This is a genomic window from Shewanella sp. S1-58-MNA-CIBAN-0166 (assembly GCF_040310085.1).
Lineage (GTDB): Bacteria > Pseudomonadota > Gammaproteobacteria > Enterobacterales > Shewanellaceae > Shewanella.
Genome location: NZ_JBEOPN010000012.1, coordinates 1 through 115,343 on the forward strand (window position 1 = coordinate 1; position 115,343 = coordinate 115,343).

98 protein-coding genes, 1 tRNA gene, 1 pseudogene and 1 riboswitch (1 of these 101 running past the window's edge) are annotated in these 115,343 nt (G+C 40.9%); of the genes and pseudogenes, 54 read left to right on the forward strand and 46 right to left on the reverse strand.

Annotation, left to right across the window (positions count from 1 at the left end):
• Window positions 1–717: 717 nt before the first annotated feature.
• The 4 genes from AAEY99_RS09185 to AAEY99_RS09200 all read right to left on the reverse strand — a co-directional run bounded on the left by AAEY99_RS09185 (window position 718) and on the right by AAEY99_RS09200 (window position 4,452).
• Window positions 718–2,175 carry a sensor histidine kinase gene (locus AAEY99_RS09185; RefSeq protein ID WP_351010206.1) on the reverse strand — a complete coding sequence of 486 codons (1,458 nt, stop codon included), beginning with the start codon at window positions 2,173–2,175 and terminating at the stop codon, window positions 718–720.
• Window positions 2,175–2,909, reverse strand: coding sequence for a response regulator transcription factor (locus tag AAEY99_RS09190; RefSeq protein ID WP_162022223.1), 735 nt, complete (start codon window positions 2,907–2,909; stop codon window positions 2,175–2,177). The genes AAEY99_RS09185 and AAEY99_RS09190 overlap by 1 nt, the downstream gene beginning before the upstream one ends.
• Before the next feature lie 110 nt (window positions 2,910–3,019).
• Entirely contained in the window at window positions 3,020–3,739 is a 720-nt protein-coding gene (locus AAEY99_RS09195; RefSeq protein WP_192115394.1) for a spondin domain-containing protein, read from the reverse strand.
• Between the two features lie 11 nt (window positions 3,740–3,750).
• On the reverse strand, window positions 3,751–4,452 hold the full coding sequence (locus AAEY99_RS09200; RefSeq protein WP_351010208.1) for a spondin domain-containing protein: 702 nt from the start codon (window positions 4,450–4,452) through the stop codon (window positions 3,751–3,753).
• Window positions 4,453–4,593: 141 nt separating this feature from the next.
• Here AAEY99_RS09200 and AAEY99_RS09205 point away from each other — a divergent pair, with 141 nt between their 5' ends.
• Window positions 4,594–5,151, forward strand: coding sequence for a GNAT family N-acetyltransferase (locus AAEY99_RS09205; RefSeq protein WP_351010210.1), 558 nt, complete (start codon window positions 4,594–4,596; stop codon window positions 5,149–5,151).
• 39 nt (window positions 5,152–5,190) lie between these two features.
• A complete protein-coding gene (locus AAEY99_RS09210) occupies window positions 5,191–6,531 on the forward strand; it encodes an NAD(P)/FAD-dependent oxidoreductase (RefSeq protein ID WP_351010212.1) in 1,341 nt (446 codons plus the stop codon).
• Window positions 6,532–6,565: 34 nt separating this feature from the next.
• Here AAEY99_RS09210 and nhaC read toward each other — a convergent pair whose 3' ends face one another.
• The 4 genes from nhaC to purH form a co-directional block, all read right to left on the reverse strand.
• Entirely contained in the window at window positions 6,566–8,065 is a 1,500-nt protein-coding gene (gene nhaC / locus AAEY99_RS09215) for a Na+/H+ antiporter NhaC (protein WP_351010214.1), read from the reverse strand.
• 359 nt (window positions 8,066–8,424) lie between these two features.
• Window positions 8,425–8,643, reverse strand: coding sequence for a hypothetical protein (locus AAEY99_RS09220; protein ID WP_192115397.1), 219 nt, complete (start codon window positions 8,641–8,643; stop codon window positions 8,425–8,427).
• 256 nt (window positions 8,644–8,899) lie between these two features.
• A complete protein-coding gene (purD, locus tag AAEY99_RS09225) occupies window positions 8,900–10,201 on the reverse strand; it encodes a phosphoribosylamine--glycine ligase (protein ID WP_162022229.1) in 1,302 nt (433 codons plus the stop codon).
• A gap of 219 nt (window positions 10,202–10,420) precedes the next feature.
• Window positions 10,421–12,010, reverse strand: coding sequence for a bifunctional phosphoribosylaminoimidazolecarboxamide formyltransferase/IMP cyclohydrolase (gene purH, locus AAEY99_RS09230; RefSeq protein WP_162022230.1), 1,590 nt, complete (start codon window positions 12,008–12,010; stop codon window positions 10,421–10,423).
• Window positions 12,011–12,317: 307 nt separating this feature from the next.
• On the opposite strand from purH, the gene zntR reads away from it, so the two are divergent.
• Window positions 12,318–12,779 carry a Zn(2+)-responsive transcriptional regulator gene (zntR, locus tag AAEY99_RS09235; protein WP_351010217.1) on the forward strand — a complete coding sequence of 154 codons (462 nt, stop codon included), beginning with the start codon at window positions 12,318–12,320 and terminating at the stop codon, window positions 12,777–12,779.
• Between the two features lie 2 nt (window positions 12,780–12,781).
• A complete protein-coding gene (locus AAEY99_RS09240; RefSeq protein ID WP_162022232.1) occupies window positions 12,782–14,308 on the forward strand; it encodes an SO_0444 family Cu/Zn efflux transporter in 1,527 nt (508 codons plus the stop codon).
• Between the two features lie 196 nt (window positions 14,309–14,504).
• On the opposite strand, the gene AAEY99_RS09245 is transcribed toward AAEY99_RS09240, so the two are convergent.
• Window positions 14,505–15,311 carry a S1/P1 nuclease gene (locus tag AAEY99_RS09245; RefSeq protein WP_162022233.1) on the reverse strand — a complete coding sequence of 269 codons (807 nt, stop codon included), beginning with the start codon at window positions 15,309–15,311 and terminating at the stop codon, window positions 14,505–14,507.
• 286 nt (window positions 15,312–15,597) lie between these two features.
• Here AAEY99_RS09245 and AAEY99_RS09250 point away from each other — a divergent pair, with 286 nt between their 5' ends.
• Window positions 15,598–18,771, forward strand: coding sequence for a TonB-dependent receptor (locus tag AAEY99_RS09250; protein WP_351010219.1), 3,174 nt, complete (start codon window positions 15,598–15,600; stop codon window positions 18,769–18,771).
• 142 nt (window positions 18,772–18,913) lie between these two features.
• On the opposite strand, the gene AAEY99_RS09255 is transcribed toward AAEY99_RS09250, so the two are convergent.
• The gene (locus AAEY99_RS09255) at window positions 18,914–19,036 is read right to left on the reverse strand and encodes a hypothetical protein (protein ID WP_011635985.1); all 123 of its coding nucleotides are present in this window, start codon (window positions 19,034–19,036) and stop codon (window positions 18,914–18,916) included.
• Between the two features lie 270 nt (window positions 19,037–19,306).
• On the reverse strand, window positions 19,307–20,245 hold the full coding sequence (locus AAEY99_RS09260) for a LysR family transcriptional regulator (protein ID WP_101086231.1): 939 nt from the start codon (window positions 20,243–20,245) through the stop codon (window positions 19,307–19,309).
• 96 nt (window positions 20,246–20,341) lie between these two features.
• On the opposite strand from AAEY99_RS09260, the gene AAEY99_RS09265 reads away from it, so the two are divergent.
• From AAEY99_RS09265 to AAEY99_RS09280, 4 genes are all read left to right on the forward strand, one after another.
• Window positions 20,342–21,436, forward strand: coding sequence for an HlyD family secretion protein (locus tag AAEY99_RS09265; RefSeq protein WP_351010221.1), 1,095 nt, complete (start codon window positions 20,342–20,344; stop codon window positions 21,434–21,436).
• Window positions 21,437–21,482: 46 nt separating this feature from the next.
• Window positions 21,483–23,069, forward strand: coding sequence for a DHA2 family efflux MFS transporter permease subunit (locus AAEY99_RS09270; RefSeq protein WP_192115782.1), 1,587 nt, complete (start codon window positions 21,483–21,485; stop codon window positions 23,067–23,069).
• 46 nt (window positions 23,070–23,115) lie between these two features.
• Window positions 23,116–23,580: a GNAT family N-acetyltransferase gene (locus tag AAEY99_RS09275; RefSeq protein WP_351010223.1), complete on the forward strand. Its 465-nt coding sequence runs from the start codon at window positions 23,116–23,118 to the stop codon at window positions 23,578–23,580.
• Between the two features lie 96 nt (window positions 23,581–23,676).
• On the forward strand, window positions 23,677–23,994 hold the full coding sequence (locus tag AAEY99_RS09280) for a putative quinol monooxygenase (protein WP_351010225.1): 318 nt from the start codon (window positions 23,677–23,679) through the stop codon (window positions 23,992–23,994).
• A 208-nt stretch (window positions 23,995–24,202) separates the two neighbouring features.
• Here AAEY99_RS09280 and AAEY99_RS09285 read toward each other — a convergent pair whose 3' ends face one another.
• Entirely contained in the window at window positions 24,203–25,246 is a 1,044-nt protein-coding gene (locus tag AAEY99_RS09285) for a porin (RefSeq protein WP_162022237.1), read from the reverse strand.
• Between the two features lie 801 nt (window positions 25,247–26,047).
• On the opposite strand from AAEY99_RS09285, the gene tcdA reads away from it, so the two are divergent.
• Window positions 26,048–26,851, forward strand: a complete 804-nt coding sequence (gene tcdA, locus AAEY99_RS09290) for a tRNA cyclic N6-threonylcarbamoyladenosine(37) synthase TcdA (RefSeq protein WP_351010227.1) — start codon at window positions 26,048–26,050, stop codon at window positions 26,849–26,851.
• Window positions 26,852–26,873: 22 nt separating this feature from the next.
• On the opposite strand, the gene AAEY99_RS09295 is transcribed toward tcdA, so the two are convergent.
• Window positions 26,874–28,454 (reverse strand): sensor histidine kinase, encoded by a 1,581-nt coding sequence (locus tag AAEY99_RS09295; RefSeq protein ID WP_101086226.1) that lies wholly within the window; start codon window positions 28,452–28,454, stop codon window positions 26,874–26,876.
• A gap of 228 nt (window positions 28,455–28,682) precedes the next feature.
• Here AAEY99_RS09295 and AAEY99_RS09300 point away from each other — a divergent pair, with 228 nt between their 5' ends.
• A complete protein-coding gene (locus tag AAEY99_RS09300) occupies window positions 28,683–29,294 on the forward strand; it encodes a superinfection exclusion B family protein (protein WP_101086225.1) in 612 nt (203 codons plus the stop codon).
• Window positions 29,295–29,462: 168 nt separating this feature from the next.
• On the opposite strand, the gene AAEY99_RS09305 is transcribed toward AAEY99_RS09300, so the two are convergent.
• Window positions 29,463–29,594: a DUF3149 domain-containing protein gene (locus AAEY99_RS09305; RefSeq protein ID WP_101086224.1), complete on the reverse strand. Its 132-nt coding sequence runs from the start codon at window positions 29,592–29,594 to the stop codon at window positions 29,463–29,465.
• Between the two features lie 661 nt (window positions 29,595–30,255).
• On the opposite strand from AAEY99_RS09305, the gene AAEY99_RS09310 reads away from it, so the two are divergent.
• Window positions 30,256–30,340, forward strand: a tRNA-Leu gene (locus AAEY99_RS09310).
• 153 nt (window positions 30,341–30,493) lie between these two features.
• Here the strand turns inward: AAEY99_RS09310 and AAEY99_RS09315 are convergent.
• From AAEY99_RS09315 to AAEY99_RS09350, 8 genes are all read right to left on the reverse strand, one after another.
• Complete coding sequence (locus AAEY99_RS09315; protein ID WP_351010229.1) at window positions 30,494–30,901, reverse strand: DUF2787 family protein; 408 nt, start codon at window positions 30,899–30,901, stop codon at window positions 30,494–30,496.
• A gap of 17 nt (window positions 30,902–30,918) precedes the next feature.
• Window positions 30,919–31,362: a JAB domain-containing protein gene (locus AAEY99_RS09320; RefSeq protein ID WP_351010231.1), complete on the reverse strand. Its 444-nt coding sequence runs from the start codon at window positions 31,360–31,362 to the stop codon at window positions 30,919–30,921.
• 56 nt (window positions 31,363–31,418) lie between these two features.
• Entirely contained in the window at window positions 31,419–31,907 is a 489-nt protein-coding gene (locus AAEY99_RS09325) for a DUF6641 family protein (RefSeq protein ID WP_351010233.1), read from the reverse strand.
• 24 nt (window positions 31,908–31,931) lie between these two features.
• On the reverse strand, window positions 31,932–33,965 hold the full coding sequence (locus AAEY99_RS09330) for an AAA family ATPase (protein WP_351010235.1): 2,034 nt from the start codon (window positions 33,963–33,965) through the stop codon (window positions 31,932–31,934).
• Window positions 33,962–34,897 (reverse strand): tyrosine-type recombinase/integrase, encoded by a 936-nt coding sequence (locus AAEY99_RS09335; protein WP_351010237.1) that lies wholly within the window; start codon window positions 34,895–34,897, stop codon window positions 33,962–33,964. The genes AAEY99_RS09330 and AAEY99_RS09335 overlap by 4 nt, the downstream gene beginning before the upstream one ends.
• A gap of 129 nt (window positions 34,898–35,026) precedes the next feature.
• Window positions 35,027–36,322 (reverse strand): hypothetical protein, encoded by a 1,296-nt coding sequence (locus AAEY99_RS09340; RefSeq protein WP_351010239.1) that lies wholly within the window; start codon window positions 36,320–36,322, stop codon window positions 35,027–35,029.
• 63 nt (window positions 36,323–36,385) lie between these two features.
• Window positions 36,386–36,700 (reverse strand): hypothetical protein, encoded by a 315-nt coding sequence (locus AAEY99_RS09345; RefSeq protein WP_351010241.1) that lies wholly within the window; start codon window positions 36,698–36,700, stop codon window positions 36,386–36,388.
• Entirely contained in the window at window positions 36,693–37,751 is a 1,059-nt protein-coding gene (locus AAEY99_RS09350; protein WP_351010243.1) for a hypothetical protein, read from the reverse strand. Before AAEY99_RS09350 ends, AAEY99_RS09345 begins: the two co-directional genes overlap by 8 nt.
• A 611-nt stretch (window positions 37,752–38,362) precedes the next feature.
• Between AAEY99_RS09350 and AAEY99_RS09355 the strand changes: the two genes are divergently transcribed.
• The 19 genes from AAEY99_RS09355 (at window position 38,363) to AAEY99_RS09445 (ending at window position 59,992) form a co-directional block, all read left to right on the forward strand.
• Window positions 38,363–39,022 (forward strand): hypothetical protein, encoded by a 660-nt coding sequence (locus AAEY99_RS09355; protein WP_351010245.1) that lies wholly within the window; start codon window positions 38,363–38,365, stop codon window positions 39,020–39,022.
• A 485-nt stretch (window positions 39,023–39,507) separates the two neighbouring features.
• A complete protein-coding gene (locus AAEY99_RS09360; protein WP_351010247.1) occupies window positions 39,508–39,915 on the forward strand; it encodes a LexA family protein in 408 nt (135 codons plus the stop codon).
• Window positions 39,916–41,172, forward strand: a complete 1,257-nt coding sequence (locus tag AAEY99_RS09365) for a Y-family DNA polymerase (protein ID WP_351010249.1) — start codon at window positions 39,916–39,918, stop codon at window positions 41,170–41,172.
• 446 nt (window positions 41,173–41,618) lie between these two features.
• Window positions 41,619–42,734 carry a hypothetical protein gene (locus tag AAEY99_RS09370; protein WP_351010251.1) on the forward strand — a complete coding sequence of 372 codons (1,116 nt, stop codon included), beginning with the start codon at window positions 41,619–41,621 and terminating at the stop codon, window positions 42,732–42,734.
• A 2-nt stretch (window positions 42,735–42,736) separates the two neighbouring features.
• A complete protein-coding gene (locus tag AAEY99_RS09375) occupies window positions 42,737–43,180 on the forward strand; it encodes a hypothetical protein (protein ID WP_351010252.1) in 444 nt (147 codons plus the stop codon).
• Window positions 43,181–43,716: 536 nt separating this feature from the next.
• Window positions 43,717–45,549 (forward strand): AAA family ATPase, encoded by a 1,833-nt coding sequence (locus AAEY99_RS09380; protein ID WP_351010254.1) that lies wholly within the window; start codon window positions 43,717–43,719, stop codon window positions 45,547–45,549.
• Window positions 45,515–46,444 (forward strand): sensor histidine kinase, encoded by a 930-nt coding sequence (locus AAEY99_RS09385; RefSeq protein ID WP_351010256.1) that lies wholly within the window; start codon window positions 45,515–45,517, stop codon window positions 46,442–46,444. The genes AAEY99_RS09380 and AAEY99_RS09385 overlap by 35 nt, the downstream gene beginning before the upstream one ends.
• Complete coding sequence (locus AAEY99_RS09390; protein ID WP_351010258.1) at window positions 46,437–47,873, forward strand: hypothetical protein; 1,437 nt, start codon at window positions 46,437–46,439, stop codon at window positions 47,871–47,873. The genes AAEY99_RS09385 and AAEY99_RS09390 overlap by 8 nt, the downstream gene beginning before the upstream one ends.
• A 203-nt stretch (window positions 47,874–48,076) precedes the next feature.
• Window positions 48,077–48,817, forward strand: a complete 741-nt coding sequence (locus AAEY99_RS09395) for an endonuclease (protein ID WP_351010260.1) — start codon at window positions 48,077–48,079, stop codon at window positions 48,815–48,817.
• A 321-nt stretch (window positions 48,818–49,138) separates the two neighbouring features.
• On the forward strand, window positions 49,139–49,321 hold the full coding sequence (gene yhhA / locus AAEY99_RS09400) for a YhhA family cyclophane-containing RiPP (protein WP_351010262.1): 183 nt from the start codon (window positions 49,139–49,141) through the stop codon (window positions 49,319–49,321).
• 9 nt (window positions 49,322–49,330) lie between these two features.
• Window positions 49,331–51,490, forward strand: a complete 2,160-nt coding sequence (gene yhhB / locus AAEY99_RS09405; protein ID WP_351010264.1) for a cyclophane-forming radical SAM/SPASM peptide maturase YhhB — start codon at window positions 49,331–49,333, stop codon at window positions 51,488–51,490.
• Window positions 51,459–52,475: a hypothetical protein gene (locus AAEY99_RS09410; protein WP_351010265.1), complete on the forward strand. Its 1,017-nt coding sequence runs from the start codon at window positions 51,459–51,461 to the stop codon at window positions 52,473–52,475. The genes yhhB and AAEY99_RS09410 overlap by 32 nt, the downstream gene beginning before the upstream one ends.
• Window positions 52,475–52,948 carry a hypothetical protein gene (locus AAEY99_RS09415; protein WP_351010267.1) on the forward strand — a complete coding sequence of 158 codons (474 nt, stop codon included), beginning with the start codon at window positions 52,475–52,477 and terminating at the stop codon, window positions 52,946–52,948. Before AAEY99_RS09410 ends, AAEY99_RS09415 begins: the two co-directional genes overlap by 1 nt.
• A gap of 124 nt (window positions 52,949–53,072) precedes the next feature.
• Window positions 53,073–53,690 (forward strand): hypothetical protein, encoded by a 618-nt coding sequence (locus tag AAEY99_RS09420; protein ID WP_351010268.1) that lies wholly within the window; start codon window positions 53,073–53,075, stop codon window positions 53,688–53,690.
• A 273-nt stretch (window positions 53,691–53,963) separates the two neighbouring features.
• Entirely contained in the window at window positions 53,964–55,523 is a 1,560-nt protein-coding gene (locus tag AAEY99_RS09425) for a hypothetical protein (protein WP_351010270.1), read from the forward strand.
• 119 nt (window positions 55,524–55,642) lie between these two features.
• Window positions 55,643–56,365, forward strand: coding sequence for a hypothetical protein (locus tag AAEY99_RS09430; RefSeq protein WP_351010271.1), 723 nt, complete (start codon window positions 55,643–55,645; stop codon window positions 56,363–56,365).
• A gap of 365 nt (window positions 56,366–56,730) precedes the next feature.
• Window positions 56,731–58,068, forward strand: coding sequence for an AAA family ATPase (locus AAEY99_RS09435; protein WP_351010273.1), 1,338 nt, complete (start codon window positions 56,731–56,733; stop codon window positions 58,066–58,068).
• Complete coding sequence (locus AAEY99_RS09440) at window positions 58,061–58,681, forward strand: retron system putative HNH endonuclease (RefSeq protein WP_351010274.1); 621 nt, start codon at window positions 58,061–58,063, stop codon at window positions 58,679–58,681. The genes AAEY99_RS09435 and AAEY99_RS09440 overlap by 8 nt, the downstream gene beginning before the upstream one ends.
• A 225-nt stretch (window positions 58,682–58,906) precedes the next feature.
• On the forward strand, window positions 58,907–59,992 hold the full coding sequence (locus tag AAEY99_RS09445; RefSeq protein WP_351010276.1) for a type II restriction enzyme NmeDI-related protein: 1,086 nt from the start codon (window positions 58,907–58,909) through the stop codon (window positions 59,990–59,992).
• A 134-nt stretch (window positions 59,993–60,126) separates the two neighbouring features.
• Here the strand turns inward: AAEY99_RS09445 and AAEY99_RS09450 are convergent, their stop codons facing one another.
• Window positions 60,127–61,248 carry a DNA cytosine methyltransferase gene (locus tag AAEY99_RS09450; protein WP_351010278.1) on the reverse strand — a complete coding sequence of 374 codons (1,122 nt, stop codon included), beginning with the start codon at window positions 61,246–61,248 and terminating at the stop codon, window positions 60,127–60,129.
• A 326-nt stretch (window positions 61,249–61,574) separates the two neighbouring features.
• Between AAEY99_RS09450 and AAEY99_RS09455 the strand changes: the two genes are divergently transcribed.
• Complete coding sequence (locus AAEY99_RS09455; protein WP_351010280.1) at window positions 61,575–61,811, forward strand: helix-turn-helix domain-containing protein; 237 nt, start codon at window positions 61,575–61,577, stop codon at window positions 61,809–61,811.
• 4 nt (window positions 61,812–61,815) lie between these two features.
• Here AAEY99_RS09455 and AAEY99_RS09460 read toward each other — a convergent pair whose 3' ends face one another.
• Together AAEY99_RS09460 and AAEY99_RS09465 are read right to left on the reverse strand one after the other, a co-directional pair.
• Window positions 61,816–62,031: a hypothetical protein gene (locus AAEY99_RS09460; RefSeq protein ID WP_351010282.1), complete on the reverse strand. Its 216-nt coding sequence runs from the start codon at window positions 62,029–62,031 to the stop codon at window positions 61,816–61,818.
• Window positions 62,032–62,047: 16 nt separating this feature from the next.
• The gene (locus tag AAEY99_RS09465; protein ID WP_351010284.1) at window positions 62,048–62,380 is read right to left on the reverse strand and encodes a hypothetical protein; all 333 of its coding nucleotides are present in this window, start codon (window positions 62,378–62,380) and stop codon (window positions 62,048–62,050) included.
• 255 nt (window positions 62,381–62,635) lie between these two features.
• On the opposite strand from AAEY99_RS09465, the gene AAEY99_RS09470 reads away from it, so the two are divergent.
• The 4 genes from AAEY99_RS09470 to AAEY99_RS09485 all read left to right on the forward strand — a co-directional run bounded on the left by AAEY99_RS09470 (window position 62,636) and on the right by AAEY99_RS09485 (window position 65,225).
• Window positions 62,636–63,169 carry a hypothetical protein gene (locus tag AAEY99_RS09470; protein ID WP_351010286.1) on the forward strand — a complete coding sequence of 178 codons (534 nt, stop codon included), beginning with the start codon at window positions 62,636–62,638 and terminating at the stop codon, window positions 63,167–63,169.
• Between the two features lie 152 nt (window positions 63,170–63,321).
• Entirely contained in the window at window positions 63,322–63,933 is a 612-nt protein-coding gene (locus AAEY99_RS09475; protein ID WP_351010287.1) for an AHH domain-containing protein, read from the forward strand.
• A 9-nt stretch (window positions 63,934–63,942) separates the two neighbouring features.
• Window positions 63,943–64,533 (forward strand): hypothetical protein, encoded by a 591-nt coding sequence (locus AAEY99_RS09480; protein WP_351010289.1) that lies wholly within the window; start codon window positions 63,943–63,945, stop codon window positions 64,531–64,533.
• Between the two features lie 296 nt (window positions 64,534–64,829).
• Complete coding sequence (locus AAEY99_RS09485; protein WP_351010291.1) at window positions 64,830–65,225, forward strand: hypothetical protein; 396 nt, start codon at window positions 64,830–64,832, stop codon at window positions 65,223–65,225.
• A 182-nt stretch (window positions 65,226–65,407) separates the two neighbouring features.
• Here the strand turns inward: AAEY99_RS09485 and AAEY99_RS09490 are convergent, their stop codons facing one another.
• Window positions 65,408–66,691, reverse strand: coding sequence for a tyrosine-type recombinase/integrase (locus AAEY99_RS09490; RefSeq protein ID WP_351010292.1), 1,284 nt, complete (start codon window positions 66,689–66,691; stop codon window positions 65,408–65,410).
• A gap of 319 nt (window positions 66,692–67,010) precedes the next feature.
• A pseudogene (locus tag AAEY99_RS09495) lies at window positions 67,011–67,061 on the reverse strand (hypothetical protein); the annotation flags it as partial.
• Between the two features lie 490 nt (window positions 67,062–67,551).
• On the opposite strand from AAEY99_RS09495, the gene AAEY99_RS09500 reads away from it, so the two are divergent.
• Window positions 67,552–68,250, forward strand: a complete 699-nt coding sequence (locus AAEY99_RS09500; RefSeq protein WP_101086223.1) for a hypothetical protein — start codon at window positions 67,552–67,554, stop codon at window positions 68,248–68,250.
• A gap of 101 nt (window positions 68,251–68,351) precedes the next feature.
• Here the strand turns inward: AAEY99_RS09500 and AAEY99_RS09505 are convergent, their stop codons facing one another.
• The 5 genes from AAEY99_RS09505 to AAEY99_RS09525 form a co-directional block, all read right to left on the reverse strand.
• Complete coding sequence (locus AAEY99_RS09505) at window positions 68,352–72,218, reverse strand: S8 family serine peptidase (RefSeq protein ID WP_351010294.1); 3,867 nt, start codon at window positions 72,216–72,218, stop codon at window positions 68,352–68,354.
• A gap of 292 nt (window positions 72,219–72,510) precedes the next feature.
• The gene (asnC, locus tag AAEY99_RS09510) at window positions 72,511–72,972 is read right to left on the reverse strand and encodes a transcriptional regulator AsnC (protein ID WP_011636002.1); all 462 of its coding nucleotides are present in this window, start codon (window positions 72,970–72,972) and stop codon (window positions 72,511–72,513) included.
• A gap of 100 nt (window positions 72,973–73,072) precedes the next feature.
• Entirely contained in the window at window positions 73,073–73,750 is a 678-nt protein-coding gene (rluA, locus tag AAEY99_RS09515) for a bifunctional tRNA pseudouridine(32) synthase/23S rRNA pseudouridine(746) synthase RluA (RefSeq protein WP_351010296.1), read from the reverse strand.
• Window positions 73,751–73,844: 94 nt separating this feature from the next.
• The gene (locus tag AAEY99_RS09520; RefSeq protein ID WP_101086220.1) at window positions 73,845–74,135 is read right to left on the reverse strand and encodes a hypothetical protein; all 291 of its coding nucleotides are present in this window, start codon (window positions 74,133–74,135) and stop codon (window positions 73,845–73,847) included.
• 34 nt (window positions 74,136–74,169) lie between these two features.
• On the reverse strand, window positions 74,170–74,589 hold the full coding sequence (locus AAEY99_RS09525; protein WP_101086219.1) for a hypothetical protein: 420 nt from the start codon (window positions 74,587–74,589) through the stop codon (window positions 74,170–74,172).
• Window positions 74,590–75,166: 577 nt separating this feature from the next.
• On the opposite strand from AAEY99_RS09525, the gene AAEY99_RS09530 reads away from it, so the two are divergent.
• Window positions 75,167–76,156, forward strand: a complete 990-nt coding sequence (locus AAEY99_RS09530) for a 2-hydroxyacid dehydrogenase (protein ID WP_350997920.1) — start codon at window positions 75,167–75,169, stop codon at window positions 76,154–76,156.
• 100 nt (window positions 76,157–76,256) lie between these two features.
• Window positions 76,257–76,994, forward strand: coding sequence for a dienelactone hydrolase family protein (locus AAEY99_RS09535; RefSeq protein ID WP_101086217.1), 738 nt, complete (start codon window positions 76,257–76,259; stop codon window positions 76,992–76,994).
• A gap of 358 nt (window positions 76,995–77,352) precedes the next feature.
• On the opposite strand, the gene AAEY99_RS09540 is transcribed toward AAEY99_RS09535, so the two are convergent.
• Window positions 77,353–77,916 carry a mechanosensitive ion channel domain-containing protein gene (locus AAEY99_RS09540; protein WP_101086216.1) on the reverse strand — a complete coding sequence of 188 codons (564 nt, stop codon included), beginning with the start codon at window positions 77,914–77,916 and terminating at the stop codon, window positions 77,353–77,355.
• A gap of 150 nt (window positions 77,917–78,066) precedes the next feature.
• On the opposite strand from AAEY99_RS09540, the gene AAEY99_RS09545 reads away from it, so the two are divergent.
• From AAEY99_RS09545 to AAEY99_RS09585, 9 genes are all read left to right on the forward strand, one after another.
• Window positions 78,067–78,810 (forward strand): spermidine synthase, encoded by a 744-nt coding sequence (locus AAEY99_RS09545; RefSeq protein ID WP_101086215.1) that lies wholly within the window; start codon window positions 78,067–78,069, stop codon window positions 78,808–78,810.
• A gap of 242 nt (window positions 78,811–79,052) precedes the next feature.
• Window positions 79,053–79,622 (forward strand): alkyl hydroperoxide reductase subunit C, encoded by a 570-nt coding sequence (gene ahpC / locus AAEY99_RS09550; protein WP_101086214.1) that lies wholly within the window; start codon window positions 79,053–79,055, stop codon window positions 79,620–79,622.
• Window positions 79,623–79,735: 113 nt separating this feature from the next.
• The gene (gene ahpF / locus AAEY99_RS09555; RefSeq protein WP_162022243.1) at window positions 79,736–81,301 is read left to right on the forward strand and encodes an alkyl hydroperoxide reductase subunit F; all 1,566 of its coding nucleotides are present in this window, start codon (window positions 79,736–79,738) and stop codon (window positions 81,299–81,301) included.
• 475 nt (window positions 81,302–81,776) lie between these two features.
• Window positions 81,777–83,378 (forward strand): methyl-accepting chemotaxis protein, encoded by a 1,602-nt coding sequence (locus tag AAEY99_RS09560; RefSeq protein WP_243756247.1) that lies wholly within the window; start codon window positions 81,777–81,779, stop codon window positions 83,376–83,378.
• A gap of 349 nt (window positions 83,379–83,727) precedes the next feature.
• Window positions 83,728–87,447 carry an ATP-binding protein gene (locus AAEY99_RS09565; protein WP_351010300.1) on the forward strand — a complete coding sequence of 1,240 codons (3,720 nt, stop codon included), beginning with the start codon at window positions 83,728–83,730 and terminating at the stop codon, window positions 87,445–87,447.
• On the forward strand, window positions 87,447–88,100 hold the full coding sequence (locus AAEY99_RS09570) for a condensin complex protein MksE (protein WP_162022246.1): 654 nt from the start codon (window positions 87,447–87,449) through the stop codon (window positions 88,098–88,100). Before AAEY99_RS09565 ends, AAEY99_RS09570 begins: the two co-directional genes overlap by 1 nt.
• Window positions 88,097–89,317, forward strand: coding sequence for a phosphoenolpyruvate carboxylase (locus AAEY99_RS09575; RefSeq protein ID WP_182743532.1), 1,221 nt, complete (start codon window positions 88,097–88,099; stop codon window positions 89,315–89,317). The genes AAEY99_RS09570 and AAEY99_RS09575 overlap by 4 nt, the downstream gene beginning before the upstream one ends.
• Window positions 89,305–90,297, forward strand: a complete 993-nt coding sequence (locus AAEY99_RS09580; protein WP_192115409.1) for a DUF7281 domain-containing protein — start codon at window positions 89,305–89,307, stop codon at window positions 90,295–90,297. The genes AAEY99_RS09575 and AAEY99_RS09580 overlap by 13 nt, the downstream gene beginning before the upstream one ends.
• Window positions 90,298–90,704: 407 nt before the next feature.
• Window positions 90,705–91,964 (forward strand): dicarboxylate/amino acid:cation symporter, encoded by a 1,260-nt coding sequence (locus AAEY99_RS09585; protein ID WP_101086208.1) that lies wholly within the window; start codon window positions 90,705–90,707, stop codon window positions 91,962–91,964.
• Window positions 91,965–92,168: 204 nt separating this feature from the next.
• Here the strand turns inward: AAEY99_RS09585 and AAEY99_RS09590 are convergent, their stop codons facing one another.
• A complete protein-coding gene (locus AAEY99_RS09590) occupies window positions 92,169–93,380 on the reverse strand; it encodes a hypothetical protein (protein ID WP_351010302.1) in 1,212 nt (403 codons plus the stop codon).
• 206 nt (window positions 93,381–93,586) lie between these two features.
• Window positions 93,587–94,579: a class 1 fructose-bisphosphatase gene (locus AAEY99_RS09595; protein ID WP_101086206.1), complete on the reverse strand. Its 993-nt coding sequence runs from the start codon at window positions 94,577–94,579 to the stop codon at window positions 93,587–93,589.
• A gap of 172 nt (window positions 94,580–94,751) precedes the next feature.
• Between AAEY99_RS09595 and AAEY99_RS09600 the strand changes: the two genes are divergently transcribed.
• The gene (locus tag AAEY99_RS09600) at window positions 94,752–97,049 is read left to right on the forward strand and encodes a S9 family peptidase (protein WP_351010303.1); all 2,298 of its coding nucleotides are present in this window, start codon (window positions 94,752–94,754) and stop codon (window positions 97,047–97,049) included.
• A gap of 89 nt (window positions 97,050–97,138) precedes the next feature.
• On the opposite strand, the gene arcA is transcribed toward AAEY99_RS09600, so the two are convergent.
• A complete protein-coding gene (gene arcA, locus AAEY99_RS09605) occupies window positions 97,139–97,855 on the reverse strand; it encodes a two-component system response regulator ArcA (RefSeq protein WP_011636021.1) in 717 nt (238 codons plus the stop codon).
• Window positions 97,856–98,530: 675 nt separating this feature from the next.
• On the opposite strand from arcA, the gene AAEY99_RS09610 reads away from it, so the two are divergent.
• The 3 genes from AAEY99_RS09610 (at window position 98,531) to AAEY99_RS09620 (ending at window position 102,061) form a co-directional block, all read left to right on the forward strand.
• Window positions 98,531–99,010: a DUF3293 domain-containing protein gene (locus tag AAEY99_RS09610; RefSeq protein ID WP_101086204.1), complete on the forward strand. Its 480-nt coding sequence runs from the start codon at window positions 98,531–98,533 to the stop codon at window positions 99,008–99,010.
• 239 nt (window positions 99,011–99,249) lie between these two features.
• Window positions 99,250–99,424: riboswitch (Lysine riboswitch) on the forward strand.
• Between the two features lie 134 nt (window positions 99,425–99,558).
• The gene (lysC, locus tag AAEY99_RS09615; RefSeq protein WP_351010305.1) at window positions 99,559–100,938 is read left to right on the forward strand and encodes a lysine-sensitive aspartokinase 3; all 1,380 of its coding nucleotides are present in this window, start codon (window positions 99,559–99,561) and stop codon (window positions 100,936–100,938) included.
• Window positions 100,939–100,942: 4 nt separating this feature from the next.
• Complete coding sequence (locus AAEY99_RS09620) at window positions 100,943–102,061, forward strand: succinylglutamate desuccinylase/aspartoacylase family protein (RefSeq protein ID WP_182743537.1); 1,119 nt, start codon at window positions 100,943–100,945, stop codon at window positions 102,059–102,061.
• 71 nt (window positions 102,062–102,132) lie between these two features.
• Here AAEY99_RS09620 and AAEY99_RS09625 read toward each other — a convergent pair whose 3' ends face one another.
• From AAEY99_RS09625 to AAEY99_RS09670, 10 genes are all read right to left on the reverse strand, one after another.
• Window positions 102,133–103,269 (reverse strand): site-2 protease family protein, encoded by a 1,137-nt coding sequence (locus AAEY99_RS09625; protein ID WP_101086201.1) that lies wholly within the window; start codon window positions 103,267–103,269, stop codon window positions 102,133–102,135.
• Between the two features lie 219 nt (window positions 103,270–103,488).
• Window positions 103,489–103,851, reverse strand: coding sequence for a DUF4144 domain-containing protein (locus AAEY99_RS09630; RefSeq protein WP_162022252.1), 363 nt, complete (start codon window positions 103,849–103,851; stop codon window positions 103,489–103,491).
• A gap of 43 nt (window positions 103,852–103,894) precedes the next feature.
• A complete protein-coding gene (locus AAEY99_RS09635; protein WP_351010307.1) occupies window positions 103,895–105,562 on the reverse strand; it encodes a flagellar assembly protein A in 1,668 nt (555 codons plus the stop codon).
• 177 nt (window positions 105,563–105,739) lie between these two features.
• Window positions 105,740–106,786 carry a methyltransferase gene (locus tag AAEY99_RS09640; protein WP_101086198.1) on the reverse strand — a complete coding sequence of 349 codons (1,047 nt, stop codon included), beginning with the start codon at window positions 106,784–106,786 and terminating at the stop codon, window positions 105,740–105,742.
• A 106-nt stretch (window positions 106,787–106,892) separates the two neighbouring features.
• Entirely contained in the window at window positions 106,893–108,167 is a 1,275-nt protein-coding gene (locus AAEY99_RS09645; protein ID WP_242445122.1) for an alkaline phosphatase, read from the reverse strand.
• 101 nt (window positions 108,168–108,268) lie between these two features.
• On the reverse strand, window positions 108,269–109,222 hold the full coding sequence (gshB, locus tag AAEY99_RS09650; RefSeq protein WP_101086196.1) for a glutathione synthase: 954 nt from the start codon (window positions 109,220–109,222) through the stop codon (window positions 108,269–108,271).
• Between the two features lie 38 nt (window positions 109,223–109,260).
• The gene (rsmE, locus tag AAEY99_RS09655; RefSeq protein WP_351010309.1) at window positions 109,261–110,001 is read right to left on the reverse strand and encodes a 16S rRNA (uracil(1498)-N(3))-methyltransferase; all 741 of its coding nucleotides are present in this window, start codon (window positions 109,999–110,001) and stop codon (window positions 109,261–109,263) included.
• A 49-nt stretch (window positions 110,002–110,050) separates the two neighbouring features.
• Complete coding sequence (locus tag AAEY99_RS09660; RefSeq protein ID WP_335690895.1) at window positions 110,051–110,752, reverse strand: endonuclease; 702 nt, start codon at window positions 110,750–110,752, stop codon at window positions 110,051–110,053.
• Between the two features lie 157 nt (window positions 110,753–110,909).
• Window positions 110,910–111,521 (reverse strand): SprT family zinc-dependent metalloprotease, encoded by a 612-nt coding sequence (locus AAEY99_RS09665; RefSeq protein ID WP_351010311.1) that lies wholly within the window; start codon window positions 111,519–111,521, stop codon window positions 110,910–110,912.
• Between the two features lie 82 nt (window positions 111,522–111,603).
• Window positions 111,604–112,785 carry a PA0049 C-terminal domain-containing protein gene (locus tag AAEY99_RS09670; RefSeq protein WP_351010312.1) on the reverse strand — a complete coding sequence of 394 codons (1,182 nt, stop codon included), beginning with the start codon at window positions 112,783–112,785 and terminating at the stop codon, window positions 111,604–111,606.
• 571 nt (window positions 112,786–113,356) lie between these two features.
• On the opposite strand from AAEY99_RS09670, the gene AAEY99_RS09675 reads away from it, so the two are divergent.
• Window positions 113,357–114,682, forward strand: coding sequence for a sigma-54 dependent transcriptional regulator (locus tag AAEY99_RS09675; protein WP_101086191.1), 1,326 nt, complete (start codon window positions 113,357–113,359; stop codon window positions 114,680–114,682).
• A gap of 220 nt (window positions 114,683–114,902) precedes the next feature.
• A protein-coding gene (locus tag AAEY99_RS09680; protein WP_101086190.1) for a FapB/FapC family functional amyloid domain-containing protein crosses the window boundary here: on the forward strand, window positions 114,903–115,343 show its 5' portion. It continues 177 nt past the right edge of the window; only the first 441 of its 618 coding nucleotides appear in the window; it begins with the start codon at window positions 114,903–114,905; its stop codon lies beyond the right edge, outside the window.

Consider the following 115,343-nt stretch of genomic DNA (forward strand, 5'->3'; position numbering starts at 1 on the left):
GTTGCGGGGCGGCTGGGAGTTCCAAGAGGGAACAGCCGTTGGTTTCCTCTTGGTCTGGTGTGGGCGAAGCGCCACGAAGTTAGTGGCCGCAGGCCATAACCTAAACAAGCTTTGGGGCATAAACGTGTTGGTATATTGACGTTAAAAGGGACCAATTCAACTCTGAACTTAAGGCCGTTGAAGAAAATAGCGTGAAGCTCACATGGCCTTTCTCGCACATCCATGTGCTACAAGGCATTCAGGCATCCTGCCTATCAGATGTGAGCTTAGCTTTCGCGGTACAGGATGTACCATCGGAAGCGTTAGCATTTTCACTCTTTATTAATAAGATGGGCCGAGGCAAGATTCAAAAGAGGCCAAAAGCTGGATCTATTTCCGTCGCAATTTTTTCGCTGCTGTTGTTTGGTTAAATAGCGAAAATGTTGCCGGAACGGCAGGGGTGATCCAAGAGGGGATTGCTGTTGATCCCCTTTTGGCGCGTGCAGGGTGGAACCTTGCGATGTTAATCTGGTGTGGGCGACGCGCCACGACGTTAGTGGCCGCAGGCCATGTTTTTAACTCACAGTAGCTCTAATTTTTGTTAGGACTTAGTTCTAATTCTTCTGTTTAGATATAATTGATTTTGTTTACTTTGAAGCTTAATGATAAACAAACCTGAGTCAGTACCAATTGAAGATACGATGAAATCGCTGATTATTTGCGATTCAAAAAATGAGATTAACTCTGCGTTACAAGCTCTATCTTAAATTCGCTGCCTACGCCTGGTTGGCTGTCTATTTCAATTCTGCATTTCAATAAGCCCAATAACTGCCTGACGATGGCGAGTCCGACGCCGAGTTGTGGCAGACTTTGATTCGCTTCAAACGACAATGTCGTCATCGACAATTGTTTAAGGGCATCAACTTCATGCTTGTGCATGCCTGCACCTGTGTCACGCACGGTTAACCATTGTTGGCCATTGTGTTGTGCGTTGATGATTTGTATCTTGCCACCTGCGGGAGTGTAGCGCAGGGCGTTATCGACCAAGTTGTTGAGTATGCGGCGCATTAGTGCAGGGTCGGTATAGATTTGGCTGGCATGGTTGATGTCAAAATCTAATTGAACCCCGAGCTTTTTTGCTCGAGGAGTAAAGGTTTGTTCAATATCACTAAGCAGTTCGCTTAGGTTGACTTGTTGTAGTTGCGCATCGATTTGGCCATTTTCGAGGGCGGCCAATTCTAATAACTGTGCCAGTAGCTGTTGTAAGGTTTGGCCTGAGTTTGCAGCATATTGGATTAGCGCCTCGTCCCGTTCGTGCTCGGGTAATATCAACCAAGTATCGATATAACCTAACAATGCGGTAAGTGGGGTTTTTAAGTCATGTGATAAATGCAGTAAAAAGTCGTGTTTGGCCTGTTGTTGGCGTTTCACTTGCTGTTGCTGCAATTGGATTTCTTGCAATAAATGATTGATATGATGGCTGAGCTGGCTTATTTCTAAGCTGCCACGATAGCGCTGGGGGAGCATCAGTTTGTCTGACATCGGGGTGTTTTTAAGTTCGGTTAAGTCTTGAGCGAGCTTTTGGATTGGGCGGGTAAAATAGCGCAATAAAATCACGAATAGCACTAAAGCAAAAATGATCCAAAAACCGATTGTAGCGCCCCAGATTTTAGGTTGGTTTTCGGCATTAATAAGTGCTTGCCAGCTGTCGTAATCTTCACCGCCAATGATCACATACAAATAACCACTGTGCAGTCCATCTTCGGTGATGAGTTTACTAGCGGAAAAAATCTTGTGGGTATCTTCGCTGCGCGGATCTGTGCCAAGCACTGGGAGGTTGTCGCCATTTAAAAACTGCTGAATGATTGTGGTATCGACTCGATGAGTTTTAATTTTTTCTTCTTTGGCGTCATAAGCAATCACTTTGCCATCTGGATCTAAGGTGTAAATTTCAAAGCTTGGCCCTAACAGCATAAAGTCGTGAAAGGCTTCTTTAAGCGCGGCGTCTGACGTGATCCCTTGCGATAACAAAGGGTTGATATGTGCCATGTGTTCAGCAAGTTGTAGGTGCAGTGATTGCTGAATTTGATTACGGCTGAATTCATGGTTAAGTTGCAACCATTGCCATAACGCCACAAACAGTAATAACACGATGATTGTGGATGCTAAAAACAACCGATTAAATAAGCGATTCATTAGTTGGTTTGCACCTCTGGTGGTGAAAATTTGTAGCCTACGCCCCACACTGTTTTGACAAGATCATGTTCAGGTGAGCACAAAGAAAGCTTGTTACGTAAACGGTTGATGTGACTGTTTACTGTGTGCTCATAGCCGTCGTAGTTATAGCCCCATACTGCTTCTAACAGTTGCATGCGGCTAAAGACTTGTTGCGGGTGTTTGGCTAAAAATAGCAGTAAATCAAATTCGCGGGCGGTGAGGGTTAACGCTTTATTAAACGCGGTAACTTCACGGGTGCTGGAGTTAATGGTTACGCTGTTAAATTCAATTTGTTGGGTTTGTTCATGTTGTGCTTTGCCGCGTCTTAATAGTGCTTTTACCCGTGCGCGCAGCTCTAATACGCTAAAGGGTTTGACGAGGTAATCATCTGCCCCTGCTTCAAGGCCCAGTACCACATCTGCTTCTGAATCTTTGGCGGTTAATAGCATCAACGGGACTTCCTTACCGTCTTGGCGTAGTTGCTCACACAACATAATGCCATCACCATCGGGGAGCATGCGGTCCATTAATATGAGGTCGAGCTTTTTATGCTCGATTATGTGCATGGCTTGCTTCAAGGTGGTGGCGTGGTCGACGCTGTAGTTGAGTGCTTTGAGGTTAAGTATGATTAACTTAGCCAAGTCTTGTTCGTCTTCTACTAACAAAATATGTTGCGGACAAACATGGCCATTATGTTTCGCGTTTCCATTCATGGTGACTTCCTCAAAGCAAATCCAGTAATTGCATTAATACTTAGACCCGCTTTGAGGAGAATAAATTTCAATCGGGTTGAAATTCATTCAGTCGATACGACCGATTAAGATTATTCAGTACGCATAATAGTGACAGCTAACACCGGGTTATCAAAACGATGCGATGCACCCAGTACTGAATCAGCTAAGCCATCGTACATTGAAATAACACCCGGATGAATATGCACAAAGTCGACATCATCACGGCTAGCGTTAAAACCTTCGCCGCCATCAGCAGGTCCTGGCATAGTACCTTTGGCTTCGCTGTTGGCTTCAGTGCCAGCATCATAAGCCATAAACTTCATCGCGGTTGTTGCATCCACTTCCATTCCGGCAATGGTGTAACTGTTAATACCGGTAAAAGCATCGTTAGTGTTAACCAACATGGTGGCCAAACTAATGCTAGCTACGTCGGCTTCATCTAAGGTCAAGGTCAATGTTTCTGACATACCAGGCATTAATAAGCCTGTGCCGTTAACGCTGCTATTGATCACGCTTAGTGCAGCTATGTCGGCAGTATCACCACCTTCAGCCATTTTCTCAAGTGCTTCGCTGGCCATTTCACCGGCGTTCCATAACATGGTATCACTAGCATGAGAGGCTAAGATAACGGGCGACATTGGTTGGTTAGCCGTCAAGTTAGTCACGGTTACCGTGAAGGTTTGCATCACTGGAGCTGGTGGGGTAACAACAACGGTATCGTCATCGTCATCACCACAGGCAGTAAGCAGTGTTGCAGCAGCCAGCATGGCGATTAAGCTGGGCTTAAGGGTAAAGTCAGTGCGTTTCATGGGCTACCTCCTTATTTTACTGTCACCACAACTTTGGCTACAGGGTTCAACCAGCGATGTACGCGACTGTCTAAGTCACTCATACCACCAGCAGGGTCCATGTCACCTAAAACACCAGGGTGAGTATGCACATTGCTGTTGTCAGAATTGTCCATCACGCCAGTGCCATTAGCTCCGCCGTTACCACCAGGGGCTGCCGGAATACCCGGTACGCCAGACATGCCGCCGCCATTAATGATTTCATCATTGGCTTCTGTGCCTGCATCATATGCATTGACGTACATAGTATACGTGCCTGCTTCTGTAGGGATTTCCCAAGCGTCTAAGCCCATAAAGGCATCATTAGTGGGTAACACCATCGCTACGATAGATAAATGGGTGTTGTCGCCAGTATCAAGCATTACTCCACTTACATTGGCACCCGCAGCAAGCAAACCCATTGCCGGATTTGCTGATGTTACGCCTGCATTACCGGTTACAGCTGTATCTAAGTCGGCAATGTCACCGCCTTCAGCCATTTTTTGTAACGCTGCAGAAGCTTCGGTACCGACTTGAAACAGGTGGCTGTCAGCGTCGTGGGCTGCGATCAAAATAGGGGTGAAGTGATTTCCGTGAGTTAAGTTTGTCACGCTAACTTCAATATCAGCAGCGAAAGTTGGAAGGCTGAATAATCCAGCAGCCATAAGACTTGCAGTCACTAGTGTACGTTTCATAACCGAGCTCCTTTGTTTAATTGCAACCAGTATGAACAATGGATCTCACCTACTTATCGCCAAATTATCACAAAAGATTAACATCGTTAACTTGACGATAATAACGTGTGATAAAGTGAGTTCAAACCAACAAAAATAATAATGATTATGATTAGACAACTGACTCCCGCTGACTTTGATGCAGTGATAACCCTAGGTGAAATAGTCCACGGCAGTGGTTATATGGACATTGAAGAACTCACAGCGATTTATCACAAAGGCATTAAAAATGGCATTAATGCCAACTTTGTCGCGCTTGAAAATGAACAACTTATTGGCTTTCGGTTAACGTATGCCGCGGGACAATGGCTGCAAGATCAATGGTGCACTGTCGATCAGTGGGGCGTTGATTTTAACGATGTGTGTTATTTCAAATCAAACACTATTGCTGAATCTGGCCGAGGGCAAGGGCTAGGGGGAAAATTATTAGCTGCCTCTAAAGCTGCGGTTATTGCCCAAGGGGCTAAGGCGGGGGTGAGTCATTTATGGCAGCAAAGCCCTAATAATGCTGCGGTGCGATATTTTACTAAGGCGGGTGGTAAGTTAATTAAACAGCATCCGCAGCGCTGGCATCAACGTTATATGGGTGATGATTATATTTGCGTATTATGCGGTGAAGATTGCCACTGTGTTGCCTGTGAAATGCTGTTGTTATTTTAATGTCTGCTCTCTAAATCAATAATAAAAAAGAAGACCAATATGTACGATCCGCTGATTAACTCGCATCCTAATAATCAAACGTTTGCCCCTAGCTATTGGGCAAGCACTCAAGCCTTACTCGCACCAGCTGCTGCATTGTCTGGCCGCCAACAAACCGATGTGGCTATTGTGGGTGGTGGCTACACAGGCTTATTAACAGCCTATTATTTGGCAACCAAATTCAATATAGATTGCCATGTGTTAGAGGCCAATCAAGTCGGTTTTGGTGCCAGTGCGCGCAATGCTGGGTTTGTGTTAAAAGGATCGGGGCGTTTAGGGTACGCCGCCATGACTGAGCGTTGGGACTTAGCAACGACCAAGGGCATATACGATGAATTTACCCAAGCCGTGGCTAGAGTCGATGGGTTAATTAAACAACATAATATCGCCTGTGAACCGCAAGAAGCTGGCTACTTAAAGGTGGCGCATAATCCTAAAGCCTTAGTCACGCTGCAAAATGCCGCTAATTATATTCAACAACACTTAGCCAGTAGCCAAGACTCGGGCGCCGAGTTTATTTCAAGCCAAGATTTTCGATCCCAGTATTTAGATCATCATCAAGCTTTTGGTGCGCTGCGTTTAAAAGACGGTTTTGGTCTTAATCCGCTTAAATTGTTATTAGGTTATAAGGACATGGTGCAAGCTCAAGGCGTGACTATTTCTGAGCAATCTTGCGTATTAGAGTGGATTGAAGAGGGCGGTAAACATCGTTTAATTACCGATAAAGGTGAGCTGATTGCCAATAAAGTCATTATGGCGGGCAATGCTTATACGCCTAAACGGTTTAACCCGCGCATAGACGATAAGTTTTTGCCGATATTAAGCAATGTGATTGTCACCGAGCCGCTTACCGCTCAAGAGCTTGCACAGGCAGGTTTGCATACTCATCAAGTGACCATGGACACCCGTATTTTAAAATACTATTACCGTTTATTACCCGACAACCGTTTATTGTTTGGTGGCCGCGGCGCGGTGTGGGGCAAAGATGCTGCAAACCCTGTTTACGGTGAGCGTTTAAAAATGGCGCTCAATAAGTGCTTTCCAAGCTTAACCAATAAAGCCGTGGCCTATAATTGGACCGGGTGGATTGCTGCTGCCATGGATGACATGCCCCATGTGTACAGTAAAGGTGGCGTGGGTTACAGCTTAGGATATTGCGGTGCTGGAGTGTCTTTTAGTAGCCAAGCTGCGTATCGCTTAGCACAAAGTATTGCCGGTGAAACCTTACCCAATTTGCCTTTGTATCAGCAACCCTTGCCTAAATTCCCCTTCACCCAAGCAAGACGGCTTGGGCAATGGGGTTATTATCATTATGGTTGGTTAAAAGACCGTTTTGGTTAATCGCCCATTTCTAGGTTAATAGACGACTTTTTAGTTAACCAACGACTTCGCCAGTGCTGATCCTAGTTTCGTCTAATGGCTCAATTTTGAAATTGAAATAAGCATAAGATGCACTGATAAACGGACAGACTAAGTTAAAGAAGGCGTAGGGCAAGTAAGCGATAGTGGCTACGCCAAGTGTACTGGCCATAAAGGCACCACAGGTATTCCAGGGTACTAACGGACTGGTTACGGTTGCTGAGTCTTCTAGCGCGCGGCTTAAATTAACAGCTGCTAATTTACGGCGGGTGTATTCCACCTTTAACATTCTGCCTGGCAGTACTATGGCAATGTATTGATCGGCAGTAATAATGTTCGCGCCAATACACACGCCCAGGGTGGTAATAATCAAGCTGGCCGTGCCGGTGACGACGGTAAGAATACTTTCTAAAATACGGTTTAATAATCCGGTGACTTCCATCACGCCGCCAAAGGCCATCGCACAAAGAATAAGCCAAACGGTCGTTACCATGCTACTCATGCCACCACGGCTTAATAAATTATCTAATACTTCATCGCCTGTGTTGGCGACATAGCCGTCAAACATGGCTATCCATAAACCTTTCACTAGCGCGACCATTGGCAATAATGTGTCGTCGTGTACAAAGGCAATCACGTTATCAAACTGAAATAATGCTGCGCACACCGCGCCAGCTAACGTACCTAATATGACCGTTGGAAACGCTGGCATTTTGCGGTTAGCTAAATACAACACCACTAATAACGGGATCAATAAATGTATTCCTGGGCTGTAGGTCTTATCCAATAAAGCCAAGGTATCTGCGAGTTGGTTTTCTATCGGCACCGCATCTGCTGTAAGGCCTAAAAAAGTAAACCCAATGAGGGCGATGATAATGCTGGGTACAGTGGTCCATGTCATGTGGCGGATATGGCTGAAAATATCAGTACCCGCAACCGCAGGGGCAAGGTTTGTTGTATCAGACATTGGTGACATTTTGTCGCCAAAATACGCGCCACTAATAATAGCGCCGGCAGTAATGTTAACGTCTAGCCCCATTGCTGACGAAATACCCACTAAGGCAATACCTAAGGTGCCTGCAACGGTCCACGAGCTACCAATACTCAGTGCAACCACCGCACACAACAAACAGCAGGCAGTATAAAAGTAGTCTGGGTTAAGGATTTGCATACCATAATAAATCATCGTCGGCACTGTACCGGCTAAAATCCACGTACCAATCAGTGAACCCACACTAAATAAAATTAATAATGCGCCCGTCGCAACCCCAATACTTTTGACGATACCGCGTTCCATTTGATTCCAGCTATAGCCATTTTTATAACCGATGATCATTGCAATACATGCCGCTAACACTAATGCGATTTGATTGGCGCCTGATGAGCTATCCGATGAAAACAGATAAACCGCTGCCGCGAGCATAAGAATAAGGGCAAAAACGGGGATTAGTGCATCAAGTAAGCTGGGTTGCTTGTGCTCCGATGAAGACGGTTTGAACGACGCCGATTGAGACATACTACTTCCTTTGTTGTTATTATTTTTGACCAATATCTCATTCGTGTGAGTTGGCTAAGTGTTATTATAATAAGTTAGTAACTTATTTGTAACAGAAGCACATCCTGACATAAAAATGCCTGTTAAGTCGAACATTGTTAGGCTTGAGTAATAATTTATAGATGGGCAGATTGCTGCAGCTTTTGAGTAGTATGCTTGGTTAATTACTTTGCGTGGTTATATATGTCAAATAGGTCGGTTAATGTGAATAAATAGCCGCTGAGGATATCTGGTGGGACCAGAAGTATCCTCATGAAAACGTGCAGATTTGATAGATTTAGATACACAGTTTATGGCTATTAATGGCAATATTAAGCAAGTTATTTATTCAAATGTTTTAAGATGGCATTTTCGGCATCAGTTTTAGTGGCTTCACCTTCAGTAATATCAATTTTTTCTAGGGCTTTATGGCCTGTCATATCTTCTGCAATATGTAACCAATCTGGATGCCAATAGAAAGAGTTGCCCGAGAAGGTATTCCAATTATGCACGCCTGATTTTTCACCTTGATAAATTAGGTCGCTGGTATTAACTCTCATTTAATCCTCCAATAATCATTACGAGTACGTTAGCTAAAGTGCAGGAGTTTGAATAACAGCAAAGGTAATCACACTCCCTTTCAGTTACTAGCTTGCGCCTTGAACAGAGTCGTTTTTGTGATCTAAATCATAAAAATTGCGGATTATGGATAATGTAAACAGTAATTAATCTTCAGCATTACAAGCAGATATAAAAAATCCCTGTGATGTTGTTGCCATCACAGGGATTTTTCAACGAACTAAACCCAATGTACTATTAGCTTTTAGCTTGTTCACGAGCAATAGCGCGATAAGCAATATCAGTACGGAAGTACACGTCATCCCAATGAATGGCATCTACTAATGCATAAGCTGATTGCTGTGCTTCAGTCACTGTGTTGCCTAATGCGGTGGCGCACAATACGCGGCCGCCGTTAGTGACAACATGGCCGTCTTTCATGCTAGTACCCGCATGGAACACTTTACCGTTAGTGTCGCCAAGGGTTAAGCCGTCAATAACGTCGCCTTTGTTGTACGCGTCAGGATAACCACCTGCAGCCATGACGACTCCGACAGCTGCACGAGGATCAAATTCTGCAGTGACTTTATCTAACTCACCACGAGTCGCAGCTAAGCAAAGCTCAACAATATCTGACTGCAAGCGCATCATAATTGGTTGGGTTTCAGGATCACCAAAACGGCAGTTGTATTCAAGCACTTTGGCGCTACCGTCTGGTGAAATCATCAGGCCTGCGTATAAAAATCCAGTATAAACATTACCTTCAGCTGCCATACCATCAACCGTTGGGCGAATAACATTGGCGATAGTCCAGTCGTGTACTGCTTGTGTTACCACAGGAGCTGGTGAGTATGCACCCATTCCGCCGGTGTTAGGACCTTGGTCAGCATTGTCACGAGCTTTATGGTCTTGGCTGGTGGCCATAGCAAGAATGTTTTTGCCGTCTACCATCACGATAAAGCTGGCTTCTTCGCCTTTTAAAAACTCTTCAATCACTACGCGTGAACCGGCATCACCAAACTTATTGCCCGCTAGCATGTCATCAATGGCTGCATCGGCTTCTGCCTGGTCTGCTGCGATGATTACACCTTTACCCGCTGCTAAGCCATCGGCTTTAATCACGACAGGGAAACCCGTTTTAGCGGTTAATATTGCCGCATAAGCTTTAGCCGGTGCAATCTCAGTGAAGTTTGAGTAGTCAGCAGTAGGAATGTTGTGGCGCGCTAAAAAGTCTTTAGTAAAAGCTTTTGAAGATTCAAGCTGTGCCGCGCCTTTGGTTGGGCCAAAAATGGCTAAACCAGCTGCATTAAAGGCATCAACTACGCCTAGCGATAATGGCACTTCTGGGCCGACGATGGTTATCGCTATGGCGTTATCTTTGGCAAAGGCGACAAGTGCGTCAATTTGTTCGACATCAATAGCAACGTTTTCTAACTTAGGTTCTAAAGACGTACCAGCATTACCGGGTGCAACAAACACTTTTGTTACTTGAGCAGACTGAGCCGCTTTCCAAGCTAGAGCATGTTCACGACCGCCACCACCAATTATAAGTACCTGCATCTTTAATCCTTTTGTAGCTGCGCTATGTTCTCTATTTCTGCTTCAAGCATGCTCACTTATACTTATAAGCTGCGCGTGCTTTCATTGAACTAGAAAAAATAGCTATGCTCTAATTCTTTTAAACAAAATTTAAAAAGTATCGCTTGTTATCTATTTTTGCAAAAGCATTTAGCAAAAGCATGATTGATAAGCGATACCCATATTTGATATTAGCGTTTATTAGTGGCGGAAGTGACGCATGCCAGTAAACACCATTGCCATACCGTGCTCGTCTGCTGCGGCGATGATTTCTTCATCGCGAATTGAACCGCCCGGTTGAATGATGCAGCTAATACCTGCAGCTGCAGCGGCGTCGATACCATCACGGAATGGGAAGAAAGCGTCAGATGCCATTACTGAATTTTCAACCACTAGGCCTTCATCGGCAGCTTTTATTCCCGCTATTTTAGCTGAATATACGCGGCTCATTTGGCCAGCACCGACACCGATAGTCATGCCGTCTTTGGCGTAAACAATGGCGTTAGATTTAACAAACTTAGCCACTTTCCAGCAGAACATTAAGTCTTTTAACTGTTCAGCCGTTGGTTGACGCTTAGACACGACTTTAACGTCTTCTAGGTTCACCATGCCTTGATCGCGATCTTGTATTAACAAGCCACCATTAACGCGTTTGTAATCAAGTGAAGTTGTTTTTGTATTCCACTCACCACATTCTAGTAAACGCACGTTTGCTTTAGCGGCAATGATGGCGCGTGCGGCTTGGCTCACTTTAGGGGCAATGATGACTTCAACAAACTGGCGGTCAACAATGGCTTGCGCCGTTTGTGCATCTAACTCTTGGTTAAAGGCAATGATGCCCCCAAACGCTGATGTTGGGTCGGTTTTAAATGCGCGGTCGTAAGCTTCTAATAAGTTAGCGCCTAATGCCACACCGCAAGGGTTGGCGTGCTTAACGATAACGCAGGCAGGGCCTTCAAATTCTTTAACGCATTCAAGTGCTGAATCTGTGTCGGCGATATTGTTGTAAGACAACGCCTTACCTTGTAGCTGAATCGCGCTGGCAACAGACGCTTCATCAATTTGCGTGTCGACATAAAACGCCGCTTTTTGGTGGCTGTTTTCACCGTAACGTAAGTCTTGTTTTTTGACAAACTGACTGTTGAAAGTACGTGGGAACGTTGAATCGTCATGACATTCGTCGTTACTGTGCGCAGGCACCATAGTACCGAAGTAGTTGGCGATCATGCCGTCATAAGCAGCGGTATGTTCAAAGGCTGCAATGGCTAAGTCAAAACGCGTTTCTAAGGTGGTGCTGCCGTTGTTGGCTTGCATTTCTGCAATCACGCGGCTGTAATCTTTTGAATTAACCACAATCGTAGTGTCTTTGTGGTTTTTAGCGGTTGAACGCACCATCGTTGGGCCGCCGATGTCGATGTTCTCAACAGCATCCGCTAAGGTGCAGCCTGGTTTGGCAACGGTTTCAGCAAATGGATACAAGTTAACCGCAACCAAATCGATTGGCTTAATGGCGTTTTGTTCCATGACGATTTCGTCAATGCCGCGGCGAGCAAGAATGCCACCGTGAATTTTTGGGTGCAGGGTTTTAACACGACCATCCATAATTTCTGGGTGACCCGTGTAGTCAGACACTTCCATTACCGGGATATTATTGTCTGCAAGTAACTTTGCAGTACCGCCCGTAGACAAGAGTTCAACACCTTGTGCATGCAGCGCTTGTGCAAACTCAAGGATTCCAGTTTTATCTGATACGCTTAATAGCGCGCGACGAATTGGTCTGACATTATTCATGTAGGTACAGGTCCGCTAGTTTGATTTTAAGGAGCTTTAGTAAAACAGAGTCAATTAAAGTCTGCTTTACCAAAGTCCCTCATAGTGTTTTTTAGATTGCTTAACACCGTCGAGGCTTACTGTGTTGTGATCAGGCGGGCGTATTTTATCGTAAACCGCTTCTATTGGGTGTTTTTTCTGTGTGATTTCACAATATTGAAATAAGAACAAAGGTACGCAAAAATAATCACCCAACAACCCTTGACCTTAGATTAAACTCCAAGGTTTATACTCAGGTAAAATTCAGATGACGATGGTGAATTAACATATGTATCGAATAGGCGAACTTTCAGCCTTGTATGACATCAAAGCTGACACATTACGATTTTACGAAAAACATGGTTTGCTGTCGCCATCAAGCCGATCTGATGCCGGATATCGGTTGTATAACCACAGCGACTCCGAACGACTTAAATTTATTTTACGTGCCAAAGCGGTGGGTTTCTCACTTAAGGATATCGACGATTTGCTATCTATTGAGGTTGATAAGTCTAATCGAGCCTGTGCCGATGTTAAAGGTTTAGTCGATACTAAGCTTGAGCAAGTAGAAACGAAATTAGCTGAGCTACAACATTTTGCGACATCGCTAAAAAGTTTATCAAATACCTGTTGTGGTGGCCCAGATAGCGCCGAGCATTGCTCGATACTCGAAGCGTTAGAGTCGTCAGACAAGCATATTATTGCTAAAAAAGAACATCATCATTTTGCTAATTTGGGTCATAAGGATTAAGTATGTTATTGACCAATTTCCTTCATTTATTTTTAGAGTCTGCCCCTTGGTTGTTATTGGGCTTAGTGCTGGCAGGTTTGTTAAAAGTATTTGTGCCGATGGCATGGATGCAAAAGCAACTCGGCGGTCATGGAATGAAAACGGTGGTGAAGGCGGCATTATTAGGTGCGCCTTTACCTTTGTGTTCGTGTGGCGTTATTCCGGCAGCAGTAGGTTTGCGTCGAGCTGGCGCCTCAAAAGCCGCGACAACCTCTTTTTTAGTGTCTACCCCAGAAACTGGCGTTGACTCAATTACCGTATCCTATGTTTTACTCGGGCCTTTTATGGCGATTGTGCGCCCGATTGCGGCGATTACCAGTGCGATAGTGGCGGGTTTATTAGTGGGCCGAGATGACGATGATGGTATTCCTGCGTCAGCATCTACTAAAGTAAAAACAGCCACTGATTCATCAGCGAGTGCCAAGCCGGTATCATGCTGCGCAGCTAAATCAACTGCTAGCTCAGACGCCAGCTCTGAAGCGACATCAACATGTAAAACAACTGCTGGTACAATGCAAAATGCTAGCGTAAAAATGACTGCGATTAAGTCGGAACCCGTTAAGCATGAGTCTGTATTAAGCCCGATGACGCCAGCGCGTACATTTTCAGCTAATACTACAGAAGCAAAGCAGAGTTGTTGTGGCAGTAAAACTGCAGATAAACCAATTGAATCTACATCCTCAGCGTGTTGCAGTACTACATTAAAAGACGATGTAAAAGACGATGTAAAAGATGAGACAAAAGCTAAAACGGTTGCATCAAGCTGTTGCAGTAGCAAACCTGAGGTGCAAGCTGAAGTGGCAGCAACAAGCAGTTGTTGCGCCTCGAAATCGCTAAGCCAGGTACCAAGTGAAAGTAGTGATGAAGCCAGTTGCTGCGCATCGACTCAAGATATGGCAACAGAGTTGAAACACAACAGTGTATTTAGCCGTGTGTTATCGGGTTTGCATTACGCCGCCACAGATTTAGTCAAAGACACCACCTTGTGGTTATTAGTCGGGTTATTTTTTGCCGCCATCGTGCAGACTTATGTGCCGGCTGACTTTTTGGTTAAGTGGGGTGATGGCATTCTGGCGATGTTAGTGATGGTCCTCGTGTCGATCCCAATGTATATCTGCGCCACCGCTTCAACCCCCATTGCTGCAGGATTGCTATTAGCTGGAGTATCACCAGGTGCTGTACTAGTCTTTATGATGGCAGGCCCTGCGACCAACATTGCAACTTTAGGTGTGGTAACTAAAGAGCTAGGTAAGCGTGCATTATATGGCTATCTAGGTGGTGTTATCGGTGTGGCGTTAGTATTTGGTGTATTGGTCAATTATCTAGTTGATACCTTTGGTTTTGAAGTGATGCCGCAGATTGGTGAAGAGCATGCCTTATTACCTCAAGGTGTAGTGGCGGTTTCTGGTATCGTGCTAGCGGTGTTAATGGCCAAAGTATTGTGGGACATGATCCCAAAAGGCAATAAAGAGAAAGGTTGTTGCTCGTAATAAGTTAAACCAAATGTTAACCATAGCGAGTTAACTAAAGCGTGTTAGCTAAAGCTTGTTAACCATCGCGAATTAAGCACATAAAAAGCCAGTGATAAATATCACTGGCTTTTTATTAGGCTAAAACATTATTAATTCACAATATAGTGTCAGTCGAAACGAGTACTGGTAAGCAATAACTCTAGTCAGAAAAGTGCTAGTTAAAAATAGCGTTGAGTTTTTCAGCCAATCTAATGCCAGCTTGCTGCAATCGCTGCTCGATAATGGGTTTATGGGTAAATACATAGTTAAAACGTAAATCGTCTTCACCTTGATAATTCTGTTCGAGCTGGTAAGCCCTTTGCCTTAATGCTTTCGACTCATCAGCCCATTGATAATAGCTTTGACCACTCCACATTTTGCGTTGTTGTTCGCTAATACGCGTTAAAAAATCACTGTACTCTGTAAAGCTTAACTGCTGCTGTTCAATTAGTTTGCTGTCCCACACAGTATGCAAATTTGTGTGCTCACCAAACCACTTGAGTTTAATTGTATTCCCACCTTTATCATGGCTGTGACCCACATGTAGTGGTTGATGAATGTCGCCGACAAAATGTACGTAAAATGCCAATGCTTGCCATTTCTCTTGTTGGCTGGCTTTAGGGTTTACTAATATTTTTTCAAATCGTTGCAAACTTTCGATGATATCGCCATCAGCATTGCGCTTAACCGTTTTCCACGACTCATCGTCTTCAATTGAAATGTAATGCCATGGCGCAGCGCGATCCCAAGTATTGTCGGAGCGGATTTCATCAGCCCAAGTTGACATTTGCGCTAAGCTTTCGCCACCTGTCAGTTGGTTTATTTTCTGTTGAGCTGTCGGGGATAAATTGGCTTGCGCGATTTGGCCTACAATTCTGTGGCCTAATTGACCAAATGCTTTGGCAGGTAGGCTGAACGTTAAGGTGAACAATACACTGCCCACTAGCAATAACATGTTATTCAGTAAAACAGACGATTTCATAAAACTTCCAATTCATTGTTGTTAAGGCAATAACAGCGTCTTTAATGTGCCAGCGTATGAAATTATTGTTACGTGACACAGACTTGAGTCGCGACTATATAGCAACAATATGACATTTATGTGTTACTCCAAAGTTGTTTTGCGGTTAATTTTTTCGTTTAAAAATGACATTAAAATGCAACATATCGTCCTTAGACTTCGCCCTGAAGTTTTTGCTCTATTGATTTACTAAGCCCGATAAACGGGTAACTAAACATTAAAATATAAAAATATTCAGGGGTTTGAAATGTTGCTTAATCATAAAATCAGTCGTCTCGCGCTCGCGACATGTTTTGCTATGGGAATTGCTTTACCTGCAATGGCGGCAGATACCGCATCTGATATTCGTGGTCAGATTATAGGTCCTGCTGGTAATGCTGTTACTGATGCAAAAATTACTATTATCCATCAGCCTACCGGTACCGTTACCGAAGTTCCTGTTTCTGCTAATGGGCAATTTACTGCCCGCGGTTTACGTGTCGGTGGTCCTTACATTATTAAAGTCGATTCTGATGTGTTTGCTGACACAGTTGAAGACAATGTCTACTTAGGATTAGGCGAAACATTCCGTTTTAACCGCACACTAGAAGCCACTTTTACGATGGAGCGTGTTGGTGTCGTTGGCAGTGCAAGCTTTCATCGCAGCGCCGGCGGTAACAGTGACTTTGGTGAGCAAGATATCGCTAACGCACCCGGTATTAGCCGTGATTTAAAAGATGTGTTGCGCCAAAACCCAATGGCTGTTGTGGGTACCGACGGTATTTCAATGAGCGTGGCGGGCATGAACCCACGTTTTAACACTTTTGTGGTAGACGGTATTTCTCAAAACGATGATTTTGGACTTAATTCAAATGGCTACCCAACTCAGCGTTCACCTATTTCTATCGATGCCGTGGAGAGTGTAGCGCTTAACGTATCGCCTTACTCTGCTCGTAGTGGTGGTTTTACCGGCGCACAAATTAATGCAGTAACTAAGTCGGGCACCAATGATTTATCCGGGACTGTTTTTTGGGAAACCACCAACGACAGCATGGCGGGTGATGGTAAAGACCAGGACTCTGGTGACACCTTAACCCAAGATTTTGAAGAGACCACATTCGGCGGCACGGTTGGTTTTCCTCTGATTAAAGACACTTTGTTTTTCTTTGGCTCATATGAAAACTTTGATGCACCAACGTCGGCAGAGTGGGGGCCAAAGGGCGCTGGTTTTGCCAATGAGTCAGATGTGACCTCAGAAGATCTAATTCGAATAGAACAAATTGCTCAGTCTATATATGGTCTTGATAGCATTGGCGGTTACACCACCTCACCACAAGAAAAAGATGAAAAAATCTTAGCTAAAGTGGATTGGAATATTAACGACCAACACCGTGCCAGTTTTACTTATCAATCGACCATAGGTAATGTAACCAACAACATGTCATCAGGTGATTCGTTATTAAAATTATCAAGCACTTGGTATGACAAAGAAGAAACTTTAGAAACCTACGCCGCCAACTTATACAGCGATTGGACTGACGATTTTAGTACTGAAATCAAAATCGCTTACAAAGATACCACTACTAAATCGAAAACCATTGATGATTTAGGCATAGGTATGGTGTCGGTACAAACCTTCGAAAAGTCAGGTGACAAAGTCATTTTTGGCACTGACAGTTCTCGCCAAGCAAATGAATTAAATAACCAAAATCTTGAGCTACGTTTTGTGGGTGATTATTACTTAGGCGACCACGATATTGGCTTTGGTGCTCAGTACAATAGCGTTGAAATATTCAACTTATTTGCTCAAGATGTGTTGGGCAATTGGGAGTTTGATTCTATTGATAACTTAGCGGCAGGCGCCGTCGATAGTTTCCGTTATCAAAATGCGGCTTCGGGTAATCCAAATGATGTGAGTGCCAGTTTTAACATGGACACCTTGGCATTATTTGTTGAAGACTCATGGGATATTACGGCCGATTTAGAGCTCACGTTCGGTATGCGTTATGAAACCATTAGCATGTCAGATACTCCAGCCATTAATGAAAACTTTGTTAATCGATATGGGTTTGCTAACAACGAAACCTTAGATGGCCAAGATATTTGGTTACCTCGTGTAGGGCTTAAATACCTATTAAGTGATGATGTGACCTTATACGGTGGTGTAGGCCGTTACAGTGGTGGCTCACCATCTGTTTGGATTTCAAATAGCTTTTCAAATGATGGCAACAGCTTATTAAGCTATAACGAAGGTTGGAACCCAGTATGGGGCACTCCAGATTTTGGCAATGTTCCAGCAGATGCTCAAGCGGGTTTAGTGGGTGGCGACGGTAATGTTAATGCCATCGACCCTAACTTTGAGTTACCTTCAGACTGGCGTGCAAGTATTGGTTTTGACAGTACGTGGGATTTAGGTGCCTTAGGTGATAATTGGTTTGTGGGTGGTGAATTTTTATACATTCAAAAAGAAAACGACTTAGCATGGGTTGATTTAGCCCGTCGCCAAGTGAAAACCGATGCCACTGGCCGTGTGGTTTATGAAACCTGGGACCCATTAGCAAATAATGGTGCTGGTGGTAATACCGAGCGTTATGACCTCATGTTAACCAATGCTGAAGATGATGGCTCCAGTAAGACGTTAAGTTTGTCGATTGCCAAAGAGTGGGATATGGGCCTTAGCATGCGTGCAGGTTATGCTTATAACTCAGTTGAAGAAGGCAACCAAGGCTCGTCGTCTACTGCAACGTCTAACTATCAATATACCCCAGTACAATATGATCGTAATGGCACCACTATGGGCACTGGCTATTATGAAACACCGCATCGCTTCACCTTTAGCTTGGGTTATGACGTAGAGTTTGTTGCAGGCTACAACTCTAGCTTTAACTTATTCTACGAAGCGCGTGAAGGTAACCCATTAACGTGGACACTAGGTTCATATCGTGATGGCAATTTAGGTGACCAAAGCAAGTTTGCTGGCGCATCATATTATCTACCTTACATTCCAACAGGTGCTGATGATGCTAATGTTGAGTATGCTGGTGGATTAACTTATGAGGAGTTTAAAGCGGCAATTGATGAAATAGGTTTAGGCCAATATGCCGGTGGTATAGCACCAAAAGGCACCGACAACCAACCATGGATACATCAGCTAGACTTCCGCTTTACGCAAGAATTACCAGGGTTTACTGACGAGCATAAAGGTATTTTATACTTCGATATCAAAAACGTACTTAACCTAGTTAATGAAGATTGGGGCGTGGTTGAATACCAAAGCTTTAACAGCGCTAAGTTGGTTGATCATGACTACAATGCGGCGACGGGAGTTTATACTTATTCTGTTCCATTTGGCCAAGATGGTATTGAGACTAACAATTACGATACTTATGACATCAACAAATCAGCTTGGCAGCTTAAAGTGGGCGTGAAGTACAAGTTCTAATACTTTGTTAAGTAGAGTGCTGGTGCTGTATCTAGAGTGCTAATCAATAGGTTCCAAACAAAAATACCGAGCAATTAGCTCGGTATTTTTATGTGCTCAATATGGTTACATCAAGCTATTTATCCGCTAAACGACGTATAAATTATTTGATTTTACTGGCAAAATTTTCAGGTGAATTTTTCGACTGCTTAACCGCACGTTTCTCTTTTAAAGATAATGCCGGCTTTTTCTTCGCTTCTTTTGAATTATTACGTTCTTTGCTCATTTGTATGACTCCTAGCACGCATAATGCGTAACTAATAAATGGTAATTTTTGTTGTTAGTATCGAAGGTGCTAATGAATCAGCCACTTAATACTTACTTAGCCTTTGAACAATTTACTGAACCAAACTTATCATTGATATTGCGAATTAATGATGTGCGAGAACTTACCTCTATGATCTAAATTAATCACCTTATTAAGTTGATACTAGCACCTAGTCAGTTAAAAATATCTATTTATTCTATAGATTATTTTGTGCTTAAAAACTCATCTTTAATTATGATTGCTTTGTTGGACAAAATCGGGGATCTCAAGTACACCTTCGCCCCAATGCTCAAACAAGGCGGCGTATAAAAACTCTACAAACACTCGGTATTTACGGGGTAAATATACGCGCTGTGGAAAACTCAGGGTGACCTTGGTTTGCATCATTGGAAAGTCTTCTAATATCGGTATCAGTTGCTTACTGTCGATGGCTTCTTGTGCAATAAAAACCGGTACCGCAGTAATGCCTAAACCTTCAATAGCAGCCTCTCGGGCAAAGGTGACATTATTGACTTTTAGCTGTGCAGGGGGATCGAGATCAAGCCATTGGCTGCCATCAAAAATACGCCAGCCACCATCAATGTGGGCCGACTGTAACTTAATTGCGGTGTGGAACATTAAATCTTGCGGTATTTGTGGTGTGCCATGACGCTTAAGGTAATTTGGACTTGCCATTAACAACCGGCTAGCGGTGACTAACGAGTAACTTTGCAGCTTAGGATCACGTTGTTCGGTAATTTGAAATAGAAAATCGACCCCTTCTTCAATCACATCAATTTTACGGTTAGTCAGTTCTGCATCGATGGTGATATTAGGGTAAGCCGCCAGAAACCGCGCAAGAATACGACCTAAAAATAATTGTCCTAGCTCGATAGGGCAAATCACTTTTAAATTGCCTTTGATGTCTTGCTGGCTCGCACTGAGAAGATCTTCGGCATTTTGTAAATCTTGTAGAATTTTACTAATGCGATGGTAATAACTTGAACCCGCTTCAGTGAGTTTCAATGACCTTGTGGTGCGAAACAGTAATTGCACACCGGCATCGGCTTCTAGATCTGCGATTTTACGACTCACAGTGGCTTTGGTTATTCCCAGTGCTCTGGCTGCACCGGTAAAACTACCTTGTTCTACGACTTGCGAGAATATTTGAACGCGATTGAGATCCATATTGTTACACCTGTGAAACAGTGGGTTGAATTTTTACTATCTAATAAACTTAAGGAAACAGTAGTAAACTAGAGCAGAATAAATTAGGAGTCAAATATGTCTATCAATAAGCGGTTAGTGTTAGTGCCAGGTATTATCGTTGTGTTAGTTGTTGCAGGCGTTTATTGGTGGTCACAAGTTCGATATATCGAGTCAACGGACAATGCGTATGTTGAGGCTGATATTTCCAATATCAGTGTAAAAGTTCCCGGCTATATTGTGCAATCTGCTGTGGTTGATAATCAACACGTCAACAAAGGTGAACTGCTGGCTCAATTGGAAGACAGCCAATTTGTTGCCAAGCTGGCTCAAAGCAAAGCTGTGTTAGCGAGTACCCAAGCAAACTTGCAAACTCTAGCGGCAAAGGTTGATTTACAACAGGCATTAATTAATCAAGCGAAGGCTACCGTTGTGGCTTCACAGTCAGAGCAGTTAATTGCGCAACAACAATTGAAGCGTTCACAGAAATTAAAAATCAGTAATTACAGTTCACAAAATGATGTTGACCAACTTCAGGCAGGTTTCGATTCAGCATCGGCTCATGTCGATGAGGCGCAAGCCGCATTAGTGGCTAAACAGCGTGAATTGTCGGTATTTAATGCGCAATTATTACAAGTACAAGCGGATGTCGATCAGGCAATGGCCAGTGTCGAGTTGGCTAATATTCAATTGGTGGATACACGTGTTACTGCACCTTTTGCAGGGATTATAGGTAAGCGTGGTGCAATGGTGGGCCAGTATGTTCAACCAGGGCAAGCATTGTTTAGCTTAGTGCCAGATGCACAAGTGTGGATTACGGCTAACTTTAAAGAAACTCAAATTGAGCACATGCAAGCCGGACAAGCCGTTAAGGTGAGTTTAGATGCTTATCCTGATGATGTGTTTAGCGGATTTATCGACAGTTTAGCACCTGCATCGGGTTCTAAATTTAGCTTGTTACCCGCAGAGAATGCGACCGGTAACTTTACCAAAATTGTTCAACGTATTCCGGTGCGTATTCGTCTTGAACGTGATCAACCCTCATCTGCTATTGGGCGTATTTTACCAGGATTAAGCGCTGTGGTTGAAGTCGATACAGAGTCTGTAACCCAATCTCACGAACTCGCTAAGGCAACAGCTGGTCAAGCAATGTCTGTGACTGCAGGGCATTAATATGAGCCAGTCAGCCATTGAGGCAGATGTATCACCAGTCGGCCCTATGAGTACTGTGAGTGATAAACCGACGGGGTATCAGCGCGGTAGCAAACGTTCTTGGATAGCTGTTGCGGGCGGCTTAATCGGTGCCTTTATGGCTATTTTGGATATTCAAATCACCAATGCGTCGATGAAAGAAATTCAAGGTAGTTTAGGCGCCACTTTAGAAGAAGGCAGTTGGATTGCTACCGCTTATTTAGTGGCTGAAATGATTGCCATTCCTTTATCTGGTTGGTTAAGTACTGGGTTATCGACTCGCCGTTATTTACTGTGGACTACCGCTGCCTTTATTGTGGCCTCTATATTGTGCTCAATGTCTTGGAACCTTGAGTCAATGATCGCTTTTCGTGCCTTGCAGGGATTTTTTGGCGGGGCATTAATTCCGTTAGCATTTCGATTAATTCTTGAGTTTTTACCCGACAATAAACGCGCCATGGGTATGGCTCTGTTTGGGGTAACCGCAACATTTGCCCCTTCCATTGGACCGACGCTAGGTGGTTGGCTAACCGAACAGTTTAGCTGGCATTATTTATTCTATATCAATGTTCCACCAGGCTTATTAGTGATGGCGATGTTGGCTTATGGTTTAGAGCGCAAACCAATCATTTGGGATAAGTTAAAAGACGCTGATTATTCAGGCATTGTCACCATGGCGTTGGGTATGGGCTGTTTAGAAGTTGTGCTAGAAGAGGGCAACCGTAAAGACTGGTTTGGCTCTGATCTTATTCGTAACCTCGCCATTGTTGCCGCGATCAATATCAGCTTGTTTATTTGGATCCAGTTACGTAAAGCTCAGCCATTAGTGAATATTCGTCTGCTTGCTCAGCGAGACTTTGCCTTATCTACGGTGGCGTATTTCTTACTGGGGATGGCCCTATTTGGGGCGATTTATATGATCCCGCTGTATTTATCACAAATTCATGATTATACCCCGTTAGAAATCGGTGAAGTGATTATGTGGATGGGCTTTCCGCAGTTGCTGGTACTGCCATTAGTGCCTAAATTAATGCAGAAGTTTGATCCGCGATATTTGGCTGCACTTGGGTTTGCTTTATTTGCGACCAGTTATTATATGAATAGCCATATGACCATGGATTACGCTGGCGATCAAATGATTGCTTCGCAAATAGTACGAGCGTTAGGACAGCCGTTTATTTTAGTGCCTATTGGTATTTTGGCGACAATGCATCTTCAAGCACATGAAAATGCCTCTGCATCGACAGTGCTCAATGTGATGCGTAATTTAGGTGGGGCTTTTGGTATCGCGCTGGTGGCAACGTTAACCGATAATTTGGCTCGAGTTCATTTGGCCCATATTAAAGAGACGTTGCCAGCAGTCAGTGCCCAAGCTTATAACTATATTCAGCATACCAGTTCGATACTGCAAATTGCGGGTTCTGATGCGGTGAGTGCTAACTCACAGGCCTATGCTTTACTTGCTAAAAACATGTCACAGCAGGCATATATTCAAGCCTATAATGATGTGTTTCTTATCATGGCATGTTTTCTATTGATTGCAGTTGTTGCGGTTTTATTGATCCGTAAACCCGTGGCGAAAAGTGATTCAGATCAGCCTAATGAAATGCATTAATCATGTTAGTATTATCTTAATTGATAGCAATAAATTAAGGTGAGAGATGACATTAACGTGGCTAGATGTTGGTTTTACTGAGCTGTCTTTAGAGCAGCTTTATGGCTTATTGCAATTGCGTGTAGATGTCTTTGTGGTTGAACAAAATTGTCCTTATCCTGAATTAGATGGAAAAGATAAACATCCGCAAACCAGGCACTTATTGGGAGTGAATGAACAGGGTGATATAGAGGCTTATAGCCGCGTGTTAGCGCCCGATATTAGTTACCCTCAAGCGAGTATTGGCCGTGTTGCCGTTGCAAAATCTGCCCGTGGTCAGGGCGTGGCCAATCAATTAATGCAAAGTGCCATAGCCATTGCAAAACGGCATTGGCCAACAGACAATATTCAGATTGGGGCACAAGATTATTTACGTCAGTTTTATCAACAACATGGTTTTGTTGTGAATTCAGATGTGTACCTTGAAGACGGCATTGAGCATCTTGATATGTTATTAATCTATAATAGCTAATTGGTATGAGTAGCGTTGGATTCAGAGATAATATAATCAACTCTGCGTTAAGCCGCTATTTCTTTGGATTTGGGTAGATTTTATTAAGGAAAAACGATGTCAGATTATGTAATTAATACCCAGCAAATTGTGTGTGTCGCTCAATTTGTGGCGAAAGCAGGAAAACGTGATGAGTTAGTGGCGGTATTGGCAAGCTTGATCCCTGATACTCGTCGTGAATCAGGCTGTATTCGTTATGAATTGAATATCAGTGTAGATAACGACAACAAAGTTGCCTTTGTGGAAAAGTTTGTCGATCGTGCTGCGTTTGATCAACATTGCGCTAAAGATGCTATTGAGCATTATTTCCACAATGTAATGCCTGAGTTGGTTGAATCACATCATGTTGAAGTGTTTAATCAAGTGATCGCTTAATTGGCGGTAGCTGTTAAGTGCGGCAATTTCGATAGCTGTAATTTCAAGTGCTGTAATTTCAAAAGCTGGATTTCAAGTGCTGGATGTCACGATTAGATTTGAAGCGTTAGAGCTCAACATTAGATTACAGATACAAAAATGCCAATCTAAACAGATTGGCATTTTTAATCATTTATACTGTTAAGCCGAAGCTCTTATATCATAATGATTAGAAGTCGTAACGAGCACCGACAGTGAAGATGTTGTCATCTTCTAAATCAACTGTAGCAGTACCAACTTTATGGTCGCCTTCATACATAGCATAGTGACCATAAACTAAGGTTGACTTAGATATACGGTAATCAGCACCCACAGTAATTTGAGTGATGTTTACGTCAGTACCAGTCGCTTCTTTAATATTTTTGTAGTAGCTACCAAAACCAGCTTCATCTTGACCGTATTCAGCTTTTAAGTTTACGCCGTTTAGGTTGTAAGATACGTTAAGGAAGAAAGAATCACCTTCTTGATCAGATGTTTGGCTTTCAGTGTTTTGGTATAAACCACCAAGCTTGAACTCACCTAGCTTAACTTGTGCCACACCACGATAAGCATCAATGCCACCAATAGTGTTATAAGCTGCAGCGACATAGTAAGGGTGTGCTTTAAGGCCTTTATCACCAATAGTTGCACTTAATGCATATTGATCATCATATGATTCTTTACCAGCATCATCTGTGTAGTTGTCTTCCATTAAATAAGTTGCGTTTAATGTAACTAAGCCACCAATCACTGGTGAATAGTACCAAATACCGTCAGCTTTACGTAACTGGCCACCAATCATACGATCGATATCTGCGTTGAAGTTACCAAATAAATCAATGCCACCTTCAGACTGTTTAAATACAGTATCGTTACGGCCGATTAACACTGTACCTGCGTCACTTTTTAAACCTAAGAACGTGTTACGCGCTTTAAATACAACTTCGTCACTGCCATTTTTGCCTTCAGTTTGAGTGGTATTTTCAACTTGGAATTCCATTTGGTATAACAGTTCAATACCGTTACCAAATTTTTCGCTACCTTTTACGCCTAAGTTAGAAAAGTTGTTTTCTAATACTGTGCCTTCTTTGTGATTTTGAGTTGTTGCGCCTTTATCAGAATTAGTCACGGCTAAATCTAAACGACCATAGAAACTTGGGCCTTCAGCAAGTGTAGCGAAAGAAACTAATGTAAGTACAGATGCTACCGATGCAGAGATTAAGGTTTTTTTCATCTTTCATGCTCCCTAGAACGTTATGTTCTATATTCCATTTTTCATGGTTTTAGTTAGTGAAGTTTGTCGCAGATTCAATTCTGTAACAATCTGGTGCAGATTTTTACAGATTTGATACCTTCAGAGTGTGGCCTAGATCAAATAAACAAGGCCTACTTGAAATTTTGTGTATAAATCTGTGATAACTGCGACCATTTGTATAAAAAAATCACCATATGGCGTGGATCTACCTCTTTAGGGATGTTCCTATTCGATTAAAAATAGGCTAGCGCACAACCATAAAAAGTTGCAAAATTGTATGTTAGCCCATGTTAATTTAATCATTGTGAATATTCGATGTTAATTTTTATATCTTTAGTCTAATGAGGTTATAAATTAAGCATATTTTAATGTTTGTTGTGATAGGACACATTGACGCTAGGACATAAAGACATTTAGCTCAATCTGCCTCTGCTGAGTAATAGATTGCTATCAAACGGCTCTTTATCCTGCTATCTAGATGGTATGGTTTACCATAGATATAGGTACACTATTGACGTGTTAATCCTCCGGTCAGCTTGATCTGTTAAGCAGCAATAAACCGATATTATTACTTTATCCCACATCCCATGTTTCATATCTCATATACCAAAACGAGTGAGCAGAATTACTCGCTATAAATACGAGCATGTGGTGCTTGTTATTAAACCAAAATGCACCCTTAACCAAATTCATCTAGAGTGAATTGTGACAAACGTTTAGCTTTGAGGATAAATCATATAAAATTGGCCGCGAAAATAGTCGTTAATTAGGGCGTAACCCATGTTGTCAGAATCTTATACTCATCGTTTTGCTGGTGTTGGCCGTTTGTATGGTCAAGCCGCACTAAAGACTTTTTCGCAAGCCCATGTTGTGGTTGTTGGTATTGGCGGTGTAGGCACATGGGTTGCCGAAGCATTAGCAAGAAGTGGGATAGGGCAGATTACGCTAATTGATTTAGATGATATTTGTGTTACCAACACCAATCGCCAAATACATGCATTAATTTCGACTATTGGCCAATCAAAAGTTGAGGTTATGGCAAAACGCATTGGCGAAATTAACCCAGAGTGTGTGGTTAATGAAGTAGAAGATTTTATTACCTTAGATAATCTTGCTGAGTATTTTAAGCCGGCCTCACAAGGTGGCAATATTGATTATGTGGTTGACTGCATTGATGCTGTAAAGCCTAAAGCAGGTTTAATCGCTTGGTGCAAGCGTAATAAAATTCCGCTAGTGACCATAGGTGGTGCTGGCGGACAAACCGATCCGACTTTAATTCAAGTGACTGATTTGGCTAAAACAGTACAAGATCCATTATTGGCAAAAGTGCGCAACATATTACGCAAAGATTACCATTTCACTAAAAATATTCAGCGCCGTTTTGCTGTAGATGCGGTGTTTTCGACCCAACATCTCGTCTATCCTCAAGCTGATGGCAGTGTATGCAACACTAAAGAAAATGCAGAAGGCAGTATGCGAATGGATTGCGCCTCCGGTTTTGGCGCCATTACTATGGTAACGGGAACGTTTGCGTTTGTTGCGGTTAGTCGTGTGCTGACTAAATTAGCCGCTAAACCCGCTTAACATTGTTGTGTAAATTTGTCGGTTATCTCGGCACACTAATCACGAACATTGGCCCACCTAGTGGTGACGTAGCAACATAACAGATATTACCCTTGAGCTGAGTCACCGCGTTAAACGCTGCCGCGAGCCCTAAACCTACTCCTCCTTTGTGACGAGCTGTGGTGAAGAAGGGTTCGAAAATATGTTCGACGATGTCATTAGGAATAACCGCGCCATTATTTTGAATTTCGATTTGGATACTGTCTGGCTCAGCAACGACATTGATGTGGATTTTCGCTTGCGAAACATCCTTAAACGCATGCAAAAAGGCATTTGATACCACATTAGTGATAGCTTGGCTTAATAAACTGGCATTATTATTAAGTTGCAACTGCTTATCCAAACTGGTGGTTATTTCGACGTCTTGCGGTGAAAATATCATTAATGTTGAATCAGTAATATCGCGTAATAGATTGCTCAAATTAAAGACGGTGTTTTTCTCGTGGCTTTGTTCTGCGGCAATAGATTTAAATTGTTGGATCAAATAACTGGCACGAGTGATATTACTGACGATTAACTGACTGCTTTGTTGGTATTGCTCTAAAATCCCATTAATTTGTTCTAAAGTGGCATCATCGCTATGGATTAATTTGATCAACTCTTCTATGTGAGACAATTGCGAGCTGGCAGCCGTTAAGCAAATACCGATAGGGGTATTAATTTCATGAGCTACGCCGGAAACTAACCCACCTAGTGCCGCCATTTTTTCTTTTTCAACCAGAACTTGTTGTGTTCGTTTTAACATTTGCAATGATTGTTCAAGTTCTCTGGTTTGTTCTTTTACCTGGCGCGCGAGCTCATCTTTATAGCTGCGTTCTAATAGCAGTAAGCGATCGCGATCTTCAAGTGCGTGCTGAAGATCGATTTTTGATTGGTGCAATGCTTGATAAGAGCCTCTTATTTGCCGTTGCATGGTATTAACCGCATCGGCTACCAAACTGAATTCATCATGTTGCGGCTTACGATTAAAATCCAAAGGAGTAAAGTCGTGGTCTAAGCTAATATCATCGCAATATTGGCTTAATTGACGAAGATGTTTGGTCACATTGAACCACACCAGAAGCAAGATAAAGCCAGCCACTAAGAAGGTTTTGATCGCGTTGGATAATAAAATCAGTATTGCTTTATCATACAAACGATCATATATGACATTTAGATCAGCTTGTACGATGAGTGTCCCAACAGGAATATGTTCATTATTGGTATAAATTAATGGGTATTGTTTCTCAATAACAGCCGTTTTCTTATATACACCAAAGTGCCATTCTTGATTCGTGTCATCACGGATAGAAATATAGTTTATGTCAGGTAATTGACTTAAACCACGGAGCTGCGTGTCGATTAAATGTTCATCTATTACCCATATGCTGGCTGCCAGCACTTCTAAATTTACCGCTTCTATATTCGAAAAAACGCGATCAATTCTACTTACATCACTTTGATAATCACTTACGAGCTGATAAGCCGTCGTCACGAGGGTAATTAAAGAACTAAAGATCACGATAGAAAGCGTCAGTTTTCGAGCTATTGGACTTCGCAGTAACTGTTTTATGGATATCAGCATAGTTTCTTCATTGTGATTTATAAATAGGGAGGATCTACCGATGAAAGTATTTATTCTACAATGCATTTCGCCAGTGTTAGTTTGGGTTACATACCTTGGTTCAAGCATAGCCTGATAGGCCATATATAGTATGAAAAAATAAATAAATATCAGCTAATCAATTATTTTTTCTGGCATATATTTTGCTTTGCCTTAGTAAGCTCAAAAATCTGACACTGCGGGTAAGCTATGATGAAAATGAAAGTAGGTTCAATAAAGTTATTGAATAGTAAGCGTTTGTTCGTAAGTTCTATGTCATGGCTTATTGTAACATGTGCTAGTTTATTGTTTGCGCCTAAAGATTTATTGGCGTTTTTATCGTTAGATCAACTCGTTAATCAATATGGTCAGTTTATTGGCTTAGGGTTGATTATGGGAGTGGCATATTTTTTAAGCCAGATTTTTGCCTTTGTCGTCGATGAGGCCATCGTATATTTACGTCAAAAACGTACCGTAGAAACTATTGACGCAAAAGTGAAACTACTGGACCCTGCTGAAAGAGCCTTGCTACGGGAGTTCTTTTTACAAGGACAAACTATTTTAACCTTGCCACAAAATGAATTAGCGGTTAAAAATTTAGTTAATACCAGCATACTTGAAATGCTTGGAAACGAGCGTCACTATGCGATTCAAGGGCCAACGGCTGAATACAAAATTTCGATGCAAGCACGTAATTATTTAAATCGTGATGTACTCCGTTTACCAGCGGGTGAACCCAGTGCAGAAGAAATGAGTTACCTGATTAAAACGCGACCACATTTTATTAATGGATTGATTCAATCACGTAAGCATGCAGTGTAATAGCGCGGAAAATAGTGCTGTAGATGAATAAAAAAGATGGGGGCGTATACAGCCCCCATTCTGGCATAAAAACACATCATGTGTTTTGTCGCCAATGTATCATTCACAAGGAAGTATCCATATTGGATATGAATAATAAGCAGTAAAAAACTTAACCTATTAAGAGACTCACTTAGTAGGTGCAGACTTCACAATAAACATCCACATTAGATAAGACATTATTCCAAAGGTACAAAAAATTACCATCATAGAAAGTAATCCTATTGCGTTACCAAACATTAAATCTAACCAAAATGCCATGATATTTATCCTTTAGGTTGTGAAGACGTGATCATCATAAAGTCAAAATAACGTCGTTATACTGATCTTGATCAATCTTCAGCCGTCATGATGTTAACTTAGTGTAAAATTGCCAATTAGCTCACAAAAAACACAATCCATCTCAATAGAGGGTGATGAATGACTTTTGACCAATTGAGTGTTTTTTATAGAAAATAATAGGTAAAGTGCTTGCCATTATTAAATGCAACGGTATAATCGCCAGCACTTAATCGTGACAATGATTGTTACGAAAAGTATTGTTTGGTTAGGATTAAATTACGAGTGTTGTTTTGCAAAGATATTTGGATTTCTCAGATTACTTTGCAAAGCTAACATAGCTACTAAGTCTTTGCCTGAGTGATGAAATTGGTATACATGGGGGATTCAAAAATCACAGTGTGTACTAGCTTGGTATAAGTAAGTTGTTGAAGTAAAACGTTAATGCTAAATAATTAACATGCAAAATCCTTGCAAAGATTTGCAAAGTTTTTGAATTATAAGATTTTATGCCTCCCAACGAATATGGGTTATAAACAGGCTAAAATTACATAATTAAAGTAAGATGAAATTGGTTTGGTTTTGCAAAGATATTTGGTGTTTTAGATTTCTTTGCAAAGCTAAATGTAGCTTGAAAGCCTTTGCCTGAGTGATGAAATTGGTATACATGGGGGATTCAAAATCCCCTGCTTCGCGGCGTGTCGGTTCGAGTCCGACCTCAGGTACCATTATTTAAAGCCCTGTTCTTAATTGAACGGGGCTTTTTTATGCTTATAATTCAATGGTAAATGATACAAGTTTGTTGTTGTAAGCCGTTAGCAAGCATTTGCATCCTTTAGTCGGCAAATTAACATGTTTACCTCCATAAAAAGGTCGATTCGTTAATCTGCTGTGATACTAACTTCAAACGTGTCTAAATCCTGCCAATAGCACACGAAGTTTTGTTCCCAAATCGGATAGAACTCCTTCGCAGCCTCAATCAAAATCTCACCATTAATGCTTTGAAATACACCAAAGCTGAAGTCAAAATCCAACTCTTTAACCAACTCCGAATAACCGCTTCCCTGACCAACGAAACAGAATTCAGTGATGTAACACAACGTCCACTGTTCAGCTTTTCTTTCTAGTCTCATTTCTACGGGATGAAAACCGCCATGTTCTGCGCTGTAATTGGGATCACGGAAGTTAATAGTTAAAGCATCATGAGGGGTGTTACTAATTAGCTTTTCTAGTGGCAGCAGTAAGCTATCGGAGGCAGGCAAAGCCAGTTCCTTGTTAATGGTATTCATTGTTTATCTCACAGGTTTTAGAATAGGTCGGGATGTGTTTGGCGTAAGCTGGTAAAGCGGTTTAGGCCAATAATCACATGGTCTACAACTTCAATATTGAGTACCTTGGCGCATTCAATGACCATATTGGTAAAGTTGAGGTCACTTGTGCTCGGTGTTGGGTCGCCTGAAGGATGGTTATGAACAAGGATAATCCCCGGCATATTCAATATGACGGCGGTTCGAAGTACTTCCGATGGCCGCATGCTAACGCTGTTAATGCATCCAGTCGCCACAACTTCTATGCAATTGATGGCTCGTTGATTAGTAAGGTTGGCGACAATGAAGACTTCCTTTGTTTCATATTTGAGATAGTCGAATATCTTTGCGGTTTCATCTGGGCTGGTGAGTGTCTTTTCCGCTTGTTCGCAGTTGGTTTCTCTAAACTGATACTTAACGTTTATTTCGCGAATAATTGCCATGAGTTTGCCTCTGACTAAAACAAGTTAAGTCGAGGGGGCTTCCCCCTCAAACATTGTTATTGTGTATTGGATTTTGCCGCAACATCGGGCTTAGCGGCCTCTTTGGCTTTCACCTTCTTACTGGGAAACTTAGAGGGTGGAGCAAGTAGAAACTCATCTAGCTCACCTTTTTCCACTGCATCAATAACGATTTTGATGGTGTCTGGCAGTTTGGCTTTATCACCCACATCGATAGCAGGTTTATCTTTCACTAACTCGATAGGTTTGCCGCTAATACGAACTTCAAAGTAGTAATGTTGTTCATTATCGTAATACCAAGAGCGAACGTTATAACGTCGGCGTACCTTCTTACGCTCTCCTGTTTCAGGGTCTTTGACCATTTTTTCACGGTAGGCTTCAAACTCTTTGCCCTGAACCATGCATTCAGCCATGTCTAATTGTTGTTCCAGCTTTTCTATTAAACGTAATCGCTTACTAATAATAGGTGGCTTGATGGCAATTTCAGGGCGAGCGATAACCTTGAGAGAACTCAATAATGTTGTCATTTTACATTCCTTAGATAGGTGGGTTTAGCGGATAAAGCCGATGTGGCGTGGTGTTTGTTTACGGTTGTTTTCTTCTGTGAGTAGCGGGATAGCCGTACTTCTGTGATTATGGTTAGGTTGAAATAACATACGTCTTGATAAAATGGCGAAATCGCCGGGGGTTAATTGTTGCAACACTTGAAGTTGGTCTTTCTCGGCATTGGTTAATTTAGTGATACCCAACACTTGACGATAGAGCGTATGACGTTGCGTTTCAGTGAGATAGTCGCAAGTCAGCTTAAAGTCAAAACGGCGCATCACAGCGCTATCGATAGCTGTCAGTGCATTGGTTGCAGCGAAGACGGGTTGAGTATTGCATTCAAGCTGAGACAGTAGTTCGTTGATAAGCTGGACTTCATGCTGCGCTTGAGCGCTTTCACGTTTGCTCAGTAAACTATCGACTTCATCAAAGAGCATTAGCTTCTTTGTTCTGTGCGCTTCACGAAACAGCGCTGCAATGTTCTGCTCACTTTCACCGACATACTTGCTTAGAACGTCTGAGCACTTGATGTGCATCACTTCTATACCATGCGTTTCAGCTAAGTGATGTACCCAACCCGTTTTGCCTGTGCCTGGAGGGCCGTTGAGTAATACCCTGACAGGTAAACCATTGGCTATGGCACTGTCAATATCCTCAATTAAGGCTTGCGCATCCTGTCCGTCAATTGCGTTAAGGTTTAAGCAACTTGGGTCAAATATCAGCTGTCCTTCATATTTAGATGGAGGCGACTCTTCACCGCAGGCATCAAGGGTCGCTTCAATGACATCTAGTACCACCTCCTCAGCTTGCTCTCCTGTCAACGTTAATGTGTTGGCAACATGAGCCGCATTCGCTATGTACGCTGGTGCGGCATTGGATTTACTTGCCAGTATCAGTCTAAATTCATCCGATACTTTTAATGCTTTCAGTATATTTTTACTCATGGCAAAGCTAAACGCTTCATCAGGTACAGGTATTTCCATTACCAGTTTAAAGCGGCGTATAAAACTGGGCTCAAGCATAGATATATGATTGGTTATCCAAATAGCAGGTACGGGATTCGTTTCAAGTAAGCGCATTAAGCCTTCTTTTGAGTAATGCTCATCGGCATGCTTAAACACGCTTTCACATTCATCAATCAATAACAGGCTTTCATCTGACCCACCAAGTAAGCCTTGCATCAAGTTAAGATAGGTTAGCCGCAGGCTTGCTGGTTCTTTGCTGAGAAATTCTCCTGTCACTTTGCCATCTTCAAACTGTAGGCTTTGTACTTCGATTAAATTGCGGCGTAACGTTTTAGCTAGCGTTCGTGATAGTTCTGTTTTTCCTGTGCCCGCAGCGCCATAGAGAAGAATATTAACCCCTGTGAGTTGCTGCTTACTGGCGGCCTTCAGATAACGAGACACTAAATCAGCATTCACATGCTCGAACTGTTTCAGTGTGAACCTTGCTACTGGACTGCGTTTCAATATCGGTGCAAGAAAGGCTTCCCTACTAGTGATTTTTTCACTCACCAGTAACACCCGAAATGGCTCTGGGATGCTTAATACATGTGGTAAATGAAATAAGGCATCTTCAATAAAGCGATTAACGACTAGCGGTTGGAGCTGCGTAAGAATGGCATCACAGTCCAATCCTGTATCTTGTTCCATTGCCTGAATCAGAATATCGGCATCGTAGTCTGCTAACAGGTTTAGTAACTCCTTTAACCCCGGATTAGCATTCATCACAATGATAAGCACCATGACAGGTTGCATGGCAGGATTAAGCTTAAACAAGTCACATAGAAACAAGGCATTGTGCTTAACGGTTTCTGTCATAGCAGGGTGGCTATCTCTAATCGGAAACAGTGCAAGCGTGCTGTCTATGTCATAGTTGATACCATATTGCAGCTTTATCCCGACCAGTGAGCTAATAACATAAGAAGGCACGTATTCGAAGCGGTAATCTGCTGCTGAAAGTAATAAATCCTCAGCAATTTGAGTCGCCAGATAATAACAATGATTCGACTTTTTATTGTTGGGCTTCACCTTTATCATTGGCTTCCACGCCCCCGTTTAAGGTGTTTCTCTGGAGGGGTGTAATCAAGCGTTGCCGCGGCTTGTTTCATAAACTCATGGTCACGTTTATCGTAAATCGTGGTCGTACTGATATCAGCATGTCCCGCCATTTGCCTAACCGTATTGATATCGACATTTTGCTCAAGCAAGCGGGTAATAAAGGTACGGCGTAAATCGTGAGGCGATACATTGTCTACTCCAAGCTCATAGAGGGTATCTTTAACTAATCGATACAAAGACGTTGGACTTGTTGGTTCGGCCAGTCTTAATTTACCTGTTAGTGTTGATTTACACAGCAAATAGCCTTGTTGTTTGCTGCGCAGCTTGAGCCATAAAATGAGGTTTTGCTCTACCCATTGAGGTAAGAACAAAGTACGGCTTTTATTGCCTTTACCCGCAACTACGGTCAAAGAGTGGAGGTTTGCATCATAGTCATGAAACATGAGTGCAGATAGCTCACTACGGCGAAGTCCAGTGCCTAAGAACATGCTAAATATCGCGAGATTACGTGCAGCGAATGTGCCTTTCTTATCTTTAAAATAGGTGAGTACAGCCGTTACTTGTTCAGTGCTTAACGGTGTACCTTGATGTTGTCCATGCTTGACCTGATTAATTGTCTCCAAGTTAGCAACTTGCGATAACTCAGCTTGGTTCATTAAGGCGGCTACTTTAACGATATTCTTTATCGCTATCATTGCGCGGTTAATCGAACGAGCAGACCATTTTGCATGTGTCATTACCGCACGTATTTGTAGTGCTTGTTGATAGTCAATCTGGCATAGCTTGTCGTTGAGACAGTCTTCTTGCCATTGCATTAATCGCGCAATACTGCGCATCTGTGAGCTGATAGAGCGCTGACTGTTAGTAGACAGGCGGCTCAAATACAGCGCGAACGGGGTCGCTGTAGTCATTGAAAACTCCAGTAAGTGTATTAAGTCGAATTGTGTTTAGAGGGTTGAGCTAGAAGGGAAAAGTGATACTAGAAACACGTTAATAATATCACTTTTCAGACTAAATTTCAGCCGCTGTTTTTGATACGGTTATTTACGATCTTTTTCTGGAAATATGATGCATTTTCTCAATTTACGGAGCACCTTCTCTTGCATTGACTCAAAAGCGCCATGATTGATAAACATCGTATGACGTTTAAGCATTTCTCTTCTAGCGGTAAAAGCGGCATTATCTTTACTTTTCAAATAGACCATTACTCCATTTCTGAACACTAGCTCTTTTTCTATCCCATCGAAGTTTCCAAGTAAGTCTGGGTTAAATATTTGAACAGATTGAAACAGCGATCTCATTTTACCTAAGTTATTTAGTAATAATGTGGTGCCCGATTGTTGAGGTCGATAGACATTTTCGAAACGTGTTACAATTAATGGCACCCCTTCTTTATTAATAAGCAAAGGCACTCTTTGATTCACCTTTTTGAGAGGAAGCTCTAACAACTTTTCTGGCTTGTTATATACGTCGATATGACTACTACATTTATTGCATATATATATCGTTTGAACAAAACGCAAATTTTTCATCTCATGCCGACTGTGATTGCTAAAATTCTGAGCTTTTGACTTATCCACAATCACCAGTGGTGTGTTAACGAGTAAAAAATCAATGGCGACATCACAACGGCTGACGTTAGCCTCCTGCATTTTCACCTTATATTTTTTAATGCAATTAGATCGCTTTAAACGTCTGAAAAAATCTTTTACCTCTTTAGGTTTGAACCTAGAAGGAATAAACTCAATTGCTAGTTTATTTTGCGGTCTTTCGCGTTGTTTCGCATTATCACCAAAGAACAAGCGTATTTGTGCAGTCTTATCAGTCTTCAACGAGAATGTCAGTATATCAGTATAGAATTGCCCATCTTGGCGCTTAGGCCTTGTCTTAGAGCACTGAAATTGACTGTCTTTAAAGATTGCAGGGGATTGGAGGTATAAGTCATCAACCTCCTCTTGTGTTACATCCACAGTAATATGCAATTTATCGATGATGGGATAACATGCCCATGCTTTTGGGTTGGCTAATTGAGATGCCAGCAAAAGACTCTGAAAATGCAGACCTTTAGTGCTATCAATGACATTACCTACAGTGGCATGCGTCAAGGCATATATCAGCGCTTTAGTATCCATTACATTTAGCGCTGTATGCTCTGTAATACGCCTGTGCATAGACTCTGATACAAATTTGTTATGCCTATAACGATACTGAATAATAGCTTCTAAGAAGTTATCTATTGTAATGTGAATGTCATTGTTACTAATGCTCTCAGGTAAGTACTTATAATCATTAAACATAGTACTATTAATAGCTGATTTGATTGGGTTGTTTTTCATAATAATTCTCTCTGTAAACGGTATTAGATGTAGGGGAGGTCATCCTCCCCATCAGGAACTCAATTAATCGACGATTTTGACGATTAACTGCCATTTTTCAGATGGACGTCCGATCTTCTTGTTATCATTTACAGATTCGTCAATTCCATTTAGTGGTTTCACCCAATCAATGGGCGCTAGCAATAGCAATTTGACACTATAGCGATAGCCACCTAATGATTTCATTGCTTGAGACTGGGCTAGCCCATATTGAGCGACAATTGCTGCGCCTATGACTAATAGATTACGAAAAATCGCGTCATAGCGGTCTAAGCAGTCACAGACATTCACCAGTTTGTCTAACAGTACCTGCTTAATGAATTTGGAGAGCTTATTCATCTTGAGCCTCCGATGTATCCGATAGATTAGATTTAAATAACGTTACTAAGTGTGTACAGAGCAGATCTATAGCATTTGTGACTACCTCAGATTTTTTGCCTGCATCAGTATTGATAAACGCAGTGAAGATAGCTTTGTTACTTTTGTTTGTGTTAGCCTCAATATTGAACTGTTCAAGGAATTGACGATGGCATTCACTTTTTACGACGTCCTCAATGTAGTCCTCAATGTAGGTTTGTTTAGCCTTTGATGATTGCTTAGAGGTTGATATGTTAGCTTTCGCAACAGGTCTGGTATCAGAGTCTAGCTCTTCATCGTCGCTATCATCAAAACCTAGATCATCATCCGTTTGATCAACAGCATCCTCTTCATCTTCAACTACTTCAAGACCCTCATCTGAATCATCTTTATCGAGTAGGCCAAGTTCACGCATAGCGGCTTCAACCATCTTGCGGGTATATTTACCTCTGATAGTAATGTCCATATCGTGTTCTTCTTCAATCTGCTCAACCACATTTTTAATTTGAACGTCTGACAAATCCTTCATTGGTAGCATTGAGTTGTCACTAAAGAAACCAATAGCATCCAGTCCGTTAATGACATATGCCACTTTTGCTGCTAAAGCTTGTTTAAGCGCGGCGTCATACGAGAGAGTGAGATACTTATTGACATAGGCTTTAAAGTCATCACAACCAAGTGCTTCATAACCTTTGTTTTCATAGATGATGAATAGTGCTTGCTTGAGCTCAATTTGCGATGTGTTAACGATAATATTTAACTGTTCAACGTGATCACGAGAGAGTTTAAATTCACCGTCAAAGGCGGATTTCAAATCGTCTTCGCCGTTGAATAATGCTGATACCAACTTCGATTTTGGAAATGATTTATTCGAGCTGTTAGATTGGAGAACGTGTTTGTCTACGATTGCTACCGATGTAGATTTTTTCTTAGACTTCTTGTGTTTTTCCTTTGCGAGTTTGTTTTTTACCTTTTTAGCGGGCTTACCTGTTGATGCTTTTGCATCTTGAATTTGTTTACGTTTTTTAGTCATTGTAAATCTCCTATTGGATCTGTTTGTGTGATCGGCTTTAACCGATCTCCTGATTTACAGATTCGATTTCTCATCACTGAATCACTTTTTTCTGCAATCGTGGTTGTAAAGTTTTTGGTCGCTTTGTCTTTAAATTGATGTACTAACTTATTGATTATTATTACTCGTAACTGCGAGCTCGCAGTTGCAAGGCGGAACTGTATACATTCATTGACGAACACTTGTGGGCTCATGTAAAATGTCCATTGAAGTAAATCTGATGGACATAAGGATCATCAGATTTGCTGGCCCCGCGATATTTTTTAGCTCTACTTTCTTCATTCAAATACTTCTCTTCAGAACCCAAACCGTACGTCTGGGGTACTGCTATCATTTCAAAATGGCGGTTATTCTTTTACTGTAATGATGTTTTGATTTTGGCTTCTCTCGAACCCTTGCTGTGTAAGGGTTTTAGGTGATTTCTGTGTTTATTCTTTTAAAATTTTTTCAAGACGATGAATTTGTTGAGCTAGTACCGGCTGAAAGCCGCACTATATAAGGCTTTCAAGGCAGTTGTTTTTTGAGTTAAAATATAAGAATGTTTAAACATTCTTATATTGGGGGATTTGATTGTGAAACAGAGAATTGGAACGTTTGAAAATCCGATTAAACTAGTAAGTGAGTCTGTACCTCGTCGTTTGCTGCTGGCACACAGTAAAAACACTTCGATTGGGGTATTCGATTTTCACTCTTTACCAGATTTTGGTGAGGATATTTTTATTCGTAATGTGTTGTTTAATGGCCACTTAACACTGCAAGAGGTCAAGCTAGCAATTTATTTTTTTGAGGAACTTTCTGATGGCGGGAAGGTTTTTTCAACATCTTTATCTGAGTTTTGTCCAGCGTTGGTGTACGGAGATGTGATTGAGTCAAATGGAGATTATTTTGACTGTTTGGTGATAGGTTCCAAAGATTCGTTTGAGCAAGAAATATTCTATTCTAATGATGGCTATTACCCGTCTTTATCAATGTTAACAACAATCATGGGGATGAAGCTAACATCCCAAGGGCTTACAAATTTGGTTCGTCAGCTTCATAATTTTGGATATATAACGGTAACGGATATCACGGCTGGAAATACTTACGGCTCCCAAAATCCAAATAGCACTAAGAAAGAAAGAGCTAGATTACGACATATAAGGCTGTGTAATGGAATGCGCCAAAAAGATATGTCTAATCGATGGCTAACTAAGCGGCGCAAGAAACCCAAGAAAACTATCAACTCGAAATGACAGTTCAAGGACAGACTAAGTTGGGGCGGAAATACAACAAATAGTGAGGGTATGTAAGCTGAACACCAGATTTTTCTTGCTTCGTATTTAGATGAAAAACGAGGTTCATCGACGACTTGCACCAAGAAAAATCTTTGCTATTGTCAATATTGACAAAAGGTACTTCAATACTCTGGCTAAGGAAGGCTAATACATGATTTTCAGGCCTATACGAGTTCTAATCACCTCAATTCTGTTTTCCTTGGTTGGCATTTTAGCCTTGTTAATATTCCAATTAATGGAGCCCCAATGTATAGATGACTTAGCAGAGATAAGCGAGATAGCATCCCTCAGAGCTGAACAAGGCTATACCGACCCAATGAGCATTAACGTGACCTTCGATAAAGAAAAGAACCAATGGTGTTACATCGAGACCGCTCAATAATTCTTGCTAGCAGTCATTCTTCGCCTATAATTGCTGTATATAATTACAGTGGTTTATTGATATGCGTGTTATCCCTATACCTGCTCATGCAGGCATCACAGGTTTTGAGAGCCCAGCAGTTGAATACAGTCAGTTAGGCCTGAGCTTAGATGATCTCCTTATCGAGCATCCTAGCGCAACCTTCATAGGACTCGCTCAAGGCGATTCAATGCAGGACGTTGGTATCTTTGATGGTGATGTGCTCATTGTTGATCGCCATGAAACAGCGCGAAATGGAGATGTCATAGTTGCCAATTTTAACGGTGAGTTTGTTTGCAAGATCCTTGATTCTCAACGCCGTCTACTCCTTTCTTCTAATCACCAATTCCAGCCAGTAACCATTCATGAACATGATGAATTTAGCATTGAAGGGGTAGTGACTCGCTCTATTCGTTGCCACCGTCAAAGTCCATTACTGTGTGAGCATTAGATGTTTGCCCTAGTCGACGCGAATAGCTTTTATTGCAGTGCAGAACAGGTATTTCGTCCTGATTGGCGCGGTAAGCCAATCATTGTGTTAAGTAACAATGACGGTTGTATCGTGGCTGCTAATAGGCAGGCTAAAGAAGCTGGAATTGAGAAGTTCTTGCCTTACTTTAAAGTTAAAGAACTCTGTGCTCAACGAGGTGTTATTGTCTGTTCTTCGAACTATGAGTTGTATGCTGACTTATCTAGCAAAATGATGAATATCATTGGCCGTTTTGCGCCAGAGCAACACATTTACAGTATAGATGAGAGCTTTCTCTCGTTTAAGAACTGCTATCCAGCTATCAAGTGTCTTAGCACTCAAGGGCAGTTAATACGCCGTGCAGTGTGGAAGGAGACTCGTTTAGCTGTTTGTGTTGGGATCGGTGCAACACTGACATTAGCTAAAATTGCGAACCATGCCGCTAAGAAGATTAAGGGTTACCATGGCGTTTGTGTGATTAACACCGACCACGAACGAACAGCTATCCTAAAGCAACTTGTTGTTGGGGATGTATGGGGTATTGGGCGAAGGATTAGTAAGAAGCTAGCATTAATGAATATCCATACAGCTTATCAACTAGCGTGTATGCCACCTGGGCTAGCCCGAAAACAATTCAGTATTGAAGTCGAGCGTACAGTTCGTGAACTTAACGGACAAGTGTGTAAATTGTGGGATGAAGCGAGGGCTGATAAAAAGCAAATTTTCTCAACGCGGAGTGTAGGGGAGCGGATAACCGACTTTGACTCATTATTACAAGCTTTGAGCAAGCATGTCGGTATTGCAGCTAGTAAAGCGCGTAAGCAAGGCTCAAGCTGCAAGACCATGCTACTTTTTGCTAGCAACTCACCCTTTGATGAACGTCCTGTTAGTTACAAAGCTATAGTGCATTTCCCTTGCCCTACTAACTGCACCGTCGAGCTAACCAAAGCTATGAGTGAAACTGCTCCAAAGTTATTTCGTGATGGTGTTCGTTACTACAAGATAGGTATTGGCCTAATCGATTTAGCTAGCGAACAGTACAGCCAACTTGATTTGTTTAATCCCCCGACAGCCAAGCCAGCATTAATGCTGGCACTAGATCACATCAATCAACGTTATGGCAGTGATACGATGTTTCTCGCTGCACAAGGTATAGAGCATAAATGGGCAATGCGAAGGGATTTACTGACACCGCAATACACAACTAAATGGCTTAGTGTGCCGCACATTAAGTGCTAACGAGGTTATGCCCCAAAGTTACTTAGAACTAAAGCTCTATTTAACTGTGCTTGCCTTCGTTTCCCATATAAAAACTAATTGATATTGCCCTTCTACACAGATCATTGTTATTGCCTAAGTTAATGAGTTGGTTTTATATACAGTTATAATGCGTTATGGCTTAATTTAAATCGAATAGTCCAATAAGTAAGTCTAAAGTAGTGATTATTAACGATGTGATTAAACTTATCTAATTTTTTATTATATTAAATAAACTTACTTGCTGATTTTATGAGCACTTCACTTTAGCTATCTCGGTTTGTTTGGGGCTTTACGAATCACTTATCGCTTTGCAACGGTGGGATTATATTAATCAATACTTAAATTGCCGACCTTATTTGACTAGCCGTTCAATAAGCTGTTGAACTACGCCATCAACTAATAAACCTAAATAGGAGATCAATGAAATGTCAGGAAACATCGAATCTAAAATAATGTATGCGATTAAATCTCGCTTGCAAAACTCACCTATCGAAGATGAGAAGATGGCGCGTTTGGCATCCTTATTTGATTTCCACTCAGAATCGAACAATCCAAACTCCAATGTTGTTTCGGGAGTATTTGAGTCAGCGATAAGCGGACCTAATTTACCGCCTTGGATTAACCCATTCGCTTTTGATGACAATTTAGGCGCAGCTTATGCGACTTTGGAAGAATTAGACCTTCTTATTGATGATCATGATGCCATAGTTCAGAGGCATTTAGATTATATGTACTATTCCCTCGCACTACGTACGGAACAAAAAGCGGGCATTCAGGGGATTTATGAAGAATCTGATTATCCTACACGTATAGAATCTTTAGAGTTAAGGATTACAAAGAAGCTTGAGGAGTTACTTCATCTCACGAAAGCAGCGAAGTTAGGAGCGCGCTTACTATTTGGTTTTTCAATGGAAATTCTAGAGTTTAATGAAGGAAGGGACTCAATTGAAAAAGTTAGAGAATCACTACGCATTTTAGGCGATAGATACAAATCTTCCGCTACGAAATACTACAATACAGTTATAAAAATTAGTCTTAAACACGCTAGAACTTCAGAGTCCGTGCCCGCCTTAATTAGTAATTCATTTGCCAACACAGTTTGGAACACACATGTCAACAACCTGACTCCCATTTTTGATCTGAGTAGAGTGAGAGAACTTTCTGATTATAAGCGCGTTTATCTTCATGACATAGGTATTCAGGTTATTGATAAAGAATCGTCGTACAATCCAACAAATGACAACAACATGCCAGTTGATGCTTGGCATGTATCGCTCGAAAGCTCTGTCAACTATGTTCAACTTGGAGACGAAGACGACTCGCCTAGTTACAATTTGCCGCAGTTGTACTTTAGCTCGGTGCCAGGGGATTACGACGGCACAGAAGTGCGAATGGCAAAGAATTATAGAATTAAAGGCATAGACCCGCGGCGCGAATGGCAACTACGTTTAGAAAAGTTTTCTATGTTTAACAAAGATGCTATGTCTGCTGACGGCGTGTTAGATGTCATAATTCATTTAAACGTGATTGCGAGGAAATAGCTGTGCCTTCACATCGAAAAGAGTTGACTGGAAGAGAAAGAAGACAGGATGCACGCAGTAAGGCCGACAGAATGAGGACTGGAGGCACCCTAGTTGCGGGCACTGGTGTAGCTTTAAAAACATTGGCTACTTTGCTAGTCAAAAACCATCCAGTAGGGAGAGTTTTTACTGGGCTATCACTACTCACTCAAGGTGTAAAACTGCTCGCTAATCGGGAAGCTAATGAGATTGATAAAGCTGCTAATGGAGATGCTGAGAACCAAATTCAACAATTGCAAGTAAGCGCGCCTAAACCAAGGCAAAGCCCACCACAAAGAGAACCTATCGATATTGATCATCAGACAGGTCGCGTAAGAATGGGACCGCATGAGGGGCGAATTGACACCAAGCCTGTGAGAACTCGTCCGCAGCGTGATCCATTGGAGCCTCCTACGGCAATTGCGTAGGTATTTTGATGGGCTAATCGGGTAGCCGGAGGTATCTAACCTCCAACCCCACCCTGTATGCGGCTCCGCACAGGACGGTTCATTTAGGACGCCGAACTAAACTTACTGATATAGGATATTGGACTGAGATCCACACCACTAATGTGCTAACTTAGTGACAAACATCAAATAGATAATGACATTAATCTCCACCATGTATTGATAAAGAAAGCTGGCTCAAAATGTCATAGAGTGGATTGAAGAATTTGTTCAAATCAGCATTTACAAAAGCTACAGTTTTCGAGGTACTCCAAAGAAGATAAGTAAGCTAGTCTAAAGTAAATTTGCACCACTGTAGAAGCTGAAATTTTACCAATCAAAAATACAAGACTTTAAGTCAATATAACCTTATTACGTAGGTAGATGTGCGGTGGCTTATTAAAATTAAAGTGAATTTTATCAATAGCCTAAGCTAAATATAGTTAAATATGTAATAATATATTCGAAGGCTTTATAGCCGTAGTCTCTATTAACAACCAGCAAAGGCTAAGGAATTTATGGACAAGATTTTTATTGAAAGACTCCAAATTGAGGGAGGTTTTCTTGATGGTTTGGACGTAAACCTAAAAAATGGACTAAATACAATAATAGGTGCCAGAGGAACTGGAAAATCTACGTTTGTTGAACTTATAAGATATTGTTTAGGTATCAAAGGACATACTGCAGACTCTCACGCAAAGGCCCTAGGGCATGCGAAATCAGTATTAAAAGATGGGCAAGTTACAGTAACGCTGTCTAATGGTTCTGAAAATATGAAGTATTCTCGGACTTCTGAAGGTGATACTACGCCTCCGATGCATAATGTTCCTAATATTCCTCTGATTTTCTCCCAAACTGAAGTAGAAAACATAGGACTTGTTTCGAGCGGAAGATTAAAACTCATAGATGAATTTGTTGATGGTTTAAAAGAGTTAGAAAAAATCGAGCTTTCTGCTATAGCCTCAATTGAGTCATACTCTACTGAAATTCTTTCAATGACTTATTCTATTACTGATTCCGAAGATAAGCTGCTACAACTTCCAAGTTTAAAACAACAGCTTCAAGCGATGGAAATGGAAGAGAAAAAAATATCTGAAGTATCTAATCAAGCATCTGAAAAGTCAAATAAATTAAAGGAGTTAGGCGAAGAATACACTCTTCAATCAGCTATCGTAAACTACATATCAAACCAATTACATAGTCTTGAAGAATGGAATTCAATACTTACGAAAAGTCTCAACAAAAATCAAGAGACGAATAAGTGGCACCACCCTTCAGAAGACCCTTTATTGGAAGTAATATCTCTAAAGGAAGAAGCCACTAAAAAAATTGAATCGGCCTTGTTCGATATCCAAAACGCACAAAAAATTGTAACCAATAAGATTGCTCAAAGTCACAACTCTATCAGTGAGATAACTAATCAAGGCCAAGCTCTAAGAAGTGAAGTTGATAAGATCCAAAAAGGTTATGGAGAAGTCTCAAGGAAATGCCAAATACTTAGAAACGACATCTCACAATTGGAATCTATAGCGCTTGTTTCCACTGAAACGAATGAACGAATTAAAGAACTTCAACTTAAACGAAATCTTATTCTAGATAAGCTAGAAGAGACTCGTTCAAAACGTTCTATGAAGCGATCTCTCATATGTCAGGCATTGTCTACTGCTCTGTCACCAAAAATTAGAGTATCAATAGAAGAAGCTAGCCAGTTAGCTGATTATCAGCAAGAGATAATTAATGCCTTAAAGGGAAGTGGTATTAAATATAATGACCTAGCACCAATTATAGCTGAATCAATTCCTCCAAGAGCTTTACTCAATATTATTGAGACTAATAATGCAGATGACTTTACTTCTTTAGTATCTATATCAACTGAAAGAGCCTATCGAGTAATAAGCTCTTTAAAATTGTCAGTTGATAAAATTGCAACTGTTTCATTGGAAGATGAAATAAAATTCGAGTTGTTGGATGGAAGTGAATTTAAAGACTTTAGTGAACTTTCAACAGGCCAACGCTGCACAGTAATTCTTCCATTAGTCTTAGAGCATAAAGACACAGTATTAATTGTCGATCAACCCGAAGATCATATAGATAACGCGTTTATAGTAGAAACATTGATTTCAGCAATCACAAGAAGAGCTGGACAAGGTCAGGTTATTGTTACTACCCACAATGCAAATGTTCCTGTTCTTGGTAATGCTGCGGGAGTTATACATTTAAACTCTGATGGAACTAGAGGGTATGTAGTTTCAGAAGGCGCTTTAGACGAGCCAATGATAGTTGAAGCCATCTCTAAGGTTATGGAAGGTGGTAGGGATGCATTTGCAAGAAGGTCATCATTTTATGGATAAGCAGTTTGACGAAGCTTTAGCATCATTGTCATCAGCCACGACAATGGAACGCTTCAATGCTGCAACGTTTTTTATTAAACACTCTGATATAAGGGCCCGTGAACAACTTCACTTACAGAGAAGAATCGAGAAAGTTAGACATGTAAAACTAGCATTGGATAAAGCCCTAAATAACATCAATAAACTTGATCAGAGCGTATTGATAGCTTCTGACATAGAAGTTGATGAAGCTACTGATGCTGAAAGAAAAAGATATTTGAAGGCTGAAGCGATAGATGAGTTTTCAGGAGTGATTTTACATGAACTAGCTCCGAAACTTGGAATTCTCGAAGATACTCTAAACTTAGAAGTTCCTTCCTTTGAGTCCAGTAAATCTAAGAAAGGTATTAATAGTTTAATGCAGATATTCAGAGCTATTGAACAACTAAGAAAGTCCACTAGTCCACCTGATAGCAAAGAGGTTGACTTAGCTCAATTGATCAAAGATATAGTCGCCGAAGAAGTTCAGGAAGGAATCAGGGTAAATTTGGAAGGAAGCTTACCCTTTATTATTACTTCAGATCCAGCTCTACTTAAACTTGCTATTTCTAACGGTATTAGAAATAGCAACGAATCTCTTAAGGCTCTTTCCCTCTTCCCAGACGGGAGCATCACAATATCTTGGGGAGCAAGTAAAGAAGAATATTGGATATCAATTATTGATGAAGGCATAGGACTTAGTGGTAACCCTTTAGAAGCTTTCAAGATTGGAAATACAAATAAACAAGGTCATACAGGGTTTGGTATGGGAATCATGAGCCAAGCGATAGATAATTTAGGGGGGACAGTGGAGTTATCAAGCATTGAATCAGGTGGTGCCAAGCTCGTAATCAGATGGGTGAATTATAATGTCTAATCATAATTTTAAACTATTAATTATTGAAGATGAACCTACAGTTTCTGACTATATCGCTAGTATTTTTTATGATATAAGTTCATGTATTGACATTACTTATGCAAAGAGCAGAGATGAAGCTTTTGCAACATTAGAAGACCCTAATCAATTTTTTGATTTTATTACTCTCGATCTGAATATCCCGACAATAAATGATAACTTTGAAAAATCGCCTAAAAATGGACTTGCTGTCTTAGGTTTTTGCCAGCAGTACTCACAAGGAACGCCTCTCCTTATATTGACTGGAACTAGTACAGTAGAAATGATGACACAATTTCTACGAAATTCTCACAATGTTGATGTTTGGGCTGAAGGAATTGCTAGACCAACTATAGATCATCTAACAAAAACTGAAATGATAGCATTGAGAGCTAAAGCCACTGAAATAGTAACAGCTGTTTTAAACCTATCTGATATTGAATTAAACTGCGATTTTCAACAATTACCGATAGAACATGACAGATTGATCAGAGTTTTTACAAAAAAACAAGGTGGTTTTAATACTCAAGTGACTCAAATTGGTGGGGGATTATCAGATGCAAAAGTTTATGGCCTACATGTTATGGATGGGAGCGGTTCTACTTTACATAGAGCAATTGCAAAATGTGGCCCTAAAAAAGATATTGATGAAGATGCGTCAAATTATGATAGCAAAATAAACAGGTTGAGGCCTGAAGTTACGCCAAGAAAACTTCAGCATATCAAGTTCTCAGCAAAATCTACCTCAGGAGTATTTTACAGTCTTGCTGCCGACTATAATTATTCATTCTTCAAGGCGGTAGAAAAAGGGTTTATGTCCCAAGAAATTAGAGATTTCGTTAGCACCATGATGGATAACTGGCATAATTCTTTTTCTCAAAAGCGCATTAAAATCAAAACGATAAGGCAAAAACTGGTCAGTGATGAAACATATGAAGATTTGATCAATGAGTATCAACTGAATTGGGCTAATTCATTTGAAGAACACAATGTCCAAGCGAACATATCATGCTTACATGGAGACTTACACGGCGAAAACATCCTTATTGATGTTGTAAGTAATCGAGCAACTTTAATTGACTATGGTGATGTATCTGAAGGTTCACTAACTATAGATCCAATAACATTAGAATGTAGCTTTCTATTCCACCCTGCAACGATCAAATATGATTGGCCGACTAAAGGTAATATTGATAACTGGGAAAATCTTGAGCTTTACCTAGAGGGCTGCCCAATCGCAGAAGATATTAGATTCTGCAGAGCATGGGGGCAGCGTGTGCAAGCTGGTAACAGAGAACTAGCAGCATGCTTATATTCATACTCTTTGAGACAATTAAAGTATAAAGAAACGAATAAGGAAATAGCCTTGGGTTTATTACAAGCTGCCATAAGGATTTATGATAATTCATAAATCCTTATTGTTGGATATTAAAATTTGTCCCTGATTTATATTTTACTGGAATGTTTGGCATAGAAAAACTTATCTTAAAGTTAGGCATAGTACGAATTTCGTAACTTGGAAATGTCCAGAAACGAGTTAAATTATCTGTCGGTTTGGTATAACTACTAAAAGTAAGGCATTATCTAGCTACTCTATTTGTAAGATATTTATTTATGACTATTTCTAAGATTATACTTCCTTTAACACTTCTGGTTTTTAGCTTTGCAGCCGTTGCAGAAGGCAATACATCTAATGACTCATTCAACAAAGCAAAGAAGATGCTTGAACGAGAGGTGTATCAAGATCACCACGTAACAATCTACTGTGGTGCTAAATTTGACGCTAAAAAGAACATCGAATCACCTGAAGGATTTGTTACTACTACTCATTTGAAAAGAGCTAAAAAAGTCGAATGGGAACATGTGGTTCCTGCCGAGAACTTTGGTCGTGCTTTTAGTGAATGGCGTGATGGTCATAACGAATGTGTAAATAGCAAAGGAAAGTCGTTTAAGGGAAGAAAATGTGCTGAGAAGATGAATACAGAGTATCGATATATGCAGGCCGATATGCACAATCTTTTCCCTGCAATCGGTGCTGTCAATGCGCTACGTAGTAATTACAACTTTACTATGCTGCCTGCTGCTAAGTCTGATTTTGGTAGTTGCGATATGCGAATTGATGATCGCAAGGCACAGCCTCCTATAGCAGCTCGTGGCACTATTGCTCGAACATACATGTACATGGAACAGACTTATCCTAAATACAAAATGAGTAAACAACAAAGTCAATTAATGCAAGTTTGGGACAAACAAGATCCTGTTACACGATGGGAGTGTAAACGTTCTAAACGTATTGAAAAGCTTCAAGGCAATGCAAATAAGATTGTAGATAGTCGCTGTGAATCTATTCAATAGTGAATTAACTGTTTAGTAGACAGATGTATTTCATCTTATTGCAGTGCTTATACTGACTCGACACAGATAGATGTGTTCTCGTTGTAAATTGATAAAAATGTGACTAAATATGCAGTAAATGCTGCATATTCTACGTTTTATGTCTTTCTCTCACGATTACATGCAGAACTAGCTAATAAAGCACTAAAACTCGCAAAATCTGCACTTTAATACATATTAAAGTGCACTTTTTCATATTCTCAAATTTAAACAATATCTCTTGTAGTTCTGCGGAGTTATCTGCAATAATCAATTTTCTTAAAACATATCAAGGAGTATGAGATGTCGTCTGCAGCACTAAAAATTGAAGAGTCGACCTTATTGGAGATTCGTAAAGGATTAGCTAAAGGACAGAGCACCAATCCAGCAATTCAGCGCCTGCGATTTCGCGTTATAACTGAATCGGATGCAAGCCAAATGATCACCAGCTACGACCGTATGCATCATCGCCACAATCGCTCTTGAGGTAATACATTGGACGTCGCTAAGTTTTCATCGTTTTTATTAAAAGTAGCTTCGCGGTGTAATTTGGATTGCGATTATTGCTATATTTATCACCATGCGGATCAGAGTTGGCGTTCTATGCCTAAGATCTTGTCCGAAGAGCACCTTGATGCGTTCGCTCACCGTCTTCAGGAGTATGTTTTACAAAGCGGTCTTACTCACTGTGCGGTAATTTTCCATGGTGGTGAGCCCTTACTGGCTGGGGCACAATACCTTGCTGACTTCGCCAATCAACTGCGTAACGCATGTAGTATCCCCGTCGATGTTAGTATCCAAACTAATGGACTACTGCTGACCGATCAAGTTTTAGAACTTTTTGAGAAAGCGAATATTGGTGTTTCGCTAAGCTTAGATGGGCCAAAGTCTGCCAACGATAAGCATCGTTTGACTTTGAAAGGGCGCTCTAGTTTTTCGAAGGCTGAGCAGGCATTACTACGGCTTCAAAAGTATCCATCAATCTTTGCTGGCGTCATTGCAGTCATAGATGTGTCGACCAGCGCAGAAGATCTTTTCGGGTATTTCGAAAAGTTCAATATTCCTCGACTGGATTTCTTGCTTCCAGATGCCCATTGGCTTTGTCCTCCTCCAAGACGGAACCAAGATCCTAGTATTTACGAAGAGTGGTTAGTAAACGCATTTGATGTATGGTTTAACCAATATCCACATATTCCCCTGAGAACGTTCGAAGCATTACTTGATACTTGTGTTGGATTGCCTTCTCGCACAGATGCTTTTGGCTTTGGAGATGTGAGTCTCTTGTCAATCGAAACAGACGGCAGCTACCATGATCTTGATGTCTTAAAAGTTACTCAGGACGGCGCGACGAAGCTCAAGGGCAATGTACACGATACTCCGATCGCCGAAGTGGCTCTTTCCTCTGCAATTGAGCAGCACCGTTGTTACTTGCGAAAAGAGGGGCTGGCTGAGGTCTGTCAAACATGTAGTATTGTCGATATTTGTGGTGGGGGGTCTTTGCCTCACCGTTTTGGCAAAAATGGCTTCGTCAACCCTACAGTGTACTGCAATGAAATGAAACGGCTTGTTACCCACATCAAAAGTCGGCTCGAGGAGCATTTGTCCTCAGAAATAATTGAAGAGGTGTTTGTTCCTTTACCAGAGAAGTTCTCGCTTGAGAGTTTCGAACTTGCTGAGACATCTAAACCTCACCTTGACTGGCTACGTGAAGGAGCCAAAATCGAATCAATTGATCATTTGAAAGCCGCCTTGCAGCTCTATGCTAGTGACGCGATTTCAAAGCAGTTCAGATGTATGGAACCAGATGATTTAGAGCGCGTAGCAATTAATCCAGGGGCCATTGCGTGGTCTAATGCAGTGCTGGCTCAGCATCGTGGACACTTGTTGGTCGCGGTTGATGGTCAGGAAATTACAGTATCGCCAGAATATTTAAATTTTCTGCTGTCAGTCGCTGCTGAAGGTAAAAGAATAGGTGTTTGGGATGTCGGTCGCAACGATTATTGGCTGCGAGCTCCATTTGGTAAAGCCATAGTTTTTGAAGGTGACGAGCTTTCGGGTGCTGGCCAGGAACTGGTCAAGCAAGCGATGGGAATTGTCAAAGAGTGGCGTCCTGCTCTTGCTGCCGAAATGCTTGAAACATGCTGCGCAGTCCAATTTATTCGGGATCCAATGGCGGATCCTCAAAAAATTGTTTCATTCAGCGATAACTCAGTCCCCGGGGCACTTTACGTGTCGATATCCCAAGCTGACGGGTTAATTGATCCTTATGATCTCGCCGATTCACTCATCCATGAACATCGTCATCAAAAGCTATATCTGCTGGAGCGTTACGCCCCAACGGTACTGAGCACATCTACACAAGTCGTTTCTCCATGGCGTGAAGACTTGCGACCACCGTCGGGATTGTTGCACGCAGTTTTCGTTTTCGTTGAGCTGAGGCGTTTTTGGATTTATGTTCGTGAACATGGGCCAGCAAACTTGCACTCTCGTGCTGTAAAACAGATTACAGATACAGACCTTCATCTCAAGAAAGCATTTGTTACCCTAGAGCAGTGCCCATTAACACAGGTGGGGCAGAATTTAGTTGATATATTTAAGTACGCAGCCAAGGAGGTGAATCCAAATGAGTTCCTTGATCTCCATTCCACTGTGTAGGTTGTCGAATGATGCGCAGCGCAGACATGCACAGCTCCGGGAATACTTCTGTGATAAGGATGCTGTTGCCACTCAAACTGGGAAGCAGTGGTTGCTTAAACTTGAATGGTCAAACGATCCTTATCGTTATGTTGATCCACGCTTAGCCGAAGGACTTGCATGGTGGGGAGATAATTTGCAATTCCAACGCATGGCAGTGGAGCGTAAGCGTAAAGGGCGTGTGCTACTGTCCTTAAATGATACATGGACTTTGGAGAGCTGGAGTGAGTGGCTGGCGCGACGCTCTGGAAGTGCTAACGTCGTAGTTCTTCATGTAGATGACCACAAAGACCTTGATGCACCGAGGATATTCCTAAGTCCTGAAGGGTGGATAGATCCTATAGAGGGGCGTGCTGTAGACCTTAGCGATCCTAATTCAGTGACCAGCGCAATCGAAAGCGGCGCATTTGGAATGGGAAGCTTTCTCACCCCCTTCCTTCACCACGTGCCATACGCTGATGTACGTCATCTTTGCCAAGGCCCTAAATGTACGGGCACCTTTGACTCGGCTATCAAGCTAGAAACGGCTTTTGACTCGTTGCTTGATTTGGATGCGATTAGGCCCACCGTTGAGCTGGAATTAACCTCACTTCTAAAGGGAGTCGCGCGCGGCCGATATCGTTATACAGATGATATGGATGCCTGGCTCGAAGGTCTTGATTGTCAGACGAGAATCAATGACACAACTTTTTTGCTTCATATCGACATGGATTATTTCTGCAATCGTTACGATGGAGACAGTGATGCAGTGGAACATCCACGTCCCCTTAATCTTTCGCTGCCTCAAGTATTAGCTCAGATAGATAAACTTACTGAAGCCCTGCGATGCCGCTCATTGCTAGAGTGTCTTGAAGACATAGTGATTGCCTTCTCACCAGGCTTTTTTCCAGCAGAGTACTGGGCCCCTAGTTGTGAGCGACTTCTAGAAGGTTTGGGAGAGTCTTAATGGCTCGGCCAGTGAACGGTACACGGTCTAGACGAGTTCGGCATGCAACACCCAAACCTTTAGCAGTAAAAGCAAAGTCAAAGCTAGGTCCAGTCAGCGCAGATGATGTTGAGTTTCTCCGTACCTCTGGTTCGCGACATAAAGGTGGCGGGCCCGGATGCGAAGCTTGGCTCGTAATGGTGAATGGTAAAAGAGCTGGTACCGCCTATATCAACTTGCTAGATGATCCTATTCGAGGACGTCATCCGTCATTTCATGTGTTCCTGAATCGTCCTAGCCAAGGTAGACAAATTGGGCGTGTCGTCTATAAAAGTTGCTGTTTACTCAGTCAATACGATGTTATCTATGCTCACATGCGAAAATCAAATACGGCTTCTCGCAAAGCCGCCGAACACGGGGGGTTTATCGATGTGACAGACCGAGGCGATGCACAACTTGTAATGGTTTGGTGCAGGAAAAATGATGTTAAATGATAAAAAGATTTTGAGCGATCCAATCTAGAACGATATTAATCGTAGAGTTTCGCTTCTAAGTAAGTACTTAAGTGAACTGACTTAACTCACAATAGTGATTCCTAAAACAGAGTATGAATACTATATGACTTCTATCAAGCTTGAGTTTGATGAAAAGAACGCTGATATATTGATATGGAATGGGAAAGTCGTAATGTCGCGGACTGAAGAGCCCTATTTCAAAGCTATTTTTTCCCGCCTTAAATACCTCAAGCCTAATAGCGTACTAGAGATTGGTTTCGGTTTGGGCATTTCCGCAGGCTTGATTCAAAAGTATATGGCACCACGGTTGCACGATATTTATGAAATTGAGAGATCCATTTATATTGATCTCGAGAGATTCGTTGGAGAGCATCCCTCGGTGCGTCCTCATCTAGGAGATTGGAAAAGGTGTTCGATCACTCAGCAATATGATTTTATTTTTTTTGACCCATTCCATTACTCAGTGGAAGGGGAGTTAGATGGAGATCTTAGTCATGAAGAATGGAGCACAGTACGCGCCGAAAATGCCGAGCGAATGAAAGCGCTGCTAAGTGAGAGAGGAGTTCTGTGCCACCCACATTTTGGTGACGGTGAGGTTCCAGACCTTCCTGGCTTCACTACTACAATTGTTGAAAGGCTAAAAGTCTCACCGATCCGTATGGCTGATGAGACATATTGCGAAGACGCTGCTGTGATTTTTCATCAGCCCATTACCGATTAGCAGTGTTGTATATTGCGTAAATTATATAGTTTCTATCTGGCAGGCCTATAGTTTGGAACCTAGTTTTTAGAGCCGAATTAATGTTTGGTTAATAGCGAGGAAGGTTAATTTCCTATGCAGAAATCTCCCCTGACGGTTAGCTGTATCAAACACAATGCCTTGCTAAGTATTTGTGTAAGATCATGTTTTTATTGGTTTAGCTATTTTGATACTTAGTACCATTTCGAAATTAATATAAGTTTGAGTCAAATTTATATTATGACGGAGAAGATAATGTTTAGTTTAAATAAGATGCCAACATTAGGTTACTTTAACAAAGTTGTTTGTGACTCAATAGGACTTTGGACAAGCCAAGATAAGGGTATTACTTTCAGTGTTCCAGCTAAGGAAAAGCAACGAAGAGAAGCTTTGAAAATAGCTTTCTCTGAGATTCAAAAGGAAGATGGAAGTTACGGCGGCCTTAATGAGCTTTTATCAGTAACCAGCCGTATTTCACCGAAGCAAAGAAATGAAATCAAGAAAAACAAAACTGTTCAAGCCTATGTTAACTATCTATCTAAAGAGGACTTTAGTTCATATCATGAACTAGTTGAACTGAGGGAGTATATTTACGTGGTGATTGATGCTCGCTTTTCTGAGCAAGAAGTAGCATCTTTTGCTAAGAGATACTATGAATTGTCAATTGATTACTATAGCGAATTTGTTCGAGAGTTCACGGTAAAGCCAGCTAAAGCTCTTGAGTCGTATCAATACTTTATTGAGAGTATTCTCAAACAAATGATTTATGTACTACGAATAAACTGTTTGGGTACTATCCAGCATGAACTTGGTAATTATTCCAAGGAAAGCTGGCCGTTAAGATCATTTGCTGATGCGGCTACCAATTTATGTAATGTTTCGTTGCATGAATTGAATCAGTTTCATGAAATACGTCTTAGTGGGAGGTTGAGCGATCTTGATATTTGGGAAACGGACTTTAAAGCTACTCCCGTTAATACAAAATCAAAGCAAGTTATCGATAGGTTAAGCAGAAATAACAGGATAAAGTGGGATAGCTTTTATTCTACAATGAAACCCTTAGTGAGCCTTTTACCTCCCGCTATTGATAAAGAGCACTTCACGTTATCTGCGTTTACAGCTTTCGTTACACACAATCTAAACAGCCATGTTAGCGTGCTGGATATTAGTCCTTGTAGTGAAATTGATGATTCATATCCTTCTTTAAATGCAGAGGACTGTATGCCAGTAACAGAGCGGATTGATGCTTTGATAAATAACTTTATTGTCCATGAGATTGATTCTTCAATGGAGCAATATAGAAACTATAAAAAAAATGTGATGGTAGCTAATTCCTTCTTTCTAAATAATGAATTGGATATTCCTGATACTATTACTTTCACATATGATATCGATCTTACTGATTTTCCCGTTGAGAAGTTCGAGGGATGTACGGAATGGATTAATGAGTGGATTTTTGCAAGACTAGCACTCAAATCAGATAATCCGGTGGGAGCACTCCATCATTTTAAAAATGCTCATGAGTTAGCTAAGTATAGTGCAGGCCCCCTGTATCTTCCTTTTTATTTACAAGTTTGTGCATTCTGTATAAGTCAGTTTAAAAAATTAAGTATTTCAAATGAAGAAGATGTATTTGATCGATTCTACGAGCCTCTTGGTAGTGAGGCCTCAAGCTATGCGAAATTGATGGGTTTTTCACCTAGAAGTATTAGAGACTCCAAAACGCTCATGCCGAGGTCTTCAGCACCGTTAAAAGAACAACTTATTATAAAGAAGATTGATACCTTAGTTGAAATAATTAAATCAAATCATTGATATTCTTGCGCCTCTAGATTGCTTTGGTTATCGAGTGACGGAATAAGTAACTCGATTATAAGTACAGAGTATATTTAATTTTATTAAAATAATCATAAGTTATTATAAGGAGTTAATAATTGGCCTTTGTAGATGAGAGCCTTGCAAAAGGATTAGTTAAACGTATTTTTAGAAGTTTATATAAAGCAGAACAGGTATATGCTATTAATGATATTAATGATATTAATACATCAAACAGAAAACAATGCAATAAATCAAGAAACAAATGTAAAACAAAAAATACAGCTGTTTTTATTGCTGAAAGATATGCAGAAACAAGTAAGTGGCAACTTATTTGGGGCGAGTGGACATTATTCAATGACAAAGCCTCCTTTAACCTTGGAACTGATCCTTTAGAAGATTATGATAAAATTGCATTCGATTTAACCTTTCAAGTACGTGGGGGATACAGTTATAAAACTTATTATATAGTACTCACCAAACATGCATTAATACGATTAATCATGAGATGCCAAGAGTCTATTGTAAATCCACATGAGTTATATAAATTTTTGAAGACAATCACTCAGAAATTAGTGTATTCATCTTTAGAATTGGCAAATAAAACGGCTAGGACTGGATTAGAATCAGAAGGTTATATTATTCTTAATGGTATCTACTTGCCAATGGCTTTTAGTATCGGGTTTAACAAAGCACATCAACGAGTTGGTGTATGTAGTATCAAAACTTTTATGCCTGAACATTATGACAGTGCTATACGAAGTTTGAAAAAGACAAAACCGCTTAAACCAAGTGAAAATTTTTTCGATTATCAAGAATTATTTGTGATTTTAGATGAGTAAGAGAATGTACTATAGCTCGCTTCGAATCTACACAGTACACTCAGAATGCTTAAATTAAGCGCTAGAAACGCGAAAAGTGCACTTTAATAACTATTAAAGTGCAAATTTATTCAAATCAGCAATGTGTAGTGTATTTCGTATAGCTTCTATCAAGCAGGCCAATTGTTGTAGACTACTACACTTTGTAGTGGCATAGTTATTTTGGCCACCTAAATAGAGGAGATTTTATTACCTCATAGATAACTTTAGGTGAAGCACTAAAAACGCGAAAAGTGCACTCTAATAACTATTTATGATTTTAATGTTGACCATAATTTCTTAGTGTAATTGAATTAGACGTATCTATTGATTTTTAGGAGAACAACTTGAGTTCGATAACGAGTATAGAATTTGAGGGAGAGGATATCCAACTATTACCTCCGGCTTTAAAAAATTATAAAGATAATAAGTTCACTCTTATTATTGGAGAAAACGCTACAGGTAAGAGTCGCATTTTAGGGCGAATCGTAAATAAAATTAATGAAGCAAATCAGTTGGTAAGTGAGCTTGGTGGGGAGTATAAACCTAAAGGGATTGAGCTTAATATTAATTTTCCTGCTAGCGTCATAGTCGTTACATCTGCTTATAACGATAAATTTCCATTTTCATTGAATGATGAAGAAAATAGTTATTATAGATATTGTGGAATAAGAGAAACATCTAATGCATCATGGATCTCGTCCGTATCAAGGAAAACTATTGAAAATATTTTTTCAATTTCTAATTTCAAAGGCAAATCGACGTTACTCATTGAAATTCTAGATGTTTTGGGGTTTAGCTCCGATCTTAGGTTGGTATTGAAATTCAAGAATTTCAGGAAGATAGTTGAAGGGGATATAGATGAGAATCATATAAGAGGAATTGTTGAAACCAACAATGAACGCCGATACAGAATGAAGTCAAGAACGCTTGATAATGTAACTGAATCAGATATAAAAGACTGTCTTAATGTATTGAAATCTATAAGGTATGATGAAAATGCACGAGTTGGCGAGCTTTCTATAGATCTTCTTAAAGATAATTCATTTATTGATAATGTTTACAATAACATTAATATTCTGAGACGAATTGGTATTGTAAAAAGCGTTGAACTTAAAGTTGATAATGATAAAAATAAAAAATCTCATTTATTCACTGATGCCAGTTCTGGTGAGGCGCAGCTATTATTTTCATTATCTAGTATTATTCGTTATGCTACAAATAATTCTATTATTATAATCGATGAGCCTGAAATAAGTTTACATCCAAACTGGCAAGTTAGATATTTCTCTATTCTTAAAGAAGCCTTAAGAAAGGTTAATGATTGTCATGTGATTGTAGCATCTCACTCGCATTTCCTTGTCTCTGATTTAGATCCTATAAACAGTCACTTAGTATCTTTAGTACGAGATAATGATGGCGTTTTATCAAAAGAGATCTCCAATTCAACGTACGGATGGAGCCCTGAAAGTGTTTTATATAACATTTTCAATGTTAGAACAACGAATAGTATTTACCTTGAGCGAGATTTAAGTTTAGCATTGAGTATGATTTCTTCAAATAACTGTGATATATCTAAACTAAAAGAGCTTAATAAGAAGTTTGTAAAGTTAACATTGGATAAAAAAGATCCATTGAATGAGCTAATTAAATCAATTGATGGGTATTTGAAAAATAATGACTAATTGGTATTTAAATCTAAATGAACTAACTAAATTATCTTTAGTGTCAGTAAAATATATTTCTAGTTTAAAACCTCATAATGATAAACAATGGAAACTTACTAACAAAAGTATGAAGCTATATAAAAAAGAGCTTCTTGAGTGTATGTTAACTAATCAAAATCATAGATGTGCTTATTGTGGTTTATCGCTGAGAATGAATTTGGTTGATAGAGAGCACTTTGCTTCTAAGGCTAAATATAAACGCTTTACATTTGAACCTTTGAATTTAATTGCATCTTGTGCATATTGCAATCGGATATTAAAACGTACAAAAGACATAATATTGTTACCAGCTAAAGCAGGATACCAAGATAATACATTTAAGATTCTTCATCCATATTTAGATGATATAGATCAATACTTTACTTTTGAAGATTATGCAGGTGATGGATATCCCATAGCGATTCGATTGATAAATGATCAAGATGTCAGAGCTGTAAATACAATCAAGATGTTCGAACTTGCGAGTGCTGAGTTAGCTATTAAAAGAGCTGGGTTCATTAAGGAGGAAGAAGTTAGGGAGAAAATGGAGAATGATCCTTTTATTGGTAAAATTCTTTCATATAAACTTTAATAATAGTTGTTATATTTGTATTTAATTTATGGGCAGTTATGTAATTTCTATGCATACAAGAGGTTCATTAATGTCCATATCCTATTTGATTTACCAGAAAAAGTTCCGGTCAAGCTTTGTTGTTTTGTAGTTTATATCCATTTTCGCTATATGAAATGCCTTTACAAAGTGATTTAACCGGAATATTATCAGAAAATGTTCCGGTCAAGTAGGTTGGGTGTAGATATGTATTCGCAATTATCGGCTACAAATTTAGCTAGTTTTATTGACTCACTAGATAAGAATACTATCTATGAGTATCCAAATTCAAAAACGCGTACTCGAATTCAAATTATTGATGTGTGTATGCCTGAAGGCCCAATCACAATTAAACGTTGTGATCCCAGTAAAGGCGAATCTTTTGACGATGCTAAACCTCAAACAATATCTTCAAAAATGTTATGGCGGTTAGCTAGTGCATTGAAACCCAATCATCCAGTGAATATAGATCGTGTATTTGGTGCTAGTTATAATACTCGATCAGCACTAGAAACTTTATTATTACATACAGAGTTTTTCTATTTATGTTATCCAGGCCGACTTGAAAAAATTGGACCTAACACTGAGGTAAAAGTAGGTCATAAACATATTATTTTCGATATGGAGAATCCTAAACGAAAAGGTATTATCATTGAGAAAAAAATTAATGACATGGTTGTTACTGAAATTGATCGCGAAGTCCGATTTGACTCGTTGTTATTAAATCATAAGTCGACTAAAAAAGTCGATATCGAACTAGATAGGCGTCATGCGCAAATCCAAGTTTTATTGATAAAAGCAGCGGCATCGATGGGACTAATTTCATGGGTTGCTAGTAATGATCATAGCATTATCTATAACGGTCAGAGATTGATTGAGATGGATGAAGTGATGAAGGATATGGACTCTACACCAGCTCTTCAAGGGTATTCAAAAGCCCCTGAGGCAGGAAGACTTATTGATTGTATTTGGTTTACTAAAGACGGGAAAAAGATACCTGCTATTTTAGAAATTGAGCATAGTACAGGTGTTACATCTGGTTTAACTAGAATGAAAAATTTCATGATAGAAGCTCCTGACTTGAAAGATATGACTTATATCATTGTCGCGCCAGATGAAATTAGGGAGCAAGTATTTAGGAAAGCTGCTCAACCTCAATTTAGTGAGATGAATATTAAATACCTTTCATACTCGGCAGTTGAAGACCTATATCTCTTATCCCAAAGAAAAATCCAGGGGATTGATAACATTAAGTTTTTTCATACTTTTTTAGAGGAAATTATCCCAGTTTAAGCCGAGTCTAAATGTTGACTCGTATCTTCGCTGAGACTTTTTCCGTTTATATAATAGGCTTGCTGCAATCACTTTCTCTACCATAGTTAATTAACTATGGTAGGTTTTTTACGTGCTGAGAATTATTTTAGTATTCAATTACATTGTTTTAGAAAGTCATTAACTGTTTTAGCCAATCCATTAGCTGCAAGATATGGAACTCCATTACCAATTGTCTTGAACATATTGCTAAGTGTCATGGTGGCTGGTAGGTAAAAATCAGCTGGCAAAGATTGAATTGCTAAAGCTTCTGCTGCACTAATCCTTCGCGCTTTATATGGATGAAGGTGAACTTCATTATTTCCATATGCAGCAGTTGGAGAATAGCGCCATCTGTGAAGTCGTTTGAATGACTTTTTGGAGTCATCACCTTCTTTAATTATTTTGAACTTATCAGATTTTGGCTGAAAGTGATGAGAGGCATTTGGATGGTTCAATACATCATTTTTATCAAACCAATATTGGATCGATAGCTTTTTCTGTTTAGCCGTAATGTAGTCAGAAAAATCAGTTATTTTATCTTCTACAAAAGGGTGCATAGCAGGCCATTTATCTTTACCCATCACTGAGCTTAAATCTACTTTAAGATGCTTGTCCCAATTAAAGATAGTACTTAATTCAGCACCATCAAATTTATCACTAATATGTTCACGTTTAATGCCGAATAGAAATATTCTATCTCGGTCTTGAGGGGCGCCATATTCTATACTATTGGTCAGTCTATCAGTGAGCTCATAGCCTGCATTCTGTAGCTTGGCTTTCATACTGTCATAGAATTCTCTGTGACGTTTTGTTCGCCATAAGCCTTTAACGTTTTCAAAGATAAAGTAGTCTGGTTCGTCTTTTACAATAAGATCAACATAAGTACGTGTTAATTTACCGTTATCGCCTTCACTTCCTTTATTTTTTCCTCCCACTGAGAAGTCAGGGCAAGGAGGTCCTCCGACGAAGCCTACTAATCGACCACTTGATTTTGCTTTTTCTACTTTTACGCTAAACTCAAGTCCTTCTTCTCCGTCTAGAAAGTCTTCGATACTATTCAAACTATAGCCATAAATGGGAGCTTTATGCTTCATATTAGCTCTAGTGAATTTATATGCATCTAAAAATGGTGGGTGGAACTCATTGACAAATGCCACCTCGAATCCGGCGTTTTCAAAACCGAGGTCCAGAAAGCCTGAACCAGAGAAAAAAGAAAATAGAATTGGTTTATTCATGAAGTATTGCAACCGAAATTAAAAATTAGTGGAGTGCCATAAGCTGTGCAGCCCATATGCTAACACTTTTATGGCTGTGCGTTTATACAAATGTTTCGATAGAAATGATTAGTGTGGCCATGCTTTGACGGTCTGAAAAGTGTCGTTTTGTTTTAGTCAATTTTGGAGTCATTTGTAACATAACCACCAATATGACTTGTGTGAAAATAGATAAAACTACCCTCGGTATGATGAATTTAATGTCCTTTATGTGACTTATAGTCCGTTGTTTTCTAGTAGTAGATCAGTGAATATCTTATTCAGTATTTAGTCTTGGATACATGCTAATGAAGCTCAAATATGCAACTGCTATGACTCTAAAAAAATTAAGAAATGAAACTGGAGTTAGCCAAGAGCAATTGGCTAGGAAATCAGGTATCGATCGAACCTACATTTCAGGTGTTGAACGTTCGGCTCGCAACATCACACTTGATTCATTGGAAGGGCTCATTAGTGGATTAGGTGTTACTTCTGAGGAGTTTGTCCGTAAATTACATATCGAATTGGTCAATGAGGAATCATAGTTGATTAGCGTGATTCGTTTTCTAAAACATTGATAGCATTATGGGCAGCATCAATAGCCATTTGAATATCAAACTCAAGGCCTGAGTCTAGGCATTCATCAATCTTGCTTATAGACCAGCTAAAACCTTCGTTGTGTTGGTCTGGATTGGGTTCAACATATATTTCATAACCTTTATATTCATCCTCAAAAGGTAGAGATGTGCTTGAGTCGTTATCCATGATGTTTTCCTTAAAGTTAGTGTGCGGAGGCTAATTTGTTTAAGTATGCCATCAGTTTCGAAGGGCTTTCTGTTGTAAACACGACTTCACTATCTTCACCAGTGTTAATTTCTGGTTTACTATCGGTGCCTTCGTTTATAGCTGTCATCACAAGATAACGTTCTTCTGATTGCTCGCGGTCATCAGGACTTTCATAGTCTACCCACAGGACAAGGTGCTGAATACCTACTTTAAAGAAAAAGCTAGGACTCATATCGTTGTGCCAGCTCTTGTCTGTTAGCCAAGGGTAGTCTGCCAAATTAAACCCTAAATTAAAGCTTTCACCAAACTCGCGTTTATATAGTGTCATTTTTAACTCCTTAACGTTATTACACATCTTATCATTGGTGTATAGAACACGAGAAGTGTTCAATTTTATTTGGATACAGTAGTAGGCCCATAGTTGATTTCTCATTTTGTATAGTGCTTCCAATTAAAATGAGTAAAGATCAAACTAAGGTTGCTAAGCAAATTTATTAGCTACATAATTTATATTACAGGTTATGGGATAAACCTAACGAAAGCTCAATTAACTGTTGTTTACTCGTTTCAGAAAGGGATATTCATGAAGTTTAAATATAAAATAGTTACAACTTTTTTTCTTTTTATGGTTCAAGGCTACACAGTAGCATCAGTTTACAAATGTGACGTTGACGGTGTTACAAGCTATTCACAAACACCTTGTGAAAATGATAATGAATCAATAGGGTTGTACCAACCAAGTCAACCTAGCATGACATTCAAATCTTTAGATAGCTCAGGACCAATCATTGAAGATAAAAAGAAGCCTGTTAATACAATGGACGCTGGAGATGCTATTTCCGTTAAACAGGGGCAGTGCAATCGTGATTCGTACAGTGGTGTAATCAAAAATTTTAGTTCGTATTCAACTTATACAGCGACCATTGAAGTTAAGTTTAAATACTATAAAAAAGGTATGGAAAAAAAAGATTGGGATAGCAAAAAGAAATCTTTTAAACTTAAGCCGCGACAATCTAGTAACTTTGTTATTAAGGGAAGGCCTGCACCGACATCATATAAAATTGAATGTGAAGTATCTCGTTCAGTTAAATTTATTGATAGCACTGTTACTAAGTAAAAAAGTGTATATAGATTTAGGGGTAGAACAATCGGCTATACCTAGTGTAATGGCCAAATTAGCTTGACCACAATCTTTATCCATATGAAACTTGAATGTAATCTTGCCATTTGTGATAATAAATTTCTAAAATCTAAAAGGAACTTAGATAAATGAACAATCAACAAAAAATATATGAAGTATCTATCACTGATATTCAGGATGATTTAACTCGAATAACAGGTGACCGTACCCTAGCAAAAGCTCATGCAGAATCTCTTAGTATTTATTATCGCGGTGAAATTATTGACTCGGTAAAGTATAAAGAAGGTATAATTCCACAATCAGACTTTCTTTTATCCCGTAGAGTGCGTTGGGAACATATGAAGATGCACTCTACTAAATTAGCCGAGAATATGTCTGCTGCTAATCGTGGAAAGAAGCCTGAAAATACTGCAGCTCATCATATTGTATCTTGGAGTGATATGCGTGCTGCTAGAGCCAGATTAAGATTAGCAGCTTTTGGTATAGATATAGATCATGAAGCGAATGGTGTTTACCTTCCTCGATTTCAAAAGCATGCCCCAATGGATTCAATGCCTGATGCGTACCCTCACTCGAAAATACACTCCGGTAAATACTATCTAAATATCGATTACCTACTTGAGGACACAATAGCCGATGGATTAGGCCATCGTGGAATTATTGAAACGTTACGTTATGTGGCGGAAGACCTCAAGAACGGTGTATTTCCAATTAATTCATCTTTAACTGCAGCTGGGTAATAATAACTAATGACTTCAAAGTTTAATAAGGTATTTAGCGTATATCTTGATCCTGATGAATTTATGCTTTTGAGTGAATCCGCATTTGAGCATGTTCTACAATTAACAGAAAATAGATTGCTTTCATTTGACGGTAAAACAAAAATGGATGAATTTTGGGGGTTACTAAATGTTGTTTGGCAAGTTGAACCTTCGAACAAGCAGAAACTTAAAGTACCAGACATAGCTGGATTAGGTGCCTCTACTTTTGTTGTATCTCCAATGTATTCGCATTTATTCCTTAATGATTTTGGAGAGAATATTGAGCTTCTAGAATGTAATAATGATGGTGAAAAATGGCTTGCATTTAATGTTTTAGGGTTTGATAACGCTTTGAATGAAGAGCTTAGTGAAAGAAATATGCGTAATGGCCGACCTGATAGGATTCGTAAGTTTAAGCGTATGGTATTTAACAAGAATGGCATAACTAACCCTAACCTATTTAGAGTACGCGAAACGGGTCTTTTTTATTACACTACAGATGCAGAAAATAGTTTATATTCAATAGTTAAAAAAAATAATATTTCAGGACTCTTTTTTAAAGAAGTAGAGTGCCATTAAAAATAAGATTTTTTGTTATATTTTTCGAGTCAGAAAGGCTGTCGCTACTGTAAAATTGTGGCCAATTACATTTAGGCTTTACTACACAGTAGAAGTGTTATGGCTTTACAGCAAGTAAAGGTCGCAATACTGCCAAAGCAATTTATGTATCAAATGGTCAGCATGATTACAGAGAAATTTTGTATTATCCCATTTTCAGACATATAGTTCTTACCATTCGATATAGCTTTTTCGAGATATAAAGCTTACTGATTATCAACTCATAAAAGTTGATAATGTAAAAAGAAGGAAATGGAATGTCACTACAAGATAAGCTAAATGATTTTTTTGATCATCAATACGGCTCACTTTATCGCAGTATTCACGACGAACTAGTGATAATTGGACTTAGGGCTAAAGACAATAACAAAACCGTACTCTATCATTATGGAACAAAAGCAAATGGTGGAAATAGTTTAGTTGCGTACAGGAAGGATCCTTCCTGTGTATTTTCTTTTCCTAAATCGTACTGGGATCCGCGGCATCAAGAGCTGAATCGAATCCTGTCAGTTTTCTCTCCAGAAGAGTTGAAAGTGCCATCAGGTTCGGCATCCGAACGATATTCGACACATCAAATATTACTACGAGAAGAAACTTTAGAGCGGATTGTTGGTATAATTCAGGCTCACATTGCTCCAAGAGTAAGACGCTAACTATGTGGCTTGTATCTTTTCTCTAACAAGTTGTTGTGGCAGGGCCTAGGATAACAAGACACTTTCTAACTTTATAAAATAACGATTTTCATATTCAGCTGTTACACTCGATTATTGTACAAGATTACGTAGGTACTTTACTGGGAGCTCTAAGGGTTTTCCTAGTTAGCTTTACTCAAAGATTAAATACAACCACGTTGCTTATAGGTGACTTGCCATTCTTTAAACAGTTCTGAAAGTCTCGCTTCATTTTGCTTACTACCAGATGTTTTTTTGTCTTTTATTTTGGGCTTTGTTTTGCCTAGGTCAACACCCGATAGCTCTTTACTGTACATCTTCGGGGTAACATGGCTGTAATGCTGCTCAATCATGGCAATGCTGGTTCCACACTGTTTAGCTAATACTTCCATGCTGACATCACCAGACATCAGTTGCCATGTAATATAAGTATGACGCAGCGAGTACAACGTTCTGACACCATGTGGTGACGACTTCAAACCAATTTCCGATATCGCTTTTTCAAACGCCTTACCGAGCTCGTTGCTCGAAGAGCCATCCGCTAGTCTAAATAGTTTATCTGAAGGTTTTCTATTAGGAAATCGTTCTCGTAATGCTTGAACGCTGGAGAATATTTCATCACGGCATACTACTTCCCGGATACCGGTATGTTTGACCGTTTTGCCTTTTCTCACCGTGATATAGAAGATAATGTTGTGTTCATTGGAGTCGATGTTGATATCGCCCCATGTAAGGCTTTCCATTTCCGTGCCGGGTCGAATACCCGTGTTAACTGCAAATTCCATGTAGTCGAGTAGCAGTTCACGAATTTGACGGGTTTTTTCCCTAATACTGTTTTGCTCAAGTGCTAATACCGCATCGAAGGCTCTTTCATATTCATCATGAGAGAAATGTGCTCGACGTTGAGAGCCTGCACCTTTGGTCGATAGGGAAGGGACTTGTGCTGCTAACATCCATTTATGATCTACAGCTTCTTTAAATACCAACTGCATGGCGGCATTGTGATTAAGTAGCGTTGATTTGGCTGGGACACGCTGGAATTGCTCAATACGCCATTTATCAAACTCACGCAGCTTTTCACTATCAATTGAGGTAATGTAAATACGGTCGAAAAAAGGGATATGGTACTTACGCAATACTTGAATATAAGTCTTATAGTTAAGTGCCCCAGTTTCATTATCCAGAGCCTCTTGCATGGTGCTAATTGCTTTTTCAGCTACATCGCGAAAGCGTTTTGTGCTGACCAGAATATTACGGTCAGCCATGAATTGGTATTCCATTTGAAGCCGATAGGCCATGCCGATGGCTTTCTCTTTTTCTTTCTGCTTAGTAGCTTTAGAATGCCATTTACCAGCTACTTTGATGCGGGCATACCAACGTTTGCTATTGTCTTGTAGGTAGACATATAATTCGTCGGAAATATCGTGTCGTTCGACCTGTTTGCTCATAGTCTTTATCTGATGTGGTTTTGCAAAGAATTTGCAAAGTATCTATTTTATACAGTAACTACATGAAAAATAAAAGCCTTTGTAAGCACTATATATTCAAAATCCCCTGCTTCGCGGCGTGTCGGTTCGAGTCCGACCTCAGGTACCATTATTTAGAGCCCTGTTCTTAATTGAACAGGGCTTTTTAATGCTTTAAATTCAAAGATAACAGATACAAATTAAGCTGCTTTGGATCAACAGCACTAAGTCTCATCTGTGAATCGGCAAGCCGTTAGATTTTTGTTTGTATCTGTATTGCCATTCCCCCAACAGAACGTATTCAAGTATCTTTGATAGACATTCTCGAATACATTTGATTAGTACAAATGACTTGATGATTAGCGGCTTTGAGGTTGAAATAGGCTTATCGTTCTTTACTGTTTCTTTAGCAAGGATATTTTGGCTGTGAGAGTTTTTATGCTGACTCAATACTATTCTTTACGCCACTTTTAACTGTTTAAAGTTCACTTGTCAGGGTGACTTCTCCTTTTCTGTCTTTAACTCAATTTGAACTATAATGATGAATCATTATAGGGTTTCTTCGCATTATCTCATTCCATTTCTGTTTAAGATAAAATGGCTTAAAAATGTGAGTTGATTCATTTATAAGCTAAATTAATATCATATAAACAAAGTTTAATATAATTGTTAATATATTTAATTTTTAATAAAGTATTATAAATCAAATCTTTATGTTTATTCGGTGGTCTATCGGTATGACATTTTTTGTTTTTGCTCTTATACAGTATTGCGATTGCACATGTTGGGTATTAGTTTGACCTGTCTTCGTCACTTTTTGACGCTTATAAGAAGGAGTTTCCATGCAAGCACAATTTAATGTTCAAATTGGTTCTTTTCGTAAAATCAATAAGATCCCGAATGCTTGGTCAAATGAAGACTACCTTCAGTTGATGGCTATTATGGGCTTAGATGATGGCCTAGAAGGAATGGAGGCTACTGAACTTAGAGAAATGTGCATGATGTCTCTAAATGATTTAGAGGCCAATGAAGCAGCTAAAATCATCTTGACGCATTTATTCAGTGAATTAACTGAAGGTAAAATTGATCAGTTAAGTAATGACATGATCGGTGACAGAATGTGGGAAGAATATTCTGATTGCTTGCTCCATGAAGGTTTTTTTAGCGCTTATGCCTTATTGAGAGAAGCATTTAATGGTGTTTTTGCCGAGCCTACCGGTGTTGAGTTTATGGTTAATGTCACTGCAACTGACGCTGCAGAGTTAACTATTTTTGATGCGTCATTACATGCCTCGATGGTACGTCTTCTCGCATCTGGGTTATCTCCTGATGCACTATTGCATCGATTATATGAAGACCAAATTACCGGGACACAATTTCCAGAAGCCTTAGGGATATTGTGGAAGCTAGAATTAGTATCAAATGAAGGTTTATCTCGTCAGTTTAAGATGGTGAGTTCAGACTTCTGGTTTGGACAATTGGCGAATGTAGAGCAGTTTGAAGCTTCTGCTCATGCTGATGAATCGGATGAAGATGAATAACTAAGGTTATCTAGTTTGATATTTTTACCCAATAAAAAAACCAGCTGATAACAGCTGGTTTTTTTTACATCATTTAGGCTATGCCAAATTAATGATTACTTTTATGAGTGCTTACGACGACGTAATGCAGCTAATGGTAGTAATAGTGCAGTTAACCAACCCATAGAACCACCAGAAGATTGCTCTACTTCCTCGGTAACATTAATGGTTGCTGTACCTGGTGCACTTGTCAGCTCACCGTCAGATGCAGTTACTGTGAAAGTGAAGGTGTCATCACCTACTGGAGCAGTAAACAGAATTGATGGACCACCGTTAGTAAAGCTAACACTCTTACCACCAGTTTGAACCCAATTATAAGTTAAAGCATCACCATCGATGTCTTTACCATTTGCTTTTGCTGTTACTACAAATCCACCAGCGCTATTCATTCCTGAAGGCGCAACCGTTGGAGCATCATTAACGTTATTAACAGTAATAACGACTTGTGTAGGCGTGCTCAAATTCCCTTCTTCATCAGTTGATGTATAAGAGAATGTATCCGTGCCAGTGAAGTCAGCTGTTGGTGTATAAGTAAATGCACCATCTGCTGCTAACGTCAGTTCGCCATTAGTCACTTTATCAACAAGAACAACAGTGTCTAATTTTCCAGCAGGAGACACATCGATTAAGCGTTGAGCCTTAGCCGTCATGCCATCACCCGTTACTTGAGTACGAGCTACTTTTTGGTCTGGCTTAGTATCATTATCTAATACATTACCTTCCATAGAAGTATCTTCATCAAGTGAAGGGGTGTCAGTTTGGCCGAAGCTAAACTCAGTAACCATTGCTTTATAGGCAAGTTCAACACTACCTGCAGTTGTTGATTTTACTTCAACCCAGTCATCATTAGTAACAGATGTGCCTGCACCGTTAAAGTAATGAGTTGTACCTATGCTACCACTGATGTTTTCAGCGCCAATCGTTACGTTAGCTGGCATACCAGGAATATCATAATAATTGAATGTGACTTCTTCAGTATCGCCAGTTTTTAACCACACGCTAAAGCTATACTGATCACCTGAAGGATCGCCCCAAAGTTGCGCATCATTCCATTCAACAACTAAGAATGAAGCTGTTCCAGTGCTCACGACACCAAGAGAGATTGCTCCACCACCAGTATCGCCAACTGTACCATCACTTAAATCAAAATCTGACCAGAATGGTGCAAGGATATTATTTGGATTTGAGCTATCAGGTAGTTCTTTATTAGCATAAGTGCCTGCAGTTGAACTATTACCAGGAATGACTATGCCGTTATCCGAAATAGTGATTGCTGTATAAGTTTGTCCATTGTACTTATAAGCTGGAACTGTAAATACAAATGTAGTTTCATCACAACCGTCTAAACAAGCAGGTGTTTGACTTAAGCCAAGAGCGGTAATATTAGGATATGCACCAGTGCCACTAGTCGTGACCATTTCAGGTAAATCCATTGAACCAACCCAAGTGACTACGCCAGTGTTTTCATCAACAGATAGACCATTTTGCGAGGCGCCGTTCAGGACCACAGATACATCATCTTTTGATGTAAGCTTAGTGCCTTTAGGAGTCGTAGCCGTCAGAGTTACCGTGTTTTCAAACATAGTGTTATTCACAACAGATTTTATTGTGAAAGGATCAGCAACAGAAATATCAGTATCAGTTGTAAAAGCTGATATTAATGATGAATCACTTGACTCTTTAGCGAGTACAGCCAGTGGAAGGTGAGCATTTTGCTTTCCTTCAGTGCTGCTAATCATGACATTACCGAAAATCCAATCACCATATTCACTAAATGTAGAATCCACAGTGACAGTGAAGGTTGCTGATGCACCCGCTTCAAGTTCAAGTGTTGATGGTGAAATCATTAGACCAGCAGTACCAGAACTTGCAGAAAGCGTCCAAGATGATTTTTCATCACTCTTGTTGTAAACCGTACGAGTAAAGGTACAGATACCAACACATGAGTCTGCAGCTATAGAAGGCTTATCAAATGTTAACACTGCTTTTGCTGCAGCATCTAAATCCATACGACCCGCACCCATAGCAAAAGGCGTTGCTGGTGTTGATGAGTCGTCATCTAGAATGCCATCTATTGTAGATGTAGATGTTAGTGCAGTTTTAATATCAGTTGCTGACCATGTAGGATGTAGCTGACTTAAAAGCGCTGCAGCACCTGCAACATGTGGACTAGCCATACTAGTACCAGAAATCATACTAAAGTCTTCTCCACCGTCATCTGGTGAGAAAGCCGATAAGATGTTTGTTCCTGGGGCTGCGAGATCAGGCTTAAGGATGTTCTCATTACCATTTGGACCACGAGAGCTAGATTCATTGATAGAATCTGCAAGACCACTTGCCATGATACGTTTAATGTCAGCGCCAATAGTACCTTGAGTCGCTGTATCACCCATTGAATCTAAAATTGCCATGCCGTCATCTTGGGCAATCATAACTGAAGGGAAGGTAATACCCGGCACTGACATAGTGATTGGTGCACCAACACGGTTGTTATAAACAACAACGGCAGTTGCGCCGGCAGCTTCAGCGTTGGTCACTTTGTCGCTAAAGTTACAAGAACCACGTGAAATTAATGCGATCCCATCTTTAAATGAATCAGCAGCAAATGCATCACAACCTTCAAAGTTTTCGGCATCAATATTGAGTGCTGAAATAACAGTTCCTGTGATGTCCATATCAATTTCAGTATCTGAACCTGGAATTGCTAACAAATCATCACCACCAGTATTGAAGCTGTTAGCGAAGTAACGACCAGTCGTGCTGTTAGCCACAGTGATACCAGACTCGATACAACCAGGACAGCCAACTGTTTTTGCTGCATTACCATCATTACCCGCAGCACTTACTACAACAATACCAGCAGCTTCGGCAGCTTCAAACATCGTTTTGTATGGGCTACTTGAAGGATCTGAGCCAGCGCCACCACCCCATGAGTTGTTAATGACATCGGCACCGTCATTAACGGCATGCTCTAATGCTTCCATGAGCATGATGTTCGAACCACTACCACCAGTACAGTCAGCTTTAGAATAAAGTGCTTTATAAGCCATTAAATATGCTGCTGGAGCAACACCTGATAATGTAACGTCAACACCTTGGAATGTTGTTTCTACCTTGTTGCCAACAGCAGTACCGGCAACGTGAGTACCATGGCCACCAAATCCTAATGGGCTCATGTATTCATCGGGACAGACTTGGAATGTAGGTTGTGACCAACGTGCAACAATCAGTTTATCGTTACAGAATGAGCTATCCACCGTTGAACAGTAGTCATCTGTTGGCATCATCCCTGTTGGCGCTTCAAAACCTTCGCCTGAGAACATTGGGTTTTCAGGACGAATACCACCATCAATAATGGCAACACGGATACCTTTACCAGCGTTTTCCATGCCATCTACTGCATTCCACATAGCTTCACTGTTGATTATTTCATGTGAAGCATCCATGTTTGTTTCGTACATAGCTTCAGGATATACAGAGATAACCCCTGGAATAGCCATTATTTGTTCAACAGTTAACCCTTGGCCAACAATAGTGACACCGTTAAATAATGTTGTAAATTGACGCTCAACTTTAGCATTTGAAGCAACCTTTGAAAGGGCCTTTGTAAATGCAGCTTGCTCGGCTTGCAGATGAGACACATAGCTTTTAACTGGAGCTGATTGAATGTCTAATTTGCTATTTTTATCTTTAATCGCGGTAGAAGCATAAGTTGAAATACCACCTTGATATTTTGCAATAGCAGGTGATTCTAGTTCAATAATATAACGCTGAGGAGCTTTGACATCGTTAATTTTAACCGCAGGTTTTTTGTTATGGTCAGTAGAAAGCAGTTCAATGCCTGCATGGTTAGAGCTATATTGAGTATTTGCATAAGTAGCACTTGATATTAGTGCTGCCGAAATGGCTAGGGCTAATTTTGTCTTCACAACTTCTTCCTTGTTTTTAGACACCACTCAATTTGAGGGGGATATCGCTGTAACACGATGTATATTAAGTGATGGTGTTTATAATATTTTCAGTTTTTTGCTGCACTCTATGGCACATCAGTAGCATTTGTAGCACAAAGGTTTAACAAAAGTAACACTGTAACTTAAAAAAACGGCAATCAATTGTTAATAAGTATGTGCAGGTTTGTGATTGAAGTTGTGTTATTTACGAGTGGGAGTTGACAATTTTGGAGTTGATGCAGGGCTTGAGGGCTACTTAGCCCTCCATGGCCTAGGGCTTTACCGATCTTACGATGGGATTTTGTAGGCTGATAAGTGTTTCAGTAGACTGGATTTCATCAATAGATTGAATACGGTTTATTAGCACATGCTGCAATCCATCGATAGATTGGCACATTACCTTTACAAATACCGAGTAATTGCCGGTGGTGTAATAGGCTTCTACCACTTCTTCTAGTTCATTTAGCTTGGCAATCGCAGCCGGATAATCACCAGCACTCTTTAAATTGATACCGATAAAGCAGCAAACATCATAACCGAGCGCTTTGGGATTTACGGTAATTTGCGCACCAGTAATAATGCCAGCTTGTTTCATTTTTTCAACGCGAACATGGATCGTCCCAGCACTGACGTTAAAACGTTTCGCCAGTTCCGCAAAAGGTGTTCTGGCGTCTTGCATAAGTGCGGTAAGTATATGATTGTCTAATTCATCACGTTGAAATGAGCTATCCACGGTATAAAGCCTAATAAACCATTAATTGGTCATAAATCTACGACTTTCATTGCATAATAGCTACTAAAATTAGCATGGTTATTAACAATGTTTAATTTTGTTATTGATCTGCCGTTGGGGCCATGAACGTGACGGGAGACTCAAAATGCATTACTTGTTGAGAGTAGGGGTGAGTTATCGATAATGCCGTGGCATGAAGGAGTAACCTAGGTGATAAGCTTTTTGCTAAAAGATCGGCATAAAATCCATCACCAAGGATAGGGTGGCCTAATGCCATCATATGGACTCGAAGCTGATGCGAGCGTCCAGTAATAGGAGTGAGTTTGACTAATGTTGACTTAGCACCATAGCTCACGACTTCAACTAACGTCACCGAAGGCTTACCAACTGTGTGGTCTACTTTTTGTTTGGGTCTATTAGGCCAATCACAAATTAGCGGTAAATCGACTTTAGTGATACTGGTTTTCATATGACCAGCCACTCGAGCAAAATAGGTTTTGGCTGTTTCTCTATCACGAAATTGACGTTTTAATTCTCGTTCAGCACTGCGTCGTAGTGCGACGACAATAACCCCAGAGGTAGCCATGTCTAATCGGTGTACAATTTGCGCATTTGGATGTTCAGCTAAAACCCGAGAATAAATACTGTCATGATAAATAGCCTCTCTTCCTGGAACCGATAGTAGTCCAGAGGGCTTGTTTGCGACCAGAATATCCTTGTCTTGATACACAATATCTAGCCAAGGAGTGGTGGGTGGGTTGTAAATGAAATCAGCCATAGTTGCTCTCGTGAGTCAATTCGCGGCAAAGATACCGCTAGGGCTTATGATGTGCAAGTATAGAATGGAATTGCTGAAAGACTAAAACGACGATTTAAGAGAATGCATTGCCGTTGACGTGCATGATGGTGAATGTCCACACTACAAACGCAAGTGGGATATGTACCAATGCATAAAAGCATTGATCAAGACGACTCATACCTTTTGCTTGCCAAATTAAAAAAAGGTGTGCACCAATGACAGTCGGAAAGAGTACTAATAATGGATAAAGTGAAAATGGGCTAGCATCGGTGAAAATGGCGTGACTCATCAACGCCCAAGCCACCATAAAAGCGGTAGTCAATGGCGGCATAGCAATGCGATATTGGTCTGGGTAAGGGAACATCCCGTGTCCTTAGAGTCATCTCTGTTGTGGTGTATTAACCTTTTATTTCTTTTTTGCTCTGGATCACTTTTCGATGAACTATCGAGTAATGGCGTAATCCAGCGGGTCCATGAGATACAATAACAGATAATAAAATAATAAAGATGACTAATTCAGAATGACACTGACTTATTTGAATAAAAAATCCTAGTAGGATGACTTTTAGTAAGGTTAACACTCCTTTGAGTTGTATTAGCCAGCGCCAATCTCTAATGATCTCCCAACTCATTAGTAATACACCGGATACGATTGCAATAAGCCAATAGTTAAACCACAGAGATAACTCAAGATTAAAGATAATGCCACCACCACTGCCCACTACACCAATAATGTGCAGTGCTCTGAGTGCAGTTTTGCTTATCCGTTCAATCCAAAATCGGCGGTTTGATACTGGCAAATTCTTTTTCTGATTCATAGTGTCGTTGCTAGGTTAACATTGCGGTAACATTAGCAATTTTACCCCGTTAAAACAGTGATGGGTACAGCAGTTTTTTTTATTTTCAATATGATTATTCAATTTAATTAATGAATGCCTTAAGTAGATGTTCTTTATCATGTGTTCTAGCTTACTAGGTATCTCTTAAGAGCGTCTCTACTCTAGATTATTTGAAGTAGAGTGAAATGAGAATATGTTGATGAACAAATGAAATCGACATTCGCTATGTTTAGTTTCCGGCTGTATCAAGGCGTCACGAATGTGGCTCCAGAGAACTTGGCTAAATCCGTGTTGATATGGGCAAGAAATGGATGAGGTTTATAACGCTAAAAGGATGTTTTTTGTGGGCGTTACAAGCAAACTATACTGCAGAGTGATTATTGTTGTAGTTGCTATTAACAAGGGAGAGTCTGGATCACAATTTCATCTTTATCCCGTGTGATATTGACGACAATAACTGTTAATTCACATACAATTAGCCTCTGTTTTGAGCGTGACTATTGCATTCAATAGTAGTAAACGATCGCGATAGCGCCATTAACGCATTTGGAGCCTTATGAGAATTGGATTTTTTAGCGCAAAGCCTTACGACATTCGCCATTTCAATAGTATTAACGAAACCTTTAAGGTTGATATTGAATTCTTTGATTACCGACTTTGCATGCAAAACGTAAAATTAGCAGAAGGCTATGAAGTCGTGTGCGCGTTCGTCAACGACTCTTTATGTGAAGAAGTGTTAGTTGAGTTGGCAAAAGGCGGTACAAAAATAATCGCCATGCGTTGTGCAGGCTTTAATAATGTCGATCTGATTGCTGCCGAGCGATTAGGGATGAGAGTCGTTAACGTACCAGCATATTCACCTGAGTCAGTCGCCGAGCATTCAGTGGCCTTAATGTTGACCTTAAATCGTAAAATTCATAAAGCTTATCAACGCACTCGTGATGCCAATTTTGCGTTGTCGGGTTTAGTCGGATTTAACATGTTTGGCAAAACCGTTGGGGTGATTGGTACGGGTAAAATTGGTTTGGCCACCATTAAAATTTTATTAGGTTTTGGCTGTAAAGTGATCGCCCACGATCCTTATCCAAACCAAGCGGTAATTGATCTTGGCGTCGAATATGTCTCATTAGAAAGCCTGTATCCTCAATGCGATATCATTAGTTTGCATTGTCCGTTGACCAAAGATAACCATCATTTACTCAACAAGGTCAGTTTTAGCCAAATGAAGCAAGGTGTGATGGTGATTAACACCAGCCGCGGCGGACTATTAGACGCTTTTGATGCGATGGAAGCGTTAAAAGATGGCCAAATTGGCTCGTTAGGGCTTGATGTATATGAAAATGAAAAAGGATTATTTTTCGAAGATAAATCAAATGAGATTATTCAAGATGATATCTTCCGTCGTTTGTCTGCTTGTCATAATGTGATTTTTACCGGTCACCAAGCCTTTTTAACTGAAGAGGCATTAAATGCGATAGCCTCAACAACATTAACGAATGTGACTCAGTTGACCACAGGGCAAACCTGTAATAATGAGCTATTTTAATTCGTACGGGTTAACCGGAATATTTACGAGTACATAGACTATAATCACACTCTGCCCAGCTTGATAAATCTTAGGCGCAGTGCAAAATAAATGGAACATTATGATTACAACAACTGAAATTCACGACATTAAAACGGCTACGGGCTTAATGCGTACCACGCTTTATCGTCCAGACACTAAAGGCCAATTTGCGACCATTATTTTCTACTCAGAAATATTTCAGCAAACCGCGCCTATTGCTCGCTCAGCGGCAATCTTAGCCGGTCATGGTTTTGTTGTATTAGTACCAGAAGTGTTTCATGAGCTAAATCCTATCGGAACCGTGTTGGCTTATGATGAAGCCGGTAAAGATAAAGGTAATGCAGACAAGTGGGCCAAGCCTTTGGAACATCATGACAGTGACACTTGTGCGTTAGTTGACTTTGCACGGGCACAGTCATTTTGCAGTGATAAAGTCGGCGCTATGGGTGTTTGTATCGGTGGTCACTTAGCTTACCGCACCGCACTTAATCCAGACATCAGCGGTGCTTTTTGTTTATATCCAACCGACATTCATTCAAACACATTACCTTGCCAAGAAGGCAATGATTCATTAACCCGTACTGGTGATATAAAAGGCGAGTTAGTGATGGTGTTTGGTAAGCAAGATCCGCATGTCACTAAAGAAGGTCGTAAGCTTATTTATCAAAAGCTTGAACAGGTAAATGCAAACTTTACTTGGCTTGAAGTCAATGCACAACACGCTTTTATGCGTGATGAAGGCGAGCGTTACGATGCCGCTTTGGCTTTGCAAATGTACTTACAAGCGGTGGCATTTTTTCATCGAGTATTAAACTAGTCTTATTGCATGTCTGCGTTGAGCTTAAGTACACATATACCCAAGCCACTCCAACATGCTCGCTTCAGAGCTCCCGTAGGATAACGGAACAAGGTAGTGATTGAACAGAATGGTGACGCTCTGTTTAATATCACTATTTCTAGGTTCTAGGTCGCTTCGCGGCTAGATCCTATAAAATCTTAGCAGCGAAGCGGTCCCATCCCTGAGCGCAGCGTTCGCTTGTTATCTCTTGCTATCGTGTCTGAAACAGCCCGTAGGCGCGCTATTCCTAGACCCTTGAACTCTGTCACTTCTGGGCATGCACAATCTTGTATTTCGAGGTCGTTTGGGTATAAACCATCAAGTGGCTGCCTGGGGATTACTTTAACCACCGCGCTCGGTTTGCATTAATCTTCGCTTTAGTTTTGTTGCTTGTTGAAAGCGCGCTTGATGTTCGTGGTTCGGGTAATTTAATCACCGCTTTTTGTAGCATTAAGCTATTAGGGTAAGTCATTACATCGCCGATATCTCGTTTGATCAATACGTGAAACAAACTGATTTCAACAATAATGCCACTCATATCTTCTTCTTTATCAACAATTTTTATTCGATCGCCAATACGATACGGAAATGCAAAAAAGATTAATACACCAGCAGTGATGTTGCTCAATATCGACCATTGAGCAAATAGCGCCACGCCTAATACCGCAAAGGCTGAAGACACAAATAGCGACACCTCTTGATAGCCTAACCCTAATGACACCGCCATGACGGATATCGTCACAAAAAACAACAAATAAGAAATCAAACGGGTAATTAAACGGCTACGTACTTCACTGACTTGTTTCTTTTCAGCTTGCAAATGGATCCATTTATTAACCTGACGTTGGGCAAAAAAGAACACCGCCAAATAAATAAAGATCATCAATAAATGGTTAAACATGTCAATTCCCTATCTCGTAATGATAATAAAACATTGTGTTACATACGCTATTTGACGCGAACTTCGGCCAGCATTCTGGGGTATAATAGAGTTTTAAAGTAGAAAAATCTTGCTGTCGTATATTAAGCAAGACTCCTCACTGAGTGAAGTATGTCCGATTATAAAGTATTGCACGTCGACGGTGATAGATTTGGTGATTTTTGTGTACTCGACGATGGCGATTATCGGGTTTTATCATTTGGTGATAATGATGAACAAAGTAAAATGGATAAGAGCCAACCACATGTACCGCAACATACCTATGTTCAAGCCATGTTGGCTGTGTTGTTATTTTCGCAACCGAAAAGTGTCATTATTTTAGGCTTAGGAGGCGGGGCATTAGTGCATTCTCTGAGGCATTTTGATGCGGCAATTAAGATTACCGCCGTTGAATTGCGCCAACAAGTTATTGAAGTCGCTAAGCGCTTTTTTCAATTACCCTTGAGTAAAAAGCTCACTGTATTACATCAAGATGCGTATGAGTTTTTAGCCCAAGCAGAGCACAAAAAAGTGGATGTCATTTTTGCCGATATCTACAGTGACAAAGGCGTAGATAAACAACAACTGTCTACTCAATTTATTGAACAAACAAAACAGCTGCTCAAAACCGATGGTTTTTTAGTGTTAAATTGCTGGAAAGAACACAGCCGTGATTTACAGTTACGTGACACACTTCATGCACATTTTAACCAAGTCTTTGCATGTTTAACTGGCGGCGGAAATTGGGTGGTGTTTGCCACTAATAAAGCGAATTGTTTTTCTGCTGCTAATAATAAGCAGGAGCTCCAAACGCTTTCACAAAAACTTGAAATTAATGTCAGTCGCGTACTGACAAGATTTGGTCCTTGGGAATAATTCCCGCCTGTAAGTATCATTAAGCGAATACCGACCTATGTCGGTATTTGTTTTTTACGCTCTAGGATTTATCTAACCAGATAGTTCAATATGAAAAACCGATTAAGGTGATAGTTTTTATCCGTTATACTTAATTAGTGTCGATCGCTATTATGACTACATCAGATGACGAGCACAGTTTGTTTGCCATCACCGAAACCATATTGGTATCGGGTTTAATGTAAATCTAAATGGAGCATGACATGACACAATCTATCATCAATAGCACTATCAAACCTTTCAAAGCAACTGCATTCCACAATGGTGCTTTCGTTGAAGTTACCGAGCAAGATTTATTAGGCAAGTGGGCAGTAGTATTTTTCTACCCAGCTGACTTTACTTTTGTATGTCCAACTGAATTGGGCGACATGGCTGACCATTATGAAAAGTTACAAGCAATGGGCGTTGAAGTTTACTCAGTATCAACTGACACTCACTTTACCCACAAAGCTTGGCATTCAAGTTCAGACACAATCGGCAAAATTACTTACCCAATGATTGGTGACCCAACTGGTGTTATCACTCGCAACTTTGGTGTAATGATTGAAGAAGATGGTTTAGCACTTCGTGGTAGTTTCGTTATCAACCCTGAAGGCCAAGTTAAAGTCGCTGAAATTCATGACCTAGGTATTGGCCGTAGCGCTTCTGAACTAGTTCGTAAAATTCAAGCTGCACAATATGTTGCAACTCACGATGGCGAAGTATGTCCAGCTAAATGGCAGCCAGGTGAAGAAACATTGGCTCCTTCAATTGACCTAGTGGGTAAAATCTAACCACTAAGTTTACCCTTAGGTTAGTAATATCATCTCCAGCTAGTCGGTGTTCCCCCCGACACTGACTAGCACTTTTAAAATTATCGATTATTACCCATTTTTTAGGAGTTGTTATGTTAGATGCGAATGTAAAAAATCAACTGAAAACCTATCTGCAAAACCTCAAGCGCCCAGTTGAACTTGTCGTATCTGCAGATGACTCAAACAAAGGCAAAGAATTAACCAGCCTAGCCCAAGACATTATTGACTCATCAGACTTAGTTTCAGTCACATATCAACAAGGTCAGCGTACACCAAGTATGAGTGTGATCAACCCACAAGCTGCAACCAACATTACCTTTGCTGGATTGCCAATGGGTCATGAATTTACCTCACTGGTGTTAGCGCTATTACACAGCGGCGGACATCCGATTAAGTTGGATGCGGACATCATTGAACAAATCCGCCAATTGCCTGGTGAATTCCATTTTGAAACCTATATTTCGTTAAGTTGCCAAACCTGTCCTGAAGTGATCCAAGCACTGAATATGATGGCGGCAATTAACCCAAATATTACTAACGTGATGATTGACGGTGCGCTTTTCCAACAGGAAGTGAGCGATCGCAATATCATGTCAGTGCCATCAGTATTTTTAAACGGCGAAGCCTTCTCTGTAGGTGCTATTAGCGTTGTTGAAGTACTGAATAAGTTAGATAAAAATGCTGCAGGCAGACAAGCTGAGCAGTTAAACCAAAAATCAGTTTTTGATATGTTAGTGATTGGTGGCGGTCCAGCAGGTGCTGCAGCGGCAATTTATTCTGCTCGTAAAGGGTTAAACACCGGTATCGTAGCGGAGAAATTTGGCGGCCAAGTTGCCGAAACCGTAGGTATTGAGAATTTTATTTCAGTGTCTAAAACCGAAGGGCCTAAACTAGTTGCTAACCTTGAAGCCCACGTTAAGGATTATGACGTCGACATTATGCAAAACCAACGAGCGTTGAGTCTAGCTAAAAATGGCCTACTTGATGTGACCTTAGAAAGTGGTGCAACGCTGCGTAGTAAAACGATAATTTTGGCAACTGGTGCACGTTGGAGAGAAATGAACGTTCCTGGTGAACAAGAGTACCGTAATAAAGGCGTAGCGTATTGCCCACACTGTGACGGCCCATTATTTAAAGGTAAGCGTGTTGCGGTTATTGGTGGCGGTAACTCTGGTATTGAAGCGGCTATCGATTTAGCCAATATCGTTGAACACGTCACCGTACTTGAGTTTGACAGTAAGTTACGTGCCGATGAAGTGCTACAGCGCAAAGCTAAATCAATGGGTAACATCACCATTATTACCCAAGCGATGACCACTGAAGTCAAAGGTGATGGTACCCGTGTAACCAGTTTGATCTACACCGATCGTGCAACAGGTGAAAGCAATACCGTTGTCTTAGCCGGTATCTTTGTCCAAATTGGTTTAGTTCCTAATACTGAATGGCTAAAAGGTGTTGTTGATATGACCCCTCGCGGCGAAATTATAGTCGATGAGCGTGGCCAAACATCTATCCCTGGTGTATTCGCCGCAGGTGATGTAACCAATACCCCTTTTAAGCAAATCATTATTGCTATGGGCAGCGGCGCAACAGCATCACTGGGTGCATTTGATTATCTCATCAGACATTCAGAAGAAGAGGATGTAAAAGCTGCATAGCAGATTGTAAGATTTGTTATATGTGGTTTTATATCAACCACCGAATAAAAATAGCCTGCATTTTGCAGGCTATTTTTTTGTATTTTCATTTACAATCTTACATTGTATGGATTGGTTGTTTATCAATAACTGATAAAGAAATTGATATATTAGAAAATTTTCAAGTATATTGAACTTAGGTCGATAGCCTTTACGTACACCTTTACGTAAATATAAAAATAGATAGTCATTTACACATGAGCTTTATCTCGTTAGATAGTATTTTTATAACAATAAAATACTATCAGCTGTAGTGAATTGACTAAGGGTTGATGTTAAACGGTATCCGTCGCAACACAATAATAGCCTCAAGGATTGAGACTCGGTATCACGGTTCTCAATAGCAATATCTCTGTAGTTGTATTGATAAGCTCTACATTTGTTTTATCTTCATTTGATTATCGCTTGGGGGCGGAATATGAATTGGTTTAGTAACATGTCAATCTTCAAAAAGGTTGGATTGATTTTTGTTTTATCGGTTATTATTTTTGCCGTTAACCTTGGTATTAGCACCGTTGCGATTAATAAAAATCGCGACACCTTGTCTTTCATGGAAACCAAGGTGGCAAACCGGGTTGAACTTGCAAACCAAAACGTCATTTATGTACAACGCTTAGATGAGTTATATACCCAAGCGGTATCGTTTGCAGATGAAGATTTGCTCGAAAACGCCAATAAAACGTTTGTTTCACTTAACGAGAATTTAACCGACTTATCAACTACCGATAAGCAAGAGACTGCCGCTTTATCGCAATTATCTAACAGCCTCAATGAATACAATACCATGACACTGTCATTGGCAAGAGGCATGCTTGATGGCACGATCGATATGGCAGATGTGGGACAAATCAGTCAGAAAAAAGCTAAAATTTTCGATAAACTGACCAACGGAATTACTGTTTATAAAGCCGACAAAGTGGATGAGTTTAGCTCTACCATTAAAGAGGCTGGCGACCGTTCAGAACAAAGTTTATATCTTTCATTTAGTATCGGTATCGCATTATTGGTGTTTATGGCGCTTGCTACTATTTCGATTGCTCGTTCCATCAGTGGTTCTGCTGGTGATGTGGCAAGTTCATTGGGTGAGTTAGCAGATGGTAAAGGTAACTTGCGTCATCAATTGACGGTTGCAGGTACTGATGAACTAGGACAAGTATCAAGCAATTTTAACCGTTTTTTACGTTTATTGGCGGACTCTATACAACAAGTCGTCAGTGTTACCAGTCCATTATTAGACAGTGCGTCATCGTTAAAAGAACGTATGGCTGTTGCGACTAAGGCAACCAAGCAACAAAGCCACGATGCTAAAGCCGTGCATATGTCGATGGAAGAAATGCGCCACTCGGTGAATGACATTTCACACAGTGCACAGCAAGCGGCAGAAGCGGCACAAGTTGCTGAGCGAGAAGCGACAGAGGGCTTAGCTGTAGTACAACGTACAGTGAGAATTTCTCAAGAACTCAACTCAGGTATTGAGTTGGCATCGAACTCAATTCATGAGTTAGCTAAAGACACCGAAAGTGTCGGCTCAATTTTGAACGTGATTACCTCTATTGCAGATCAAACAAACTTATTGGCGTTAAATGCCGCCATTGAAGCCGCTAGAGCGGGTGAGCATGGACGTGGTTTTGCTGTTGTTGCTGATGAAGTTCGCGCACTGGCGTCTAAAACGGCAGACGCGACTAAAGAAATCCGTGGCGTATTAGAAAAGCTTAAAATCGCAGCTGAATCATCGGTGAGCACTATGGATGTGGCGATTACTAAGTCATCAGAAAACGAGCGTTATGCTAAAGACACCGGTGAAGTCTTAAGCTCAATTCAATCTAAAATTGTCAGTATTAATAGTATGAATACTCATATTGCTTCAGCGACTGAACAACAATCTTTGGTAGCTGCACATGTGGCGAATAATGTGATTGAAATGAATGCATCATTTGAACAAACACTGGGGATTCTTGCCGAAGTGCAGGGCATTTCAGAAGGGTTAGACGGTTTTGCTAATGAGCTTAACCACGCGACCTCACAGTTTAAATTGTAATATTGCTGACAATTCAGATCCAAATGTGAGTGGTACACGATAAAAAAACGCACAGAGAAATCTGTGCGTTTTTTATTTTATCCAGCACCAAAAAGCCTTCTGCTCCGCAGTGTTTATCCTCTCTGCCTGACGACATATGTTGCACATAAACAGTTTCTGGCTGTTTGCTGCATTGTTAGCCGCCATTTTTGAATTATTTAGCGTATTATAAAGCCAATTTTTGTGGGGGAAAATTGCCTCCAGCCTGCGTTTGTTTTACTTTATTTAAATTGAATAAATAGACGTTATTTTTTCATCCGTATTTTGCTTCTTTGTCACTGCAATGTGAGCTGTTTGGAAAAGGATTATCATGCCAAGCTTGATTAGAATCGTGTTAATTAATACCCACCTACCCGGTGTGGTCGAACTGTTATTAAATGGTCACACTAATATTTGTGGTACCAATGCCTCTGGTAAAACAACCTTACAACGGTTAGTGCCGGTATTTTATGGCGAGTACCCTAGCCGTGTGGTGCCGTCAACGCGTGACAGTTTCGAACGTTGGTATTTACCCCATGACTCAAGCTACATTATCTATGAATATCAAAAAGATGATGGTTTACTTTATCAAGCGGTTTTAGCATCTGCGGGTGACGGTAAAGGGGTAAATTACCGCTTTATTGGCCGTGCTTTTGAGTTAGAGCATTATATTAAGTCGCGTAATGGCGACACCATCATTTGTCATTCAATGGCAGAGTTGGGCCGTGAAGTAAAACGTGATGGCGTAGCCCATACAAACTTGTTAAACACTCGCGAGTTTCGAGCGATAATTCAGAACGATCGTAGCTTATTAAATACCGGCAGTAACCGCAATGAGCTGCGGACTTACGCGCGTCAGTTCTCGTTGTGTGACGGCGAACATAGCTTGCGTCATATCGAAAAACTTGCTAAAGCCGTGCACTCGAAAGAGGGCAAAATGGAAACGGTTAAATCAATGATCGCAGCCATTTTAGAAGAAGATGGGGTAAACCCACCGACGTCTAGACTGAATCCACAACGAGTAGAAACGTGGATCCGTGAAAGCCAGCTGGTGCAAGGTTTTGAACAAATCCGCCCCGAATACGAAAAGCTCGAACAAGAATTTAATCAGCTATTAAGCGCCGAGTTACGCTTAGCCAGTTTATCGCGCGGTTATCGCGCTGACGAAACCTTAGAAGCTGAGCGCCAAGATCGTAACCAAACTCATGGTAAAGAACTAAACCTCAAGTTGCGCTTATTAGATGATGAGTGGAAAGATGTTCGTGATGAGTTAAACCAGGAATTATCTGCCGCTAAAGGTGACGCTGGCAAGTTTGAAGATGAACTCAATGCCATTGAAGACCAGCATGCTGCCTTTTTAGATGCCGACATTGAACAAGCCAAAGCTGATTTAGATAATTTGCCTAATTGGCGCAGTGATGTTGAGAACCTTAACGAGCGTCATAAATTACAAACCGAAAAACACCAAGATATTGAAGCCGCCTTTAATGCCCGCCGTAGTAAAATTGCTGAGCAATTACATCGCGAACTTGAAACGCTACATCTTGAGCAAGACACCCAACGTGAAGCGCGTGATAAGCAACGTGAGCTTGCCAATGACGATCTTGCTAAACTAGAGCTGCAATGGCGTGAACAAACTGATGCTGGTAAAGCTAAATTTAGCGAACAAGAATATCAACTTAAATTAACCGCTGCCGAGCTTAAGCATCAAGTTGATGGTGTGACTTACACCGAAGATGAAAAAATGCGCTTAGCGATTTTCGATGAACGCATAAGCCTAGCTGATGAAGAGCAAGAAACCTGTAATCAAAAGGTCGATCGTTTAACCACAGAAGAGCGTAAACAACGGGCCAAGCGCGACCAAGCTAACGAAGCGCTGCGTATATCCAGCATTCGCGTTAGTGACCGAGAAAATGCCAAAGAAGAACTGCACCATATGTTGTTCCCACAGTCGCATACCTTGTTGGAGTTTTTGCGTAAAGAAGCCCACGGTTGGGAGCACACCTTTGGTAAAGTTATCGCGCCAGAGTTGTTGCATCGCAGCGATCTACACCCAAGCCTAACCAAAGACAGCAGTGAAGCATTATTTGGGGTTAACCTCGATCTTAAAGCCATTGATGTACCGGAGTATGCCGCTACAGAGCAAGATTTACGTATTCGTTTAACCAAAGCAGAAGAAGCACTAAAAAGTGCGCAAGAAATGCATGCCGAAGCGGAAGATCAACTGGTTGCTATGAATACGGCGCTCGATAACATCACCCGCGAACTGACCTTTGCCCGTACAGCGTACAAAAATAGCCGTGAAGATTTACGCCGTCTGTTTGACGAGAAGCGTAACGAACAACAAAAAATCAATCAAGCTGTGGCAGATCGTAAAGCCGATTCGAGCAAGCGATTAGTACAACTTGATAATGAACTTAAGCTACTTAGCAATCAGCACCTTGGTTGGTTAAGCGAGCAAAAAGAGCAGGCGCTTGAAGCGCGCATGGAAAAAAATGCCTATTGGCAAGAAGTGGTCGGCGCCATTGATAATCAATTAGGCCAGATTAAAGCCAATATCGAACAACGCCGTACAAATGCAAAAACCGAGCAAAAAGCAGGTGAAACCTGGTACAAAAATGAGCTTAAGTCGCGTGGTGTTGATGAAGGCACCATCTTGGCGCTTAAAAAACAGATCCGCGATCTTGAAGCCTGCATCAGTAATGCTGAACAACGCCGCAGTGAAGTGCTGCGTTTTGATGATTGGTATCAACATACCTGGCTTGTTCGAAAGCCTAAAGTGCAAACGCAATTAACTGATGTTAAGCGCGCTACGCTGGAATTGGAGCAACTGCTAAAAGCGAAAACGGCAGAAATAAAACACCGAAGAGACAGCTTAGAAACCGAACGTAAAGCCTGTGATGCCGCCCAAGTAGAGGCGTCTGAAAACCTCACTAAGCTGCGTGCCGTGATGCGCAAGTTAGCTGAGCTCAAATTGCCAGCTAATAACGATGAAGCGATGGGCAGCATTGGCGAGCGTTTGCGCCAAGGCGAAGATTTATTGCTAAAGCGTGACTACTTAATGGGTTCTGTTAAACAATATGTTGAACACTTTGACTCGGTCATTGCCAGTAAATCTGGTTCAAGTTTGGCCGAATTTTGGGAGCGGGCCCGTGATGAGTCTAGCTTTGTGAACGACAAAGGTATTCGTCTACTCGACTATCGCAAGTTAGTCCCACAGCTTGAGCAGTTACTCAATGTGATGGTGCCGCAATCGTTAATGGCGATTCGCGAACAAGGGCGTATTTTTGGTATCGACTTAACCGCATTCTATGATGTATTAACCGATATTGACCGCCGTATTGCCAGTCAAAGTGCGCGTATTACCCGTGAAGTGGGTGAAGAGCTATTCCTCGAAGGAGTATCAGAGTCGGCAGTGCGAATTCGTTCACGTATTAGCGAACTTGAGTTTTGGCCTGAACTTGAAGTGTTTGTTAAAGCCTTTAAAGCGTGGAAAGCAGATGGTTTCAGCCAACTACCGGACGAGCATTACACTAACTCAATGCGCCGAGCATTAGACATTATTGGCCGCGCAGCATTAACCGGCGGTATTGCGAAACTGTTAGAAATAGAACTGCGTTTAAAAGAAGGTAACAGCGACTTAATTATTCGTACCGACCGTCAGTTAAACGAGTCTTCAAGTCATGGTATGGCGTACCTTATTTTATGTAAGTTCTTATTGGCCTTCACCCGTTTATTGCGCGGCAAAGCCAATGTCACTATCCATTGGCCAATTGATGAGTTAGGTACGCTACATCACACTAACGTGAAGAAAATCTTCGATGCCTGTGAGAACAACAATATCAGTGTATTAGGGGCTTTCCCAAATCCTGAATCTGAAGTGCTAAGTCTATTTGCTAACCGTTACATCATTAATAAGCAAACTAAAAAGCTGCAGGTCGTTAAACCTAAAGCCAATCCGTTAGCGGCCCGTTTATCGCAACGTAATACTAAAACCGAAATGCCTACGGCGGAAATGACTCGCGCTGAAACTGCTAAGGAGCACATCTAATGTCTGAATCGACTGAAACTATCTTAGTAGGTACTGGCGCATTAATAGAGCAATTGTTGCGTGGTGAGTTTATTTGCCGAGTGACCAATGAAGACGGTTGGCGGGCATTAAAAAACAACAGCACTCGCGACAGAGTTGAAACCTACCTTAACCAAATTAATCGCACCATTGCCAGTGCTGGTGAGGGTGAAGTCTTTTTTTGTGGTTATTTGCAGCTCGGCGAAGTTGAGCGCAAAGTTATTTCATCGCAATTTAAAGATATTTGCTCAGGCCTTATTCCATTAGTGGAATGGCTGGTATTAGTGCAAGAAGCCAGTGGCCAAGATGCACCGCTGAGCGAAGGCGCGCCGATCCGCTTAACCGATTTACAAGCGCGTATTGAAGACACGCCAGCTTTTAGAGAGCAACTCACTAAGCTGAGCCATTACCGATTATTCGGCTCAAGCAGTACTAACGTTGACGGCCAAATTAAGTTGGTGTTTAAGCGTTTAGTGGAACTGGGTTATTTAACCAAACCCAATAGCGAAAAACAGATTTATATCGCCACGGGTAAGTTAGATTATCTATACGAAGTGATCCGCTTTATTGATGAGACCGAAGGCTTAAGTCTTGAGGCTCAGGCAGAAACCGCGACCCAAAGGGACTTGATATGAGCAGTAACTTACACCAAGCCGGGGTAAAGCTGCTCAAACAACTTGGGCGTCATGCCGATGTTGTCATGGATGCATATTTGGCAGGATCGGTTAACGACACTGCTCATGATGCTGGCGTTATCGAAAAGCTGAAAAAAAGTGGCATTTTATGGCGACCAGAACCGGATCAAGAACTGCGCTTAAAGCGTTCGGTGCGGGCATTATTGGAAGAAGCATTAAGCGACGAACGTAATCGACAGATTGATGCCAACGTCGGCTCCGCGCTAGCCACAATAAAAACCTTAGCCGATCATTATAAAGAGGCGCGCCGTGATGTGGATTTTAGTGCTGCAGAAGCCTATTTAGCCGATTTAAATGAACATGTGTATAGCTTTACCGACAGTTTACGTTATTCAATTCGGGTGTTATGGAGCCGAATTAACAACGAATTTGGTTATGTTGGGACTATAAGTGCCAAAATTCGCGAAAACGAGTTAGCCCAAAGCCAGGTGTCAGAGCTACTAAACGGCTTAGAAATGTTTCAATTTAGCGAGTTAGGTGAAATTGCTGGCGATATTCGTGAACTGCGCCGTTTGTTGATGACCAGTTTGCAAGAAACCTTAAGTCAATGTACCCAAGAGTTGAGTATTGTCCAAGCGAGATTGTATGAGTTACTTGGGCGATTTAGGCAAATACAAGGGCGCACCCGATTACTAAAAGGTTGGTTACTGCACACCAGCATGCATCCTGATTATCAACCTGAAAACCATGTAGTGCATAAAGCAGTACCGGTATTATTTAATTGTGCTGAGGCGCTGATAGCCCCTGCAAGTGTTGATGTGTCTAACCCTCATCACGAACTAGAACTGATGGGGTTAGTGGCACAAGTTAAAGCCATTAGTCGCGACTCATTACCAGCGGCATTGCGTGAGCATAATGTGACCTTTGAAATGGGTGACAGTGAGGATTTTGATATCCCTGAAAACCCCCTTAAAATAGCCGTGGATGAATATTTTTGTGAAGTGATTGATTCCGGTTTACGTCAATCGGCATTAAGCTATTTGCAAGAGAAGCAATTAACATGGGATGCTGAAAGTTGGCTTTATCAAGTCATTGGCGGTTATGAAGGCCTAGCCGATGAACATAAAAATTATTTTGAGCTTGAACCCATAGGAAAACCCGATCCGGTTTATAGCGGTAACTTTATCATTAACGATGTTGAGTTATGGCTAGCCTAAGCAAAAGACAGTTACAGCTAATGGAACACGCGGCAAAGCAGCGCTTGCCGCGGGTGAAGTTCACTGCCGATTGGAAAAAATTGTATCAATTGTGGCAAATAGGTGAGACCGATGGTACTGACAAATACCTGTATTTGACCGCCAACGATTATGTTTTACTGCGTAACATGGCCCAAATTGATTCGGGTTTAGATATTCTGGCCCTTGATTTTGATGTGCCCCGCCAGCAGATGTCACAACTCAGTGCTAATGAGAAATACGCTAATATCAGCCCTGAAGCTGACTATGTATTAATTAAGCTGGCACCTAGTTTATCTCAAAGCCTAGAGACTGATTTAGCGTCAGGTTCAGTTGCCGATTTATTATCTGTACATAATTGTTCACTGCGGTTAAAGGTCGACAGTGCAATCGCGCTTTGTCAGCGACTCAATCTAACGAACCTCATCGTGGTCGAAAATCTCGACAGTTTTGATCACTTTTTTGCCAACTTATTTACCTCAGAGTTACAGGCCTTCATCAATAACTGCATGGTGTTGTATCGAGGTAGCCATGACTATTCGCCAGCAGGCCGAAAGCGTTTTTTACACTTACTTGAATCACTCAATATCAATGTCATTGGCTTTACTGACCTTGATCCAGCAGGGTTAATGATTGCCAATACCCTTGAGTCTTGCTGCAGCATAATAGTGCCGCAACTTGCACTAGCGTCGCCAGATAAGTTATTAGCGTTAGCCCAGATAAATTCCACGGATGATTTTCATAAACAACACAAGCAATGGGCTTATCTTAATAATTTGTATCGAGATGCACATTCTGGCGATAAATCAGATTCTCAATTTTCCGCTTCATCAGTAATATATAATCCGCAATGGTTAGCGTTAGTGCAATGGCTCGGACAACATTGCGTGAGCATTAAACAGCAGCACATGTTAGCTAAATCGATGTCACTGACGTTGCTTAATATCCACTGTTCAGAATAAAACCACTCTTCATAATAAAACCACTCTTCATAATAAAAAAATACTACGCCGATTTATTAAACCGAGTTGAGCTCACTTAACCGCCAAGTAAAACCTTCAAATTGATTGTTACTCTCGCTGTCTGCTTGATTTTTATCGCTATACGCACAGATTTTAGCCGTTTCCGTCCTAAATCTATTACTGGTTATACCATCGTTAGTGATTAACTAAGTCTATAATCTATTGTTATTTTTAGCTTTTATATTGCATGCTTGTTAAGCGACGATTAAGTCATCACTTTTGTTCATAAGGTGATTGAAATATATTGCGCAATGTCTCAGTATTTCAGCGCTCGAAAAGAATAAGCACCAGGATTGGTATAACAATAATTAGCAACAGAAGTTGCCATTTCGAAGGGAAATTTATAGATGACAAAATCACTTTCAGCACGGATCTTTATCGGTCTATTTTTTGGGGTTCTGCTTGGTAGCATGGTGCAGTTTTTACTGGCCGATAATGCTTTTTTTGGTGGCACGTTAGTTAGCCTAGCAAGTGGTATTGGCACCATGTTCGTCAATATGATTATGATGCTAGTAGTTCCACTGGTGTTTGTGAGTATTGTGTGTGGTGTGTGTGAGTTACAAGATTTAAAAAGCTTTGGTCGTTTAGGGGGTAAAACCTTTGGGTTTTATATCATTAATACCATGGTCGCGATTTTAGCTGCTTTTACCGTCGCAATGATATTTGAGCCCGGTAAAGGCGTGGATATGTCGAGCAACGGTTCACTGGATATTACCGCGACAGAACTGCCTGATTTAATGTCGTTAATTGTGAGTATAGTACCAAACAATCCGTTTTCAGCTTTTACCTCTGGCAATATGTTGCAAGTGATTTTTATGGCGCTATTAATGGGCGGTGTCATTAAATCAATGGGGCAATCGGTTGAGGGAGCAGTTAAAGGATTTCAAACCGCCAATAAAATCATGATGCGCTTAATTTCAGTGGTAATGAGTTTAGCGCCATACGGTGTATTCGCCTTAATGTTTAAATTAGGCGCAACCTTAGAACCTGAAATTTTTGTCAGTGTTGTTGAATATTTAGTGCTTATTTTGGCTCTGCTATTGATTTGGATTTTTATCGTATATCCATATTCGGTCAGCCTGTTCACTCCTATTTCAGCGAAGACTTTCAGAGAAAAAACTCAAGAACAAATTCTCTTTTCATTGTCTACCGCTAGCTCAAACGCCACTATTCCGGTAACCATGCGTACCCTTACTGACAAGCTAGGTGTGAGCAAAGCGGTGGCTGGTTTTGGTGTGCCACTGGGTGCAACCATGAACATGGGCGGGGTGTCGATTTATATTACTATTGCGATTTTCTTCGTTGCGAACGCCTTTGGTATGCCAATCAGTAATGATCAAATTCCATCGTTATTGTTTAGCGTATTTTTACTGTCGGTGGGTGCTGGTGGTGTTCCTGGTGGTGGAATGGTGATGATTGGGGTATTGATTTACCAATTAGGCTTACCAGCAGAAGCATTTGTGATTGTTGCTGCATTAGACCGTATTATTGATATGGTGTTAACCTCATGTAATGTGGTCGGTGATACTGCGGTATTAACCATTGTTGATCAAACTGAACAAGCGCATCAGCTTGAGGCTGCAAAAACTACCGCTGAGGAAGTGTAAGATCCGTTTAGCAGTATGAATAAAATGGCCTGCATAGCAGGCCATTTTTATGTCTAAGGTGTTTTTTTTAAGGCCTCATGTTTAAGGCCTTCTGTCTAAGATCTTATGTCTAAGGTCTTATGCCTAAGATCTAAGGCCTTATGTTTAAGGTCATATGCTTAAGGCTTTAAATTGACGAACCTGTTGTGTCGAATATAGTAGATGCTATCTATGCTGCATTTTATTTTCTATCTTAGTCATCAGCTTGAAAGTCGTTTTTTCTAAATCATCTAAACCGCGATGAGCGACCTGTTCATAAGAGCGATTAATATAGCGATAAGCTTGTGGGTAGTTAAACTCAATCACCTCAAGTTCAGCCAATTCATTCAGCGCCTGTGTTTGCCCGATGGGATAGTTCATCATTTGATGATATTCAATGGCTTTTTTAAACTGCTCTCTGGCTTCATCATTGCGACTTATGCGCTGGTTTATCATGCCGGCAAGCTGTGAAATATAACCCAATGTTAGCCAGTCTTTCACTTTAGCAGCATTGGTTTTGGCAATGGTAAGTACACCTAATGCTTGTTCTATCCTGTCGGTTTCGGTATAGCTTTGCGCTAATAACAATCTTAGTCTGGCTAGCTCTCGCTCATCTTGCTGATGTGTAGCTAGATCGATTGCTGCTATCAATGTGGTATTAAGCTGTTGATATTGATGTTGCTGCAATTGGTTGCTGGCTAGCAGACGTATGGCAACTAAGTTATCGGGTGTGGATTTTATGAGCTTGGATAAGTGCTGCTCAGCAGCTTTAATGTCGCTAAGTTGTAGTTGTGTCATTGCATTGAACAACAGGGGGGAACTAAGACGTGAATGGTATTGAGTTTCTGTCTTGTTATCTTGTTGATTCTGTTGTAAATTATTTTGTAAGCTGTGTTGTGGATTGAGCCGCTGAGTAATCATCTTTGCTGCAGCTGATAATACTTGCTCGATGCTTGAAGCGTTAATGACTCCTGCTTCTGTATGATGCTGCTGATGTAATGTAAACGCTAATTGATATTGATTATTGGCGCCGGTAATACTGGATTCAATCACCAATCCTGCACCAGAGACGGCCATTAATTGCTGAATGTCCACAGTTTTGCTCAAGTGGTCATTAGCGATAAGCGAGATGATATTTATAATATCTTCGGTTTGCAGTAATGGGTAACTAACACCGACATTTAGCTGATGGATAAGCACATCCATTGCGGCATAGCGATTCCATTGCGAGTCTGTGTTGTCTGTCGCGAGTTGCACCGGAAGTACTAAAATAGTGCCAATTTCTATTGCAGGGGCTTTAGTGGACATCAGATAAGCATAAGCACTCATGCTAATAAGCAGTAAGAGTAAAATAGCCGCAATATATATTTTTTTATTCGATGGTTTGGCGGGCGGCATCGTTATAGTCCTTAATTAATATCCTGAAAATAACTTAGTGGGTATTTAAGTTATTGTAAAGAAATGATTCTTTACTGGTGCCTAATGATTCAAATTTGTATTTTGGTTAACTGTGTTTATTCGCGTCAGTTAGATCATCAATGAGCTCAACTGCAGCGCATAAATGAAAAAACCGCCAAAAGGCGGTTTTTTTACAGCATAATCAATTAATCAATTGATGGCTCTTCGCTGTAATCAATACCGTGATAGCTCAAGCAAGTATCAACTTCGTTTGCGCTACCTAAAATTACCGCAACGCGCTGATGGATTTCGGTTGGCTGAATGTCCAAAATAGTTTCATAACCTGTTGATGCTTTACCGCCAGCTTGCTCAACTAGTAATGCCATTGGGTTGGCTTCATACATTAAGCGTAACTTAAACGGTTTGGCTGGGTTTTTATTGTCTGTCGGGTAAGAGAAAATCCCACCACGACACAATACCCGATGCACATCACCTACCATTGCAGCAATCCAACGCATATTAAATGATTGCTCTCGAGGTCCTATTTCTCCGAGTAATAAATCGGCAATATAGGTTTGCATTGGTGCTTCCCAAAAACGCTGGTTTGACATATTAATGGCAAACTCGGCGGTGTCCGGGGTTATTTGCACGTTATTGTCGGTCAGAAGAAACTCTTGGCTGTCTGGAGCAAGAGTATAAAACTGAGTGCCTTGACCAGTGGTTAGCGCCATCATGGTTGATGGGCCATACAACACATAACCCGCAGCAACTTGTTTGCGGCCAGCTTGTAAAAAGCTTTGTTCGTTTAACTCTCCGGTAGGTGCTGGTAATACCGAAAAAATAGTGCCCACTAATGAGTTGATATCGATATTTGATGAGCCATCGAGTGGATCAAAACACACTAGGTATTCACCTTTAGCGTTCACCTCAACCACATAATCTTCTTCTTCAGACGCTAAACCACGTACATTGCCATCGGTTTTAAGGGCATCTTTAAGCATGTCATTGGTGATCACATCCAGTTTTTTCTGGGTTTCGCCTTGAATGTTTTCTTGCTCTGTTGCACCCAAAACACCCGCTAATGCACCGTGACGAACCGCACCACTAATGGCTTTTGAGGTGTCAGCTAAGGTTAATAGTAGTTGTGTTAAAGAGGCGTTTACGGCTTGTGCGCTAAGGGTTTGTGCCAAAGTCTGCATGATTTTTCCTATGAGATTTTGCGAGGTTAAGGTCGATGTTGTTAATTCTTATCAGTTATGTGCAAATCATACCCCACAATGGCGCTAATTTCAGCGATTGTTATCTGGGGTTTTGGTTTTACTGTAAATTGAGGCAAAATGTGGGCGGATTGAATTGCCCCAAGGATTAATAATGACAATAACATGGAAGCATCATGCTTTAGCGGCAGTGTCTGCCGTGCCACTCCTTTTTACTAGCCCGGTTTTTTCAGCAACCGCTAAAGGCAGCATCATGAACTCATCAACCACCGCAACACTGACTGCGATCAACGGTAGCACTACACCACTGACCATCGAACGTATTCATGCGTCACCAGCCTTAGCGGGTTCTAGCCCCCGCGGGTTGGCCTTATCGCCTAACGGAAAACGTGTAACTTATTTATCAAGCCGTGCTGATAATCAACATTTGTATGATTTATGGCAAATGGATATCGCGACTGGTAAGCGCAGTGTACTGATTAATGCTGATCAATTAGAGGCAGGAGAACTGTCTGATGAAGAAAAAGCTCGACGAGAGCGTCAACGTATTTACGGCCAAGGGATCATGGAGTATTTCTGGTCTGAAGACAGCCAACATATTTTAATCCCTGCAGCGGGTAAGTTGTATTTATATGACGTTGCCAGTAATAAAGTGGCTGAGCTTGCAACCGGTGACGGTTTTGCAACCGATGCGCGTTTGTCTCCGAAAGGTCACTTTGTATCGTTTGTACGCGATCAAAACTTATTTGTATTGTCATTGGATAACCAAAAAGTAACAGCACTCACCACAGACGGTAAAGGGCCGATTAAAAATGCTATGGCAGAGTTTGTCGCCCAAGAAGAAATGGACCGTATGACAGGTTATTGGTGGGCGCCCGATGAGTCTGCTATCGCCTTTACTCGTATTGATGAAACGGGTGTGGAGTTAGTGACTCGTAATGAAATTTACGCCGAGGGGATTAAATTAACCGAGCAGCGTTACCCTTATGCAGGCAAAGCCAATGTAGAGATCGCACTGGGTGTCGTGACCTTAAAAGATCGCACTATTAGCTGGATTGATTTGGGCAAACAAAAAGACATGTATTTACCTCGCGTAGATTGGCTACCCGACAGCCAGCATGTGTCGTTCCAATGGCAAAGCCGCGATCAACAAACGTTGGATTTACGCATTGCTGCAATCTCTCAGCCGACACAAGTTAAAACGGCGATTGAAGAGCGCAGCAAAGCATGGGTAAATTTAAACAATGATTTACACTTCCTAAAGCAACAAGCGGCCTTTATTTGGGGCTCTGAGCGTGATGGATTTAATCATCTGTATTTATTTGACTTACAAGGCAAACAACTTAAGCAATTAACCCAAGGTGATTGGGCTGTTGATGCGCTTGAGTATGTCGATGAAGCAACGGGTTGGGTATATTTTAGCGGTCGTAAAGACAGTGTTGTTGAACGTCATTTGTACCGCGTTAATCTTAATAAAGGCATGGACTCCATTGAGCGAATTAGCCAAGCATCGGGTATGCATGAAGCTGTATTTGCGGATAAAAAGCCCGTTTATTTAGATTACTTTAGTAGTTTACAGCAGCCGCCGCAGATAAGTTTACACAATGATTCTGGCAAGCAGTTAGCTTGGGTTGAGCAAAATAACATTGATAAAAATCATCCGCTTTATGATTATGCTGGTTTATGGCAAATGCCTGATTTTGGTCAATTAACAGCTGAAGATGGTCAAGCATTACAATACAGACTGTTTAAACCGGTGCCTTTTGATGCCGCTAAACAGTATCCGGTTGTGGTGCGCGTATATGGTGGACCGCATGCTCAGTTAGTAGTCAACAGCTGGAGCGAGGCAGATTATTTTACTCAATATTTACTGCAGCAAGGCTATGCGGTATTTCAATTAGATAATCGTGGCTCAGCGCACCGAGGCACGCAATTTGAACATGTCATTTATCAAAACATGGGTGATGCTGAAGTAAACGATCAAAAAGTTGGCGTTGATTATTTACGTAGCTTGCCGTTTATTGATGGTGACAATGTTGCTATTTATGGTCACAGTTATGGTGGTTATATGGCGTTGATGAGTCAGTTTAAGGCGCCGGGTTATTTTAAAGCGGCAATATCGGGTGCGCCAGTAACGGATTGGCGTTTGTACGACACTCATTATACTGAGCGTTATATGGGGAACCCGCAAACCAATAAAAAAGGTTACGACGCCAGCAGCATTTTACCTTATGTCAAAAATTATCAATCGGGCTTATTGATGTATCACGGTATGGCTGATGATAACGTTCTGTTTGAAAACAGCACTAGAGTATATAAAGCGTTGCAAGATGAGGGTAAGTTATTCCAAATGATGGATTACCCAGGGTCTAAGCATTCAATGCGTGGCGAGAAAGTGCGTAATCATTTATATAAATCATTAGCGGCATTTTTAGATCAACAGCTGAAGTAATCACTATTGTGTTAAAGGATTAACGAAAAAGCAGATATAAAAAAACCAGGTGATTCACCTGGTTTTTTATTGCGGTTAACCTTAAAAGATTACGCTTCTAAGTCACCACAAAAACGATAGCCTTCACCGTGAATTGTTGCGATGATTTCTGGCGTATCAGGCAAGCTTTCAAAGTGCTTACGGATGCGACGTATTGTCACATCAACGGTGCGGTCATGAGGCTTTAATTCACGGCCAGTCATTTTTAACAACAAGTCAGCACGAGTTAAAATCTTACCTGGGTTTTCAACAAAGTGAAGCATCGCACGGAACTCGCTGCGTGGTAGCTTATAAGCTTCACCTTGTGGGTTAACCAAAGAACGGCTATTGATTTCTAAGCTCCAACCGTTAAAACGGTAATACTCAACAGAACCTTTTTCTTCAGTTTCTGCGGCAGCATTATTAACGCGAGTTAATAGGTTACGAGCACGGATCGTTAATTCGCGAGGGTTGAATGGTTTAGTGATGTAATCATCTGCACCAATTTCAAGACCTAGAATCTTATCAACTTCGTTATCACGGCCAGTCAAGAAAATAAGACCGATGTTATTAATTTCACGTAGCTCACGAGCTAATAATAAGCCGTTTTTGCCTGGTAAATTAATATCCATAACAACAAGATTAATCTTATTGTCTTGCATGGCTTTATGCATTTCTGCGCCGTCGTTAGCTTCAGTGACAACATAACCTTCAGCTTCAAAAATACTGCGTAATGTATTACGAGTTACAGCTTCATCTTCAACAATTAAAATGTGCGGATTTTGCATGATATTTACCTGATTTTATAAAATTCGATTCTAGCCACTGTTTGCGAACTGTGTGCTAATAGATTGCAATAGCGCTTTAGCTAATGCGCTAAGATTCCGATATTTTTTGGTGTTTATCTATGTCTACCCTGAATTAAACACTCTCTATAAACTCTATTATGTAACACTTAATACTGGTTACTGAGTCTGCTTACGTCGATTAATTACCACTACGTCAAGGCACGCGTTTGCACTTATTCATGATGGTGTAAAATTTGTTGCACTTAAGCTTACTTACTATGAATGCCATTTAGAAAGATAGTTCCTTCTATTGCAAACTTATTTAATCGTATTAATGTTTTATCAAATGTAGAACAAATTTAGTACGACTGTAAACTTTACATCAAAAAATCATCACACTCACAACAACATTTGCTGAGTTTTTGAGGTGTATGTAGCTAACTTTGCTACAGTGATTTAATAGTGCGTAATGGTTATTGTACTCGTTTTAGGCATTTGTTAACAAATTAAATGTTAAAAAATTAATATAACACTCGAGTATATGAAAGATTAACCTTGCTAAGATGATAATAATTAATGGTTTTCTAATATAGTACTGCTGATTTAGATCGTAAACCTTTTAGAAATCAAACCTATCTGCTAGACTAATTCTGGCTTAATTGACGAAAATTTATTATGGAAAATGTTATAGATACATTGTGGAATGAGTATCAAAGTACTCATTTTTTGTTTACTCAACGCCTTTCTCATGATTTCCCATTTGCTATTGTTACTGCCCATAACCCCCGTGGTTCAAGACTCTCTCCTAGTCAAAATCGCTTACTCGATCGTCAGCTTCAATTTAAAATTCAACAATATAATCGTCCCTATCGTGCGTTAATCGGTGCAGCACCTGATTTGTCGCATATGGAAAAGAGCTGGGCTATTTTTATTGATAAAGAACAAGCTGTTGAGCTTGGTCGAGAATTTAATCAACATGCAATTTACTACGTTAATCAAGGTTTGCTATCTTTGATTGCATGCCTTGATAGCATCAAACCTGAAGTTGATATGGGAATTTTTAATCACCGATTAAGGATGGTGAGTGAGTTGCCAGAGATAGGTTCGTATAACTGGGTAAATAATGACGTAATTAAAACTGCGCAGCTGCGATAAAATAATTAACACATTATTTGAGACAATGCTTACTAGATTGTCTCGGTAATTTGCGGTTAATTATGTTTTTTGGATATTTATGGGCATTTTTTCGTAATAGAGAACAATCATTGCTCTGAAGTCGCAGCTGCATAATATTTCACTGCAGCGATATTTTTTATCAAAACAGTGTATTTTTACTGTGTTTGCTGATTGACTTGATAGGGTATTTTTTGCTATTTTCAACTCCCTCCTTCGGGAGGAACAGAAGAGGAGCGTTAACTAGGTAGTAAGTGAGAGGATGCCAATCCGATGACCACTTATGATGGAGATTAGCGCCGAGGTATCAGTTTGTTTGGCAAACATTGATATCGGTCGATTAGGCTGAATCCTAACGATTGTCACCTATTTTTTTGGTGGAGAGCTTCTGGTGATGATTGCTGTTTCCCTTCTATAAGGGTGCGTTATCTTAGCACCAGGCTCTTCGAACGTAGTGTGTTCGGAGCGTATATCATGTTAGTAAATCACATCTTATCTTTGAGTCTTTCGCAAACAGCGGAGGCATCAGTATGAGCTTTGTTCAGTCTGAAATAGATACCCCAGAATTAGTCGTTGCCAAATTTGGCGGCACGTCAGTTGCTGATTACGCCTCTATGAGCCGTTGTGCAGATATTGTGTTGGCTAATCAAGCTACTCGCCTTGTGGTAGTAAGCGCCTCCAGCGGAGTGACCAATTTATTAGTTGAGTTAACTCAAGCTAATGTGAATGACGAGCGTCGCTTGGTATTGCTTAAGCAAATTGCTCAAATTCAATATGTGATATTAGATGAACTCGGTCGTCCGCAAGACGTGGCAGCCAGTATTGATAAAATACTCAGCCGGATGTCAGTACTCAGCGAATCGTTAGAGCTGAATCGCAGCAAAGCGGTTATGGACGAGTTACTGTCGACGGGAGAGCAATGTTCATCGATTTTATTTTCTGCGGTTATTCGGGAAAAGGGCACTGCTTCAAATCATTTTGATGTGCGCCAAGTATTACGTACCGACAGTCACTTTGGTCGCGCAGAGCCACAAATTGAAGCTATTTCAATGTTAGCAGGTGACTTTTTACAGCCATTACTTGCGCGTTACGTCATCGTTACCCAAGGCTTTATTGGTGCAGATGAAGAGGGACGAACAACAACATTAGGCCGTGGTGGTAGTGACTATTCGGCGGCATTACTTGCCGAAGCGCTTCGTGCTACAGCGGTTGAGATTTGGACCGATGTGGCCGGTATTTATACCACTGACCCACGCCTTGCCCCCAATGCCCGCCCGATTGCTGAAATTAGCTTTAATGAAGCGGCTGAGATGGCGACCTTTGGCGCTAAAGTATTGCATCCCGCCACCATCTTACCGGCAGTAAGACAAAAAATTCAGGTGTTTGTAGGTTCAAGTAAAGCGCCTGAAATGGGCGGAACTTGGATCCGTCATCAAGTTGAAGATACCCCAGTGTTTAGAGCGGTGGCGTTGCGCCGCGATCAAACTTTACTTAACTTGCATAGCTTGCAAATGTTACATGCTCAGGGCTTTTTGGCAGAAACGTTCGCGACCTTGGCGCGACACAAAATATCCGTCGATTTAATCACGACCTCGGAGGTTAACGTATCGTTAACCCTAGATAAAACGGGTTCAGATTCAAGTGGCCAGGGCTTACTCAGTGAGTCGTTATTACAAGAGTTATCGCAACATTGTCGTGTAAGAGTCGAGGAAGATTTAGCGTTAATCGCCATCATCGGTAATCGCATAGCATCAACGGCTGGCATTTGTAGTAGGGTGTTTAAAGTGCTTGAAAACCATAATGTTCGGATGATTTGCCAAGGCGCAAGCCCACATAATTTATGTGTGTTGGTTGCAGAGTCGGAAGCGGCGCAAGTGGTTAATGCTTTGCACCAAAACCTGTTTGAGTAATCATATGACTAAAGCAATACAATCGTCAGTTCAAGTTGGAGAACTGGCGACAGGACACGCATTGACCGTTCCAGTATATTCATTCATTGGTCGCGAGAGTGTTGCGCCTAGCGTGTATATTCAGGCCAATGTTCATGGTGCTGAAGTGCAAGGTAATGCGGTGATTTATCAACTGATGACCTTATTGGAAGGTTACCAGGTTTTAGGTGATATTACGCTTGCCCCCTTAGCCAATCCTTTAGGGATTAATCAAAAGAGTGGTGAGTTTACTCTAGGGCGTTTTGATCCCATTACAGGGGTTAATTGGAACCGCGAGTACTTTGATCATCAAGTCGATATTCAAACTTGGTATGCCGAGCACCAACGTTTAACCAATAGTGAGCTGTTTTGCGCCTATCGTTCAATGTTGGTAGAAACTTGCCTGGCGCGCCTAACTCATTCTTTTGGGATTTCAACAGGTCATCGGTTAGCAGTAAATTTACAGGCTATGGCACATCAAGCAGACATAGTGCTTGATTTGCATACCGGCCCTAAGTCGTGCAAACACTTGTACTGCCCTGAGTATGATATTGATGCGGCGAGATTTTTCTCGATCCCGTATACCTTGGTTATCCCCAATAGTTTTGGTGGCGCGATGGATGAAGCTACCTTTTGCCCTTGGTGGCAGTTAACCGAGTATGCAGCCAGTCAAGGCCGTGAATTTTCGGTACCTGTGTCAGCATTTACCTTAGAGCTTGCAAGCCAAGAGCGGATTGATTTAGCTGACGCGTTAGAGGATGCCAAAGGCATACTGGCTTATTTAAGTCACCGTGGCGTGATTGCTGAAAAAGTTTATCCAGCCAGTATGGAAAGATTTGGGTGTTACTTGAAGGATTATAAGAAGTTTCATGCACCTAAAGCTGGCTTAATTGAATATTGTGCCAGTGTCGGTGAACCATTAACCGCAGGCAAACCTTTAGCGAACATTTTACGCATAGATTTGTATGGTACTGAACAGGCTTACCAAGCCATTAGTTTACCCATGGATTGTGTGCCTATTTTGCATTTTGCTTCTGCGTCGGTACTCCAAGGCACAGAGTTGTATAAGGTGATGACTAATGTGTTTCCATTACAGCCTAGTTGATTAACTGCTTTGGCTAAGTAAAACAAAAACGCCTGCAATTGCAGGCGTTTTTGTCGATGCGTAAATTGCAATTAACTGCCTAAAATCTGTAGCGGAATCGCTAACATTTCGTTACCAGAAGCAGCAAAATACCAAATAATGCCCACTAAACTTGCTACCGTGAGTAAATACCATACGGTAGAGAAAATTTGCCCGTAACGATCTAACGGCAATAAATGACTTTGATGGCGACCGCGCCATTCAAATACAATTTCTACACTGCCGATCAGTAACAAAAAGCCCAGCAAGGCGAGCCCTAAGCTATAGCTAATGAACACACCGATAGCGGCACCAGCAATACAAGCCACTAGACCGACAACACTATTCATTGAAAAGCTGATGCTTTTTAAAATATGACCGCCATCGAGAGGTAAAATGGGCAGTAAATTAAACAAATTTAGCAGCGCATTGAATGTTGCTAATCCGGCAAAGAATATGTTGCCTGTTAGCCAATAAAGTCCAAGTGAGATAATCGATAAAATGAGTCCAAAAGTCGGGCCCATAATCGAAATATACACATCTTGCCAGCGGGTGTTGATACGTTCATCACTTAGCGCTAAGCCGCCCACAAAAGGGATTAAATAGATCCCTTTGGTTTTCATGCCGAAATGTTTCATCGCTCGAATATGGCCATATTCATGAAACACTAAGCAGCCGATGAGGGCTAAGGCAAATTCAAATGAAAATAACCATGAATAGGCCGCAACACTGGCTCCCGCAAAAAGGACTTTAACCACCTTGGCACTTTTTAGTAGCTTAAAACCTAATGATGCCAGTCCAACAACACTGAGCTTTTGGTTTTTTACTGCTGCAATTTCAGGTGTTTGACGCTCAATATCTTCAACGGTTCGTTGACCTTGGGTTATGGATTCATCATCTATTAATAAACAATAATCCAGTTGAAACGGTTGCCAGTTAACATCGATTTCTAATCGTACCGGTAGTGAACCAATATTGGGTTTAACGGGTTCGTCGTGGTTGATATTTGTTTCAGTCGGTACCGACGTTTGAGTGGTCAGTTCAAATGAATGAATATGAAAGGCTTGGTCGCTAGCGCTTGCAGACTTTTGTGATACCAGTTGATTGTCCCAATAAAGTTGCTGCCAGCCCGCAATCGAGCCTTCTAGTCGCAGACGTTTACCTAGACATTCAATATTTAGTAATTCCATTAAGGATTCTCAGGGTTTATGGACAGTGAGCATAGAGGCATTTTGCCAGAGCTGTGTGTGTTGCTCAATGGGTTTTACCATTATATTCGTTAATCATTAGCTTAGATTTATGATTGAGTGATTAAGGTAAGTAACATGAGTCTGTTGTTGGTAAATTGAAGGTTAGTAATGCTAAAAAGGAGGTGTTATGTGCTGTTAATCTTCAGTCTGAATACGTTGTTAATACAGATGTTCTAATTCAGCCACGGTCGCAATACCTTGCTCTATGGTGGTAAAGACAATTTTTGCACTGCAGCAATGTCCTTGAAACTGACCATACTGGCGTACCAGTGGCAGTAACTGTAACACGCTCATATCCTGGCTTAGCTTAACCAGTACAGGCAGTTCAGCCACGCTGGGATCCTGTGGCGGATGTTTCTGGATGCTATACACATGGCCGGCATTGTCGATGAGTTTATCTTCAGCGTGGACGGTAAATTGGTTGGCGCAAATAAAGCCCAACCAATCTTGATAGTTAACCAGATACATTAGCTCATCATCTTGATCAAACTGCAGTATGGCCGGCCAATGTATCTGTTGCATAGTTATCTGTTTGTCCACTTTTTATTGTCTTACCAACTGATTGTTATCGATTACTGTAATCGAATGATACTTCTTGATTGACGTTTTTTACAATACACGGCCCATGTTCACGTTGGCTGCGATTGAATGCCGCACCTATATGAATTTCGACGTTGGTGAAAATGTGTTTTTCAGCTTTGATGACGTAATTATTATAGTAGCCTTCAACTTCGTTAAGATGTTGAGTGTATTCTAGTTCTTCTTTCATACGTTCTGCTGCCATTTGATTTTTTTGCTCGAGCATCATTTTGACTTGCTCAATCATGCCGGCATCGCTTTGCCATTCCGTTTTGGGCGGTAATTTACGTAATCTTGCTTCTATTTCTAAGCCCGCAACAACCATGCCTTTAATGCTGTCATCTAACTCTTTAAGTTCTTGCTTTAATTCACCATGATGCATGGCACAAAACAATTCCGTTTTAGTGCCGGCGGTAGCACCAAATGCAATGGCTCTAATGCCTTTTGCCGCAGTAGCAATGCCGCCGATTAAGTCACCTCGTCTTGCTTGGGCATCACTGACGGTAATAGTGTCACCTGAGGTTGAGTGACTGTGAAGTAACTGCTTGGTGACTAGAATATTGCCTAGGGCCTCTAAATGGGAATACTGCACAAACTGGGCACAAATTTGTCCGGTAGCTTTTATTTTAGTGCTGAGATCGTGCTCTTTAATTAAACGGCCAATAACACCTTTACTGACAATGACATCACCTTGAGCTTCAATAGACGCGGACTCAACAAAGCCCATTACCGTTACGTCACCGCTAGCTTTTACTTCCATACCTTCGTGCACATCGCCAGTGATTAAAACACTGCCTTTAAAATTAACGTGGCCATAGCGAACGTCTACATCTTTAATTTGCAGCATATCGTCAACTTGCATACCGCTGCGATTTTCAACTGGCTGACCAGACACTGTGGCGATGAGTTTATGTTGATCTTTAGGGTGTAAGCTGGTGCCTGTTCCTGGTTCCATTGGTTTATCTTTACCAGGAATTTGTTGCAGTACATCGCCGTGAACATTAAAACCAGGGGTGCCGATGGTTGAAGGGTTTTTAACCATCAGTAAATCATTGGGCTTAACGGTAATTAGTGCGCCTAAATTACGCATGTCGACCGAGCCGTCTTCGCGTTCTTGTGGTTGTAATAAGCGCTCACGAGCTAAGGCGACTTTTCGGGTTAATATCGCATTGTCGCCGTTAACGGCTGCTTTACCGCAAGCTATGACGCCTTCACAGGTTTCTCCTGGTGGCAATATCGACAAACGCTGCATTAATGCCATGATTTTAGGTTTACTCAATCCCATTTTAATTTTTTGAGTTTTAAGGGTATTAAGTACATCTGGCAGGGTAATATCTTTGCCGCCCCAAGCTGAAGTGATTTTCATACTGGCTTGCATTTTATCGTCACTGACACTGATATTAACGATACCGTCTTTACGTTCGGCAATGGCAAAAAAGAGTTCGTGAGTTCCGGCGTTTTGACCGCATAGAGCATTAACTTCCGCTACCGCTTTAGCAATTGCAGGGGCAATAGGAAACAGCATAGCAAAAGCCGCCTGTGTGAGTAAGGCGTTAATATCCTCTGCTGACACTGGGCCGTGAGTATTGGGAATTATACGTAATTCCACTTTATTTTTATCAGCACTTAGTGCGACGATTGAGGGCTCTAACATAACATCCTTTGTTTTTATTTTTATATCAGGTCATAACAGGCAAATAGAATACCAACGAAATGAATTACAAAATGTGCGTTATTTTGCCTTTAAGCCAATTTAGCTGATATTAATCTGCATTTCCAGCAGTAAGCTTGCTTTGTCGCTTATAAGTGAAGCGGTTTGAGGTGCGGAGTATTATTGGAATAAGTGTTGATGGAAATACAATTTATACTTATTGTTTTCCGCTACCACATTCACTTTGCCAAAATGCGTCGCTATCGTCTCTGAATAAGGTAAATGACGATTAGCGACAATCTGCCATATACCTTGTGATGTCAGCCTAATAGCACTTTGTTGGACAAATTGTGTGGCAATATCAGTCGTGCTGGTTAACCCATCATGAAATGGCGGGTTGGAGATAATACCATCGAACTTGCCTGAGATTTGATTAAACCCATCTGAAGGATAGACCTTTGCCTGCATACTATTGGCTGCTAGGGTTAATTCACATGAGAGTAACGCCATTGCATTGATATCAATGCACTCAATGGTTAACTCTGGATTGGCTTTTAGCAATGCAGCTGTAATGACCCCTGCACCACAACCAAAATCGAGTACTCTGCCGCGTAAGTTATCCGGTAAATGTGACAGCAGTAATTCGGTCCCCTGATCGAGACGTTTCTCGCTGAAAACACCGACAGTATTACAAATTTGCAGTGTTCCCTGTGGGGTTTCTAGTGAATATTGGCTTACCCAATCGCTTATGGATAGCGTTGGTGCTGCTTGGGTTAAATAACTGACATACACTAGACAATGGCGGGCATTATCTTGCTTGATCGGGGTTGAGTAATAATCAGGTGTGAGTTTATCAATTGATTTAACTCCACCTTTATTTTCACCCACAATCATCAATTGGCCATCGATATTTAAATGTTGTGCAGCCAGTTGCAGTAAATAGCTCATTAAGGGTTTAGCTTTTGGAAAGTAAATAATGACGCTATCAAATTTTGCATCAGCTAATGACTCAGGCAGTTGATGGCCAAAATAGCATTGTAATTTTTCATTAGCGCAAGAGGATAATGTGAGGTGATGATTAAAGTCTAGCGCTAGGGCAGTGACATTATCGGCAAACTCAAGACATTGATGTGCAAAGGTATCAGCTTCATAATTGAGCACTAACACATTGTGTTGCTGAAAGTATTTGCTGTTTCTAATTAACGCTTGAGAAGGATTTGTTAACACGTCGGTTGCTCATAATGCTAGTGATAAGATAAACACGCTGATATTAACACAACCCCCACTTCGATAACGGGGATTGTGTTAGACATAGTCGTCAGTCAGTCAGTGATTAAGGTGTTTGCACCGATTGCGGTAGTAAGCTAAACATCTTAATCGCAATATCAATATTGTCTTGATGACCGCTAAATAATCTCGCACCTGGGCCTTCTGCAAAGACTTGAACATCCATCGCGGTATGACCGCCACTTGTCCAACCGGTATTCGATTCAATATCAATGAGTTTACGCAGTGCGATTGATAATGGCTCATTACCTTGCATGCGTGCGCTTTGTAATTGACTGTATTGCGCTTCATTTGGTGTAAAACCAAGTAGCGTCGCCGTTAAAGGTTGCCAGTTATCTTCGGCAATGGCACGGGTAGCAATAACATCAGGGCTGGCTTGAACCTTATGCAGTACTTCAGGGTGCCATTCGTATTTGTCATGTGCACCAACTGATAATCCACCGGTATTATGATCTGCTGTCACAACCATAAGGGTGTCTTTACTTTGGCGAACAAATTGTTCAACCACTTCGATAGCGGATGCAAATTCATCCATTTCACCCATCGCGGTAGCAATATCGTTACTGTGACCTGCCCAGTCAATTAAGCTGCCTTCTACCAATAACACAAAACCTTGTTCATTTTGTGATAGTAAATCTAATGCCTTTTGGGTCATATGGCTGAGTTTATGCGCTTGTTTATCATTAATCACCCAAGGCAATTGTACATCAGCAAACAGCCCCAATACTTTTGGCGTAGTCACTGATTCTAGCTCAGAGAATTCAGTGATGTGTTGGTAGCCTTTCGCGCTAAACTGCTCAAGTAATGTTGGGGTGAAATATTGCTGGCCACCACCAAGAATCACATCAGCATCAGATGCTAAATAAGCTTCTGCAATGTCTATGTAATTACTACGGCTTTCGTTATGAGCCAAAAATGCTGCCGGTGTAGCATGGTTTACTTGGGAGGTAACCGCTACGCCAGTAGATAAGCCTAATGCTTTGGCTTTTTCCATTAAGGTTGTGAGTGGGCGTTTTTCGGTATCAACGGCAATGGCACCATTATAACTTTTAACTCCAGTTGATAATGCAGTGGCAGATGCGGCAGAGTCGGTGACATAACCACTGATAGAAGCTGGGTAAGTGCTTGCCATACCAACGAGTAAGCGATCAAAAACCGTTTGTTCAATCTCTTCTGTTTCAGGATTATCTTTATAGTAACGATAAGCTGTGGTGTAAGCCGGTCCCATACCATCACCAATCATAATGATAATATTTTTGGGTCTTGATGGACCGACGGTTGGCACATTATTGCTTGCTGTATTAGCGACTACAGGTGACATAACGACTTCATCAGCCATTGCACCCGTTACGATCAAGCTAGATACCAATAATAATCTACCGATTATCCGTTGGTAGGTAGATAAAAAATGCATGATTAATCCTATTTTTGCTGACTAATACGGGCTTCGATGGCATCCATAAGCATGCCGGTAATATTAACGTCGAATGCTGCTTCAATTTCTTTAATGCAGGTTGGACTAGTCACATTGATTTCAGTTAACTTATCGCCAATAACGTCTAAGCCGACAAAAATAAGGCCACGCTTTTTCAATTCTGGACCAATAGCACGAGCAATTTTCCAATCACTTTCCGATAATGGTTGGGCTACACCACTACCGCCAGCAGCTAAGTTGCCACGGGTTTCACCTTTCATCGGGATACGGGCTAATGCATAAGGTACCGGTTCACCGTCCACCACTAAAATACGCTTATCACCTTGAGTGATTTCTGGAATAAAGGCTTGCGCCATCGCGTATTGTTGACCATAACTGGTTAATGTTTCGATAATCACGCCAACGTTAGGGTCATCTTTTTTCACTCTAAAAATAGACGTACCGCCCATACCATCTAGCGGTTTTAAAATGATATCTTGTTTTAGCTGGTGGAATGCTCTGATGCGTTTAGCATCGCGGGTGACAATAGTGTCTGGGGTAAATTCAGAAAACCATGCTGTAAACAGTTTTTCATTGGCATCACGTAAGCTTTGTGGCTTGTTAACAATCAATACGCCTTCTTCTTCCGCACGTTCGAGCATATAAGTCGCGTAGATGAATTCGGTATCAAATGGTGGATCTTTACGCATTAAGATCACATCAAGTTCGGCTAAGGGAGTATCAACTGACTCGCCTAAGGTAAACCATTGATCAGCATCTTGCTTAACCGACAATTCACGCATCGTGGCCATGGCTTTGCCGTTGACCATCGCAAGGTCATGCATTTCCATATAAAACAATTGGTAGCCGCGTGCTTGTGCGTCCAATAACATCGCAAAGCTCGAATCTTTTTTGATGTTTATGTCGCTAATCGGGTCCATAACAATACCGAGCTTAATCATGTGTGTATCCTTTAATAATGTGCAGGGAAGATATCGGTTTACCCAATATCGCCAAATTTAACTTGTAATGCGGTAATGGCAGTTAATGACGCTGTTTCAGTTCTAAGTACCCTTGGCCCCAATAAAATGTCGGTAAAATGTTGGGTTTCGGTCATGGCAATTTCTTCGTCAGACAAACCGCCTTCTGGGCCAATTAATAATCTTACTTTGTGGTGTTGACCGGATAACTGCAAACCATTAATACCGTGTGAGGCTCTCGGGTGCAAATTCAGTTTTAAGGCTTCGGTGGATTCTTCACACCATTGTGCCAATGTCATTGCAGGACGAACAACCGGAACAACACTGCGGCCAGATTGTTCACAGGCACTGATAACAATTTTTTGCCATTGTTGCAGTTTTTTGTCTAAGCGCTCACCACTCAGTTTGACACCACAACGATCAGAAAATAACGGAGTAATGGTTGTTACACCCAACTCTACTGACTTCTGAACCGTAAACTCCATCCGGTCTCCGCGTGAAATCACCTGGCCTAAATGTAAGTCTAACGGCGATTCACTGTTGTTAGCCTCACAACTTAAGACCGTGACAGCAATCGATTTCTTACTGGTTTCAATAATTTCAGTTAAGTAATCATTGCCGTCACCGTTAAACAAGCTGATGCGATCGCCCATTCCCATGCGCAATACTCGGCCAATGTGGGCGACACCATCCTCATCTAATTGAAGAGTTTGCCCTTGTTGTAAATTGTCTAGGGGCTGAAAAATGCGTGGGACTCTCATCAGTGTTGACCTTATTTAACCAATTGTTCAAGGGGAGCTTAATCGTCAATTAACGAACTAAGCCGTTATTTTGGCATTGTTTGAATACAAAATCATTATGATTACCTTGGTTAGCAGCGATTAAGGTATCACGCTTGCACTCAGTTGCCGTCACTGGCTGCATTTTGTCCCATGCATTAAACAGTTTTTGTTGGCTACTGCTAATTTGTAGACCATAGGTTTGTTGCATATAGAGGTAAGTGCGAGCGATAGGACCTCTTGCTCGTTTAGGCGGCTGTGCTTTGCGGCCTTTAAAGTCGACAATCATTTCACATTGTCCGTATTGATTCGCCTTTCCACCCCAATCACTAAACCTAAAGTTGCTGCGATCGCCATTGACCTCACCAACAGCAGGAACGAGATTATGTAAATCTGCTTCCATTTTTTTGAATTGCTTGTTGTTTTTACCACAATTCTTACGGCCGCCGTCTTGCCAACATTGCAGTTGATGACCAAATTCCCAAGCGGGAACCACGTGCTCCCATTCGATACGGTTGGCTCTAATAATTTGTTTTCTAACCTGATAGCCACAGCTAGCATGATCTGCTTGCCATAATTTGCCTGCTATGGCGATGTCGCAGCCGCAATAAAAAGTACTGAGGGGTAGGTGTTGTTGGTAAATCTTTTTAGCAACTTTTTTCGCTTTACCAAAACTACTTGGATGTTCTGCAGCGATAAGTGTGGATGAAAAAATGCCGCACAGAAGCGACACCCAAAATAACCAAGAGTGTGTGGATGATAAGCGCAAAATTAAACCCTAAAATTAACAAAAACATCATTACAGCGCAGGCTTAGCCTGTCATTTTGGCTGATGTTAAGCCATCAGATGCGATGACGCAATTGATACCGTTTATTATTCCGAGCAAAGGTTATTTAGGGTTAAAAGGGGTTAATGTTTGTTGGCAGCGGCGACAGCGATATTGAGTTTGGCCACGGACAATTCTGTTGTGACGTCTTATGGTTAAGTTGATACTGCCACAGCCACAAAAATATTCGAATTGTTGGCCACTGACCGACTGAGTATTGAGTTGGTGAGTGGTCTTGGGAGTAATATTAAATGTCGTCAGCATTACGCTCTGCCATTCTTTACCATGAGGTCTTACTTTACCAAAGAGATGGAAACAGACTAAATGGCTAATTTCATGTGGTACCACTTCGTTAATAAAAATATCCGGATTTTCAGCCAGTAACACCGGGTTAAAGCGTAATTTATTGGTTTGTAAATGTGCTGTGCCGGCGCTTTTTCCACGTAAGCTAAAATGCACACTAGGGCGTGGGAATTGACGTTTAAAATGTTGTTCGGCTAATAGGTAGTCCGTTTCGACTTTGGCCAAGATCTGCTGTTGTAAAGGATCACTAACGGAAGTGTTCAGCGATGGGTGGGTTCGAGAGCCCACTGATAACGAAGACTCCTTTTCGTGGATATCTTGCGTTAATACTTGGTGTGTGCGCTGAGTGAGATTAAAAATACTTTTAAACATGTTGAATTGCTTCACTTGCCTGAATGATTAATGAAAGGTTCAGGCAAGTAAAGTATCGGCCTGTTAAGTTAGTTGGTAGACATTACAGTGTGCTCGCCGCTGCAGCTATCATGGCGCGTATTTGCTCGACAATGTCTGACTCTACTTGTGAGTCGTAACCTTTAATACGTGGAGTATGAATGTGTCCTACCGGTAAATTCAAGTTAAATTGATCTCGAAGTAAAATACTGCGATAGGAAATTTCATTGGATAAATAGCCGCCACCAGAGCCTTCTACAGAAATTTTTTTTTGTAGTTCAGTCAGTGATGATGCCTTAAATTGTCCCCGAGATAAGGTGCTAATTTGATTATTGTCATTGACACTCCAATGCCCTTTCACTGCCGCCATTGCTTCAACGGGCAAAGAGAATTGCACAAACTCAGGACCATTTAATTTGCCATCGGCAGAGGTACCACCGTTAAATAATGGCGCTTTAGGATTGCGCTGACTGGCACCCGTTAATACATTTAAATTGTCTGGAGCTTCTGCGCTGCGATTACGTCCAGGAAAGCGTTCAATGTCGAAATTTTCACGACCCATACTAATGGTAAACACCATGTCGACACTGTCTTCACGATAAAACGGCGTGAGTAACGATTCGATAATACCATTGTCGAAATCGCTAAACCTTACTGGAATCATTACGGTTTCGATCTGGGCTTTTTTACCATTAACCTCAAAACGATAACCATCGAGTGCTAATGCAGCTAAACCTGATGGATTGCTTTGGCCAATATTTCTATCAAGGAAAAAGGGGTCAAAACCGGTCACTAAAATATTAATTTGTGTATCGGGAGAAAACGTAATATCGCTAAAGCCGCGAGAGGACTTCTCAACTGCTTTGACTAAAATATCACGTTGCCAATCGGCCATATTGAATCCGGCTTTTTCTTGCTTTAGGACGTTACGCATGCTTAAACGACTCCAGTACAAGGAGCGATCATCACTGTGTCCCGATTGTACATCTCGTACAGCTTGCTGCCATAACCTATGCCCTTGATGCGCTGCCATTTCGGTAACGGCTAACTCATCAGTAGATTGGGCTAACTTGACCTCTAAAGTATCACTGATCGCTTGATAACGATTAACCACATTAGGCATAGTTTGCCCCGCTTTTGATACACGCATCTCTTCAACATCTTTTGAGAGCGGCCCAGCATTAACTGCAGTAGATAAGGTTAATGCCAATGTACTTAACATTATAAAAGCATTGTGTTTAATCATGATGGTTCCTTTAGGACCCTAGATGTCTATCTTTGGGTTGCATTTAACGACTTTACTGCCCGTGAGGCGGTCTACGTTATAGTTATAACACAGTTGTTTAGAGGGTTTAATAGGACTTTAAGACTCGTGTCAGTAAATCGTTTTTAAATTATGGATTGAAGTTAACCTCTTTGGAGGTCGTTAAATGTTGCAGATATGGCGATTTAATTGCAGCTTTTTATATACTATCAGCGCTTCTATACCATACTAAGATCATAAGAAAGATGTAGCTGAGATAACAGATACACTAAAGTTAGTCATCGTTACGGTTAATCTGGGGTGATAAGTCGATAAAAAGATGATTAAAAATGTACCAAGTGTGGTTCTGACCATGTATTAATATTGAATCAAATAATGATACTAGCTATGAGTGACTACATTATTGATATATTAAATTACCGAAGATATAAACGATTAGCCAATGATCAGGGTTTATATTTCAGTAATATTATCCGGTTATATCTATAGATAAGATGCACAGGCTAACCTTGTGTTAGCACTTTGGTGCTCACTGTATCGAAAGGATATCAACATGGAACCATTACTAATGGCAGGTTTTCAGTGTAATGAGCTAAATGAAGTACTTTCTCGATTAGACTTTCAGCTTCACTACATTGATAAGTATGATCAAAATAAAATTCCCATCAATTGTGCCCTGTGTTTAATCGATCTTCGAAAAGAAAATATCATAAATGAAATCAATTATCTGGTCAGAGAGTTAGACCCTAGGGTCCATATCATTGTACTCATCAATAAATCACAACTCGACATTGTAGCGATCACAACTTTTATTGCGCAATATGCTTGGGATTTTTGTACTAGCCCTATTGATCCTGAAAGATTAGCGAAATGCTTGGGTCATGGCATTGGTTTATCTAAATTAAAGCAACAGCATCATGTTCCACAGCCTGAATTAGCTGGCAAAGAAACCGATCCATCGGTGTATCCATCGGACGTCATGCAACAGTTATTTCGTCAAGTTGAGCGAGTTGCACCGACAGATATTCCGGTGCTCATTCGAGGTGAATCTGGCACTGGTAAAGAATTAGTGGCGACCAAACTACATCAATTATCTTCTAGGAAAGATGGACCTTTTATTACGGTTAACTGTGGTGCTATGGCTGCTGGCTTAATTCAATCGGACTTATTTGGTCATGAAAAAGGTGCCTTTACGGGAGCAACAAGTAACAGGAAAGGCAAAATTGCATTGGCTGACGGTGGTACATTATTTTTAGATGAAATTGGTGATTTACCCGCTGAGTTGCAAGTCAATTTATTGCGTTTTTTACAGGAGGGGTTGTACGACTCAGTGGGCGGCGGCATACCGCAATCGGCTGACGTGCGTATTTTAGCGGCGACTCATGTTGATTTAGAAAGCGCCATTGATCAAGGCCGTTTTAGGTTAGACCTTTATTACCGTTTGAATGGCATAACTATTATTACCCCAAGGTTAAAAGAAAGGCGTGATGATATTATCGGTTTAGCCAATCGATTTATTCGGGTGTATTCGAATGAATATGGACTTGTGACAAAGCCATTATCGCAATCAGCTTGCCATGCACTATTAAACTACCCATGGCCAGGAAATGTCCGCGAGTTAATTAATCGTGTTCGCCGAGCGGTGGTATTGTGCGACACGCCGCAGATAAGTTCACAGAACCTAGAGTTAGCTAATATCGATAAAAAACGCCACATTGCGCTATCGCTTAAAACCTTAAAAGACAATGCTGAAAAACAAGCCTTACAACAGGCTATTCTGATTGCAGACGGTCAAGTTGAGCTTGCAGCAAGTTATTTAGATATTTCAAGGGCAACCTTTTATCGACTCATGGACAAACATCGTTTACCGCTGATGTAATTGGTTTAATTGAGACACTATTTAGTTGCTTATTCAGTCTTAATATTAAGATTGTACCTAAAAATAGAATTAAGCTTTATATCAATAACCTAGCTATTTTTATTCTTAACTTTAAGAATTCCTCTTGATCTAAAAAACGCTATCTATATGAAATTTAATAACTTTCATATTTGGCATAAGGGTTGCTATATCCTTTTATCAAATATGGAAGGAACATCTTATGGAAATCATTAGCCAGGTACATTGCAAATTGTTGCAATTATCATTGAAGCGAGCAATACAGCTCAGTGCGCTATTGCTGGTTGCTCATTCATACGCTGATGATTCAACGGTGATTGGTTCACATGTGATGCAAGGCGCAGGTCGGGCAAGTATCAACCAAGCTGCTGGCGATTTTAATATTCAGTCTAACAGCCATGCATTAGGCCAACGCACGTCTATCCAAACGATTAATTACAACCAATTACCGCAACCAACATCATTATCAGAATTTAATAAGCAACTTACTGCAGTAATAGACAGCCAAGCCTTTGCTCAATTTCAAGGCTTAGCCAGTATTAATCAAGTCAGCGGTGAGCAAAACATACAAGCTAACATAGGCAGCATTGCCATGGACTCGACCCTAGAAACCATCATAGGGCAAGGGTTGAATGATGAAGCC

What these genes read in the sequence shown, in the direction of transcription:
- AAEY99_RS09185 (WP_351010206.1), bottom strand. Translation starts at nt 2,175, where the DNA reads ATGAATCGCTTATTTAATCGGTTGTTTTTAGCATCCACAATCATCGTG.
- AAEY99_RS09190 (WP_162022223.1), bottom strand. Translation starts at nt 2,909, where the DNA reads ATGAATGGAAACGCGAAACATAATGGCCATGTTTGTCCGCAACATATT.
- AAEY99_RS09195 (WP_192115394.1), bottom strand. Translation starts at nt 3,739, where the DNA reads ATGAAACGCACTGACTTTACCCTTAAGCCCAGCTTAATCGCCATGCTG.
- AAEY99_RS09200 (WP_351010208.1), bottom strand. Translation starts at nt 4,452, where the DNA reads ATGAAACGTACACTAGTGACTGCAAGTCTTATGGCTGCTGGATTATTC.
- AAEY99_RS09205 (WP_351010210.1), top strand. Translation starts at nt 4,594, where the DNA reads ATGATTATGATTAGACAACTGACTCCCGCTGACTTTGATGCAGTGATA.
- AAEY99_RS09210 (WP_351010212.1), top strand. Translation starts at nt 5,191, where the DNA reads ATGTACGATCCGCTGATTAACTCGCATCCTAATAATCAAACGTTTGCC.
- nhaC (WP_351010214.1), bottom strand. Translation starts at nt 8,065, where the DNA reads ATGTCTCAATCGGCGTCGTTCAAACCGTCTTCATCGGAGCACAAGCAA.
- AAEY99_RS09220 (WP_192115397.1), bottom strand. Translation starts at nt 8,643, where the DNA reads ATGAGAGTTAATACCAGCGACCTAATTTATCAAGGTGAAAAATCAGGC.
- purD (WP_162022229.1), bottom strand. Translation starts at nt 10,201, where the DNA reads ATGCAGGTACTTATAATTGGTGGTGGCGGTCGTGAACATGCTCTAGCT.
- purH (WP_162022230.1), bottom strand. Translation starts at nt 12,010, where the DNA reads ATGAATAATGTCAGACCAATTCGTCGCGCGCTATTAAGCGTATCAGAT.
- zntR (WP_351010217.1), top strand. Translation starts at nt 12,318, where the DNA reads ATGTATCGAATAGGCGAACTTTCAGCCTTGTATGACATCAAAGCTGAC.
- AAEY99_RS09240 (WP_162022232.1), top strand. Translation starts at nt 12,782, where the DNA reads ATGTTATTGACCAATTTCCTTCATTTATTTTTAGAGTCTGCCCCTTGG.
- AAEY99_RS09245 (WP_162022233.1), bottom strand. Translation starts at nt 15,311, where the DNA reads ATGAAATCGTCTGTTTTACTGAATAACATGTTATTGCTAGTGGGCAGT.
- AAEY99_RS09250 (WP_351010219.1), top strand. Translation starts at nt 15,598, where the DNA reads ATGTTGCTTAATCATAAAATCAGTCGTCTCGCGCTCGCGACATGTTTT.
- AAEY99_RS09255 (WP_011635985.1), bottom strand. Translation starts at nt 19,036, where the DNA reads ATGAGCAAAGAACGTAATAATTCAAAAGAAGCGAAGAAAAAGCCGGCA.
- AAEY99_RS09260 (WP_101086231.1), bottom strand. Translation starts at nt 20,245, where the DNA reads ATGGATCTCAATCGCGTTCAAATATTCTCGCAAGTCGTAGAACAAGGT.
- AAEY99_RS09265 (WP_351010221.1), top strand. Translation starts at nt 20,342, where the DNA reads ATGTCTATCAATAAGCGGTTAGTGTTAGTGCCAGGTATTATCGTTGTG.
- AAEY99_RS09270 (WP_192115782.1), top strand. Translation starts at nt 21,483, where the DNA reads ATGAGTACTGTGAGTGATAAACCGACGGGGTATCAGCGCGGTAGCAAA.
- AAEY99_RS09275 (WP_351010223.1), top strand. Translation starts at nt 23,116, where the DNA reads ATGACATTAACGTGGCTAGATGTTGGTTTTACTGAGCTGTCTTTAGAG.
- AAEY99_RS09280 (WP_351010225.1), top strand. Translation starts at nt 23,677, where the DNA reads ATGTCAGATTATGTAATTAATACCCAGCAAATTGTGTGTGTCGCTCAA.
- AAEY99_RS09285 (WP_162022237.1), bottom strand. Translation starts at nt 25,246, where the DNA reads ATGAAAAAAACCTTAATCTCTGCATCGGTAGCATCTGTACTTACATTA.
- tcdA (WP_351010227.1), top strand. Translation starts at nt 26,048, where the DNA reads ATGTTGTCAGAATCTTATACTCATCGTTTTGCTGGTGTTGGCCGTTTG.
- AAEY99_RS09295 (WP_101086226.1), bottom strand. Translation starts at nt 28,454, where the DNA reads ATGCTGATATCCATAAAACAGTTACTGCGAAGTCCAATAGCTCGAAAA.
- AAEY99_RS09300 (WP_101086225.1), top strand. Translation starts at nt 28,683, where the DNA reads ATGATGAAAATGAAAGTAGGTTCAATAAAGTTATTGAATAGTAAGCGT.
- AAEY99_RS09305 (WP_101086224.1), bottom strand. Translation starts at nt 29,594, where the DNA reads ATGGCATTTTGGTTAGATTTAATGTTTGGTAACGCAATAGGATTACTT.
- AAEY99_RS09315 (WP_351010229.1), bottom strand. Translation starts at nt 30,901, where the DNA reads ATGAATACCATTAACAAGGAACTGGCTTTGCCTGCCTCCGATAGCTTA.
- AAEY99_RS09320 (WP_351010231.1), bottom strand. Translation starts at nt 31,362, where the DNA reads ATGGCAATTATTCGCGAAATAAACGTTAAGTATCAGTTTAGAGAAACC.
- AAEY99_RS09325 (WP_351010233.1), bottom strand. Translation starts at nt 31,907, where the DNA reads ATGACAACATTATTGAGTTCTCTCAAGGTTATCGCTCGCCCTGAAATT.
- AAEY99_RS09330 (WP_351010235.1), bottom strand. Translation starts at nt 33,965, where the DNA reads ATGATAAAGGTGAAGCCCAACAATAAAAAGTCGAATCATTGTTATTAT.
- AAEY99_RS09335 (WP_351010237.1), bottom strand. Translation starts at nt 34,897, where the DNA reads ATGACTACAGCGACCCCGTTCGCGCTGTATTTGAGCCGCCTGTCTACT.
- AAEY99_RS09340 (WP_351010239.1), bottom strand. Translation starts at nt 36,322, where the DNA reads ATGAAAAACAACCCAATCAAATCAGCTATTAATAGTACTATGTTTAAT.
- AAEY99_RS09345 (WP_351010241.1), bottom strand. Translation starts at nt 36,700, where the DNA reads ATGAATAAGCTCTCCAAATTCATTAAGCAGGTACTGTTAGACAAACTG.
- AAEY99_RS09350 (WP_351010243.1), bottom strand. Translation starts at nt 37,751, where the DNA reads ATGACTAAAAAACGTAAACAAATTCAAGATGCAAAAGCATCAACAGGT.
- AAEY99_RS09360 (WP_351010247.1), top strand. Translation starts at nt 39,508, where the DNA reads ATGCGTGTTATCCCTATACCTGCTCATGCAGGCATCACAGGTTTTGAG.
- AAEY99_RS09365 (WP_351010249.1), top strand. Translation starts at nt 39,916, where the DNA reads ATGTTTGCCCTAGTCGACGCGAATAGCTTTTATTGCAGTGCAGAACAG.
- AAEY99_RS09370 (WP_351010251.1), top strand. Translation starts at nt 41,619, where the DNA reads ATGTCAGGAAACATCGAATCTAAAATAATGTATGCGATTAAATCTCGC.
- AAEY99_RS09380 (WP_351010254.1), top strand. Translation starts at nt 43,717, where the DNA reads ATGGACAAGATTTTTATTGAAAGACTCCAAATTGAGGGAGGTTTTCTT.
- AAEY99_RS09385 (WP_351010256.1), top strand. Translation starts at nt 45,515, where the DNA reads ATGCATTTGCAAGAAGGTCATCATTTTATGGATAAGCAGTTTGACGAA.
- AAEY99_RS09390 (WP_351010258.1), top strand. Translation starts at nt 46,437, where the DNA reads ATGTCTAATCATAATTTTAAACTATTAATTATTGAAGATGAACCTACA.
- AAEY99_RS09395 (WP_351010260.1), top strand. Translation starts at nt 48,077, where the DNA reads ATGACTATTTCTAAGATTATACTTCCTTTAACACTTCTGGTTTTTAGC.
- yhhA (WP_351010262.1), top strand. Translation starts at nt 49,139, where the DNA reads ATGTCGTCTGCAGCACTAAAAATTGAAGAGTCGACCTTATTGGAGATT.
- AAEY99_RS09410 (WP_351010265.1), top strand. Translation starts at nt 51,459, where the DNA reads ATGAGTTCCTTGATCTCCATTCCACTGTGTAGGTTGTCGAATGATGCG.
- AAEY99_RS09415 (WP_351010267.1), top strand. Translation starts at nt 52,475, where the DNA reads ATGGCTCGGCCAGTGAACGGTACACGGTCTAGACGAGTTCGGCATGCA.
- AAEY99_RS09420 (WP_351010268.1), top strand. Translation starts at nt 53,073, where the DNA reads ATGACTTCTATCAAGCTTGAGTTTGATGAAAAGAACGCTGATATATTG.
- AAEY99_RS09425 (WP_351010270.1), top strand. Translation starts at nt 53,964, where the DNA reads ATGTTTAGTTTAAATAAGATGCCAACATTAGGTTACTTTAACAAAGTT.
- AAEY99_RS09440 (WP_351010274.1), top strand. Translation starts at nt 58,061, where the DNA reads ATGACTAATTGGTATTTAAATCTAAATGAACTAACTAAATTATCTTTA.
- AAEY99_RS09445 (WP_351010276.1), top strand. Translation starts at nt 58,907, where the DNA reads ATGTATTCGCAATTATCGGCTACAAATTTAGCTAGTTTTATTGACTCA.
- AAEY99_RS09450 (WP_351010278.1), bottom strand. Translation starts at nt 61,248, where the DNA reads ATGAATAAACCAATTCTATTTTCTTTTTTCTCTGGTTCAGGCTTTCTG.
- AAEY99_RS09455 (WP_351010280.1), top strand. Translation starts at nt 61,575, where the DNA reads ATGAAGCTCAAATATGCAACTGCTATGACTCTAAAAAAATTAAGAAAT.
- AAEY99_RS09460 (WP_351010282.1), bottom strand. Translation starts at nt 62,031, where the DNA reads ATGGATAACGACTCAAGCACATCTCTACCTTTTGAGGATGAATATAAA.
- AAEY99_RS09465 (WP_351010284.1), bottom strand. Translation starts at nt 62,380, where the DNA reads ATGACACTATATAAACGCGAGTTTGGTGAAAGCTTTAATTTAGGGTTT.
- AAEY99_RS09470 (WP_351010286.1), top strand. Translation starts at nt 62,636, where the DNA reads ATGAAGTTTAAATATAAAATAGTTACAACTTTTTTTCTTTTTATGGTT.
- AAEY99_RS09475 (WP_351010287.1), top strand. Translation starts at nt 63,322, where the DNA reads ATGAACAATCAACAAAAAATATATGAAGTATCTATCACTGATATTCAG.
- AAEY99_RS09480 (WP_351010289.1), top strand. Translation starts at nt 63,943, where the DNA reads ATGACTTCAAAGTTTAATAAGGTATTTAGCGTATATCTTGATCCTGAT.
- AAEY99_RS09485 (WP_351010291.1), top strand. Translation starts at nt 64,830, where the DNA reads ATGTCACTACAAGATAAGCTAAATGATTTTTTTGATCATCAATACGGC.
- AAEY99_RS09490 (WP_351010292.1), bottom strand. Translation starts at nt 66,691, where the DNA reads ATGAGCAAACAGGTCGAACGACACGATATTTCCGACGAATTATATGTC.
- AAEY99_RS09500 (WP_101086223.1), top strand. Translation starts at nt 67,552, where the DNA reads ATGCAAGCACAATTTAATGTTCAAATTGGTTCTTTTCGTAAAATCAAT.
- rluA (WP_351010296.1), bottom strand. Translation starts at nt 73,750, where the DNA reads ATGGCTGATTTCATTTACAACCCACCCACCACTCCTTGGCTAGATATT.
- AAEY99_RS09520 (WP_101086220.1), bottom strand. Translation starts at nt 74,135, where the DNA reads ATGTTCCCTTACCCAGACCAATATCGCATTGCTATGCCGCCATTGACT.
- AAEY99_RS09525 (WP_101086219.1), bottom strand. Translation starts at nt 74,589, where the DNA reads ATGAATCAGAAAAAGAATTTGCCAGTATCAAACCGCCGATTTTGGATT.
- AAEY99_RS09530 (WP_350997920.1), top strand. Translation starts at nt 75,167, where the DNA reads ATGAGAATTGGATTTTTTAGCGCAAAGCCTTACGACATTCGCCATTTC.
- AAEY99_RS09535 (WP_101086217.1), top strand. Translation starts at nt 76,257, where the DNA reads ATGATTACAACAACTGAAATTCACGACATTAAAACGGCTACGGGCTTA.
- AAEY99_RS09540 (WP_101086216.1), bottom strand. Translation starts at nt 77,916, where the DNA reads ATGTTTAACCATTTATTGATGATCTTTATTTATTTGGCGGTGTTCTTT.
- AAEY99_RS09545 (WP_101086215.1), top strand. Translation starts at nt 78,067, where the DNA reads ATGTCCGATTATAAAGTATTGCACGTCGACGGTGATAGATTTGGTGAT.
- ahpC (WP_101086214.1), top strand. Translation starts at nt 79,053, where the DNA reads ATGACACAATCTATCATCAATAGCACTATCAAACCTTTCAAAGCAACT.
- ahpF (WP_162022243.1), top strand. Translation starts at nt 79,736, where the DNA reads ATGTTAGATGCGAATGTAAAAAATCAACTGAAAACCTATCTGCAAAAC.
- AAEY99_RS09560 (WP_243756247.1), top strand. Translation starts at nt 81,777, where the DNA reads ATGTCAATCTTCAAAAAGGTTGGATTGATTTTTGTTTTATCGGTTATT.
- AAEY99_RS09565 (WP_351010300.1), top strand. Translation starts at nt 83,728, where the DNA reads ATGCCAAGCTTGATTAGAATCGTGTTAATTAATACCCACCTACCCGGT.
- AAEY99_RS09570 (WP_162022246.1), top strand. Translation starts at nt 87,447, where the DNA reads ATGTCTGAATCGACTGAAACTATCTTAGTAGGTACTGGCGCATTAATA.
- AAEY99_RS09575 (WP_182743532.1), top strand. Translation starts at nt 88,097, where the DNA reads ATGAGCAGTAACTTACACCAAGCCGGGGTAAAGCTGCTCAAACAACTT.
- AAEY99_RS09580 (WP_192115409.1), top strand. Translation starts at nt 89,305, where the DNA reads ATGGCTAGCCTAAGCAAAAGACAGTTACAGCTAATGGAACACGCGGCA.
- AAEY99_RS09585 (WP_101086208.1), top strand. Translation starts at nt 90,705, where the DNA reads ATGACAAAATCACTTTCAGCACGGATCTTTATCGGTCTATTTTTTGGG.
- AAEY99_RS09590 (WP_351010302.1), bottom strand. Translation starts at nt 93,380, where the DNA reads ATGCCGCCCGCCAAACCATCGAATAAAAAAATATATATTGCGGCTATT.
- AAEY99_RS09595 (WP_101086206.1), bottom strand. Translation starts at nt 94,579, where the DNA reads ATGCAGACTTTGGCACAAACCCTTAGCGCACAAGCCGTAAACGCCTCT.
- AAEY99_RS09600 (WP_351010303.1), top strand. Translation starts at nt 94,752, where the DNA reads ATGACAATAACATGGAAGCATCATGCTTTAGCGGCAGTGTCTGCCGTG.
- arcA (WP_011636021.1), bottom strand. Translation starts at nt 97,855, where the DNA reads ATGCAAAATCCGCACATTTTAATTGTTGAAGATGAAGCTGTAACTCGT.
- AAEY99_RS09610 (WP_101086204.1), top strand. Translation starts at nt 98,531, where the DNA reads ATGGAAAATGTTATAGATACATTGTGGAATGAGTATCAAAGTACTCAT.
- lysC (WP_351010305.1), top strand. Translation starts at nt 99,559, where the DNA reads ATGAGCTTTGTTCAGTCTGAAATAGATACCCCAGAATTAGTCGTTGCC.
- AAEY99_RS09620 (WP_182743537.1), top strand. Translation starts at nt 100,943, where the DNA reads ATGACTAAAGCAATACAATCGTCAGTTCAAGTTGGAGAACTGGCGACA.
- AAEY99_RS09625 (WP_101086201.1), bottom strand. Translation starts at nt 103,269, where the DNA reads ATGGAATTACTAAATATTGAATGTCTAGGTAAACGTCTGCGACTAGAA.
- AAEY99_RS09630 (WP_162022252.1), bottom strand. Translation starts at nt 103,851, where the DNA reads ATGCAACAGATACATTGGCCGGCCATACTGCAGTTTGATCAAGATGAT.
- AAEY99_RS09635 (WP_351010307.1), bottom strand. Translation starts at nt 105,562, where the DNA reads ATGTTAGAGCCCTCAATCGTCGCACTAAGTGCTGATAAAAATAAAGTG.
- AAEY99_RS09645 (WP_242445122.1), bottom strand. Translation starts at nt 108,167, where the DNA reads ATGTCACCTGTAGTCGCTAATACAGCAAGCAATAATGTGCCAACCGTC.
- gshB (WP_101086196.1), bottom strand. Translation starts at nt 109,222, where the DNA reads ATGATTAAGCTCGGTATTGTTATGGACCCGATTAGCGACATAAACATC.
- rsmE (WP_351010309.1), bottom strand. Translation starts at nt 110,001, where the DNA reads ATGAGAGTCCCACGCATTTTTCAGCCCCTAGACAATTTACAACAAGGG.
- AAEY99_RS09665 (WP_351010311.1), bottom strand. Translation starts at nt 111,521, where the DNA reads ATGTTTAAAAGTATTTTTAATCTCACTCAGCGCACACACCAAGTATTA.
- AAEY99_RS09670 (WP_351010312.1), bottom strand. Translation starts at nt 112,785, where the DNA reads ATGATTAAACACAATGCTTTTATAATGTTAAGTACATTGGCATTAACC.
- AAEY99_RS09675 (WP_101086191.1), top strand. Translation starts at nt 113,357, where the DNA reads ATGGAACCATTACTAATGGCAGGTTTTCAGTGTAATGAGCTAAATGAA.